Origin of the sequence: Bradyrhizobium sp. AZCC 1721, from assembly GCF_036924715.1 — a bacterium.
Classification (GTDB): Bacteria; Pseudomonadota; Alphaproteobacteria; order Rhizobiales; family Xanthobacteraceae; genus Bradyrhizobium.
The window spans coordinates 569,227-681,429 of record NZ_JAZHSB010000001.1; the positions used below are offsets into that span (position 1 = coordinate 569,227).

Here is a 112,203-nt window from a genome sequence, read left to right on the forward strand (position 1 = left end):
GCCGCGCAGGAAATTGATGGGTTTCGCTTCCGCCTTCGCTCGTTGAGCTACGGCGGACAAGTCGCTCTACCCGTCCTACGAGATCATTCCGCTTAGCGGAAATCGCGACGGAATCCGCTTCCCCGCATGCCTTGCCGCTCATGAACCCATGCGGCATGATCGCGCCGAAAACTTTTAAAGCCGCAGGCAATGCGGCGCGTGAGCAGGGAGGACTCCGTGAAGAGAGCAACAGCAAGCATTGTCGCCGCTGCGCTGGCGATGTCGGCGGGCGCGGCAATGGCGCAAAGCAAGCCGCCGCTCAAGCTCGGCGGCATTCTCGACATGTCCGGGCTTTACGCAGACATCACCGGTTCGGGTTCGGAGACCGCGGCGAAGATGGCGGTGGAGGATTTTGGCGGCGAGGTGCTGGGGCGCAAGGTCGAGATCGTCGCGGCCGATCATCTCAACAAGGCCGATCTTGCCGCCAGCATCGCGCGCGACATGCTCGACAATCAGGGCGTCGAGATGCTGTACGACGTAGCGGCTTCCGCGACCGCGCTCGCCGCCGGCGAGATCGCGAAGGCGCGCAACAAGATCGTGATGTATAGCGGCCCCGCCTCGATCCGGCTGAGCAACGAGGCCTGCGGCCCCTACACCGTGCATTATTCCTACGACACGTTCGCGCAGGCCAACGTCACCGGGCTCGCCACCGTCAAGAGCGGCTTCGAGACCTGGTTCTTCCTCACCGCCGACTATGCGTTCGGCCAGGACCTGGAAAAGGACACCAGCAATGTGGTGGTGAAGGCCGGCGGCAAGGTGCTCGGCAGCGTCAAGCATCCGCTCAATACGTCGGACTTCTCCTCGTTCCTGCTGCAGGCGCAGAGCTCGAAGGCCAAGGTTGTCGGCCTCGCCAATGCCGGCGGCGACACCATCAACGCGATCAAGCAGGCGGCGGAATTCGGGCTGACCAGGAGCGGCGGACAAAAGCTCTCGCCGCTGCTCGCCTTCGTCACCGACATCGACAGCGTCGGGCTGGAGACGGCGCAGGGCCTGCTGCTTGCCGAAGCCTTTTATTGGGACCTCAACGACGACACCCGCGCGTTTTCAAAACGCTTCATGGAGCGCGTCAAGCGGCCGCCGACCGCGGCGCAGGCCAGCGTTTATTCGTCGGTCCTGCATTACCTGAAAGCGGTCAAGGCCGCGGGCACCACGGATGCGGCCGCGGTGATGAAGGTAATGAAGGAGACGCCGGTCAACGACATGTTCGCCAGGAACGGCAAAATTCGCGACGACGGCCGCATGGTGCACGACATGTATCTGTTCGAGGTCAAGAAGCCGTCAGAGTCGAAGACGCGCTGGGATTATTACAAGTTGCTGGCGACCATCCCGGGCAACGAGGCATTCCAGCCGCTGGAGGCCTCGCGCTGTCCGCTGGTGAAGAAATAAGACCGCTGCTTCCGCGTCATTGCGAGGAGCGTAAGCGACGAAGCAATCCATAGAGCGGCAAAGAAAGTATGGATTGCTTCGCTTCGCTCGCAATGACGGGGAGAGGCCGGAATTCCATCTCAACCAACGAACGAAAGCACCACCCATGAGCGCAAACGAAATGGTCCTCCAGAAGCTCGACGCTGGGCTACTCACCATCACGATGAACCGTCCCGACCGGCGCAATGCACTCAATCCGGACATGACGCGCGGATTGGTCGAAGCCGCACGGCGCGCGGCGGAGGATCACGAGGTGCGCGCGGTACTCTTGAAGGGCGCCGGCGGCATGTTCTGCGTCGGAGGTGACGTGAAATCGATGGCGGAGGGCAGGGCGCCGCTCGGCTTCGAGGCCAAGATGGCGAACTTGCGCCGCGGCATGGAAGTCTCGCGCATCCTGCACCAGATGCCGAAGCCCGTCGTGGCGCAGCTCGATGGCGCCGCCGCGGGCGCCGGTCTCTCCATCGCACTATCGTGCGACCTGCGCGTCGCCAGCGCCTCCTGCAAGATCACGACCGCGTTCGCCAAGGTCGGATTGTCAGGGGATTACGGCGGCACCTATTTCCTCACCCAGATGCTCGGAGCTGCGAAAGCGCGCGAGCTCTATCTGACCTCGCCGGTGCTGAGCGCAACGGAGGCCTACAATCTCGGCATGGTGACAAAGGTGGTGCCGGACGCCGACATCGATACGGAGGCGCATGATCTCGCGATGTCGCTGGCACAGGGGCCGTCGGTGACGCTGGGCTACATCAAGCGCAACATCAACAATGCCGAGACGATGTCGCTGGAAGCCTGTTTTGACGCCGAAGCCATCCATCATTCGCGCTCGGGCGACACCGCCGATCACAAGGAGGCGGCAAGGGCGTTTGTCGAGAAGCGCAAGCCTGTATTTCAGGGGCACTGAGATGGCCGGATATCTCAGGCTGCGGCAGATCTGCCTGGTGGCGCCGCATCTGGAGCCGGTGATCTCGGACATTTCCGAGATCATGGGCCTCAACGTCTGTTACCGCGACGGCAATGTCGCCAAGTACGGACTGGAGAACGCACTGCTACCGGTCGACACGATCCTGCTCGAAGTGGTGGCGCCGATCCAGCCGGGCACCGCGGCGGGGCGCTTCCTCGACAAGACAGGCGGCCGCGGCGGCTACATGGCGATCTTCTGCTGCAACGATCCCGACGCGCGCGGCCAGCACGCCAATGCGATCGACGTGCGCACGGCGAATGTGATCACGCACGCGCCTTATCACGGCGTGCAACTGCACCCGCGCGATTGCCGCGCCGCGTTCATCGAGTTCAATCATACCGATGGCAGCGACGACGTGCTGGGACCCTATCCGCCGGCGGGGCCGAACTGGCAGAAGGCGATCCGCAAGGACGTGACGGTGGCGCTGACGGAAGTCGAGATGCAGAGCCCGGATCCGCAAGGGTTGGCGGAGCATTGGGGGAAGATTTTGGGTCTCGCCGTCAGCAATGGGGCAGGCGGTGAGCCGGTGTTGAAACTGCCCAATGCCAGCTTCCGATTTGTGAAAGGCGCGAGCGATCTAATGAGCGGGCTGACGTTCAAAGTCGCTGATATCGCCAAGGTGCGCGACGCGGCCAAGTCGAAGGGCTGCAAGGTGTCGGGCGATGCGTTCGATCCTTGCGGCGTGATGTTCAGGCTGGTGGCGTAGCGAAATCCATCAACACGTCGTCCCTGCGAACGCAGGGACCCATAACCACCATTGCTGATGGTGAAGGAAGCCGTCTCCCGTTATGCCCTTTCCGCGGGCCGCGGCGTATGGGTCCCGGCTCAAGGCCGGGACGACGCGTTGAGAGAGCGGAGTGACGTTTCGGCTGATTTGCATGAGCGTGGATGCGGCGGTCTTGTAGCGACGAGGCTAACCTTCACCGTCGTCCCTGCGAACGCAGGGACCCATAACCACGTTGCCCATCGCGAACGAAGCCGTCTCCCCTTGTGCCCTTTCCGCGGGCCGCGGCGTATGGGTCCCGGCTCAAGGCCGGGACGACGGGGTGAGAGAGTTGTGCTAGGTCACCTTCCCTTGAAGTTCGCCGCCCTTCGCTCTGCGGTGGCTTTGACGCCTTCCTTGAAATCTTCCGTGGCGCGGAGTCTGGTCTGCTCGGCGAGCTCGTGGTTGGTGGCGGCCATGACGCGGTCGGCGAGGCCGGCGCGCATGGTGGCGCGGGTCGAGATCAGGCCGAGCGGGGAGCATTCGGCGATTTCGGCGGCAAGCTTCATGGCCTCGGCGCGGACCTGGTCCTGCGGCACGCAGACATTGGCAAGGCCCATTCGCGTGGCTTCCTCGCCGGTGATGCGGCGGCTGGTGTAGAAGATCAGTTCGGCGTTGTTGCGGCCAACGAGTTCGGGAAGCGTCGTAGTCAGGCCGAAGCCAGGATGAAAGCCGAGTTTTGTAAAGTTGGCGGCGAAGCGTGCCTCGGGGCAGGTGACGCGGAAATCGGCCGAGACGGCTAGTCCCAGGCCGCCGCCGATGGCCGCGCCATGGACGGCGGCGACGATCGGCTTCTTGTTGCGGAAGATTCGCACGGCCTGGACGTAGAGATGGTTGATCGGCAGATTGGCGGCCGGATCATTCTGCGCGCTCGCTTCCTGCTCCTGCCGCCTCGGATCGGAAAAATCCGCGCCGGCGCAGAACGCCTTGCCTTGGGCTGCGAGCACGGAGCTGCGGATTTCGATGTCGTTGTCGAACTCCTCCAGCGCATCAGCAATCTGGTTGATCAGCGAGACGTCGAAGAAGTTCAGCGGAGGTTTTCGGATCTCGATCAGGCCGACATGGCCGTGCTTCTCGACGCCGATATCAGTGTATTTGCTCATGCGGTTTCCTCGTTGAATTAGCGCAAACCTAGCCCGCGAGCGATGATGCCGCGCAGCACTTCGGTGGTGCCGCCCTGGATCGTCAGCTTGGGCGCAGTCTTGATGGCGAAGTCGAGTTGCTTTTCCAGCGTCTCGCGGTTGGTCGCGGTTTCCTCGACAAAGGCGGCGAGCTCACGCACGCGATGCGGCAATTGCTGCTCCCAGATGGTACCGATGTCTTTCACAATAGAGGCCTCGACCACCGGCTCCTTGCCGGCCTGCAGCATGCCCGCGACCGAAACCGACATGCGCCGCATCGTGTGCACCTGCGCCACCAGGCGGCCGATGCCCTCGGCGCTGCGGGTGTCCGGGTTATTGCCGACGGCGCGGACCAGCTCGGTCAGGACGTAATAGGTCTCGAGGAAACGTTCGGGGCCGGACCGCTCATAGGCAAGCTCCGAAGTCGCCTGTTTCCAGGCGCCGTCGATTTCGCCGAGCACGTGATCGTCGGGAATGAAGTGATCGGTGAACACGACCTCGTTGAATTCATACTGCCCGGTGATCTGGCCGATCGGATTCACCTGGATCCCCGGCTGCTTCATCTTGACCAGAAACTGCGTCAGGCCGTGGCGGCGGTTTTCTTTGGTCGGCGGTGACGTTCGAAAAATCGCGATCATGTAATCGGCGATATGGGCCGAAGAGGTCCAGATCTTGGTGCCGTTGATCAGATAGCCGCCGTCGGTCTTGGTCGCGCGGGTCTTTGCCGCGAACAGATCGGAGCCGGAGTTCGGCTCGCTCATGCCGATCGCAAAGCAGATCTCGCCGCGGCAGATGCGCGGCAGGATTTCCATCTTGATGTGCTCGGGTGCGTATTTCAAAAGCACCGGGCCGCTCTGGCGGTCGGCGACGAAGAAGCGCCGCGTCGGCGCATTCGCCACCCGCATTTCCTCGGTCACCACATAACGCTCGAGGAACGAGCGCTCATGGCCGCCATATTTCTTCGGCCAGGTCATGCCGAGCCAGCCGCGCGCGCCGACCTTTCGGGAAAATTCCGGCACGTCGGTATCTTCGCGGTTCGGCTTGTGCGGATCGAAGGTGCCGGCGGCGATTTCTTCCGCAAGGAAGGCGCGGACTTCCTTGCGCAACTGCTCGCATTCGCTCGGCAGGCGGATCGGATCGAAACGTAGGGCTGCAGTCATTGTTGTTCTCTATGCAGGCAAATCGAGATGATCTCAGCGCGAGGCCACGAGCGGCCACAACTCATCGGCGCCTCTTCGCGCCACGAGCTTGCCGAGCTCGACCGCCCAAAAACTCTCGGAGCCGAAATCGTCGCGCCATGCCAGTGCACGCAGCGAGTAGCGATGCAGGATGTGCTCGATGGTAAAGCCGATCGCGCCGTGCACCTGATGGGCGATGCCGCCGCCTTTTTCCGCCGCCTCCGCGCAGCGGATTTTCGCCGCCACCGCTTCGAGAAACACTTCGTCGTTGAAGGAGGTCGCGTTGGCAATAGCGTCCGCGGCCGAAGTGGCCGCGGCAAGTGCGGCCGCCGACTCGCCGGCGAGCCGCGCCAGATTGTGCTGCACCGCCTGGAATTTCGAGATCTTCTTCTCGAAGGCGACACGCTCGTTGGAATAGCGCACGGAGATATCCAGCATCGATTCCAGCGCGCCGGCGATCTGCAGGGATCGGGCCACGCCGCCCATCAGCATGAGCCGGGCCTGGTCGAAACCTGTTGGCGCCGGCTTGATCGTGACCGGCTGCACCTTGTCCAGCGTCACGACATCAGAAGGATCGCCGCCGAGATTGAGGCCGGTCTCGATCCGGCACTTGCCGCCATCGACCAATGCGACGGCGAAATCACCCTTCGCATTGCTGGCGAGCACCGCGAAGTGTTTTGCAACCTTGGCAAACGGCACGCCGCGCGCCCTGCCCGACAGGCTGCCATCGGCATTGACGGTAATCCGGTCTTTCGGGCTCGCGGGCACTACCGTCATCTCGCCGCCGGGCGAGGTGATCTTGGCCTGCGCCAACAGCCAGCCCGCCAGCATGGTTTCGGCCAGCGGCACCGCGACCGCAAAGCGCCCCGCGGCGCTCAGCACGCTAAAGCCTTCGGCAAGAGAGGCGCCCGAGCCGCCGCAATTCTCCGGCACCCAGGACAGCGGCAGGCCGGCATCGCTCAGCGCCTGCCAGAGCGGGGCTTTCCACTCGCCCTTCTGGTCGCGATTGATGGTTTGGGCGTCGGCGAGATCGGCGAAGATTTTCTCCGCGGTCTCGGCAACGATGTTCTCACTCTCCGCCACAGCGCTCCCCGATTTTGAAATTGGCATGCCAATCCCAACTGACATGGCCGGGTCGGCTGCGGTCTTTTCTTGCGCTTTATGATGGGCAAAAGCCATAGCCGTGACAAGCGCTGTCCGCAGGGCCGCATGAGGCGGCGGCATGAAGGTCGCGGCGCAAAGAATAAATTCCGCGCAACGGACTTCTTCGGATTTGCACGCCGTTGGCCGCGCGATATGGTAGCGCTCAGCCACGCCAGCGGGCGATCAAAACTTTAATTCAAGAACAACAAAGGGAATGCGGATGTCGAAGGATGGTTTGTGCGCAATTGTCACCGGTTCTGCGTCCGGCTTGGGAGCGGCGACCGCGGCCATTCTGGCAAACGGCGGCGCGCGCATCGTCGTCAACTATTCCAACAGCAAGGCGGAAGCCGAAGCGACCGCCGATCTCGGTCGCAGCGCCGGCGCCGAAGTCGTGGTGGTGCAGGGCGACGTGTCGCGCGATGAAGACTGCAGGAAGATTGCTGCCGCGGCCGTGCCGTGGGGACGCCTCGACGTGCTGGTCAACAATGCCGGCACCACCAAGCACGTGCCGCATCACGATCTCGATGGGCTTTCGGCCGAGGACTTTCAGCGCATCTATGCCGTCAACACGATCGGCCCGTTCCAGATGATCCGCGCGGCGCGCGCGCTGCTCGAAGCGGGCGCTAAAGCTTCCGGCCAGCCGTCCGCCGTGGTCAACGTGTCGTCGGTCGCCGGCATTTCCGGCGGCGGCTCGTCCGTCGCCTATGCCGCAAGCAAGGGCGCGCTCAACACCATGACGCAATCGCTGGCGCGCGCGCTGGCGCCGCTGATCCGCGTCAACACGGTATGTCCCGGCTATATCGATACGCCGTGGTTCACCAAGGGCCGCGGCGAAGCCGGCGCGAAAGCAGTGCGCGACGCTGTCGTGGCGAAGGTGCCGCTGAAGGTCGCCTCCACGGCCGAGGATATCGCGCAGCTCGTCTGCTTCCTCGCTTCGCCCGCGTCGAGCAACATGACCGGCGAGTTCGTGCGCATGGATGCGGGGATGCATCTGGTGTTGTGACGACGCATTCATCTCCGTCATGGCCGGGCTTGATCCGGCCATCCACGTCTTACTTGCTCTTTGGAGACAAAGCGCGTGGATGCCCGGGTCAAGCCCGGGCATGACGAAGGAGAGATACGAGCCGGATCTTACCTGTTCCCCGGATCCGAGATCACGCCGCGCGCTACCAGCCTGTTCCAGATGAACAGCACCACCAGCGCGCCGATGGTGGCGGTGATGAAGCCAGCGCCCTGATCGGGGCTGTAATGGCCGATCGCCTGGCCGACGAAGGTCGCCAGGAACGCGCCGGCGATGCCGAGCACCGTAGTCAGGATGAAGCCGGTCGGGTTGTTCTGGCCCGGCGAAACGATGCGCGCGATGATACCGGCGACGAAGCCGACGACGATGATCCAGATAATGCCGCCCATTTCCGTCCCTTTCCAATGCGTCGATGGTGAAGCGGCGCGGCACCTCTCGGGCGCCGCGCGTCTCGCGGCGTCAGATCCGTTCCGATATCTCGTTCTCGTTCGGCAGCCGTCCGTCCGGCGTCAGATGATTGACGACGTCGGGCAGATACTGGCTGAGACCTTGCAGCAAATCGTCGCGCGACAATCCGCTTTGCGCCGAGAGCTGATCGATCTGATCGGCGCCGAGCGCATTGGCGAGATCGCCGGGCGAGACCTGTTTGTTCGGACCGTTGCTGACCCAGGAGTCCGCCTGATCGCCGAGGCCCTTCTGCTGCAGTTGATTCAGGAGGTCGCCGAGGCCGCCGCTCAAAACGGTGCCGGCCGCGCCTCCAGCAAGCAGCCCGCCCAAGCCGCCTTTGAGCATGTCGCTGAGTCCGCCGCCCATGCCGCCGCCGGGCATGCCGGCATTCACGTTGCCCGGCGCGGGCGCCGGTTGCGGTGCCGAGCCGGTCTGGTTGCCGCTGAAATGCTTGATGCCTTTCCAGGCCAGCAGCGCCAGGATCGCCATGGTCAAGGGCGACATTCCGCCGCTCTCGGATTGTGAACTGGGGCGGCTCGGGCCGCGCGGCCCATTCATCATGCCGTTGAGGACGTCGAGTAAACCCATGGTTGTCTCCTCTGCGTAGCCCCGCGTGGAACATAACGGTAGCACATGACGGTTACAAGGCGCGGGCGGTGCCACCTGCGATAGGCACAGTCCGCGCGCTCTGCTATTCGAAGCCGGTTGCAACGCGGTAGGTGACAAATGGTTTCGCGCCAAACGATCGGTATCGCAGGCGCCGGCAGCATCGGCTGCTTCGTCGGCGGCATCCTGGCGGCCGGCGGCTGCCGCGTGGCGCTGCTGGCGCGTCCGCGCGTGATCGCCGAGATCGAAGCAGGCGGCTTGCGGCCGACCAGTTTTGAAGGTTTTGACCAGACCGTCGCGCGCGATCGGTTCGTATTGTCGGAAAACCCTTCCATTTTTGCTGACGCCAGCGTGGTGCTGGTCACGGTCAAGAGCGCGGACACCGCTGCGATGGCCGACGCCATCGCTCACCATGCGCCGTCCAATGCCGTCGTCGTCAGCCTGCAGAACGGCGTCGGCAACGCCGCCGTGCTGCGCAACCGCCTGCCGGGGCGGCGCGTGCTCGGCGGCATGGTGCCGTTCAACGTGATGGCGCTCGGCAACGGGCGGTTTCATCGCGCCACCTCGGGTGACATCGTCATCGAGCAGGACGAAGCGCGCACCGCGGAGAAATTGTCGGTGCCGGGATTGACGATGCGGCCGACCGGCAACATCGATGGCGTGCAATGGGGCAAGCTGCTGCTCAATCTCAACAACGCGCTCAACGCGCTGGCCGATCTGCCGCTGCGCCGGCAGCTCGCACAACGACCATGGCGGCAATTGTTCGCCGATCAACTCGCCGAAGCTCTCGCGGCGATCAAGGCCGAAGGCATCAAGCCGGTGTCGCCGACGCCGATCCCGCCCGCCTGGATGCCGGCTTTGTTGCGCCTGCCGGACTGGGTCTTCGAAGCCTTGCTGGGGCGGACGATGAAGATCGATCCCGAGGCGCGCTCGTCGATGTGGGAAGATCTGCAGCGCGGCCGCCGCACCGAAATCGATTATCTGCAGGGCGTCATCACCGAAATCGCCGAGCGCCGCGGACTTGAGGCGCCGCTGTCGCGCCGGATCGTGGAATTGATCCGGCAGGCTGAAAGCAGCGGCAAGGGCTCGCCCGGCCTGACGCCGGAGCAGATTCGCCCCCGAAATTGATTTGCCTCGGCGCCGGTCCCGCGCGAGTTTCGTTCAGGTGAGCTGATGGGAGAAGCGACATGAAACGAACGCGTCTCGCGCTGGTAGCGGTTGCCGTCCTAATTTTCTGGGCGTCATTGCTGCCCGCTTATGCCGTGCCGCCAACGGCGATGCCATCGCCGGGCTATGACGCGAGATTGCAGGAGCAGCGGGCGGCGTCACGTGCTGTTGTCGCACCGGTCGTCAAGCCGCGTCGGGTAAAGAAGCCGCGTGCCCACTGATGTCGATGTCGTCGCGTGAGCACGCCTCTCCCCCACGTCGTCCCTGCGAACGGAGGGACCCATAACCACCGTCGCCAATTGTTGAAGGAAAGTCGTCGACCATCGCAGCAAGACAACATCCGCTGCGGCGTATGGGTCCCTGCGGTTCGCAGGGACGACAGAAGGATCTAGCCCTTCTTCTGCTTGGCCGGCTGCTGCTGTTGCGGATTGAACAGCCGCTTCAGTTCGTTGATGCTCTCCGAGAGCCGCGGCCATTCACACGAGAATTGGCTCTTGGCGCATTGGGCCGCCTTGATGCGTGCGGCCTGCTTGACCGGGCTCGCCACCGGTATCGGCACTCTTTCGGTTTCGACCAGCGCAGGCGCCTGCTCCGTGCGCAGCGAGACCTGTTGGATATCTTGTATTCCCTGTGCTGGCGGCGGCTCCGGCTTTTGCTGCTTGGCCGCCGCCGCTGCGGCGATGTGGTTGCGCCGCTCGCGCTCGAGATAGGCAGTATATTGCTCGTCGATCTTCTTCTGCTCTTCCGGCGTCGGGTTGGGTCCCGCGATGTCGAACGTCCGGTCCTGCATGAAGTCGTAATAGGTGTAGCCGCCGCCAGGCTTGCGGCGGCCGGCGAATTTCGCGTTGCATTCAGCGAGTTTCGCCGTCTTTTCTTCTTTGGTCGCAGCCTTCTCGGCCACATCGGCGCAGGATTCGAAATCGTACGGCGCGCTACGCCACCACTGCGCATCTGAAGCCACCGGCGCGAGCACGAACAGCCCTCCGATTGCGGCAAAAACCAATGACGATGCACGTGAGGCGATCACGGACGATTTGCTCCAGTCGAATTCTTGGGAACTTTGATTGAGTCGATTGTCATCATTTTGGCAGCGCTGTCACGCCGAAACTGCACGATGTTCCCGCTGGCGTTGTGACGTTACCCGGTTCATGTGACCGACGGAACACAGTGCCAGATCGTTAAAAATCTTGAAGAAATTCAACAGCAAGGCAAGTTCCCGCAAACGATGCCTGTAGCGATTCTAAGTGCACTATCTGAGGGCGAGCGGATAAGCATGCCACATTGTGGCAAGAATCAGTCAGCGCCTCTCGCGCGAGCCAGCGTGCGCGATGCCGTTTCATGGAACACCGCGCGATAGAGTCTTGCGAACTCGCCCATGTGATGGAAGCCGTTGGCTCGGGCGCACGATGTCACGGTGATGGCGTCGGATCCCTTCACGAGCTGCGCGCGCGCCGACCAAAGCTGCTTGAGGCGCAAATAGCGATGCAGGCTCATGCCGCGGACGCTCGCCACCGCCGTGCCCAGCGTCCTCACCGACACGCCGCATTGTTCGGCGAGGTCGGCGCTGTAGATCGGCGCGGCGGAATGAAACGCGACATACTCGTCGATCATGCGAACGAGGCGGCAGTAACCCCTGCTTGCAATCTTGCCTGCCACTTCCGGCGTTCGGCCGCTACGGAACATCTCGTCGATGGCGAGCAGCAGGCCTTCCTGGAGGACCAGCGCCGAACGCCGCTCCTGCAACAGTTCCGGCCTGGCGGAAGCCGTCTGCAAAATACCAGTCGTGACGGATCTGACCGTTGCGAGGGCCTCGGGGTCCGGCATGAACGGGCATGGCCGGTCCGGCGTATCGAACCATTCCCGATCCCGCAGGCCGGCGCCAAGGGTGACGATCGCGTGCAGCGATCCACGGGGTTCGACGAACTGCAAATCGACGTTGCCGCGCATGCCGACAAAAGCCGGACGATCCACGGACATGCCGTTGACGGCTACGTCGTAGTCGTCCTCGATCTGGAAGATGACGACGCCATGCGCGGCGCGATAGCTGACATCGACGATACGTGGAAACGAGCGGAGCATCGTGATCTGGCAGCAGGGCAACTGCACCGCCGCGCGCGCGGTATGGAAGTTCGCAAGATTCAGCGGGACGCTGCGCGCATCGGCGACGAACTCGACCGGCCGGAAGGCGTCGATGTCGGAAAACCGGATGATCGAAAGAGCCGGCGAGGGGGCAAGGTTCTTAAATAGCATTGCAAGACAACTGGGCGGCGCGAATCTTCGCAGCCAGCGTCGGCCGGTCTGGTTAACGCCGCATTAAGAAGTGTGGCCGAGGCGAAGATTTCGAAAGCACCGACGTGACGTGCGGGGCCCCCGAGCGAGCCGCCCCGGACCCATCCAAATCCATTATACCTGCTCAAGCGGAATGCTAATTGTTTTGCAGCCACCCAAGCCATCATGTGACGGCCAATCTGGAACCCTCGCGCCGAGCGGGCCGGAGCCGCAAGAGGAAGAGGAAACAGTCTCTATGACCATCACCACGGCCATGACGAGCGTGCCGAAGCCCGCGCCTGAGCTGATCGACGCGTTCAGGAACGCGCCGACCTCGATCATTAGCGACAACCTTGCCCGGCTGCCGGGCGCCGTAGGCCTGCGGCCGTTTCATCGCGCCGGCCGGCTGGTCGGAGCTGCTTTCACGGTGCGGACGCGGCCCGGCGACAATCTTGCGATTCACCGGGCGCTTGAACTGGTCGGGCCGGGCGACGTAATCGTGGTTGATGGCGGCGGCGACGAGACGCGGGCGCTGGTCGGCGAGATCATGAAGAACATCGCCGAATACCGCGGTGCCGCGGGCTATGTGATCGACGGCGCCATCCGCGACGTCGCGGCCTTCGCTGCCTCCGACTTTCCCTGCTTTGCCCGCGCGGCGATCCACCGCGGCCCGTACAAGAGCGGACCCGGCGAGATCAACGTGCCGGTTTCCATCGGCGGCTCGGTGATTTCTCCTGGCGACGTCGTGGTGGGCGATGAGGACGGCGTGGTATCGTTCCCCGCTGCTGTGGCCGCCACATTGCTCGAGGCGGTCCGCGCCCAGATCGCGCGCGAGGAAGATACGCTGATCGCAATTCGCGAAGGCCGCTACCAGGGCAGCTACGGCAAGTCCTGATGGGGCGCGACAGCACGCAAGGAGGAACGATGAGTCAGAAGGACGAATTCCACAATCTGGATAACCCTGGCGACGGCCTGCTTCGCGAACTCGCCGCCGGCGTCACCTCACGCATCTTTTCCGGCGAGCACGCCATGCTGTCGGTGGTGACGCTGGCGCCGCATTCGCAAGGCACGCTGCATCATCACCCCGAAGAACAATGGGGCGTGCTGCTTGAGGGATCGGCGATTCGCGTTCAGGGCGATGAGGAAATTCCGGTCAAAAAGGGCGATTTCTGGCGCACGCCCGGTAACGTGCCGCACACCATGCGGGCTGGACCGGAAGGCGCGCGTGTGCTTGACATCTTCAGCCCGCCGCGCCCCGAATACAAGAAGGCCGGGTCTGGCTTCGGCACCTAGAGCATGATCCGGAAAAGTGGGAACCGGTTTTCCGAAAAGATCATGCTCAAACAAGGAGAGGAGATCATGATGCGATTCCGCCTAACCGCATCATGATCTAAGACAAGTCTGCGAACAAAAACAAAAAAATCGCGGGCGATAACGGGAGGAGAGTTCTGGTGAAGATTACAAGACGCAACTTGCTTGCGGCGACGGCCGCGTTCGCGGTGACGCCGGCGCTGGCGCAGCCGGCCAAGAACATGACGCTGGTGGTGCCGTTCCCGCCAGGCGGATCGACCGACGCGCTGGCGCGGCTATTGCAGTCTCATCTGCAGACGAAGCTCGGCCGCACCGTGCTGGTGGAGAACAAATCCGGCGCGGCCGGCTCACTCGGCGCCGTGCAGGTTGCCAAGAGCGCGCCTGACGGCGCGACGTTCCTGGTGACGTTCGACTCGCACGCGGTTATCCCATCGATCCTCGAAAAGCCGGGGCTGGATGTCGAGAAGGATCTGGTGCCGGTATTTCTGGTCGGCACGGCGCCTTATGTCGTCGCCGCGAATGCCGAGCGGCCTTACAAGACCTTTGCCGACGTGGTCGCGGCCTGCAAGGCAACGCCCGGCGCGGTGAAATATGCCTCCGTCGGGATTGGTACGCTCGGCCATCTGGCGATGACGGTGCTGGGCAAGAAGGCCGGCGTCGAGATCACGCATGTGCCCTACCGCGGCGGCGGCCCGGCGATGAACGACGTGCTCGGCGGCCATGTCGATCTCATCGTGGGATCGGCGGCGCTGATCACGGCGCAACTCGGCACCAACAGGCTGCGGCCGATCCTGCAGATGGGCCGCGAGCGGATGCCCGTGCTGAAGGATACGCAGACCGCGATCGAAGCGGGCTTTCCCGATTTCGAGACGCTGGCCTGGTGGGGCGTTTTCGCGCCGAAGGGAACGCCGGAAGATGCCGTCGCCGGCATGGCGAAATCGGTGAAGGAGATTCTGAGCGAGCCGGCAGTAGCGGCGCAGTTGCGCGAGACGCAGCAGATGACGCTGCTGCTCGCCGACGGCAAGGATTTCGGTACGTTCTTCGCCAAGCAGGTGAGCATCTGGGGACAGGTAGTCCGCGAGAACAACATCAAGGCGTAGCGGCAAGCGGGAAAACAAACGTGTCCCGGACGCGGTGCAGCGTCGCTTGACGATGCACCGCAGAGCCGGGACCTACGGCAGCCGCATCATGGACCCCGGATCAGCAGCGCACCACGCGGCGCGCTGCGCAGCATCCGGGGAACGCAAAGCTGGAAGGTGGGCAGAGCGTGGCGAGAGCTACGCGACAAAGGCCCTCTTGGCCCGCAAAAGGGGCGGCCCGGAGGGGCTGGCGATGCCACGCCTGCTTTGCTATGAAGCGTCCCAAGCACCTGCCTTGCCATGCAGGTCCGCGGTCCCGTAGCTCAGCCGGATAGAGCGACGGTTTCCTAAACCGTAGGTCGGAAGTTCGAGTCTTCCCGGGATCGCCAGCACGCCAGCATCGGATAGCGCAACGCCTCGCTAGACGCCCGCTTCGAGTAGCGCCTTGAAATCCGCCCGCGCCCGCTGCGCTTCTCGCTTCGCGGTCTCCGACGCCTCGCCGAGGCCGAAATAGCCGTGGATCAGGCCGAGGCCGTCGTAATAGCTGATCGGCACGCCGGCGGCCTTTAGCGCATCGGCGTAGGCCTTGCCTTCGTCGCGGAGCGGATCGAACCACGCGGTGCAGACAATCGCCGGCGCTACGCCGGCAAGGTCCCTGGCTCGCAGCGGCGAAACGCGCCAGTCGGTGCCGTGTGTTTTGTCGGCGAGGTAGTGGCCGCAAAACCACTCCATAGTGGCGCGGGTGAGGAAATAGCCTTCTGCGTTCTCGCTGCGCGAGGGGAAGCGGGCGTTTTCCGTCGCGTCCGCGAAACTTCCGGCAACGTCGGTGACGGGATAGACCAGCAATTGCGCTGATATCCTGATGCCGGCGTCGCGGCAGGCGATCGCGGTGGTGGCGGCCAGATTGCCGCCCGCGCTGTCGCCGGCGATGCCGACGTGCGCCGCATCGCCGCCGAATTCGGCGATGCGGGCGATGACGTCCTGTGTGGCCGTGAAGGCATCCTCGAACGCGCCGGGAAAGCGCACCTCGGGCGGGCGGCGGTAATCGACCGAGACGACGACGGCGCCGGTCTCGATCGCGAGCCAGCGCGCCTGCCGGTCATGGGTTTCGAGATCGCCTGCAACCCAGCCGCCGCCGTGAAAGAACACGATCGTCGGCGATTTTTCGTTCGAGTTCCGGTAGACCCGCGCCGCAAGGAATCCGGCCGCGCCTTTCACCTTGATGTCTTCCGTGCTCATCACCGGAGGCGGCGGAACTGCCGCGCGCGAGGCCGCCAATGCGCGGAGCGCATCGCGCGCGCTCTGCGGTGTCATCGTCGCGGGATCGCGCAGCGGCAGTAGCGGAATGATCTGGGCGACGACGGGATCGAGCGGTGGGATCATGCCGGGCCTCGTTGCGGAACAGGGCGGCAGAATAAGTAACGGGCGCGGCCGCCGCAATTGCGGCGTTTTCCAGAGCAGACCGGGGCCCGCATCCCTCAATTGATAATGATTCCTTCAAGCCGATATGCGGGCGGCGTCGATAGAATCGCGGTCCGTTTACTTCTGGTTATCCCTAACCGAGCGCGCGCGGGGAACGGCCGGGCGCGCCGATCATTACTCCTTCCAGAGGGAGTGGTGCGATGGATCAAATTGCCGGAATGGATCGAGCGCTCGACGAAATGCTGGTGCAACTCGGCGGGATGGTGCTGAAACTGTCCAGCCCGGAAGTGACACGGACCGCCGACGAGCGGCGCGCACTGGCGTGCTCGGTCAACCAATATTCACTGTGCGCAGCGCGCTCGGCTGATCCGCGCGTGCACCAGCTCAAGGCCGAGCTTGAGGAAACGATCAAGCCGCATTTGCGGCTGGTGGCCAGCCGTTGAGGCCAGCCGTTCGATTCCGACGCGGCGGGCCGGCGCGCAGGTGGCGACGGCCGGGCGAAGCCCGGCCGCGAAGGCGCTGGAATGACTCAGCTCGGATGACTCAGAGCGTCTTGAGGTATTCGATGAGCGCCTTTCGATCGTCGGCGGACAACTCCGGTCCGATGACGCCCTTGATCTCCTTTTCCTTGCTGAAGTCCTTCCTGAATTCGTGGCCCCTGTTCGAGTTGCCGCGAATGGATGTATCGAATTCGAATCCGTTGGTTATCGGGTCGGCCTTGTAACCGAGCTTCACGGGGTCGTATTCGCGGCTGCCGAGATAGAATTTCGTCGGCCGCTTTTCCGGGTCGCCGAGCAGATCGTCGATGGTCGGCACCGAGCCGTTGTGCAGATAGGGCGGCGTCGCCCACACGCCGTTCAGCGGACGGACCTTGTAGGCTAACTCGGCCTGGATTTCGTTCGGCATATTGCCGTCCATGCGCTTGCGGTCGGCATCGCTCAAAGGCGGGTCGTGCTCACTGTAAATGAGATTGACGGTGTTCTCGACCAGATATTTGAGAGCGAAGCCGAACCTGTTGTCCGTGATTCCGAGATTCGAGGGCAGGGCAACTTTTCGGTTGGCCATGTCTTCCGCTTGCGCGGGATCGGTCCCGATATGCGAGATCGGTATGTTTTCGACCTTGAGGATCGCCTCGCCGGCCTGGTTCTTCGTCCACCACTTCTCGTTATTGTAGAACGCCTCGCTTGTCACCGGCGGCCGGTGACACTCCTGGCAATGGGTCTTGTAGAGCTCGGCGCCCTTGTCGGCCAGCTTCTGGTCGATCGGCGGCAGAATTTCATTCGGCCATTTCGGTGATTGCAGGCCCGAGAATTTGTCCTTCGCGCTCGGCGGCTTGTCGCCTTTGATCATCTGCTCCATTTTGTCGAGCGACTTCACGTCGACACTCGATTTGTAGAGGCCCTTCACCGGATCGGTCAGGTTGAGCTCCGCCGACACGCCGAGCGCTTCGCCGGCATTGCGGACCATGGGCTGCATGATTGAGCCGTTATACTGGACCCAATCGAACCACGGCGTGTTCCAGATCCTGGGAAAATGCACCGGCGCCGAGGAGCCAGCGTAGTTTTCGGGCTTCTTCAGGTCGATCGAAAACACCTGATTGCCGATCCGGTTCAGCGCATCGAGCCGTCCGTATCCTTCGATGATGCTCTGGGAGGCGACGCGTTCTTCCAGATTCTTGACCTGCTTGTATTGGGCAAGGACCTGGTCGAGCTGATACTTCAGGGTCGCGCGGTCATCGACCGTGGAGTTCGATCCAAGTACGCGATCGGCGAACCGGTCGAACCGCCCGGGCCAGTAGCGCGTCAGTAACAGCGAGATACCCATGCCCTGCTTCATCGCGAAGAGATTGGTGAGGGCCGGGCCGCCGTCGATGACGACGGCAGTGTCCTTGTAGGTGAAGCTGCCGGTGTGGCAGGCCGCGCAGGTCAGGCCGACGCCGGTCATATCCTTCTTGTTGCGCGGATTCTTCCACGGCGCGCCGGTCGGGTCCATCATCGGACCGCCTTTCGCGAATCCGATCGGAAGCGCCTCCTTGCCGGGGATGATGGTGTCCGCAATGAAACCGTAGCGATCGAGATAGGCGGGGTCGCTGAAGAGGCCGACCTTGGTGAACGGCAGCCACGAAATCGTCGGCTGTTCGAGCGCCATGAACCACTCATAGGGAAAGCCGAAGGTCCGCGTTCCCTGATCAGCGTGATAGAACCAGCTCAACTCTTCCTTGGGGATGCCCTGGTCGAGCCAGACGGTCTTCTTCGGTGTGGGATGCTCCACGATCTTGACGTGAAGATCCTGCCAGAGCTTGGCGATGTCGTCCTTGACGGCGGCGTAACCGATGCCGACGACCGCCAGCGCGATCACAATTTTCGCAATCCTTTTGCCCCGCATGGCCTGCCCCTCGTTAAAACCGCGCCGGTGGCGCGCAATATCGGTCTGTTATCAAAAAACGCCGCAAGGCGAATCACCCTCGGCGTGCGGTTGAATATGATGCCATCTTATAGTGGCGCCGTAGGTCTGTCCATAAATCCAATTCCTTGAGGGCCGCGGGATGCGGTCCTCGCCGGTTATCTTTCGCCGGGCGTTTTCCAGTATAGAGTCTCCATCATGCAGAAAAGTGTCGGACAGATCACATGACGGCAGAAGCGGCAGAACGCTTACGAATCGAGATCGGCTCCGATCAGGCGGTTTCCGGCCTGGTGGTGCAGCCGCCACAGCCCCGCGCCTGTTACGTGTTCGCGCACGGGGCCGGCGCGGGCATGACACACAGGTCGATGGAGACGGTTGCCGCGGGCCTTGCCGAGCGCGGCATTGCGTCGCTGCGCTATCAGTTTGCCTACATGGAAAAAGGCGGCAAGCGGTCCGATCCGCCTGCGGTTGCGCATGCAACAGTGCGAGCGGCCGTGGCGGAAGCTGGACAGCGCTTTGCCTCGCTGCCACTGATCGCGGGCGGCCGATCGTTCGGCGGGCGGATGACGTCGCAGGCACAGGCGCTTTCGCCGTTGCCGGGCGTTCGCGGGTTGGTGTTTCTCGGCTTTCCGCTGCATCCGGCCGGAAAGCCTTCCAGCGAGCGGGCCAGGCATCTCGCCGACGTCACAATCCCGATGCTGTTTTTACAAGGCACGCGCGATGCACTGGCGGAATTGAGTCTGCTCGAGCCGGTCGTGAAGGGCTTAGGATCGCGCGCAGCGCTGCATTTGCTTGATGGCGCCGATCATTCCTTCCACGTGCTGAAGAGTTCGGGGCGGAACGATCGCGAGGTGATGGACGAGGCGCTGGACGCCTTTGCGACATGGGTGGATCGGGCTGTCGGCTAAGCTTTCAGATGTCGTCCCTGCGAACGCAGGGACCCATAACCACTGGAGCACGTAGTTGAAAGAAGCCGTCTCTCCTTGTGCCTCTTCCGCAGGCCGCGGCGTATGGGTCCCTGCGTTCGCACTAGGGCATCTACACGCTTGCCGGGCCATATACGAGGAGTTGGAAGCGAGCCATTCCCATGTGGAAGGTGATTGGTCCAGGTGGGCGATGAGAGGCGTAACCGGTCCATCCGCCGAGCTTTGCGATGATCCATGCCGCCCAGGCGACAGTGTTGGGGCGATGGTGGTTCTTCTGGAGCTCGGTGCGGCCTTTCAGGGTTTTGTTGATGGCCTTGAGCGCTTCGATCTCGTCCGGCGTGAACACAAATTCGACCTGCAATTGTTCGCCGCCATTGCGGGCTTGAACGAGCTGGATGACGATACATGCTACTCTGGTGGCGATCGCCACGAGTTTGATCAGGCCTTCAGCGCTGTCGAGCTGACTATCCTCGATGCGCAGACCCTGGCTCTTCAGCGAGCGAAAGAGCTGTTCGATGATCCAGCGCTGCTTGTACCAGGAGACGATCCGCCAGGCATCGGCGGCGGTGACGACCGGATGAGTGGTCAGGAGCAACCAATGAATGGGCTTGGCGCTCTTCGGGGGGTGCAACTCGACGACCTCCACGAAGCTGACTTTGACGCCCTGTGGCAGGTCTTTCACGCCGGGGCGCTGCGGTCGTTTGAGCACAACGGTTCCCAGGCGCATGGAGAGGTGGGCCTGGCGACCGTGGCGATCCATTCGCTTTGGTAGATCGATCACCGCCTTGTCGCAGAAGCGGGCCCGCGCGACCGCCTGATAAAGCGTGCCGCCATCGACCAGCGCATGGTCGTGCATGGCGCGCGACAGGAGGTGGACATTGTCAGCGGGTGTCAGCGACCAGTGAGCAAAGAAATCCCCCTCGCGGTCGTTGACGACGGTGATCATACGAGCAGCGACCAGAACCTCGCAGCCTTGCTTAGCCGTCGTCACCCAGCGCGCCGATTCCTTGTCGGCCAAGGCGCGCTTCTCGTGAGCGATCCTGGCCTTGCGCTTGCGCGTCCACACCTCACCGCCGGTGAGCCCGAGACAGACCCCGCTATCGGCATCGACCGCCATCATGGCATGCAGCAGCACGCCGCGAGCATTGCCTTTGCCGACCTTGCCCAAGTCGCGCCGATGTCCCGGACGAGTGTGGAAGTTGATCTCGCTGGTGTCCTGGATCGACAGCACATGACGCCCGCTGACCGCCATCGACGTCTGCAGGCTCCAGCCTTCAATCAGCTTGTCGATCGTGACTTGCGGATTGTTCACAAACCGCCAGAACGCCATGTTCGCGGCCCAGTTGCCCTGCGCCATCTGGCGCAAACAGACACTGCGCGTGCAAAGCATAGCCCGGAGAAGCGCCGCCCCCTTTTATCGAGGCGAACGTCTCCAAACTTACCCAGGGACAAATCCGGTTCCTGCTGCATCTCTGGCGCTCCTTCGAATCAAAGCGCCAGAGAGAGAATCATACAAAACGCTGCGGCGAACGCACATCATGCCGCCCCGAGTCAATCTGTCGCGTCCCCAAGACGTGTAGATGCCCTAGTGCGTTCGCAGGGACGACCGGGGAGAGAGTTGCGCCGCGGGCCATCTTGACTACGATGCGACCATGACAAAAATCCTGATCGTCAACCCGAACACGACTACCTCGATGACGGAAACGATCGGCGCCGCAGCGCGCGCTGTCGCCGCAGCAGGCACCGAAATATCCGCCGTGACCTCGGCGATGGGGCCGGTCTCGATCGAAGGCTATTACGACGAGGCGTTTGCCGTGCCCGGCCTGATCCAGGCGCTGGTGAATGCACCGGATGCTGACGCTGGTATCATCGCCTGTTTCGACGACACCGGGCTCGATGCGGCCCGCACCGCCGCGCCCTTTCCCGTGGTAGGCATTTGCGAGGCGGCGCTGGTGACGGCTGGCCAAATCGCAAAACGCATCGCGATCGTCACCACGCTGCCGCGCTCGATCGTGCCGCTCGAAGAGCTGGTGCGCCGCTATGGTTTTGCGGAGAGGGTGCAGGTCACCGCTTGCGACGTCGCGGTGCTCGATCTCGAAAAGCCGGGGTCCGGCGCGGAAGCCAAGCTTGAAGCCGAGATTGCCCGTGCGCTGGAGAAGCGCGCGGAGGCGGTCGTGCTCGGCTGTGCGGGCATGGCCGATCTCGCGCAAAAACTGTCGCGGAAATTCGGCGTCCCCGTCGTCGACGGTGTGGCAGCCGCGGTGAAGCAGGCCGAGGCGCTGGCTGGTTTGAAGCTCTCGACCTCCCGGCGGGGCTCCTATGCGTCGCCGGGCGCGAAGAGCTACACGGGACTATTGGAACAGTTCGCGCCGCCTGATCCGTCATTGCGAGCGAAGCGAAGCAATCCATAGCGCGGGCGCGGGGATAGATGGATTGCTTCGTCGCGGAGCCTGTCATCGGGCGCGCATTCGCGCGACCCGGTGGCTCCTCGCAATGACGGTGATTATGCGGAAGCCGGCGCGCCGTAGATCTTGTCGCGTAGTCGGCGCATGCCGGCGAGCCAGCGGTCGCGGTTGGAGGCCTTGCGCTGGATGTATTCGGCGACTTGCGGGTGCGACAGGATGAGAAAACGTTCTTCCGCCATCGCCTCGATTACCATGCGTGCCACCTCCGGCGGCTGCAGCACGCCGTCGATCCGCGCGGCGCTGGGGCCGGGCGTTGTCATTCCGGTCTGCACCGATTGCGGACAGAGCACGGAAACGCAGATGCCGCGGTCGCCGTACTGAATGGCGAGATGCTCGGCGAGCGCCACCGCGGCGTTCTTGGTCACGCCGTAAGGCATCGAGTTCAGCGACGCCAAGAGGCCCGCGGCGGACGCGGTGTTGAGGAGATAGCCGGAGCCGCGTGCGAGCATGCCGGGCACCAGCGCGCGGGCCGCGAACACATGGCTCATGACATGGACGCGCCAGCTCACCTCCCAATCGGCGTCAGGCGCGGTCTCCTGGCCCTTGCGCGAGAGCCCGGCATTGGAGAAGAACACGTCGACCGGGCCATACTTGTCTTCGGCCGCCGCGATCAGTGCCTTGATGTCTTCCTCCAGCCCGACGTCGGCCGTGATCGGCAGCCCGTCGATGTCGCCCGCGACCTTGGCGAGCTTCTCGCGCGAGGTTTTGAGGTCGGCGACGACGACGCCACGCGCGCCGGCCTCCGCATAGGCGCGCGCCACCGCCTCGCCGATGCCGCTCGCGGCTCCCGTGACGACGCAGACCTTGTCTTTGACATGCATGATGCGGTTTCCACTTCTTGATTCGACCCACCGTCATTGCGAGGAGCGCAAGCGACGAAGCAATCCACTTCTCCGCTTGCGGCGCGATGGATTGCTTCGCTTCGCTCGCAATGACGCTCGGATCTCATTGCCTACCTTGCATACAGCCCCTTGTCGCGCGCCTGTCGGATCGCCAGCGCGGCCATCATGTCGAGCATCGGTGTCGAAAGTCCGGCGGCGCGGGCGAAGGCGGCGGGCGCGCGGACCAAAACGTCGATCTCCATGGCGCGGCCGAGTTCGTAATCCTGCAGGATCGACGGCTTGTGGTCGGGCGCGGGCCCGGAGCGCGTCACGCGCTTGACTTGTGGAAAGCAGCTTTGCGCCACGCTGTTGGCCTCGTCGAGCAGGCGCGGCACGATGTCGGCGAGATCAGGATCGTCGCGTACGGCGCGCGCAGTCTGCCCGGTCAGCAAACACAGCACCGACATCGACATGTTGGTCAGGAGTTTGGACCAGATCGTTTCCCTGATCTGCGTGACCTCGGGCGAGTCGATCGAAGCTGCGTTCAGCGCTGCGCGCAGCTTCGCGACGCGCTCGCTGGCGCGGTCGTCGCACTCGCCGATCAAGAGCCGGTTGCGCTCGGGCGACAGGTTCGCGACCACGCCCGGCGCGATGACTTCATTCGATGAAAACACCACGCCGCCAACGATGCGCTCTCTGGGGATCGCCGCACGCAGGCGTCCGCCGGGATCGAGGAAGGCCAGATCCGGCACCGGCGGATGGCTTGGCGAGAGCCCGATGTCGTACCACCAGGGAATGCCGTTCTGCGCGAACACCACGGCGGTGTCATTGCCGAGCAGCGGCTGCAGCCCAGCGGCGAGGCTGGAGAGGCCTGTCGCCTTCAACGTGCAAATCACGACGTCCTGCCGGCCCAGCGCGGCTGGATCGCTGGATGCGCTGACCTTCGCCTTGAACTCGCCATCTCCAACCCGCAGCGTCAGCCCGCTGGCTTTCACGGCATCCAGGTGCGCTCCCCGCATCACGCAGGAAACGTCATGTCCTGCTAGTGCGAGCCGCACCGCAAAATGGCTGCCGACGGCGCCCGCACCGAAAACGCAAATCCGCATGGATGGAAAATCCTGCTGCGAGGGGAAGGAGTGCCGTTGCTAGTTTTCACAAGCCTTGTTCGGGCGCAACCGGCTCGGTTCGACAGGGTGGGTTGCGCGATCGCGCGGCCCCGGCCAGAGGGAACTTTGCTGTTCCGCTGGCGTTCATCAACGCGCTTTAGGGTTCGTGATGCAACGATGGTGGGGCGTGCCATGTCAAAACTCGGGCTGGGAATTGCCGTCATTGTTCTCGCGACCGCGCTGTCGGCGGCCGGATATGCCGTCGCGAAAGGCGGCCATGGCGGCGGACACGGCGGCGGTCGTGGTGGCGGGCATGGACATCATGGCGGCGGTCATGGCCACAAACATTTCGGGGCGCGCCATCATGGCGGCGGCCATTTTCACGGCAGAGCGGCGCGCTTCCGCTCGTTCCACGCTCCTCGCATCAACCGCGCCGCGGCCGGCGGCCGCGCGATGAACGCGCGTGCGCTCGCTCGCAGCACTGCCGTCCTTAGAAATCCCGCCGCCCGCGCCAGCCTGACCGCGGGCGCGGCGCTGGCAGGTTGGCAATATGGCCGGCCGCGGGGCGGTGGCTGGTGGCAGCACGGCAATGGCGGATATGGCTGGGTCGGGCCACTGTTCTGGCCGTTCGCCTACAACGATATCTACGACTATACGCTGTGGGGACCGGGCGTCGGCGCGCCGTTCTGGTACTATGGCTATGACGACATCTATGCCGGCCTCTTCGGACCTTATGACTACGAAGGCTTGGCCGGCTATTTGCCGCCGCGTGCCTCTCCTGGTGACGACCGGCTGGCGCAATTCTGCGGTGACGACAGCCGCGAAATCGCCGGCCTGCCGATCGACCTGATCGCACAGGTGATCGAGCCCACCGAGACCCAACGCGTGGCGCTCGACGATCTCGCCAATGCGTCGGTGACATCGGCGCAAAAGATCAAGGCGGCGTGCCCGACTTCGATATCGCTGACAGCCGCTGGCCGGCTCGCCTCGATGCAGCAGCGCCTCGAGGCGATGATCGCGGGCGTCGCGACCGTGCAGCCGGCGCTCGACAAGTTCTATGATCTTCTGAATGACGAGCAGAAAGCGCGGCTGAATGCGGTCGCTGAGGAGCAGGAACGAAAAGCCGAACGGCGCGGCAGAAGATCGTTTGCGCGAGCCTGCGACATCACACAATCCTCGGGCTTGAGATGGCCGACCGAGGAAGTCGAGGCACGGCTGCGCCCGACCGACGTGCAACGCACGGGCCTTACAGCCCTGCAGAATGCAAACACCAAAGCCAGCGAGATGCTGAGCGCATCGTGCCGGCCCGAGGATGGGGCCACGCCGTCGGCGCGGCTTGCGGCGGCCGGCAAGCGGCTCGATGTGATGCTGCAGGCGGTCAAGCAGGTGCGCACCGCGCTCGATGATTTCTATGTGACCTTGAACGACGAGCAGAAAGCCCAGTTCGAGGCGATCGGACCGCGGCGGACGTCCTTTGCCGACAGGGCTGACATGATGCAGCGGCGTAGCCGCCGATAGATCGTCGGCGGTGACAACGGCTGCGGTCCCGGCCTATGGTTCGGCATAAACGACATGCCGAACAGAGGGCCGCCGAATGACTGCCAATCCGGTTCTATGGAATCTCGACGCGCGCGGCGTCGCAACGGTCACGCTCAATCGCCCCGAGGTGAACAACGCCTATGATGGTGGATTGATCGGCGGCGTGCTCGCGGCGATGGACGATCTCGGCAAGAAGCAAAACCTTCGCGTCGTCGTGCTCAAGGGCAATGGCAAGCATTTCCAGGCCGGCGCAGACCTGAAATGGATCAACGGCGTGCGGCCGAAATCGGCTGATGAGAACGAGGCCGTGTCGCGCGCGACGTTCGAGGCCGTGCAGCGGTTGAATACGCTGCCGATCCCGACGGTCGCGCTGGTGCAGGGCGGCTGTTTCGGTGGCGGCACCGGCGTGATCTCGGCCTGCGACGTTGTGATCGCCGCCGACAATGCGCTGTTCTCGATCACCGAAGTGCGCTGGGGCCTCACCGCCGCAATCATCATTCCGCAACTCTGCGACGCCATCGGCGTCCGCCAGGTCCGCCGCTATGCGCTGACCGGCGAACGGTTCGGCGCGGAAGAGGCCCGCCGCATCGGGCTGGTGCATGAGGTGGTGCCGCTGGCGGAGCTGGAAATGGCAGGCGCGAAGGTCGTCGAGCAACTGCTCGCCAACGGTCCCGAAGCGCTGGCGGAAACCAAGCGGCTGGCGATGGAGAGCTCGTTCGGCGGCATGGGCGTCGACGACGAGGCCTACGCGCGGCTGGTGAAAATGCATTCGGCGCGGCGCCAGACGGCGGAGGCGTCGGAGGGGCTCGCGTCGTTTGCGGAGAAGCGGGCGGCGAATTGGGGGGCCGGGTAAATGCCATCCAAGCGCATCGCCATTGCCGGACTGGGCGAGATCGGTCGAACCGTCGCGCGCAAGCTGGCGGACGGGTTGCCGGGCCTCTCGCTGGCGGCAATCGCGACCAGGGATCGCACCAAGGCGCAAGCGTGGCTCGATCGCGAAGGCATTTCCTGCCCGCTGATTTCGCTCGATGAGTTGCCTGACCATGCCGACCTCGTTGTCGAATGCGCGCCGGCTGAAATTCTCGACCAGATCTGCCGGCCGATGCTCACCGCTGGCAAGCAGGTGATGGTGCTGAGCGCCAGCGCGCTGTTGCCGCGACCCGATCTCGTCGATCTGGCCCGCGCGCACGGCGGGCAGATCATCGTGCCGACCGGCGCCTTGATCGGATTTGATGCGGTTTCGGCCGCCGCCGAAGAAACCATCCATTCGGTGCAGATGGTCACGCGCAAGCCGCCCCGAGGTCTCGCTGGCGCGCCTTATCTCGTCGAGAACGGGATCTCCATGGAGGGCCTGACATCCGCGCTGTGTCTCTTCAAGGGCTCGGCGCGCGATGCGGCTGCCGCCTTTCCCGCCAATGTGAACGTGGTGGCGGCCTTGTCGCTGGCCGGCATCGGGCCCGACCGCACCACGATCGAAATCTGGGCCGATCCAGCGGTGACGCGAAATTGCCATCAGATCAGGGTCGAATCCGACTCGGCCTCGTTCACGATGTCGATCGAGAACATTCCCTCGGAAAATCCGAAGACCGGCCGCATCACCGCGCTCTCGGTAATCGCGGCGCTGCGCAAGCTGACTTCGCCGCTGCAGGTCGGAACCTGAGCATTTTCATCAGGAGAGATAGGCGAGTTGCAAGCCATCCAACGGGGATAACTCGTTTGAGGGCAGGGTCTACAACGATGGCTATGCCAGCCGTGCAGATGCATTCGCTCAAACACTAGACGGCGAGAAGCGCTCCCTCATCCAAGCGTGTGTATAGAAGTGGATCGAACGAATTTGATCGTGTTTAGGCGCCAACGATAAGTATCGATCCAACTTTGCGGCTGTTCTCAAATCTTCCATCGAGAAGAATCTTATAGCCTTGATCATAATAGGGGGGAGGGAACAGAGTATGTATGCCCAGAGTCTTCGCTTCGCCCAACCATGAAAGAGCGTCAGATAGCCTCATTCGAATTACCCCTCGTATTTGATCTGAATAATCTGTTGGTCGAAGATTTCCCTTGCCTCTTCTTCGAAACAAGACCCCATGCTGCGCGTGAGGTCTTAAAAAGATCGACGGACAGGCAACGCGAAGATCAACGAGCTCAGTCTCTGTACCTTTAAACAACCCTGGAGGGCCAGCTTGGGACGAGTCGGCCGCGACAAGCAGGATGTACGCAAATTCATGGTCGGTTGCCGGCATCCGCTTTTCAAAATGTAAGTACTGCGACTGCTTGCCGGATACGTGGGCCTCATGAGAAGCAAACCAAAGCGCAACCCAAATGTTGTCAACCAAGTCGATCCATGTAGTCGAAAGCCCGTAGTGCTGTAGTAGCGGCTCATGAGCAAACTGAGGGAATCTTGAAAAAATGTCTGCTTTGCCGACAATCTCCGCTATGAAGCGATTTTGTTCCATAACTCGTTTTGATTGAGCCGATTGATTGGGACCGATACCGCGAAACAATGAGGGAGTTAGAGTTGAATACGTTTCCGATTGACCGCGAAAATAGATAGCTTCGTTCTTCTTGCCTCTCGTGAACTTTAGGTATCCAGCAGCTTGTATCAATGCATGGGGATCTCGAACGTGCAGTACTTCTTGCCCGTGAGGATCTTTTGCAATCTCTGCATTTCTGATTGAGATGTTTCCCAATAAGTTCGCCATCTCTCCCCCAAGTCTTCAAGAGAAAAGCATTAGTCGTCAAAATTTGGTTCCAATCACGCGTCCCGCGGCGGTGAACAGCGGCTGATACTAACTAATATTAGCCAGCTCGACATCACGATAGAAGACGTGCTGATACACAATCTTCGATGGAGGGCGTCCTGTGGACCGGGTGGCTAAATCTCCGCGCTCGGATCATGATGTGCCCGCATATGATCTAGGATACTGAACTTGCCCAAGAAAACCATCACGGAACCCGCACGCCAGATTCCGCTCTATGGCGAATATGATGTTGCCGTCCTCGGTGGCGGGCCCGCCGGCATCGCGGCCGCTGTGGCCGCTGCGCGCGCAGGCCGCCGCACGCTTCTGATCGAACGCTACGGCTTTCTCGGCGGCATGGGCACCGCCGCCGGCGTGACCAATTTTTGCGGACTGCATGCCAACGTGCATGGCGAGATGCGCCGGGTGGTGCAGGGGATTGCGTCCGATCTGCTGGCGCGGATCGACCGGCTCGATGGGCTCAATGCGCCGCATCTTATCCTCGGCAAGATTTTCGCGCAGGCCTATGACACCGCTGCCTACAAGATCGCGGCCGACGATCTATTGGCCGCGCACAAGGTCAGTATCCTCTTTCACGCACTTGGCGCCGGTGTGGTGATGGATGATGAGAAGCGCATCCACGCGCTGATGGTGGAAACCAAGGCGGGGCGTCAGGCGGTACGCGCCGGCATATTCATCGATTGCTCAGGTGACGGCGATCTCGCGGCCTGGGCGGGCGCACCCTTCGAAGTCGGCGACAATGCCGGCAGCATGCTTTACCCATCGATGATGCTGCGCCTCAACGGCATCGATCCCGAAAGGGCGGGCGAGGCGTGGCGGACGATTCCGGCGCTGATGGAAAAGGCCGAAGCCGCGGGCACGCATCGTTTTCCGCGCAAGTCCGCGATCGTCCGGCCGCAGCGTTCGGCGATCGAATGGCGGGTCAATTTCACCCAGCTTGCGCGCGAGGATGGCAGCGCAGTCAGCGGCATCGATCCTGATCAGATGACACGCGGCGAGATAGAAGGCCGCCGTCAGGCCGTGCAGGCGTTCGAATTCCTGCGCACCGTGCCCGGCTTCGAAAAATCCTACATCGTCGACCTGCCGCCGCAGCTCGGCATCCGCGAGACGCGCCGGGTGGTCGGCGGCTATATGCTGTCGGGCGAGGATGTGCTCGGCTGCGCCTCGTTCAAGGATTCCGTCGGCGTCAATGGCTGGCCGATGGAGCAGCATGTCGCCGGCGACGTCGTCTTCAAGTTTCCGCCGATCCCGGAATCGCGCGGCTTCAACGAATTGCCGTATCGCATGCTGGTGCCTGAAGGCATCGACAATCTGCTGATGGCCGGGCGCTGCGCCTCGATGACCCATGAGGGCCAATCGGCGGCACGCGTCTCCGGCGCCTGCTTTGCGATGGGGGAGGCGGCCGGTCTCGCAGCGGTATTGGCGCTGTCCGGAAATACGATTCCGCGCGACATTGCCGTTGAAAAGTTGCAACAAACGTTGAAACAACACGGTGCGTTCATCGGACGGAATCAGGCGGTGCCCGAGGGATTATGAAGCGATGCACTCCGGAGGATGAATCTTTTCTGTCGTCCCTGCGAAAGCAGGGACCCATACGCCGCGGCCCTTCTTTTGGGCGATTGGGCAGACGGCTTTTGCTATTTCCCAGTCCTGTGGTTATGGGTCCCTGCGTTCGCAGGGACGACCCGAGTGGATAGCATGCGAATAACAAGACGTGGAGGAAACCGGATGATGAAGTTTGCGCGGCTCGCGCTGGCGGGCCTGTTGGCGATGGCGGCGGGCGGGATGGCACGGGCCGATGATGCGCTCAAGGCAAAAGTTGGCGTGCTGCGGCTGTCATCCTCGGCGCCGGTGTTCATCGCGCAGGACAAGGGCTATTTCCGCGAGGCCGGGCTCGACATCGAGCTGAAATTCTTTGATGCGGCGCAGCCGATCGCGGTGGCGACCACCTCCGGCGACGTCGATTTCGGCATCACGGCTTTCACCGCCGGGCTCTACAATCTCGCCGGCAAGGGCACGCTGAAGGTGATCGGCGGCATGAGCCGCGAGAAGGCCGGCTATCCGCTGATCGGCTATTTCGCCAGCAACAACGCCTATGCGGCGGGGCTGAAGACGCCGAAGGATCTCGCCGGCAAGCGGATCGCGGTGACGCAGGTCGGCTCCAGCTTTCACTATTCGCTGGGGCTGCTCGCCGACAAATACGGCTTCAAGCTTGCGGACGTGAAGGTGATGCCGCTGCAGTCGCTGTCCAATGCCGCCGCGGCGCTGAAGGGCGAAACCGTCGATGCGGCCTTGCTGCCGATCTCGACCGCACGGGCGCTGGTGGATTCCGGTGGCGCCAAGTTTCTTGGTTGGGTCGGCGACGAGACGCCGTGGCAGTTAGGCGCGGTGTTTGCTTCACCGAAGACGCTTGCCAACAAGGCGCTGGTGACGAAGCTTTTGGGCGCGCTGGTGCGAGCCGACCGCGAGTATCACGACGTGATCCTGGCTTCCGTGAAGGACGGCAAGGCCGAGATCAACGACAAGACAAAGCCGCTGCTCGAGATCATCGCCAAATACACCAATCTGCCGGTCGAGCAGGTGGTCGGCAATTGCGCCTATGTCGATCCCGACGGCAAGCTCGACGTCAAGAACGTCGATAACCAGATCGCGTGGCTGCAGGAGCAGGGCTTTGTCGACAAGGGTTTTGCCGCGGATGCGATCATCGCGAAGGAATATGTGAAGGCGGATTGATGCAAGTTACGCCAGTTCCGTCATTGCGAGCGAAGCCAAGCAATCCATGCTTCGGCACGGGGATAGATGGATTGCTTCCGCCTTCGCTCTTCGAGCTACGGCGGACAAGTCGTCGCGGAGTTTATCATCGGGCCGGCCGGAGGCCGGACCCGGTGACTCCTCGCAATGACGGAGCAAGTAACGAGTTCGGAACCACATGGACCTGATCGCCGACCATATCAGTCACCGATTCGGCGGCCTCGACGTGCTCGATGACGTCTCCTTCACCGTCGCCTCCGGCGAGGTGGTTGCGGTCGTCGGGCCTTCCGGCTGTGGCAAGAGCACGCTGCTGTCGATCCTGGGCGGGCTGTTGCGGCCGAGCGAGGGGCGGGCAGAGCTGCGCGGCGCGCCACCGGAGAACAGTTTCAATCCGCTGACCTTCGTGTTCCAGGATTTTGCGCTGCTGCCGTGGTGCACGGTGGAAGCGAATGTCGCGTTTCCGCTGGTTCATACCGCGCTCGATGCCGCCGCGCGTCAGGCCGTCGTCGATGATGCGCTGCGCCGCACCGGCCTGTCTGATTTTCGCGGCGCCTATCCGAAGCAATTGTCCGGCGGCATGCGCCAGCGCGTCGGCATCGCGCGGGCGCTTGCGGTGCGGCCGGCGATTCTTCTGATGGACGAGCCGCTGTCGGCGCTGGATTCTCAGACCCGCGAATTGCTGATGGAGGATTTTGTCCGCCTGCTCGCCGACGGCGCGATGGGCGCGGTCTACATTACGCATAATCTGGAAGAGGCGGTGCGGCTCGCCGACCGCGTGGTCGTGCTGTCGCGCCGGCCCGGCCGCGTGCGCGAGGTCGTGAGCATTCCGATGACGCGTGCCGAACGCGGCGGCATCGATGCCCGCGGCAAACTGCTGACGTTGCAGAACCAGTTGTGGTCGCTGATCCGCGAGGAGGCGATCGACGCCGAGCGCGAGGTTCAAGATGCTTGAGCGCGCGCCCTCGCAGGATATCCAGCAGGACGGGAGCGTTCCGCGGCCGGTCGCCTTCCGCGGTGCGGGTTTTATGCCGGGCGGTGGCCGCGCCTCCGGGTGGATCGCGCTGGCGCTGGTGATCGCGTTCTGGCAACTCGCCGGCAGCGCCGGCTGGGTCAATCCGCTGTTCCTGCCGGCGCCATCGGCGATTGCGGTCGCGATCTACAAGCTCGCCGTCAGTGGTGCACTCTGGCAGCACGTTTCCGCTTCGGTCGTTCGCATCGGCTCAGGCTGGCTGATCGGCACGGTGGCCGGCGTGATCGTCGGTTTTGCAATCGGCCTCTCGACGCTGGCGCGCGGCGTCGGCATTACCTTCATCTCCGCGCTGTTTCCGATCCCGAAGATCGCGCTGCTGCCGCTCCTGATCCTCTGGCTTGGGATCGGCGAAGAGCCGAAGATCGCGACCATTGCGTTGGGTGTGTTCTTCTCCACGGCGATTTCGGTGTATAGCGGCGTCGACGCGGTGCCGCGCAACCTGATCCGAATGGCGCAGAGTTTTAACGTGCCGTTCCATGCCATCGTCATCAGAGTGATCTGGCCCGGCGCGCTGCCCTCGATTCTTGCGGGTTTCCGCATTACGGCGTCGGTGGCGCTGCTCTTGGTAGTGAGTGCGGAAATGATCGGCGCGCAGTTCGGCATCGGCGCCTTCGTGCTGCAGGCCGGCAATCTGATGCAGACCGATCAGCTCCTCGCCGGCGTCGTGATCCTGTCGCTGTTCGGGCTGGCGGTGGGGAAGGCGATCAATGTGCTGGAAGCGCGGTTGTTGCACTGGCGGTAGAGGACGGATTTGTAGCAAAGCGCAGCGTGCCCACCATCACGTGCGGAGTGCCCGATGGTGGGCACGTCGCTACGCTCCTTTGCCCACCCTACGATTCTTCTCGTCGTCCCTGCGAACGCAGGGACCCATACGCCGCGTGATCTCTCAATGTGGCGACGTAGCAAGACGCTTTTCGTAACAACGAAAGCCGGTGGTTATGGGTCCCTGCGTTCGCAGGGACGACGACAACCTCACGCATTGCCGCGGTCTTCGCGGAATAGGTCGATCTTCTGCTGCACCGGACGGTCGGAGAAAGAGAACAGCACTGAATCAACGTCCGCCTCGTGCGTGACCCAGTGCCAGCTCGGCACCACGAACAGGTCGCGCGCGCCCCATTCGAATGTCTGGTCGCCGATCCGGGTGCGGCCCTTGCCTTCGATCGCGGCGAACACGGTGGCATCGGTGGAGCGGTAGCGCGCGGTCTTGAAACCCTTCGGCAATAACTGAATGAAGGTGCCGATCGTCGGCATCGCGAAATCGCCTGTCTCGGGATTGGAGAATTTCAGTTTCAGCCCGTGGCAGGCGTCCCATTCGTCGCGTGCCTTGGCGCGCTCCAGCGCCTCGCGGGTGTAGCTATAGGGATAGTTGAAGATCGGCGAGGTCTTGGATTTTCGCTTCTCGTCGACCGGCAGCAAATTGTGGCCGTAGCGCGCGAAGCTGTCGCCGGCGGGCTTGGAGATCTTCTGCTGATCCTCGTTTGACCCCTCGGCAAACGAAGCATCGAAGAACTGCACCATCGGGATATCGAGCCCGTCGAGCCAGAACATCGGCTCACTCGTCTCGTTGGAATGATCGTGCCAGGTCATCGACGGCGTGATGATGAAATCGCCGGGCTCCATCGCCGTGCGCTCGCCGTCGACGGTGGTATGGGCGCCCTTGCCTTCGAGCACGAAGCGCAAGGCCGACTGGCTATGCCGATGAGCGGGCGCGACGTCGCCCGGAACCACCATCTGCACGCCGGCAAACAGCGAGGTCGTGACCTTGGACTGGCCGCGCAGCCCCGGATTCTCCAGCACCAGAACCCGCCGTTCGGCTTCCTTGGCGGTGATCAGTCGGCCTGCTTCGGTCATGTAGTCGCGGATCGAATCGAATCTCCAGAGATGCGGCCGGCAGGCACTGCGCGGCTCCGGCGTGACGAGATCGCCCAGCACGTTCCACAGCGCGGAGAGATTGTCGCCGTCGATCTTCTTGTAGAACGCCTCGCGTTCCGGCGTCTTCTGCACGGCTTCCATGGCAAGCCTCCCGTCATTCTTATCGTGTAAATTGACAGTATACTTACAATATCGATAGCGTCAATGTGGTAAACCCGTACAGGCCAGAAGAATCAGGGAGGTTCCGATGAAGCTGCATGGCTATTTCCGCAGCAGCGCGGCATATCGCGTCAGGATCGCGCTCAACCTCAAGGGGCTCACGGCAGAGCACCTGCCGCATCACCTTCGCAAGGGCGAACAGATTGCGCCGGACTATCTCGCCCTCAACCCGCAGGGGCTGGTGCCGACGCTGGAGGGCGACGATAGCGCGGTGCTGACCCAGTCGCTGGCCATCATCGAATGGCTGGACGAGACCCATCCCAACCCGCCGCTATTGCCAAAGGATCCGCTGCGCCGCGCAAAGGTGCGGGCCTTTGCGCTGGCGATCGCCTGCGACATCCATCCGGTGCAGAATTTGAAGGTGCTGGCCCGCCTGCGCCAGCTCGGCCTGCCGGAAGAGAAGGTGACGGAGTGGGCGGCTTGGGCCAACCGCGAAGGCCTTGCTGCCTGCGAGACCCTGATCAAGGGCAAGAACGGGCCGTTCTGTTTCGGCGACACGCCGACGGTTGCAGACCTCTGCCTAGTGCCGCAGCTTGCCAATGCGCGGCGCTTCGGCGTCGAGGTTTCGGCCTTTTCCCGCCTGCTCGAGGCGGAAGCCGCGGCAAAGCAAATGAAGGCATTCACCGATGCCGCACCGGACAGGCAGCCCGATGCCGAGTAAGCCATCCCCCATCACCATGGACGCGGTCTATACCGCGCCCGGCTATCTGTTCCGGCGGATGCAGCAGATCGCGGTCTCTATCTTCGTCGAGGAATGCAGCGCGTTCGACCTGACGCCGGTGCAATATGCGGCGCTGGTCGCGATCCACACCCATCCGGGCATCGATGCCACTCGGCTGTCGGCGGTGATCGCGTTCGACCGCTCGACCCTCGGTAACGTCATCGAGCGGCTGGAGAGCAAGGCGCTGATCGAGCGCAAGCCCTCGCGCGAGGACAAGCGCGTCAAGCTGCTCTATCTCTCGAAATCGGGCGCAGCCGTGCTGCGCGACATCATGCCGTCGGTCGAGCGCGCCCAGGTCAGGATGCTGCAGCCGCTGAAGCCTGCGGACCGCAAGACCCTGCTGACGCTGTTAACGCAACTCGTCGATCTCAACAATGAAGCCTCGCGCGTGCCGCTGCGCGCCGAGGACGCGCTGGAGCATCTGGGGAAGGCGGGGTGAAGGGGCGTTAGGGATCGAGTGTCAGCGCCAAAAACTCCGCCGTCGTCCCGGCCTTGAGCCGGGACCCATAACCACAAATATTTGAGTTAGGCAGGCTGTGGCTGCAGCCTAAGGCCACAACTGATATCAGTGGTTATGGGTCCCTGCGTTCGCAGGGACGACGTCGAGTTTGCGAAGGGACGGGCGGTCGATGCCAAAAACTCCGCTGTCGTCCCGGCCTTGAGCCGGGACCCATAACCACAAATATTTGTGTTGGGGCAGGCTGTGGCTGCAGCCTAAGGCCATAACCGATATCAGTGGTTATGGGTCCCTGCGTTCGCGGGGACGACGTCGAGTTTGCGGAGGGACGGGCGGTCGATGCCAAAAACTCCGCTGTCGTCCCGGCCTTGAGCCGGGACCCATAACCACAAATATTTGAGTTAGGCAGGCTGTACCTGCAGCCAAAGCCATAACTGATATCAGTGGTTATGGGTCCCTGCGTTCGCATGCGTTCGCAGGGACGACAGCGAGTTTGCGGAGGAACGGGCGGTCGATGCCAAAAACTCCGCTGTCGTCCCGGCCTTGAGCCGGGACCCATAACCACAAATATTTGAGTTAGGCAGGCTGTGGCTGCAGCCTAAGGCCACAACTGATATCAGTGGTTATGGGTCCCTGCGTTCGCAGGGACGACAGCGAGTTTGCGAATGGATTACATCCTCATCAGCGCTTGCCGGTCGATCTTGCCAGTGCCGGTCTTCGGCAGTTCCTCGATGAAGGTGATCTCGCGCGGATATTTGTAAGGCAGCAGCTTTGCCTTGACGTAATCCTGCAGCTTCTTCGTCGCATCATCGCTGTCGAACTCGCCCTTGTTCATCACCACCACCGCCTTCAGGGTCATCCGGCGGTCCGGCAGTTCGGCCGCAAACACCGCGCATTCCCTGATGTCGGGATGCTCAGCAAGACAGAGCTCGACCTCCAGCGGGTAAACCCATTGGCCTGATATCTTGACCAGGTCGTCGGCGCGGCCGCGGAAGAAATGGAAGCCGTCGGCATCGCGCATGAAGCGGTCGCCGGTGTAGATCCAGCCACCCTCGCGAATGGTCTCGGCCGACTTGTCCGGCCGGTTCCAGTACAGCGGCGTGTTGGAATCGCCGCGCACCCACAAGATACCTTCCTCGCCGTCGGCGACTTCGCGGCCGTCCTTGTCCCTGAGCAGGATCTCATAGCCGGGCACGCGCAGGCCCGCGGCGCCGAGTTTTCTCTTCTCGGGAAGGTTGGAGAGATAGATGTGCAGGACTTCCGTCGAGCCGAGCCCTTCGATGATCTCGAGCCCCGTCAGCTTTTTCCAGCCGTTGAACACTTCCGCCGATAAGACTTCGGCCGCCGACAGCGCCATCCGCAGCGACGAGAAATCGGTTGTCGCCGCACCCTCGGCCTTGGTCAGCGAGGTGTAGAGCGTCGGCAATCCATAGAACACGGTGGGCCGGAATTTTTCGATCGCCTGGAAGATCGCTGCTGGCTTTGGCTGGCCGGGCAGCAAGAGCGTCGCCGCGCCGACCGAGAACGGGAAGGTGATGGCGTTGCCGAAACCGTAGGCGAAGAAAATCTTCGGCACCGAGAAGCAGATGTCGTCCGGCCCGAGCTTGAGCACGTTGCGGGCAAACGCCTGCTCGCTGTAGGCCATGTCGTGCTGCAGATGCACGATGCCCTTGGGGCGGCCGGTCGAGCCCGACGAATACATCCAGAACGCCATCTCGTCGCGGTGGGTGTCGGCTTCCGGAAGATCGGTGGCGAAGCCTTGCAGCCACTTCGCCGCGTCGACCGGGTTCGGCACGGCGTGCTCGCCCGCTACGCCATTGACCACAACAAGGGTTTGTAACGGCGTACCCTTGCAGGCCTCCGCGTTGAACCGCGACGTAAACTCGGCCTCCGCGACCGCTACCGCTGCGCCCGCGTCCGAGAGATAGAACTGCAGGAGCTCCGGCGGCGTCAGCGTGTTGATCAACAGCGGCACGAAGCCGGAGCGCACCGCGCCGAAAAATGCCGCCGGGTAGGCCGGCGTGTCGTCGAGGAACATCAGGATGCGGTCGCCGCGCTTCAAGCCCAGCGACTGAAAGCCGTGGCCCCATTGCGCGGCCTCCGCGCAGAGCTCTGCATAAGTGCGCGTGCCGCCGGGGCCGGTCAGCGCCAGCCGGTCGCCGCGGCCGGCCGCGAGATTATCGAACAGGATGCGGCTCGCGTTATAGCGTTCCGGGATCGCAAAGCCGATCTCGCGCGCGCCCGGATTGTCGCGGGGGACCAAATCGGAAATTTCTGAGGTCATGCCTGGCTCCCGATTTCTTTCGCTGCCTCGTAACGCCTCATGAATTCCGGCGACATCGCGCGCAGCCGCGCGTCAGCGATCCGCCCGGAGCGGGTGATGTAGCTGTAGGCAAAGTCCATCAGGTCGAGCTTCATGTGTTCGGGGAAGTGTTCGTACCAGTCGGCGCTGGTGCGCGCCGCCGTCACCAGCTTCTGCACGATCGGCTTGCGTTCGGCCTGGTAGCGGGCGAGGCCTGCGGGAACATCGTGTTCCGCTTCCAGCGCTTTGGTTAGCGCGATCGCGTCCTCGATGGCGAGCCGCGTGCCTGAGCCGATCGAGAAATGCGCAGTGTGCAAGGCGTCTCCGATCAGCACCATGTTGCGGTGCGACCAATCCTCGTTCCAGATCCAGGGAAAATTGCGCCACACCGATTTGTTCGACACCAGGGGGTGACCGTCGAGGGTCTCTGCAAAAATTTCTTCGCAGATCGCCTGCGACTGTTCGATCGTCTTGTGCTCGAAGCCATAGGCCTGCCAGGTCGCCGCATCGCATTCGACCAGGAACGTGCTCATGGCGGGCGAATAGCGGTAGTGGTGCGCGTTGAAGAACCCCAGGTCGGTCTTCACGAACGTCTGCGACAGCGTGGCAAAGCGTTTGCTGGTGCCGTACCAGGCGAATTTGTTGGTCGAGTGCGAAACCGTGGCGCCGAATTCCTTCTCAAAGCCGCGGCGCACCAGCGAGTTCAGCCCGTCGGCGGCGACGATCAAGTCGTATTCGCCGAGTTCGTCGATCGACTGGATCGTGGTGTCGTATCGCGCCGCCACGCCTGCCGCGCGCACGCGCTGCTGCAGGATGGTGAGTAGTTCGAGCCGGCCGATCGAGGAGAAACCGACGCCGTCGATCTCGACGCTTTCACCACGCAGATCGAGCGTGATGTTCTTCCAGCTCTCCATCCGCGGCGTAATGGCGTCGACCGTCTCGGGGTCGTCGGCGCGCAAGAATTCCAGCGCCTGTTCGGAGAACACCACGCCAAACCCCCAGGTCGCGCCTTCGGGGTTCTGTTCGAACAGGTCAATTTGCGCGTCCGGATGACGGCGCTTCCAGAGATAGGCGAAGTAGAGGCCGCCGGGGCCTCCGCCAATGACGGCGATACGCACGTCTTCCTCCCAATCGACAGTATACTTACTAATTTGGAAAGGAGACTAATCCGCGCCGGAAAATTGCGCTACAGAAAAATGATGACGGGCGCGCGGTTCCAGGTCCGGTCACCCACCGGTGTCCATGGCCTGTTTCAGCCGCGCCGGGGTGTCCGCGAACGGTTGTCCGCTCTGCGGCAACTCTGGCTTGACCGAAGCTTCGGGCTCAGGTGCAGCGGCGAACCTTCGCGCCGTTCACCCACACGGTCCTGCAAACCACCGCCGGTTTGCGGACGACGACCGCGCCGCGCGCTCCGGCGCAGCCGGCGCGATAGACGCCCTTGGCGCATACAGCGGCGTTGGTTTCAGTCGATTCAAGGGTCATGGCGGTGCCGAACGCGAAGAGGGCGGATGCAATGATCAGCAAGTAACGCATGTCGGTCTCCCGGACTGGTACTGGTTGATGTTCAGGTATTGAAAGTTTCCTTTTGAAGGCTTTCTTCGGAAAGTTTTGCGGATGCTATCGCGTCGGCCTTGCGTGCCGATCTCGTTTTTCGTTGCCGGAGTATCCGCGGATGGGGCTGGCTGGCCTTCTTGCGTCCTGATCGCGGACCCGCTGTAGTGAAGCTCCCATTCATCGCCGCAAGGATAACCCAAGGAGAACTCATGGCGCAGGTCAGAGCCAAATGGCTGGCGTTCTATTCCGAACATGTCGAGCCGGTCTCCAAGGAAATATTCTCTCACGTCGAGAAGATGATCATCGGGACGTTGATCATATCCGCCGGTGCCCACGTATCGAGCAGCGAGCCGGCGGTCGTCCTGTTCGGCTATCTGCGCCACGGTCTCGTCGGCCGCGGCGTCATGCTGTTCGGTGTTGTCCTCCTGCTGCTGAACTTCGTTGACGGTCTCTACAAGCTGGCCAAGCTCAACTGGCACGTCGCGTATCAAATCCTGATGACGATCCTCTATGTCGCCCTGTCGGTACGGCTCATTCAGCTCATCCTCGCCTTTCGCGGCGGTGAATGATCGGCGATCCCCTGATCACCCGGGGATCGCCGAAGGCGCGTGACTATCGTGCCGCGAATTGGGACAAAACGTCCTTGCAGGCCGGCGAAAGCTGGGCGGCATTGGTTGCAAGACACTGCACGATCCGGCCGCCGCCAGCGGGCACGTCGCCGCAAATCGTGCGCACGTCGGCGCCGCAGGCCGATCGCAGCACGAATAGTTCTTCGCGGGGCCGCATCGGCCGCAGCACGATCGCCGTCGGCGCTGCTGCAGCGGCCGGTGCTGGGCCGGCGGCTGCCGGCGCCGCGGCCGCGGGTGCCGCCCCCGCTGTAGCCGCAGCCCCGCCAGTCGCGGCAGCGACGGCCTTCTCGCAAGCGGCCGAGAGTTTCCCCTTGTTCTTTTCCAGGCATTGCACTGCCGACGCGCCACCGGTCGGCACGCCCGCGCAGACCTTCGGATAATCGGAGCGGCACGCGCTGCGGATCGCGGAGATCTGGGCGCTGGACGGTTGTCCGGCAGCAGGGGCGGCAGCCTTTGGCTCAGCGGACTTGGCCGGCGCCGCCGTTGCGGCAGCAGGCGCTGCGGATTTCGGTGCTGCGGTCTCGGCCGGCTTGGCGGGGTCGGCGGGCTTAGCCGCCTCCGCCGGCTTGGCAGGCGCGGCTGCCGGTGGTTCCACCGCGCGCACGGCGCTCTGGCAGCTCGATGAAAGGCTCGACATGTTCTTCTGCAGGCATTGCAGCGCGGCCTCGCCGCCCGGCGGCACGCTGGAGCAACGCGCCATGTAGTCCGAACGACACTGCGACTTGATCGCGTCGCGTTGCGCCTGGCTCGGCGCCTGCGCAAGCACGGGTGCTGCAATTGCGAATGTCGCGGCTGCAAGTAATGGTCCAAGCATTCTCGCGCGCGTCACCGTGTTGATCATTTGAATAAATCCTTTGTCGTCGCCGGAAGCCGCCGCTCCAACCAAAGTGAAATGTGATTTTCAGAAAAAATCGGGTCGTATCATTTTCGCTTTCCAGTTCCGCCGCAAGCGGATTGTTGCTATTTTCATGGGATGGCGGAAAGCCGATTTCCGAATAAAGCCTTTTCCAGAACAAGACCGATTGAGGCACCAAAAATGAAGGCTTCGCGTTCGCCTGCACGCTTGAGATCACACGACACCGCCGCGCAAAAAGGTGCTGCCGCCTGCCGCGCAGCTTTCGCCGTTGCTGCGATGGGCATCTTAAGTGCCTGCGAACAAAATACTTTTGTCCCGCCCCCGCCGCCGAAGGTCGAAGTTGCGCCGCCCCTGCAACGGCCTTTCACGCGCTATCTGGAAGCGACCGGCAATACGGCGGCGATCAAGAATGTCGATCTGGTCGCGCGCGTGCAGGGCTTTCTGCAATCGATCAACTACACGGACGGCGCCTACGTCAAAGAAGGCACATCCCTGTTCACGATCGAACCGGACACCTACAAGCTGAAGCTCGAACAGGCGCAGGCCGCGGAATCCGGCGCGCAGGCCTCGGTGCGACAGACCGAGGCGGATTTCAAGCGCCAGCAGGAGTTGGTGCAGCGGCAGGCCGTTTCCCAGGCCACGCTGGATAATTCCACCGCGGCCCGCGACAATGCGCAGGCGAGCCTGCTGCAGGCCCAGGTCAATACCAAGATCGCGGCAGTCAACTACGGCTACACCAATGTGGTCGCGCCGTTCGACGGCGTCGTCAGTGCGCATCTCGTCTCCGTCGGCGAACTCGTCGGCGCCTCGTCGCCGACGCAACTCGCTACCATCGTGGCGCTCGACCCGATCTATGTGAATTTCAACGTCAACGAACAGGACGTGCTGCGGATCCGCGAGGAAGCGCGCCGGCGCGGCCTGACGCCCGATGATCTCAGGCAAGTACCGATCGAGGTCGGATTGCAGACCGAGACCGGTTTTCCGCACAAGGGCAAGCTCGACTATGCCGCCACGACGCTGAACCAGTCGACCGGCACGCTGCCTGTGCGCGGCGTGCTGCCCAACGCGGACCGCGCGCTGCTGCCGGGATTCTTCGTCCGAATTCGCGTGCCTTTGGACCAGGTGCAGAACGCGCTGCTCGTGCCCGACGTCGCGCTCGGCAGCGATCAATCCGGACGTTATGTGCTGGTCGTGAACGGCGAAAATGTCGTCGAGCAGCGCAAGGTGCGCGTCGGACCGCTGGAAGGCGAACTACGCGTCATCGAGGAGGGCCTCAAGCCCGATGACCGCGTGATTACCGCCGGGCTGTTGCGTGCAATCCCCGGCCAGAAGGTCGATCCGCAAGTGAAAACAGTCGAAGCGCAGCCGGCGTCGGCCAAGTAGGAGCCGGCCATGATTTCAAAATTTTTCATCGAGCGGCCCGTTCTTTCCAACGTCATCGCGATCCTGATGATCCTGATCGGCGGCGTCTGCCTGTTCCGGCTCGCGGTTGCGCAATATCCCGATGTCGTGCCGCCCACGGTGCAGGTCACCACCCGCTATCCCGGCGCCAGCGCGAAAACCGTGATCGACACCGTGGCGCTGCCGATCGAGCAACAGGTCAACGGCGTCGAGGACATGCTTTACATGCAGTCCTACAGCGGCGCCGATGGCTCCTACTCGCTGACGGTCACCTTCAAAATCGGCACCGACCTCAACTTCGCTCAGGTGCTGGTGCAGAACCGGGTCTCGAGCGCGCTCTCGCAACTGCCGCAATCGGTGCAGAACCAGGGCGTCATCGTGCAGAAGAGGTCGACGGCGATCCTCTTGTTCGTGACGCTGACATCGCCGAAAGCGACCTATGACAGCCTGTTCCTGAGCAATTACGCCACCATCAACATTCGCGACGAGCTGTCGCGCCTACCCGGCGTCGGCAATGTCACCGTGTTCGGGGCCGGCCAGTATTCGATGCGGGTCTGGCTCGATCCGAACAAGCTGCAGGCGCGCAACCTGATGCCGCAGGACGTGATTTCGGCGATCCAGCAGCAGAGCCAGCAGGTCACCGCAGGCCAGGTCGGGGCGCCGCCGGCGCCTGCAGGGCAGGCGTTTCAATATACGCTGAATGTCAGCGGGCGGCTCGACGACGTCAGCGAGTTCGAGAACGTGATCGTCAAGACCGGCAACAGCGGCGACGTCACCCGTGTGCGCGATGTCGGTTGGGTGGAACTCGGTGCCCAGACCTACAGCCAGATGTTCTCGCTCAACAACAAACCGGCCACCGGCATCGGCGTGTTCCAGTCGCCGGGCGCCAACGCGCTCGAGGTCGAGCAGGCGGTTCAGAGAAAAATGGCGGAGTTGGCGAAGGGATTCCCACAGGACATCAAGTACGACACGCCGTTCGACACCACCAAATTCGTCTCCGAATCGATCAACGAGGTCTACAAGACACTTATTGAGGCCGGCTTGCTTGTGCTCGTCGTGATCCTGATCTTCCTGCAGGACTGGCGCGCGATGCTGGTGCCGGCGACAACGGTGCCGGTGACGATCATCGGCGCGTTCGCGGCGATGGCGGCGCTCGGCTTCACCGTCAACATCTCGACGCTGTTTGCGATCGTGCTCGCGATCGGCATCGTGGTGGATGACGCCATCGTCGTTGTCGAAGGCGCAGCCCATAATATCGAGAAGGGAATGTCCGGCCATGACGCCGCGATCAGCGCGATGGACGCGCTGTTCGCGCCGATCATCGGCATCACGCTGGTGCTGGTCTCGGTGTTTTTGCCCTCGGCATTCCTGCCGGGCTTGACCGGGCGGATGTACGCGCAATTCGCGCTGGTCATTGCCGCCACCGCGCTGCTCAGCGCCATCAACGCGGCGACGCTGAAGCCGACGCAATGCGCCCTATGGCTGCGCCGGCCTGCGCCGCCGGAACAGCGCAACTTCTTTTACCGGGGCTTCAACGCGGTCTATAACCGTCTGGAGGCCTGGTATGGCCGGGTGATCAGCCGTCTGGTCGCGCACAGCAATGTATCCGTCATCTGCGCGCTGATCCTGATCGCGATCGGCGGCTACGGCCTGTCGCGGGTGCCGACCGGCTTCATCCCGATCGAGGACCAAGGCTATCTGCTGGTGGCGGTGCAATTGCCGGATGGCGCGGCGCTCGACCGCACTCAGCGTGTACTCACCCGCGTCAGCGACATCACCAGTAAAACCGCGGGCGTCGAGCAGGTGATCACGATCGCGGGCATTTCCGCGCTCGACAATTCCTCCAGCCTCGCCAATGCCGGCGTGGCCTATCTGATCCTCAAAGAGTGGAGTGCGCGCGGCGAGGGCGAGGATCTGCGGTCGCTGTTCGTCGGCCTGAACGAAAGACTGTCTGTCATCGAGGAGGCGCGGATCCTAGTGGTCCCGCCGCCGCCGATCCAGGGAATCGGCAATGCCGCCGGCTTTGCGATGCAGGTGCAGCTCCGCGACGGCAATTCCGACTTCAGCAAGCTGCAGGCAATCACGGGCGCGATGGTTTCCAATGCGGCGTCGCAAAGCGCGCTGCAGCGGGTCAGCTCGCCGTTCCGCTCGACGGTGCCGCAGTTCGACGTCGAGGTGGATAGGGTCAAGGCCCAGACCATGCATGTCACGACCGACCAGGTCTTCTCGACATTGTCATCCTACATGGGGTCGAGCTACGTCAACCAGTTCAACAAGTTCGGCCGCACCTTCCAGGTCTATGCGCAAGGAGACGCGCAATTTCGCCTGACGCCGCGCGACATCGAAAGGCTGACGGTGCGCAACAGCCAGGGCGACATGATCCCGCTCGGCGCGGTGGCGAAGATCACGCCGGCGGTCGGGCCGTCGCTGATCAGCCTGTATAATCTCTATCCATCGGCCACCATCATCGGGCTGCCGGCCACGGGCTACAGCTCCGGCCAGTCGATGAATCTGATGGAAGAGATCGCCGCCAAGACGCTGCCGCCGGGCACCGGCTTCGAGTGGACGGCGATGTCGTACCAGGAGAAGGTCGTCGGCGGCCAGATCTACTGGGCGTTTGGTCTCGCCCTGCTGCTGGTGTATCTCGTGCTGGCCGGACAATATGAGAGCTGGTACGCGCCGATCTCGGTCATTCTCGCGGTACCGCTATCACTGCTCGGGCCGATGCTGGTGCTGAGCGGGCTGAGGATCGAGAACAACCTCTACACCCAGATCGGCATTATCCTGTTGATCGCGCTGTCGGCCAAGAACGCCATCCTGATTGTCGAGGTGGCGCTCGAGCTCCACGTGCGCGACTGCAAGCCGCTGTTGGAATCCGCCGTCGAGGCAGCGCGGGCCCGTTTCCGTCCGATCCTGATGACGTCGTTCGCCTTCATCCTCGGCGTCGTGCCCTTGGTGCTCGCCACCGGCGCCGGCGCCAATGCGCGGAAGTCGATCGGCATCACCGTGTTCTCGGGCATGCTGGCGTCAACCTGCCTGGCCGTGCTGTTCGTGCCGACGTTCTTCGTCGTGATCCAGCGGTTCGAGAACTGGCTGAAGGAGCGGAAGGTAAAGAAGGCGGGGATGAAAGCGGCGCCGCAAGCGCCGGCGGCGCATTAGGCAACAATTTATCCGTCGTCCCTGCGAACGCAGGGACCCATAACCACAGGTTTTCATGGTGGCGAGCTGGAGCTCCAGCTCGTCGCCAAACTCGATGCGGTGGCCATGGGTCCCGGCTCGCGCTTCGCTTGGCCGGGACGACGGCTGATAGAGAGTCTACACCTTCACCATGCGCTTGCCGCGGTTCTCGCCGGCGAGCAGGCCGATCAGCGCCTTCGGCGTGTTCTCGATTCCGTCGATCACGTCCTCCTGCACCTTCAATTTGCCGGAGGCGACCCAGGATTGCAGATCGGCAAGCGCCGCGGCGCTCTGGTCCATATAATCCATCACGATGAAGCCCTGCATGACGAGGCGCTTCACCACGATCAGGCCGGGCACGCCGCGCGGACCGTGGGCCGACGGCACGCCGTCATATTGCGAAATCGCGCCGCAGCAGGCGATGCGGCCGCGGTTGTTCATCAGTGAAAGGCAGGCTTCGAGAATTTCGCCGCCGACATTGTCGAAATAGACGTCGATGCCCTTCGGCGCGGCTGATCGCAGCGCCTTGAAGGTGGCGCCGTCCTTGTAATCGACCGCGGCGTCAAAGCCGAGTTCGGACGTGAGCCACTGACACTTGTCCTTGCCGCCGGCAATGCCGATGACGTTGCAGCCCTTGATCTTGGCGATTTGTCCGACGATCGATCCGACGGAGCCGGCGGCAGCCGACACGACGACGGTCTCACCTTGCTTCGGCTTGCCGACATGCAGGAGACCAAAATAGGCAGTGAGGCCGGCGATGCCGTAGACGCTGAGCAGATGCGTCATCGGCTCCATCTTCGGCATCTTGTTCAGATGCTTTGCCGGCACGGCGGCATAATCCTGCCAGCCGGTATCGCCGAATACGATATCGCCCGGCGCGAGGCTTGAAGCCTTGGAGGCGACGACCTCCGCGATGCTGCCACCGGCCATCACGGTATTGGCCTCGACGGCGGCGCGATAGGTGGCGCCGTGCATCCACGCGCGGTTGGCGGCATCAAGCGAAATATAGCGCGTCCGCACCAGCGCCTCGCCATCTTTCGGCTCGGGCACCGTGCCCTGGACCATCTTGAAATGCTCCGGCCCGAGCTTGCCGGTCGGTTTCTCGACCAGCAGGATCTGACGATTGACGGTATCGCTCATGGTGTTTCTCCCTCGGTGTCGCATTCTGGCGCTTTCCGATGCCGCGGAAAGGTCGCTCGACTGCACGGATTGTGCGCCACGTTCAGAAAAAATCCAAATCCTCCGCGCGGCCGCCCTTTGCGACGGTTGCGTATTCGATCGCCAGGAATAGTCCACCCGCCACATACACTCTGCGCTTTTGTTCCAGAGCCATCTCCTGCGAGAGCCTCACGGCATCCGCGATTGTCGCCGCGACATGAAGGGTTGCTTCGGAATTGCCAAGCCGCGCGGCGGCCGCGATGGCCTGCGGGTCCGCGCCCTTGTGGTGCGCCGCCGTGCAGATGATCGTATCGAACGACGGCGCCAGTGCGCCGACGATCTCGTCGGCCTTCTTGTCGCGCGAGGCGCCAGTGACGAGAATCCAATCGTCGCGGCCGTGAATCGACATGAGGCTCGCCAGCGATTGCCGGATGCCGTCCGGCGTATGGCCGACGTCGATCACCGTGAGCGGGTCTTGCTCGATGACCTCCAGGCGGCTGGGCCAGCGGACATTGCGCAGGCCCGAACGGATGGCCGCTTCGATCCGTTCGGGAGCCTTGCGCGGCTGCTCGCGTTGCAGCCAGAGCAGGAACAAGGTCATCGCGATGGCGGCGTTGTTGAACTGAAACGCGCCGGGCAGGCCCAGCTCGATGTGACGAAAATCATGATAGCCGAACTGGAAATCGAAATGCTGCCCCGACGCGGATTGGGCCTCGTTGTCGACACTGATCTCGTCACGGACGAACAGTGGGCTGCAGCCGCGCCAGCGATGATACTCGACGAGATGTCGCCGCAGGTCGCGGCAGTTTTCACCATAGATAATCGTGCCGCCGGCGGCGCAGGCGTCGCTCTTGTCGGAGGCGATCAGTTCAAGCGAGTTGCCGAGCAGATCGACATGCTCGAAATCGACCGAGGTAACGCAAGTCTCGCGCGCGCCGATCAGGCGGACCGGATCATAGCGGCCGCCGATGCCGGCCTCGAACACCGCGAAATCGCATTCGCTCTTCTGGAAGTGCAAGCAGGCGAGCGCAAACAGCGCTTCGAAAGTACCGAATTGTTCACCGCGACGGCTCGAGACGTCGGCGACCACCGCCTCTACCTTACGCTTCAGAAGGGCGAGCGCGTCGTCGTCGATTTCGATGTTGTCGACCTGGATCCGCTCGTTGAAACGAAACAGATGCGGGGAAGTGAAGAGGCCGGTTCGGAGGCCGTAGTCGCGGCCAATGCTGGCAGCCATCGCCGCCGTGCTGCCCTTGCCGTTCGAGCCGGTCACCACGACCGAGACGCGCTGCAGCCACGCGCGATCGATTCTGAGCTCATTCAACAGCTCGCCCATGCGCGCGAGGCAGACGCCGTCGCCATATTTCGGCAGGTCGAACACTACAGCAATCCCATCGTCGAGAAGGTGTGATGCCAGATCTTCAGGATTAGGTCGCCGCGGTCGGAGACCTCCAGCAGCCGGATCGCCGGATTGGAGTTGACCTCGATGACTTGCATGGAATCCGGTTGGCCACCGATATCTACGAACATGTCGATGGCCGCTACGCGTAGTCCGATCGCGCGCGCAGCCTGCCGCGCCAGCATGATGGCCTGTTCGGACGGTGCATCCGCCAGCACCATCGTGCCGCCAGCACTGAGATTCATCCGCCCGGGGATCTCGCGCCGTTCGCCATTTGCCGGCACAGTGTCGAGTGACGGGTCGTGATCGGGCAGCGAAGCCGGCGAAAGGCCGCGGGCCCGCAAAGCGTCATTATGGGCCGTCAGCAGTTCGCGGAACGTACGCACGCCATCGCCCGAGATGAACGGCGGGCGTTTTCGCGCGCAGTAGAGCGCGTCATCGTCGAGCAGGAAAACGCGATACTCGGTGCCATCGACGATCGGCTGGATCAGAACGGCGTCATAATACTTCATTACCGCATCGAGATAGCGAACGAGCGCGGCTTCGCCGTGAACAGCTTGCGCGAAATCGCCGCGCGCTCCAGTGAGCGGCTTGACGAAGGCCGATCCACCCAATGCTTTGAAGCAGGCAATCGCGTCGCTGCGTTCATGGCCCGCCGGGCGATGCGCGCGGTGGCGATCGTGCAGGAAGAAATACTCGCCGCCGAGCGCGGGCACGCCGGCGTCTCGCAGAATCCTGCTGGCAAAGAACTTGTCCAACGCCAGCGTCGAAGCCGTCGCATTGTTCTGCGGATACCAGGAGCATCGGCCGGCGCCGAAATGAAGCAGCCTGTCGCGCGAGGCGATGCTGAAGATCAATCCCGAGCCGCCGTCGAGGTCGCGAAATGTCAGCCCGAATTCGGCAGCAGCAAACTCTGCATAAACCGCCTGGTCCGGATAGAAGCCCGGTTTTCCCTTTCGAAACTCAGTTGGGCTTCGCATGCGATCTCTTTTGAAACGTTCTTAATTCGACGTAGTCTTTTATTGCCAGATCGGCGCCGAATTCAGCAAGTTAATTGCGCGAGAAAGCGTTAACGAAGGCGATCGAACCTTTTTGCAAATTAGACCGACAGCCATTCCGAGTTCTCAATTGTGCTGCAGGTCATATTGACTATGTGTCTGCTGTGCGCAAATGAAGCGCCAAACCGCCGATGATTTCGCTGATTTTTGGCACTTTGAGGCCCAAAGACCGAAACGTTCTACATCGAGACGTCAGGAAAAACGAAAACACATGAGCGCGTTCTATAGAGAGAAAGTCCTTTCTGTCCGCCACTGGACCGATACGCTTTTCAGCTTCCGGGCCACCCGCGATTCCGGTTTCCGCTTCCAGAACGGCCAGTTCGCGATGATCGGCCTCGAGGTCGAGGGCCGGCCGCTGCTGCGCGCCTACAGCATGGCGAGCGCCAATCACGAGGAAGAGCTCGAGTTCTTCTCGATCAAGGTCGCGGACGGGCCGCTGACCTCGAAGCTGCAGAAGATCCGCGAGGGCGACGAGATTCTGGTCGGCCGCAAGGCGACCGGCACGCTGATCACCGACAATCTGATTCCGGGCAAGCGCCTGCTGCTGCTCTCGACCGGCACGGGCCTCGCGCCGTTCGCCAGCCTGATCAAGGACCCCGACGTCTATGAGCGGTTCGAGACCATCGTGCTCGTTCACGGCTGCCGTCAGGTCTCCGAACTTGCTTATGGTGAAGATCTGGTCGCCAAGCTGCGCGACGACGAGCTGTTCGGGCCGCTGCTGTCGGAGAAGCTGTTGTACTATCCGACCGTGACCCGCGAGCCGTTCCGCAATCGCGGCCGCATCACCGACCTGATCTCATCCGAGCAGTTGTTCAACGACATCCACCAGCCGCCGCTCAATATCGAGACCGATCGCATCATGATGTGCGGGAGCCCGGCCATGCTGGAAGAACTGAAGCAGATGTTCGAGTCCGGCGGCTTCATCGAAGGCAGCGGCAACACGCCCGGCCATTTCGTGATCGAAAAAGCGTTCGTCGAGCGCTGAGACTTCTTGTCCCGGACGCGGTGCAGCGCTTCTTCGGCGGTGCGCCGCAGAGCCGGGACCCCGCCGCCATGGATGGACCCCGGACCAGCAGCGCACCACGCCGTAAGTGCGGCGCGTTGCGCAGCATCCGGGGAACGTTACCCCCAATCTCCCTCACTGCTAAAACCACTCTCGGACGTCGCGCGGCTCGTTGCCCGCGACGGTTGATAGAGCGTGCGTGCCGGTGGGCGATGAGGTTGTGCGGCAAGGACTGCCACGCCATTACGCTGCACTGCAAAAAGGCGACAGGTTCATTCGGACCGGGAGCATCCCGTTTATTTTTCAAGCTGCCGTCACTTCCTTGAAGGTCGTTCCGTATATCGTGTAGCGCCCGTTCCGGCGATTGGACTAAGCTGCCGTCCGGCAAGGATAATTTGGGTGAGGGGGTTCCATGGAAACGCTGCTGCTTCCGTTCTCGCCACGCTACATCGTGCTGACGATCTGCGCCGTCATCACGGCATTGCTGATCGGCATCGGGATCTTCGACAATAATCTGAAAGTGTGGGAGTTGCTGCTGCTGCCGATCGTGATCTTCGGCGCGTTTACATCGCTGGGCATTCGCGATCTCCTGCAGAAGAACCACGCGGTGTTGCGTAATTATCCGATCTCGGCGCACATTCGTTTTTTGCTCGAAGAAATTCGTCCGGAGATACGGCAGTACTTCTTCGAGAGCGAGAAGGACGGCAAGCCGTTTTCCCGCGACACCCGCGCTCTGGTGTATCAGCGTGCCAAGATGGAGCTCGACAAGCGGCCGTTCGGCACCCAGGAGGACGTCTATCGCGACGGCTATGAATGGATGCACCATTCGATGGCGCCGAAGTCTCGTGCCGTCGAGCAATTTCGCGTCACCATCGGTGGTCCGGATTGCACCAAGCCGTACTCGGCCTCGGTCTTCAACATCTCGGCGATGAGTTTTGGGGCGCTCAGCCCCAACGCGGTGCGGGCGCTAAATGCCGGTGCGAAAAAGGGCAGCTTTGCGCATGACACCGGCGAGGGTGGCGTCAGTCCTTACCACCGCGAGCACGGCGGTGACATCATCTGGGAAATCGGCTCGGGCTATTTCGGCTGCCGCAACCGCGACGGCGCATTCAACCCGGAAGAATTTGCCCGCGTCTCCAGCGACGATCAGATCAAGATGGTCGAACTCAAGATCAGCCAAGGAGCCAAGCCCGGACATGGCGGGGTCCTTCCGGCGGCCAAGGTCTCGGAAGAGATCTCCAAAATTCGCGGTATCCCCATGGGCGAGGATTGCATTTCGCCGGCCACGCACCGCGCGTTCTCGACGCCGCTGGAAATGATGGTTTTCATCGGCGAGATGCGGCGACTATCCGGCGGCAAGCCGGCCGGGTTCAAGCTGTGCGTCGGTCATCCCTGGGAATTCCTGGCGATCTGCAAGGCGATGCTGCAAACCGGGATATATCCTGATTTCATCGTGGTGGACGGCAATGAAGGCGGCACCGGTGCTGCGCCGCTGGAATTCATGGACCATTTGGGTATGCCGATGCGGGAAGGCGTCAATTTCGTCCATAATGCACTGATCGGCATCAATGCGCGTGACCGCGTCAAGATCGGTGCCGCCGGCAAGATCGCGACCGCATTCGACATGGCGCGCGCGATGGCGATCGGCGCCGACTGGTGCAATTCTGCGCGCGGGTTCATGTTCGCGCTCGGCTGCATCCAGTCGCTGAGCTGCCATACCGATCGATGCCCGACTGGCGTGAGCACCCAGGATCCGCTCCGCGCCCGCGCGCTGGTGGTGCCGCACAAGATTGAGCGGGTCTACAACTATCACCACGCCACCCTGCACGCCCTGTCCGAGCTTATCGCCGCGGCCGGCCTCGACCATCCGCGGCAATTGCGGCCGATCCACTTCTCGCAGCGATCCTCCACGAATGACACGTTGTCATTCGCGCAACTCTATCCGTCGCTGCGTCCGGGCGAGTTGATCGAAGGCACCCAGGATCCGCGCTTCCGCGATGCATGGGCGATGGCGCGCGCAGATTCGTTTCAGCCGGCGGGATAAAATCCTAACAGTTTCCCGGCTGCCGCCTGCCGCTTCAAAGGCGAATGCCGAATTTGGCGAGCATCCAGGCGGTGAGGAAGTAAAGAGCAATCGTCACCGCGCAGCCGGCGGCGAGGCTGGGCCAGAAGCCCACGCCCGCCCTGAGCAGCGCCGGCAATATCAGGAACAGCGGTAGCGACGGCAGCACGTACCAGAACGTCGATTCCGCCACACCGGCAATGCGCTCCGCATCGCCGGTGTCGTGCCAGAGCCACAGGAAGCTCAACAGCGAAAGCAGCGGCAGCGACACGATAAGCGCAGCGAACGCCGGGCTGCGCTTGGCGATTTCCGACACCGCCGCGATGATAATGCCGGACAGGGCGCATTTGATCACGAAGTAGAGCATGGGGTGCCTCAAGGGGCACTAGAACTCTCCGTGCAGCCTGCCGGAGAACACATGGACCGGGCCGCGGTCGGCATTGTAGGCGGGATTGGTGATGAACTGGTAGTCGGCGGTGAGCGTGAAGTTCTTGTCGATGGCGTAGGCGTAGTAGGTCTCGAGGATTCGTTCGTTGCTGTAGTTGAGACGGCCGTCGCCAATCAGCAGGCCGAGACCGCCGGCCGCCAGGAAATCGCGGTGCGCGCTAGAGAGACCATTGATTGCGCCGCCCAAACCGAATGTATCGCTCGGGCGTCCCCAATAGCTGCCCTTGACTGACAGGCCTGCCGAGACGCTGCGGTCGATGTCGGTAAAGGACAGGATTTCGTTGCGGCCGTCGTTCCAGCTCGCGCGGGCGAATAGGCCGACATCATTCATGATCTGTTGTTCGGCGTTGACGTAGAAACCGTATTTCAGATTTTCGCGCCGGATGCTGGGCATGATGTCGTTGATGTCGAGCGTCGGATCTGCGGCGCTGATCGCCAGCGCATTGCGGTAGTTGCCGGTATTGCCGCGATTGGCGAAGATGCCGAGCCGCAATTTGCCGGGCAGATCGAACACAGTGTGACGTTCTTCGAATTCGACAACAGCTCCGCCGGTCTTGAAGGTGAGGACATCGCTGTTGGGAGCAGAGGGCACTTGAAACACGCCCGCGCGCACGGCCCAGTCCTTGCGATTGAGTTCGACCACCGCGCCGCGGGTAAATCCGGGGAGATCGGCCGGAAAGTCATAGGCCGCGGACGCCCACATTGCCCAGTTCATGAAATCCACACGCGGGTCTTTTGCGTAGGAATTGCCGTCAAAAAAATCTCCGACGGCAAATCGCCCGACCGTCACCGTGATCCGGTCGATGTCGCGCTTGCCCGGCAACTGATTGGCCGCATCGGCCACTTCTTCCTGTTCGCCGCCCAGCCCGAACGTCTGCCGGAAGTAATAGCGCTGTGCTCGGAATCTCGGATATTCGGTGCCGCCTTTTTGGGCTTCGCCGTTTGAAAAACCTGCCAGGCCTAATGTGCCGCCGATTCCGAAGCCCTGCGCAAGCTCCGGACCAAAATAGAACTCTCCACCGTCCCACAACCGCCAGCCGAGAAAGGCTCCGACCGTCCAGGTCTCTCTGACGCGTCCGGCGCCCGGTAGGCTGTTCGTACCTTGATACGGCGAGCGGAAGCTTGGATAGCCCTGCGGAAGGAATGTCGTCTGGGCGTGGACGTTCCAGTCCTTGGACGCGGGAGGGGTGGGTGGCCTGATGGCGTAATCGCTCGATGTCGCAGAACCCGGCCCGTCCCAGATCTTGTAGTTCAATCCGAGCTTGACCGTATGGACCTTGGGATCGACCCTGACGTCCGGCAGCGGCACGTCCGCAAGCCCATAGGCTCGGGCTCCCAGATCGATGTAGTCGTATTCGAGTTTTGCGCTCCATCTGGCGTCGGCGGCATACTCGACGCCAGCGCCTGCGGTCCAGCCGAGATGTGTATGCCCGCGCGTAGATAACACGCTTCCGTCGACATCATTGATGTCGACATGGGTCCGGGCCCAGGCGACGCCGCCGGTCACATAGGGCAACAGCGTTCCGAAGGCGTAACCGACGCGGCCCCGGGCCGTGGCAATATAGTCGAAGGTCGTGTTGAAGGGAGCCGGCGCAAGCCTCGGACGATCCAGCGTGCTCAGGAACGAAACATCCGCTTCGCCCCCCAACACCAGGTTGTTCGGGAGCTGAAAATTGTAGCCGGCCTGATAGCCGCCGATCAGGCCGGTGATGCTGTGGGGAAAAAACACGCCTTGCAGCGGCAGGGGATTGGTATCAGGGCCAAAGCTGCCGCCGCCATAACCGACATGGCCGCCGAGATAGAAGCCGCTCCAGTTGTAGACGGCGCTCAGCGCCGGTGCCTTCAACGGCATATCTGCAGCGGTGGCAACGCCGTCGAATGCGAGCAGGCTCAGGCCTACGCCTGCCAGCAGATACTCGCGGGATCGGCTGCGACGGGTCATCGTGTGGGTACTCTGGGCGCTAACGTTCCGGCGGTCGCTCTTATCACTGCAGATTTGCCGGCGCGCTACCACCAAAGAGATCGCCTGAAATCATCGGCCCAGCCTCTTTTTGTGGATTAGCGGCTGTTCCCGGCCGAAGCCGGATCGAGCAGGAGCGCAATCCGCTTTGCGAGCTTTGTTGGGAACAATTCGCAATTGCAAGAAGCATTGAACTGCTTCGTCTAAATGACATCGTTACGTGACATGGCTGCAACATCGGCCGGTGCGCCGGGATTCAAAAAGGTGACCCGCCCGGGGGGACAACCGGGCGGGTCGGGTGCGGCACGGGGGTGGATGAGGCGCCCGTGCCGGACGCTGATCCACGACAGACGCGTTTTCGAGCGAAGCTTGCCCTCGGACTTGATCCGTGGGTGGCCTTCCGGTTCGCGTGAAGAAAACGCGTTAACACGAGAAGCGCTTTCAGGGTCTGAAGTGGTTTGCCTGCAAGGAAATCGCTTCTCAAACAGCAACCAAGTCAGCCGCAGAAATCAGTAAGCGCAGGTCCGGACGCGGCCGATGTAATTGCCGAAAGCGTCGAACTGGCGAACCCAGCCGCAGCGGCGATAGCTGTCATAGTAGTAATGGGGACCCGAAGCTGCGATGGCAGTGCCGACGATGGCTGCGCCGACGAGGCCGGCGCCGACACCCCAGTGCAGCGGCTTGGCCTGAGCCTGTGTGGAAGCCATGCCGCCGGTAACGGCAAGGGTAGCGAGAGCGAGAGCGGCGAACTTGGTCTTGATCGACATGGAAGTCTCCATCCTTAAGTTAAGCGGCCATTGTGGTCCGCATGCCCAGTTGGACGGAGCACGTTGAAAGGCGGTTCGAGGCGGCGGCCGAAATATGGTTTCGTCGTTTATTTCTTCGATATTTCAGATGGTTAGGGGAATAAATCGCGATTTTATGCTTTACGAAGAAACAATTCCGGATCGAATTTGTCGACGTCATCGAGCAGTTCGCAGAACGCCCGCGCGCCGTGATCGAGCAGTAGTTCGCCCTTCTCCGCAGTGGCTTTGGTGGCGTCGCCCACCGCGCCGCTTTCGTTAAGGTCCTGCGCCTGCCACGCGAAAGGGACCGGCCGATGCGCCGAGAGCCAACGAAATTTTTTCTCCATCGCGATGCTGGCGGGGCGAAAATCGGCGATCGCCTCGCTCCGCACCGTGTGCGGATAGCGCGCCAGCATGATGGAGGTCTCGACCGCGCCGCCGTGAATGCCGTGACGCAGCTCTTCCGCCGAAAACAATCCATCCGGCGTGCCGAAGCGCGACCAGCTCGTGGTCACCACGAGCAGCCCGTGCTGGGCGCGCAGATCCTGCGCGACCAGCGACATCGCCGCGCTGTTGCCGCCATGGCTCGTCACGATCACGAACTTGCGGATTCCGCATCGCGCAACGCGCTCGCCGATCGCCATCCACTCCTTCAATGCGGCTTCGGTCGGCAGCGTCAGCGTGCCCGGAAAATCGATGTGCTCGGTGGAAATGCCGACCGGCTGCAGCGGCAGAAAGGTGACGGGCAGCGCGACCGGCAACAGCTCGCGCACCCGCGCCAGATAGGCCTCGCCGATCAGGACATCGGTTTCCAGCGGCAGATGCGGGCCGTGCTGCTCGGTGGCTGCCAATGGCAGCACCGCGATCCAGCGCGCGGCGTCGGCCTTAGCGCCATTCTTGGCAATGTCGGACCAGCGGATGTCGGTCCAGTCGCGGGGCGGAACGGTTGAGGCCATCGAGCGAAGCGTTTCTTTGGATGAATTTGCAGGGTAGTTTGTTAGATAGTCCGAGGATGGTCCGATCCCCGGACAAAACCTCCTGGGGACGTTGTCCTTAGTCTCTCATCATGGGCCAGAATGATCGACGGAGTCCAACCATGAACCCGGCCTTTTTGCTGCGAGCGTTAACTGCAGGTCTTCTGGCGTTGGCCGCAGGACCGACGCAAGCGCGTGCCGAAACCCTCGACAAGGTGTCGTTCGGAACCAACTGGGTCGCCGAGGCCGAGCATGGCGGCTTCTTCCAGGCGGTCGCCGACGGCACCTACAAGAAATACGGCCTTGACGTCACCATCGTTCCCGGCGGGCCCAACACCAACAACCGCATTCTGCTGACCGCCGGCAAGCTCGACTTCTTCATGAGCGCGAACACGCTGCAATCGTTCGACGCCGTCGCCAACAACGTGCCGCTGATTGCGGTCGCGGCGATCTTCCAGAAGGATCCGCAGGTATTCCTCACCCATCCGGAAACCAGGATTGCAAAACTCGAAGATCTTAAGCCGCTGACGCTGCTGGTGTCCAAGGAAGGTGTCGCGAGCTACTTCCAGTGGCTGAAGTCCGAATATGGGTTCAGCGAGAGCAAGGTAAAGCCCTACACCTTCAATCCGCAGCCTTTCATCGTGAACAAGCAGAGCGCGATGCAGGGTTACGTTACCTCCGAGCCCTACGCCGTCGAGAAGGCAGCCGGCTTCAAGCCTGGCGTGATCCTGCTCGCCGATCACGGCTTCAACGCCTATTCGACGCTGATCGAGACCCGCCGCGAGATCGTCGACAAGAAGCCGGACCTGGTGCAGCGCTTTGTCGATGCCTCCGTCATCGGCTGGTACACCTATCTCTACGGCGACAATTCCGCCGGCAACGCGATGATCAAGAAGATCAACCCCGAAATGACCGACGAGCTGCTCAGCTATTCCGTCGCCAAGATGAAGGAATACGGCATCGTCGATTCCGGCGATACGTTGCGCGACGGCATCGGCGCCATGAACGACGCGCGCGTGGCGAGCTTCTTCGACAAGATGGTGCGGGCCGGCGTGGTTCGCCGCGATATCGACTACCGCCAGGCCTACACGCTTCGCTTCGTCAACAAGGCCGTCGGTCTCGATCTGCGGCCGAAGAACTGACGCGAGATGGCCGGGCCCGCTTTGTCGGAGATGGATAGCGATGCGGCGGGCCTTGCCGTGCGTCTGCGCGCGGTGAGCAAGACCTATGACAATGGCGTGACCGCGCTGGGGCCGCTCGATCTTGATGTCGCAAAGGGTGACTTCGTCTCGCTGCTCGGGCCTTCCGGCTGCGGAAAATCCACCGCGCTGCGGCTGATCGCGGGGCTCGGTGCGCCGAGTGCGGGCACGGTGAGCGTTCCCCATCGCGCCAACAAGGCGGATGGGCGACATCCCATCGGTTTTGTGTTTCAGGAGCCCACGCTGATGCCGTGGGCGAGCGTGCGCGACAATGTTTGCCTGCCGCTGAAGCTTGCGCATGCGGCGCCGGCCGAAGCCGACCGGCGTATCGAGGGGGCGCTGGCGCAGGTTGGTCTTGCCGAATTCGCCGGTGCATACCCCCGCGAATTGTCGGGTGGCATGAAGATGCGGGTGTCATTGGCGCGGGCGCTGGTCACCGATCCGGACATTCTGCTGCTGGACGAGCCGTTCGCGGCGCTCGACGAGATCACGCGCTTTCGGCTCAACAACGATCTGCTGGCGCTGTGGCGGAAGCTGCACAAGACCGTCATTTTCGTCACCCACTCGGTATTCGAGTCGGTCTATCTGTCGCAGCGGGTGATCGTGATGACGGCGCGCCCGGGGCGCGTCCGTGCCGAGTTTCGCATCGCGACGCCGGAGCCGCGCGGCGAGGAGTTTCGCACCTCGGCCGACTATGCCGGCTATTGCCGCGAGGTCTCGAATGCACTGGCGCCTTCCTATTCCGGGCAGCCTAGCGCATGAGTTCCCTGCAGAACGTCGGCCGCATGCTGCTTCCCGTTGTCGTGCTCGCAGCGGGCCTGGCGTTGTGGGAATTCGTCGTCCGCGTCAACGATATCCAGCCCTACGTTCTGCCGAGCCCGACAACGGTTTTTCAGACGCTCGTCAGCGACTGGCCGGTGCTGTCGGAATCGCTGGGCGTCACCTTGCTCACCACGCTGGAAGGTTTCATCGCCGCAGCCGTCGGCGGCGTCGCGCTGGCGCTGGTGTTCAACCAATCGAAATGGCTGGAATATTCGCTGTTTCCCTATGCGGTGATCCTGCAGGTCACGCCGGTGATCGCAATTGCGCCGTTATTGCTGATCTATCTGCCGCAGCAGACCGCGGTCATCGTCTGCGCCTGGATCGTCGGTTTCTTTCCGGTTCTGTCCAACACCACGCTCGGGCTGAATTCGGTGGACCGCAATCTGGCCGGACTGTTTCAACTCTACGGCGCGTCACGGCTTCAGACGTTGCGGTACCTGAAATTGCCGGCGGCGCTGCCTTATATTCTCGGTGGCTTGCGGATCGCGGGCGGCCTGTCGCTGATCGGCGCCGTGGTCGCCGAAATCGCCGCGGGCACGGCAGGCGCCGGCTCCGGCCTTGCCTTCCGGATCGCCGAATCCGGTTATCGCCTCAACATTCCCCGAATGTTCGCGGCGTTGTTGTTGCTGTCGGTGGCCGGGATTGTCATCTATGGGCTGCTGGCGCTAGTTTCGCATCTGGTACTACGGCGCTGGCATGAGAGCGCGCTTGGAAAGGAAAATTGATGGCTGCCGCGAATATTTCGTCCGAGAAGATCGATCTGTTGATCTACGGACCTGTCAGGCCGATCCTGGAAACCGGCTTTCCGGATCAGTACGTCCTGCATATGGCGGAGAGCCGGGCTGACCTCGAGCGCTTGACGCCCGATGCGGTCGCAAAAATCCGCGGCATGGCGGTCACCTACCACATGGTGCCGGCCGACGCGAAGGCGCTGTCGCAATTTCCGAAGCTTGAAATCGTCGCGAGCTTCGGCGTCGGCTACGACCACGTCGACTCGGCTTATGCGCGCGAGCACAATATCGTCGTCACCAACACGCCCGACGTGCTGACGGAAGAAGTCGCCGACGTTGCGATGGGGCTTCTGATCGCGACCTTGCGCGAATTCGTCAAGGCCGACCGCTATCTGCGCGCTGGCCAGTGGCAGACCCAGAACTATCCCTTGAGCGCCGGTTCGCTGCGCGACCGCAAGATCGGCATCGTCGGCATGGGTCGCATCGGACAGGCGATCGGCCGCCGGCTCGAGGCCTCGCGCGTGCCGGTTTGCTATCATTCACGCAATCCGTCGCCGGCCGTGTCCTACCAGCATTATCCCGATCTCCTGGAAATGGCGAAGGACGTGGACACGCTGGTCGTGATCGTGCCCGGCGGCGCCTCGACCGCCAAGATGATCAATGCCGAAGTGTTGCAGGCGCTGGGTCCGCGCGGCGTTTTGATCAACGTGGCGCGCGGGTCCGTCGTCGACGAGCCGGCGCTGGTCGCGGCGCTGAAATCCGGCACCATCCTCGCCGCCGGGCTCGATGTGTTCGCCAACGAGCCGAACGTGCCGGACGAGTTGATGGCCATGCAAAATGTCGTGCTGTTGCCACATATCGGCTCAGCTTCGGTGGTAACGCGCAACGCCATGGATCAACTGGTCGTCGATAACCTGAAAAACTGGTTTGCTGGCAAGGCGCCGCTGACGCCCGTTCCGGAAACCCCAGTGAAGGGACGCTGATGGTGCTTGGGCGTTCGGGCATTACGGCAGCAGCGCTGACAGTGCTGCTCGCGCTTGCGCCGCAGGTGGCGGCGCAGGATGCCGCGGCGCTGAAGAAGGAAATGATCGGGCAGTGGGAACTCGCCACCACCGAGCGCAGCAAGACTTGCGTCATCACGATGAAGGGCGATGCGACGCCGCAGGGGCTCAAGCTCGAGCTTGAGCCCGGTTGCGCCAAGGCATTGCCGTTCACCAAGGACATTACGGCCTGGAACATCAAGGGGCTGGACATCGTGCGGCTGCAGGACGCGGCAGGCCAGCCGGTGATCGACTTCACCGAAGTCGAGAGCGGCATTTTCGAGGGCCTGCGGACCGGCGAGGGCGTTTATATCCTGCAGAACCTCGCTGCCGCCCGCTCGCTCGCCAAGTCGATGGACCAGATGATCGGTGACTGGTCGATGGTTCGTGGCAATGGGCAGACGATCTGCGGCCTGACGCTGACCAACACCGAGGCGACCGGGGATAATTTCCAGGTGTTCCTGAAGCCGAAATGCGATCCGGCGGTTGCGGCCTTCGCGCCAAACCAATGGCGGCTGGAGCGCGGACAGATGATCCTGATGTCGGCCAAAGGCGAGACCTGGCAATTCGAGGCCGACGACAATGCGCAGTGGCGGAAGGTGCCCGATACCGCCGATCCCCTGATCATGATCCGGGGACAGTAGCCGGTATCCCCGGGGCCTGGATTTTTTTACAAGCGCATGTCGATCCGGCCGTGGCCGGATCGTCGTTCCCTGTAGCGAGACGGAATGGCCGGCCTGATGCCGCCAACTCGCAGCACAGGAGTTGTTCATGCGCTTCATGTCCATCGTTACCTCCCCGCAACCGATGAAGGCCCCGACGCCCGCCCTGATGGAAGCGATGGGGAAGCTTGCCGAACGCGAGATCAAGGCCGGCCGGATGATCGACATGGGCGGGCTGACCCCGTTGCAGCAGGGGGCGCGGGTCTCGATCGACGGCGGCAAGCTGCGAGTCACCGACGGCCCGTTCGTGGAGGCCAAGGAAGTGGTCGGTGGCTACGCCATCTTCGAGTTCCGCGACAAGGAGGAAGCGCTCGCCATGGCCCAGGAATTCATGCAGCTTCATCTCGACCACATGCCCGGCTGGGAAGGCACCTGCGAGCTGCGCGCCATGGCCGGCCACGGCCTGGAAACGACCTGCGGCGACGTCGAATCCCCCGCACACGCCTGATGGCGCGGCATAGCCGATCTGGTCGGCGGCGATGACGGCCGCCGACGTCAATCGCACCATCCTCGCGGTCTGGCGCATCGAACAGCCGCGCCTGATCACGGGTCTGTCGCGAATGCTGCGCGACGTGCCGCTGGCGGAGGATTTGACCCAGGAAGCCTTGGTCGCGGCGCTGGAGCATTGGCCCGCCAGCGGCGTGCCGGAGAAGCCCGGGGCGTGGCTGATGGCGCTGGCCAAGCGCCGTGCGCTGGATCATCTGCGCCGCCGCAGCATGCTCGCACGCAAGCATGAGATGCTGACGCGCGACCTCGAGCAGGAGCAACAGGCGATGCCGGATCTGGACGCTGCACTCGACGACGATATTGGTGACGAGTTGCTGCGGCTGATCTTCACCGCCTGCCATCCAAAACTGTCGCGCGAGGCGCGCGCGGCGCTGGCGCTCCGAATGATCTGCGGTCTGACCACGGAAGAGATCGCGCGCGCTTTCTTGCAGCCGGAAGCGACCATCGCTCAGCGCATCGTGCGGGCGAAGCGGACGCTGTCCGAATCCGGCCTAGCCTACGAAACGCCACGCGGCGTGCAGCTTTCGGAACGGCTCGCCTCGGTGCTGGAGGTCGTCTATCTCATCTTCAACGAAGGCTATACGGCCGCTCGCGGCGACGAATGGCTACGGCCGCAGCTCTGCAACGACGCGCTGCGCATGGGCCGTGTGCTGACGCTGGTCGCGCCGCAGGAAGCTGAAGCCCACGGCCTGCTCGCGCTGATGGAGCTGAATGCTTCGCGCACCGCGGCGCGCACCGACGCAGCCGGCGATCCGATTCTTCTGATGGACCAGAACCGCGCGCTGTGGGACCGGCTGCAGATCCGCCGGGGATTGCTGGCGCTGGCACGAGCCTACGAGCTCGGCGGAGGGGGCGGATTCTATGCACTGCAGGCTGAGATCGTCGCCTGTCACGCCAGGGCCGTTACACCTGATGAAACCGAGTGGCCGCGCATCGCCGAGCTCTACGCCAAATTGGGCGCACTGGTGCGCTCGCCGATCATCGAGCTCAACCGCGCCGTGGCTATCGGCATGGCCGAAGGGCCGGCGGCTGCACTTGCGATCGTGGACGGATTGGCCGGCGAGCCCGCGCTGAAGACCTATCACCTGTTCCCAAGCGTCCGCGGCGATCTGCTGCACAAACTCGGCCGCGTTGCAGAAGCCCGCGCTGCGTTCGAGCTCGCGTCAACACTTGCAACCAACAAGCGCGAACGCGAATTGTTGCGGCGGCGGGCCACTGAGACGAGCAGTGGCGCGCCGAAGCCGTTCTGACTTCAGATGAACCGGAATTGCGACCGCTCGCGCTTGGCGAGTTTCGGAATCGCCTGCCCGAGAATGATGTTCTTGAAGTGGTCGGTCTGCTGATGCTCGGCGAAGGCCGCTTCGCCTGCGAATACCTCGTAAAAGAAGAATTCTCGTGGCTTTGCGATGTTCTGGTGAATCTGGAATGCCTTCACGCCGGGCTCACGCTGTGCCTGCGGCAGAAAACCTTTCAGAAGCTCCGCGACGGTAGCTTCCTCGCCCGAATTGACTTCCCAGAATGCGGTGACGACCAGGTTCTGGTTTGCGTTGTTGGTGGTAGCCATAACGTTCTCCTGTGACATTCAGTGCGTGCTCGTTGGAGCGGCAATGCGGATCACAATGGCTGATCTTGCGACAAGAATGCTTCGGTAAATGTCGAATAATGATGTCAATGTCGAAGCCGGAACCTGTTTGACGATGCGCGCGTTTTCCCGGAGATCAATTTGCCTGGAGCAGCCGCATGGCCAAAAAGACCGTGCTCGCCATCGGCATCGAGCCTTCCTTCGTCGACTTTAGCGCTTTCCCGGGGCTCACGGCCGAACTGATGACGAGCTATGTTGGAGCTCAGATCGAGCAGCTTCGCGCGATGGGCTATGAGGCCGATAGCTGCCTGATCGATCTCGGCGATACCGCCGAAGCCGTCGCCGCCGCGGCGCTGGGCGCAAAGCATTATGACTGCGTCATGATCGGCGCCGGGCTGCGCGAGCCGCGAGAGCGGCTGCACTTGTTCGAGCGGATCATCAATCTGGTTCATCTCGCCGCGCCGCAAACGCGCATCTGCTTTAACACCACACCGGCCGACACTGCCGAGGCGGTGCAACGATGGGTCGCGCCGTGAGCGCGCTTGCGCTCAAGTGGTGCGGAAGGCGCCGAGCAGGCTGCCGATGATCTTTTGCCCGCGGGCTCGGAGCCTTTTCGGATTCTCTGCCCCGGGCAGCAGCAGCGCCACTTCGCAGATCATCGCATCGACCATGCGGCTCAGGAACTCGATATCCTCGAAATCGAGCTCGCCTTGGCGTTTCAGCGCGGCAAGCGTCGCGGTGAGCAGGGCCATCGGATGGGCTTCCTCGATCTCCCGGTAGCGCGCATTGCCGAGCACCGCCGGCGCTTCCTGGATGACGATGCGCGCATAGGCCGGTTCGAGGCAGGCGTCGAGATAGGCTTCGATGCCCTCGGTCAGGCGGTCCCATACCTTACGCTCCATCTTCGCTCGCGCTTCGATCCTGGCCGCGGCCTCGATCTGCAGAGCGACGACCACGGCGTCGAACAGCGCCTTCTTGTCCTCGAAGTGGTGGTAGAAGGCGCCCCGCGTCACGCGCGCGGCGCGCGAGATCGCCTCGATTCCCGCCGCCTGATAGCCCTCGCTCGCGAAAATGTCCCGGCCGGCCGCCAGCAGCGCCTGCCTCGTGGCTTCCGTGTACTCCTCGCGGCGGGTTCGTTCACGTCCAGCTTCCTGCATGCCCCCGACATACCACTTGACGCTTATGATCCTACTAACATATAACATACATATAGTATGTGAAAGACACTTGGTATGAATTCGAGCAGGAGAGCTCGAGGGAAAGCTATGGGAGGAGGGCATGAACAGCGATCGAATGTTCGAATTGGCGCAGGTCTTGGCGGAGGCAAAGAGCCGTCAGGACGTGCCGGCGGCGTTGAAGGTCCTCCACGACGACATGGTGCTGGAAAACCCGGCCTTCGGAACTACCGCCCGTGGCCTTGCCGAGAACGAGAAGGTGCTGAGCCGGTTCTTCGCTTCGTTCCCGGATTACAATGTCGTCCTGCAGGGCCGCGCCACCAATGACGATACGCTCGTTTGCTGGGGGCCGCGTGCAGATGACACTGACCGGCGATCGCTTCGGCGTGGTGCCGAACGGCAGGCGCGCAGACCTCCCGGTATTCATCCAGTTTGCGTTCAAGGACGACCGGATCGTCCACGAGCGATTCTTCTTCGACCTTGCCGAACTCTGCGCGCAGTCCGGCGTCTCGACCGATGCGGTACGCCGCAGGATATTTGGCGATGCCGGCGTCCGGCAGCTTGTCGCCGAATGACTTCCTCCCGCGAACCAGGACCCAGATGATGACAGTAGATCCACGCGTCAAACCGGTCGCCGCGATCAGGACAGCACCATTGTTCGACATCGTCGTCGATCTCAATCCAAGGCTGAACATCGGCGATGGTCCGCTTGGCCGCCGCATCCTGTTCGGCGCGGCCGGCGGAAGCTTCGAAGGCCCAAAGCTGCGCGGCGAGGTGGTGCCCGGCGGCGGCGACTGGGCGCTGTTCCGCAGCGATGGCGCGATGTCGCTCGACGTCCGCCTGACGCTGCGCACGCATGACGGTGCGCTGGTGCACATGACCTATGGCGGACGCTGGATCACGCCGCCCGAATTGCGGTCAGAAATGGCTGATCCCGCCAAACGATCTCAGGTTGACCCGTCGCGCTATTACTTCCGCACCAACCCGCTGTTCGAAACCGGGGCGGAACAATATGCCTGGATGAACGACATCGTCTGCGTCGGGTCGGGATACCTGGTCGAGGGCGGCATCGCCTACAACGTCTGCCAGATCGTCTGATGCATGTGCCTTCACCCGACCGGAAGCGACCCGCGCTGGCGGATGATCGTCCAGATCCAGGCTGCAGCGGTAAGCGCCACGGCGGCAGCAGGGGCCCAGGCTTGCGGTTCTCCCATCGTCCGCAGCGTTATGCCGCTCAGGAGACACCAGAGCACGGGGATCGGCAGCAGCCATGGCACAAGCCCGCCGCGGGCGAGGAGCAGAACGCCGAGCGTCGCGATCGCCGTCGGATCCGGTGCGATGCCAAAGACCTCGGACGAGGCCCAGCCGCGTCCCTGTAGCGGCGCAAGCAATGGCTGTCCGGCAATTCCGAAGACAAGGAGGAGATATCCTGTCCAAGCGACTGGCCCGCGGCGGTCGAACGCAAGACCATCGCGCAAGGACAAGACGAGGAGCAGCCCACCTTCAATGGCGAAGGCCGGCGCGATATAGGCGGCAGCCCAGTTGATGCCCGAATAGTGATTCCACAGGAACGACCACCCGACGAAGATCCAGAGGATCGCCAGGATGAATGTGATCCAGCGTGCAAAGACTCCCGGCCGCCACGCGATCAGCAGGATGAGCAGGCCGGCGGCAAGCGTCACGACGTGCAGAGGCCAGAGCGCCGCGTTGTGCGTTTCGAACATGCGCCAGTAGACGCGCGGCGAAAACAGCAGGAAATCCTCCGCGCGATAGGTCCACCACTCCGACATCAAATGGCCTGCACGTGAGCCGAGATGCGCTGCCGCGTGGCGAGGTCCGGCATCGGTCCGGCGGCGGCCGAGAGGTTTTCCCGCACGTGGTCGACGCGCGTGGTCGCGGGAATTGCGACGGTGACGGCCGGGTGAGACAGGATGAACTTCAGCATGAGCTGCGCCCAGCTCGACACCCCGAGTTCGGCCGCCCACTCCGGCAGCGGCTTATTCTTGAGGCGATTGGTCAGCTCGCCCTGCCGGAACGGCCGATTCACAATCACCGCAATCCCGCGCTCTGCCGCCAGCGGCAGCAGCCGTGCCTCCGCCTCGCGATCGACGACATTGTAGGAGAACTGCACGAAATCGATCGGCTCGTTTCGCATGATCTGTTCGACAAGATCATGACGGCGGCCTTCGGAGGTGGTGATTCCCACGTAACGCAGCGTACCGGCGGCTTTCATCTGGAGAAGCGTCTGCAGATGCGCCTGCCAGGCGAGCAGATTGTGAACCTGAACGAGGTCGAACTTCGGCACGCCCCAGAAGCGACGCGATTGCTCGATCTGGGCTGGACCTGCCGTCGCCGAGGACGTCCAGACCTTTTCGGCCGAGAATAGCGCGGGCGGCCGCCCGAGCTTTTGAAGGCCGTAGCCGACCACCGGCTGCGACGAGCCATACATGGGGGAGGAATCGATCATGCGGCCGCCAGCCTCGAAGAAGGCGGCCATGACACCAGCGCATTCGTCCCTGAGCCCCGGATCGTTGCCGACGTTGAAGGTGATCCAGGTCCCCAGTCCGACGATCGGCATCTCCTCGCGGCTCGAGGGAATAGGACGGCGCGCGGGCTGGCCTTGCTGGGCACGCAGAGAGGTCGGCAAGAGCGCGGCAGCGGCCGTTGCAAAGGATGTTTGCAGGAACGTTCGGCGTGTCGTGCGCATCCGATGCTCCATCATGGCGGCGGGCTGACCCAATATGCGTCTCGCGCGCCGTCCTCAGCTAAACAGCATTAGATGAGCTTCAGTCCCCTCAAACTTGCGTGACCGTTCCTGCCGACGAGACGCTTCGCATAAACAACGCCTCTGGCGCGACGGATCCTCATGAGCAAAAGGGCCGCCCCATTTGAGGCTGCCCTTTGTGTGGTTCGGCCGCGCCATCGCGCTATGGTCGCCGGATCAATCGTACAGCATCCTGGTTCGCGCCTCGTTGCGGGCCAAACTGTTGATTTCCGCAAGCGCCATCGCGCCCCTCAGTTCCTCAAGCCAGTCCAGAAATTTGTCGACCAGGTGCTCTGGGCTCATCGAAAGAGCCGCGCCTTTCATCCGCTCTGCTAGCTGATTCATCATCGATCCCCTCTCAATCGAGAATGAGCTACCCCCTCTCATCCGATGAACCACTCTCTCACGCGTTCGCCAAAGCGCGAAGCGGAGAGTTAATAAATGGTAAATGCAGGCGACGGCTTGATCAGCCGCCCTGAGACGGCAGGCCGCGCCGATGGTTCAGAACGATCCCGCCACCGAGCCGAGCGCGATGACGGCAACGAGGGCGATGAGTGCGCCGACGATGCCGACCATGACGATGTCGCGATAGCTGTCCCGGTGCGTCGATCCGCAGACGGCGAGCAGCGTGACGACCGCGCCGTTATGCGGCAGGCTGTCGAGCGTACCCGAACTGATCACCGCCACGCGATGCAGCAGCGCGGGATCGAGACCGATCTCCGCCGCGCGCGCCATATACGTCGCCCCGAGTGCGTCGAGCGCAATGGTCAGCCCGCCCGATGCCGACCCCGTGAGCGCGGCGAGCACGTTGGTCGCCACCGCGAGCGAGACCAGCGGTCCGCCGCCGATCCCGAGCACGGTGTCGCGTACGACATCAAAGGCGGGCATCGCCGCCACCACGGCGCCGAAGCCGACCAGGCTCGCAACGCTCAGGGCCGGCAGTACGGCGGCGTTGGCGCCGGCGTCCATGGTTGCACGCAGGGCCGGCAATCGCCGATGGCTGACGGCGAGGACCGTCACGATCGCACAGGCCAGGGCTGTGATGACAGCCCATACGCCGCCGACGGCCGCGAGCGACGTTGCGCCCCAGCGAGCTTCGGCGAGAAAGCGGGTGTCCAGTGCCGGCAGGATGAGCAGCGACATCGCGAGATTGACGATAATCACCACAACGAGCGGCAGTGCGGCGAGTGCAACCGACGGCGGAACGTCGGTCAGCGCACCGTGTACGATCTCCGCCGGATCGAACTCCCGCGCGGTGGTGGCGCGTTCGCGCAGCTTTTCGTCGGTGGCAAGACGGGCGGAAGGCATCGGCACGCCGTCGCCGAAGCCTTCGCCGTTTCTTTTTGAGTTGGCCACTTCGCGGCTGAGCCACCACAGGCCGAAGCCGAGCATGATCAACGATGCCAGAATGCCAAGGCCGGGCGCGGCGAATGGCGTGGTGCCGAAGAACGGCATCGGGATCGCGTTCTGGATCGATGGCGTACCGGGCAGCGCCGACATGGTGAAGGTGGAGGTGCCGAGCACGATTGCCGCCGGCATCAGCCGCCGCGGGATGCCGGCGTTGCGAAACAGTTCGTGCGCCATCGGTGCGAGCACGAAGAAGGCGACGAACAGACTGACGCCGCCATATGTGACGAGCGCTCCGGCGAGCACCACCGCGAGCACAGCCCGCCGCGTGCCCAGCCGCTGCGTCATGAAGCTCGCGATCGCGGCGACCGAGCCGCTGTCTTCCATCAGTTTGCCGAACAGGGCGCCGAGCAGGAACAGCGGAAAGAACTGGGCCAGAAAGCCTGCTGCGCTGACCATGAAGGTCTGGGTCCAGTGGGCCAGCAGCGGCTCGCGGGAAAACAGCGCGGCAACCAGCGCGGCAAGCGGCGCGAGTAGCAGCACGCTCCAGCCCCGATAGGCGAACGAGATTAGCAGGCCGAGGCCGATCAGGATGCCGAGAAGTCCCACCAGGGTCATCGCCCTCAGCACTCCAAAAGCAGTGCATCGATATCGGCGGTGGAGCGCCGGCCGAGATCGTCAGCATGCGACTTGAGGAATGCGTCGGCGCTCCTGCGCCCCTCTTCCTTGAGCAGCGAAACGAACTCCCATTCAGCGTTGAGCTTAGATGATGCGCCGAACTCCGTGAGTGCGTCGGTCATGATCCGGTGCGTGCGCATTCCGGCCCAGCGCGCGCCCTCGCCGTGTCCGGGGTCCGCCACCTGGCGCAGTAGCGCGATCATGCGCAATTCCTTCATGAGCGGCGAGTTGAAGGAGATTTCGTTGAGGCGGTTGAGAATTTCGTTCGCCGTACGCGGCGGTTTTGGTCGTTCGCGCGGATTGATCTGCACCAGGATGGTGTCGTGAGCGTCGCTTTCACGCACCAGCGGCGTGAGGGTCGGATTGCCGGCATAGCCGCCATCCCAATAGGGTTCGCCGTCGACCTCGATCGCCTGAAACATGGTCGGTAGACAAGCCGAGGCAAGCAGGACGTCGGCCGTGATCTCCGCATTGCGGAAGATTCGGCCGCGGCCGGTGCGCACATTGGTCGCGGTGACGAACAGCCTGATGGATGCCCGGGCCAGTCGCTCGAAATCGATGCTTTCGGCGAGGATGGCACGCAGCGGGTTGAGGCCGAGCGGATTGAGATCATAAGGCGAAAGCACACGTGCCATCAGGTCCATGGCGACATAGGCGGGTGACGTGTCGAGCGTCCAGCGGCCCATCAGTCGGTCGAGCGGCGAGCGCTGCAGCGGGCTGAACGCGGCAGCGCGCGACACACCGCGCCAAAAGGCCGCGAGCGCCGCCCGCGCGCCCTCGGCACCGCCTTGCGTCCACCCGTCGGCCACCAGGGCTGCATTCATTGCGCCCGCCGACGTGCCGGAGATTGCCTCGATCCGCAGCCACGGCTCCTCGACCAGACGGTCCAGCACGCCCCAGGTGAAAGCGCCGTGGGAGCCTCCGCCCTGCAAAGCAAGGTCCACCAGAACGGGTTCGCGCGCTGTTTCGTCCATCGTCACCCTCGTTGATCGGAGATGAAACGACACTCAATTCAGGACGCTCCGATACTTCCTCTCGACCTTTCGTAAGATCGGCGCAGCAGTGCGAACAGACTGCCACCCGTCGCCGCGCCCAGCAGGTAGGCGAAGGCGATCAGCACAGCGAGCGGCACTCGGGCATGCAGGCCGAGGAAGGACATGGTGACGATCTCGAAGTTCTGCAGCACGAAGATGATCGTTGCCGCGACGAACAGAATGATGACGGCAAGGTAGATCCAGCGCATGAGCGCCTCCTTTTCGTCGATCAAGGGACTGCGCTGCAGCCCGGCCGACTACACCTCAGCGAGCGCGGCGCAGGCCGAAGCCGAGCCCGACCCAGCCAGCGCCGGCCATGATGAGATCGATGGCGAGGAACAGGCCGAGGATATAGAGACTCGAAACCGGCCAGCGCACCAGGATCAGCACGCCGAGCAGAAGCGTGATCACGCCGGATAGCGCGACCCAGATCCAGGGCATTTCTCGTTTCATGCTGAAGGCCAGCACGATCCGCATGATGCCCGAGACCACCAGCGAAGCGCCGAGAACGAGGGTCAGTAGCACTGCCGCGAGCAACGGATTCTGGAACGTCGCGAAGCCGGCGATGATGTAGAGCACGCCAAGCAGAGCCCAGAGCAGAAATTTGCCCCAGCTCTTGATCTGGAAGGCGCTAAACACCTCTGCGACGCCGGCGATGATCATCATCACGCCGACCAAGAAGACGCTCACGACGGTGGCCATTGCGACGCTGCCGAGCGCGATAAACCCGGCGAGCAGATAAACGACGCCGAGTGCGACGATCCACCCCCACTTGGCGCGTAGCGGTGCCGTATCCGAACCGGCTTGAGGGCTCTTTGCGGTGTCTGAAGTGCTGGTCATGACGGCCTCCGATGCGAAAACCTATCCGACGTCAATTTGTCGGGCCCTCGACGCTAGTGCGCGAAGGGACGCTCGACAGGTGGATACTAGCGCAACTGCGCGTTGCGATCACCTGATTTCGATATCATCGGTCGTGATTTCGCCGTGCGAGGTCCTGCCGCGGCACGATGCTGGTCGCCTCGTTGGCTATAAACGATTATTGAGCGGCAGCAATACGCTAGATCAGCCGCATCCCCTTCAGGCTCGCGTGCCCATTCTTGCCGACGATGATGTGGTCGTGCACGGAAATGCCGAGCGGCTTTGCGATCTCGACGATCGCTTTGGTCATGTGGATATCGGCCTGCGAGGGCGTCGGATCGCCGGAGGGGTGGTTGTGCACGAGGATCAGCGCGGTCGCCGATAGTTCGAGCGCCCGCTTGATCACCTCGCGCGGATAGACCGGAGTGTGGTCGACGGTGCCGGTCTGCTGCACCTCGTCGGCGATCAGTTGATTGCGCTTGTCAAGGAACAGCAGGCGAAACTGCTCCTTGTCGGCAAACGCCATGCCGCTCCGGCAATACTCGATCACATCGTTCCAGGACGAGAGCGCGATCTTGCGCTTGATCTCGCCCTTCGCGACCCGGCTTGCGGCGGCGGCGAGCAGCTTGATCTGGTTCACCGAGGCCTCGCCGATGCCGTCGACCTCGCGCAGGCGTGCCACCGGCGCGTGAATGACCTCGGCAAACGAGCCGAATTTTTTCAGCAGCGCCTTCGCCAGCGGCTTGGTGTCGCGCCGGGGCAGGGCCGGAAACAGCGCCATCTCCAGCAGCTCGTAGTCGCTCAGCGCCTCCGGCCCGGCCGCATAGAAGCGCTCGCGCAGGCGTTCGCGATGGCCATGATAGTGCGGCGTCTCTGTGGATTGATCCGGGGGATAGCTGGTCTTGGCAGGCATCGGCGGTAACCATGCCGTGCCTGCGGGCTTTTGCAACTCTAAAGTGCGACAGCATCTGAAGAAAAAGGCGCCGCGCACATAGCGCGGCGCCTTCGTTTCGCTTCTTACCTGCGATCAGGCCTTCACGGCCGCGAATGCGTAGCCGTTGCCGTCCTTTGTCAGCGTGCCGACATTCGGGAAGCCGAAGTGATAGCCGGCGATCATGCCCTTTTCGGCGATGACGCGGTCGAAGAACGCGCGCCGCGTGGCTTCCGCCTTCGGCCCGTCGGCGTCGAACGACGAGAACCAGCCGGGATTGCGCACGAACAACTGGTGCATGCCGGTGACGTCGCTCTGGATGAACAACTGCTGCCCGCCCGAAGCGACCAGGAACGACATGTGGCCGACGGTGTGGCCGGGCGTGGCAATCGCCTTGACGCCGGGCGCGAGGTCGGCACCGTCATTGTACTGCTTGATGTTCTTCCAGGTCGGGAAAGTTGCCTGGATTCGCTTGACGAGGGGCCGCATATTCTCGGGCATCTTCTCGACCAGCGCCGGATCGGTCCAGAACTTGTACTCCACCTCGGGCATCAGGATTTCCGCATTCGGGAAAACCTGCGCGTTGGTTTCTTTCACCCACAGCCCGGAAATGTGATCGGGATGGAAATGCGAGATCACGACCGTTGAAACCGTCGCCGGATCAAGGCCAGCCGCCTTCATGTTGTCGGCGAGCTTGCCCACTGTCGCAGGGCCATTGCCGCCAAAGCCGGTGTCGAACAGCACGACCTTGCCGCCAGTCCGGATCGCGGTGACAGTGAAGGGATTGTCGAACTTGTCCGGGTTGATGCCGGCAGCCGTCAGCGCCTTCTTGATGTCGTCAAGCGAGGCGTTCTTGATCATTCCCTCAGTGGCGGCGCGCTCGACACTGCCCTCATGCAGGCTGAAGGCCTCGATGTCGCCGACCTTGAATTTGAGGCTGTCGGCGGCGCGCTGCGCATGCGCCGCGCCGATGAACGAAACCGGCCCCTTGAGGCCGAAAACCAGCGCCGCCCCCGTGCTCCCGAGGATCAGATCGCGACGTGAAATCTCGAACATTGCTCTTGCTCCCTTTGGTTGATCCCTGGCCCGCCAGAGGCTCTCGCTGCCGGAAGGTGCCCCGTGCCGTGTCCTACACCGGCGCGCCCGGCCTATTCCGCAAAGGTTAGGATTAGTTGACTGGCGGCAGGAAGGCGCTGTCGTGTTGAGAACGACTTGCAACACGCCGCTGTGGCAGCCTCGTTCAAGCAGTCGCGTCGTGCGTCGCAACCAAAAAGTTGAGTCGACTGCGTTCGATGTAGCCGGGTTGGGCCGAAGCGGAATTTAAGCCGCCGCCAGCGGCTTCTCGCCGTTGCGCTCTGACAGCGTAAAGATTTCGACGCCAGTCGCGGTCACGCCGACCGAATGTTCGAATTGCGCCGAGAGCGAGCGGTCACGCGTCACCGCGGTCCAGCCGTCGGACAGGATTTTTACATGCGGCTTGCCGAGATTGATCATCGGCTCGATGGTGAAGAACATGCCGGGCTTGAGCATCACGCCTTCGCCGGGCCGGCCGATATGGATGATGTTGGGCTCGTCGTGGAACATGCGCCCGAGGCCATGGCCACAGAAATCTCGCACCACGCTCATGCCCTGCGGCTCGACAAAACTCTGGATGGCATGGCCGATGTCGCCGGTGGTGGCGCCGGGCTTCACCGCGGCAATGCCACGCATCATCGCCTCATAGGTGACTTCGATCAGCCGCTCGGCCTTGCGGGCGATCGGAGCAATCACATACATCCGGCTGGAATCGCCGTACCAGCCGTCGACGATGAAGGTGACGTCGATATTGACGATGTCGCCTTCCTTCAGTGCGCGGTCGCCCGGCATGCCGTGGCAGACCACGTGATTGATCGAGGTACAGGTCGAGTAGCGGTAACCGCGATACATCAGCGTCGCCGGATAGGCGCCATGGCTGAAGGCGAAGTCGCGGACGAATTCGTCGATCCGCGACGTCGGAACGCCCGCCTGGACGACGTCGGTGAGCTCGTCGAGGCATTTGGCCACCAGCGCGCCTGCCTTGCGCATGCCGGCGAAGCCGCTGGCGCCATGCAGCTTGATCTGGCCGGTTTTTCGCAAGGAGGTGTCGGTGGCTTCGATATAGCTCATGGGCGGGTCATACTTCTGGAACGGAAAAAGGACTGATTTTGAATGCCTAATTTAATGATCCAACCGGTCAGCGCAAGCCGAGGTTGGGCCACGGCACGGCTTTAAAAGGCTTGCATCTAGCCGGAAACTTCCACCACGGGCTCGACCGGCAGCGCGCCGCCGCGGACCCGGATTTCGCGGACCGGATAGGGAACACGGATCCCCTCCCGCTTGAACGCGTCCCACAGCTCCAGCATCACGTCGCTCTTGACGTTGTCGAGGCCATCAGGATCGGGCAGCCAGAAGGTCAGGGAGAACTTCATGCCGGCCTCGGCGAATTCGGTCAGGATACAGTTCGGTGGCTTGTTCTTGATGGCGCGCGGCACTGCGCCGGCAATGTCGATGGCCAGCTTGCACACCGCTCGCGGATCGGCGTCGTAATTGGTGCTGAACAGCACCTTCACCAGCGTGTTCTTGTCGGTATAGGTCCAGTTCACGACCTTCTGCGTCACCAGATCCTCGTTCGGGATCAGGAACTCGCGGCCGTCGCCGGCGGCAACCGAGATGTAGCGCGTCTTCATCGTGCTGATGCGCCCGGTGTTGTCGCCGATGGTGACGAGATCGCCCGGCTTCACCGACTTGTCGACCAGGAGGATGATGCCGCTGATGAAGTTGGCGACGATCTTCTGCAGGCCGAGACCGATACCGACGCCGGCCGCGCCGGTGAACACCGCGAGCGCCGCGAGGTTGATGCCGACCGCGCTCAGGGCAACCGCAATGGCAAATACCATCAGCGTGAACCGGACGATCTTGACGAGGAGAACCTGGATCGATGGCGTCAGATCGCCGGACCGGGTGATGCGCCCTTCCACGAAGTTGCTGGCGATATTGGTCAGCCATAGCGTCACGATCAGGAGCGCGCCGAGCTTGATCAGGAGCAGCGGCGTCAACCTGAGATCGCCGAGCACGATCGAGACCGAGTCGAGCGCCTCGACCACCGGCTCGAGCTGGCCCAGAATACTCAGGGCCACGACCAGCCAGGCCGAGATCGACACCAGCCGGACCACGAAGGTATTGCGGATCACCGAGGTGATGAGGTTGATGACCAGCCACGCGAAGGCGAGCTTGGCGGCAACCGCGAGCAGATAGCTGCGGCTCGGCCAGGTCGACGCGATCATGACCCAGCGCGTCAGCATCATCAGAAGCGCGAACACCGCCGTTGACGTGCTGCCGACCAGCACGCGGACGAACAGCCGGAACGGCGCCGGCCAGCCCATTGCAACCGACGATACGTCGATCCTGGAACGCACGGCGGTGGCGCCGGCCCAGGCGATGCCTGCGGCCGTCAGGATCAGTCCCAGTTGCAGATAGAACCAGGGCGAGGTGACCTCCGCGCCGACCGAACGTGCGGCGTTGTGTACGATCTCGATGATCTCTTTCAGGTCCATCGGAAAATTCTCGCTCGAGGCTCTGGCCCCATCAGACAAAGGTGATTCGCGAATAGCAGGCAGATTCTCACAGGCGACGTGCGGATGCCATCGATACGCACTACGGGGGAAGGTCAGGCCCCGTAAATCGGGCACATTGCCGCGATCGCAGAAATGGGTTGGCGATCAAGTGTGGCAACGATAAGGATGCAATTGCAAGTATTTGCGATGATATCGGAGGTTCATGACTTCTCTCGACTCGGTCAGCATCGCCATCTTTCTGGGCGCCATTCTGGTGATGGCGGGCATCCTGTCGAGCCTGCTGGCGTTGCGCTTCGGGGCGCCGCTCCTGCTCGTGTTCCTCCTGATCGGCATGCTGGCGGGCGATGCCGGGCCGGGTCAGCTCAGCTTCGATGACGTCCGCACCACCTACCTGGTCGGCTCGGTGGCGCTGGCGCTGATCCTGTTCGACGGCGGCCTGCGAACCAAATTTCAGAGCATCCGCACGGTGCTGGCGCCCTCGATGGTGCTGGCGACGATCGGCGTATTGCTCACCGCGCTGATAACAGCGCCCGTCGCCAAATATGCGCTCGACCTGAACTGGACCGAGTCGCTGCTGGTCGGCGCGGTGGTGGCGTCGACCGATGCTGCCGCGGTGTTTCTGCTCGTCCACACCCAGGGCCTGCGCCTGCGTCCGCGTGTCGGGGCGACGCTGGAAGCGGAATCCGGCACCAACGATCCGTTTGCGATCTTCCTCACCTTGATGCTGGTCGAATTCATTTCCATCGGTCAAAGCTCACCCGGGCATGTCGCATTCGAACTCGCGCGCGAAGGTCTGCTCGGTGCCATCTTCGGCGTGGTCGGCGGTCGCCTGGTGGTGCTGGCGCTCAATCGCATGGCGCTGCCGCAGGGCTTGCATGCGCCCTTCGTCACGACCGCTGCATTGGTGGTTTTCGGTGTGGCGCAGATTGCACACGCGTCGGGCTTTCTCGCGGTCTATCTGGCGGGAATCATCGTCGGCAACCGGCCGACGCGCGCCCATAATTCGGTGGTGACGTTTCTCGATGCCGCGACCTGGCTGGCGCAGATCGTGATGTTCGTCCTGCTTGGGCTGCTGGCGTCGCCGCAGCGCCTGCTGGATAGCGTCGGTCCGGCCGTGATCGTGGCGCTGGTGCTGATGCTGGTGGCGCGGCCGATCGCGGTGTTGCTGTGCCTGGTACCGTTCCGATTCAACTGGCGGGAAAAGATCTTCATCGCCTGGACCGGCCTGCGTGGCGCGGTCGCGATCTTCCTCGCCTCGATCCCGATGCTGGTCGGATTGCCAAAAGCCTATCTCTATTTCGACGTCGCCTTTGTCGTGGTCATCATCTCGCTCTTGCTGCAGGGCTGGACACTGGCGCCGGCGGCGCGGTGGCTGCACGTGGCGCTGCCGCGCGTCGAACGCGGTCCGCGGCGCGTCGAGCTCGATCTGCCCGGCCAGCTTGAGCAGCAACTGGTCGGCTATCCGGTACGGGCGAAGAGCCTGTATTTCCGGCGCGGCCTTACGCCATCCTGGTCGAAGCCGACGCTCGTCATCCGCGACGAGCGGATTCTCTCGCCCGCCGAGGCCGATCCGATCGAAGCCGGCGACTACGTCTATCTGCTGGCGCCGCCGGAAAAGGCCGAGGCGCTGGATCGTTTCTTTGTCGATATGCCGCCGAGCACGGCGCCTGACCCGCATCTGCTCGGGGATTTCATGGTGTCGGGCGAGCACACGCTGGGTGAACTGGCGGAGGTCTATGGCGTCACTATCAGCGAGGATCAGGCCAAGCTGACGCTGTCGGATTATTTCGATATCCATCTCGACCACGCGCCGAAAGCAGGCGCGGAGCTGGCATTGGATCCCATCGTCCTTGTCGCGCGCAATATCAGTGGCGGCCGCGTCAACGTGGTTGGCCTGCGGCTGCCTGAAGAGGAGGAGAAGGTCGTTCCCCTGACAAGCTGGCAGGCCTTCAAGCGCAAGCTTGCGGAGGTCTGGTCGTCGGTGGCAGGGGTATGACCGCCACCGCCTTCCTTTGGCTGTGGTCCGTCACAGAGCGCGCCGTTTGGATTCGACGCGGGGCGCGCGTTGTGCAGCAGTTACTCCTCCAGCGTAAACCCGACCCGCAAGGTGACCTGGTAATGGCGAACCGATCCATTTTCGATATGGCCTCTGGTCTGCACGACCTCGAACCATTTCAATTCGCGAATGGTCTTTGATGCGCGGGTGATGGCGTTCTGAATGGCATCCTCGATGCTCTTTTCGGACGATCCGGCGAGATCCAGGATCTTGTAAACGTGATCTGTCGTTCCAGCGGTACTGGGCATTGCAAACCTCCGTTGCGGCGATTGGTGCCTGCTTCCTCCTGTTCAACGCTCTGATGCGGTCAGGAGCGTGTCTATTCTGAACGAGTTCTCAAGCTCTTCAGTTCCGTCGAAAGCCGGTGGCTAATGGGGCGATTGAGCGAACGAAAAGGCCCCAGCCGTCGGCTGAGGCCTTCCCATCATGTACTATGCGCTCTCAATAGATGTAGGGAGCGCAGACGTACACGGTGCGCGGACCATACTTGGTGAAGATGGTCTTGTAGCAGCTTCCGCCGACATAGAACGACGTTCCAAAGTGGCGATGGCCCCAGTGACCATGCCCATGATGTCCATGATGACCGTGGCCGTGATGACCATGGCCATGATGACCGTGGCCGTGGCCATGATGGCCACCATGCTTTCCGCCGGCGGACGCCGGTGCGACCGCAGCCGCGGTCATGGCAATGGCGGCGACGGCAGCGAGGGTAATCTTACGAAACATTTCTGTTCTCCGCTCCAGGCATGATTGCCTGATATGCCTGTGAGACGTGCCCGGGGCGGAGAAAGTTCGAGGGATTTTTATGAACGCGCGTTCACGTGTGACCTACAGCACGCAGCAAGCGTTCAATGCCATCCAGCCTGCATTCGTGCGCTCAGGAAGCGATTCCGCGCAGGTCTGATGCAATATCCGCAGTTGAGGAATGAACGGAGTATCATTAGCCTTGCGGGGCAAGGCCGCCGCTTCACGGCCGCACGGTGGAAACGCAGGAGACACAACAATGTCCGGCCCCTCTGACGACCAGCTCGGCTTTGCGCCCGATTATGATGCTGCCGTTCCCTATATGCAGCGGACCCGCGACTACTACGCGGCGATTGGCTACACCACGCCCTACCGCTGGGCGCATTATGTCGACGCGCCGTTCCAGCCGCTGAAAAAGCCGCTGGCGCGATCGCGCGTCACCATCGTCACCACGGCTGCCCAATATGATCCCACCAAGGGCGATCAGGGACCGGGCGCGGCGTACAACGGCAGCGCCAAGTTCTACCAGGTCTATGACGGCGACACCTCGAAAGAGCACGATTTGCGCATCTCGCATATCGGCTACGACCGCAAGCACACCACGGCCACCGACAGCGGCACCTGGTTTCCGCTGCCGCAGCTTCTGAAGGCCAAGGCCTCGGGGCGGATCGGCGAGGTCGCGCCGCGCTTCTTCGGGGCACCGACCAATCGCAGTCACCGCGTCACCATCGACGTCGACGCGCCCGACATCCTCGCCCGCTGCCTCGCCGACAAGGTCGATGCCGCCGTGATCGTGCCGAACTGCCCGGTCTGCCACCAGACATCGGCGCTGGTAGCGCGTCACCTCGAAGCCAACGGCATCGCCACCGTGGTGATGGGTTGCGCCAAGGATATTGTCGAATACGCGGCCGCGCCGCGTTTCCTGTTTTCGGACTTCCCGCTCGGCAATTCCGCCGGCAAGCCGCATGATTTGGCGTCGCAGGCGCTGACGCTCGAACTGGCGCTGCGGCTACTCGAGTCCGCGCCCGGCGCGCGCACCACGATGCAGTCGCCGTTGCGCTGGAGCGAGAATGCTTCCTGGAAGCTCGACTACAACAACATCTCGCAGATGAGCCCGGAAGAACTGGCGCGGCGCCGGGCCGAGTTCGACAAGCAGAAGGAAATCGCGCGCGGCAACCGCGCGGCGTGACCCCGTCACCCTCCCCTCCAGGGGAGGGTGGACTTCACGGCCATCCTCTCTCACAAGGGGAGAGGAAGCAGGAGGATGCCCCTTTGACCCGACCGTTCGAAGGCGTGAAGATTCTCGACTTCACGCAGGTGCTGGCGGGCCCCTACGCGAGCTACCAGCTCGCGCTGCTCGGGGCCGACGTCATCAAGGTGGAGCGGCGCGAGGGCGAGGACATGCGCCGCACGCCGCTGAGCCGCGAATGGGCCGAGCGCGGCCTCGCGCCGGGCTGGCAGGCGATCAACGGCAACAAGCGCAGCCTGACGCTCGACCTCTCGAGGCCGGAAGCGATTGCCATCGTCAAGCAGCTCGCCGCGCAGGCCGACGTGGTGATGGAGAATTTTCGTCCCGGCGTGATGGACAAGCTCGGCATCGGCTATGCCGCGCTGTCTGAGATCAACCCGCGGCTGATCTATTGCGCCATCTCCGGCTTCGGCCAGACCGGGCCGGAACGGCTGGGCGCCGGCTATGACGGCAAGATCCAGGCGCTATCGGGCATCATGTCGATCACCGGCCATCCTGAGACCGGGCCGACGCGGGCCGGCTTTGCGGTTTGCGACGTGCTGTCGGGCGCGACCGCAGCCTTTGGCGTGTCGAGTGCGCTGTTCCAGCGCACCCATACCGGCAAGGGACAGATGGTCGACGTCTCCATGCTCGAGGCGACGCTGGCGTTTCTGTCCGGGCAGGTCGCGGACTATTCGGTCGCCGGCCACCGCCAGCAGCTTTCCGGCAATCAGGCCGTGAGCCGAAGGCCCACCGCCAACCTGTTCAAGGCGGGCGACGGCTATCTTCTGCTCGCCGTCAACAGCGAGAAGCAATACCGCGCCTTGATGACCGCGCTCGGCCGCGCCGATGCGCTTGAGGATTCCCGCTTTGTTGATTGGTTTGCCCGTCAGGAAAACGAGCCGGCGCTACGGGCCATCATCGAGGAGGCGCTGTCCAAGAAGGACCCGCGCGAGTGGGAAAAGCTCCTGGAAGCCGCAGGCGCGCCCTGTGCCAGCATCTGGAAGATCGAGGAGGTGATCGACCACCCGCAGGTCGCCGCGCGCGGCGCCATTCAGGAGATCGATACGCCCTATGGCCGCCTGCGCTTCGCCGGCAGCGGTTTTCAGCTCGCCCATGGCGGCGGAAGGCTGGACCACATGGCGCCCGCGCTCGGTGCCCACACCGACGAGGTGCTGGCCTCGCTCGGCTATGACACGAAGGCGATCGCGGAACTGCGCGCGCGCGAGGTCGTCTAGCGGTAGCCGGGGCAGGGGCGTCTGCTCCTGTCCCGTTTTGAGCGTGCCTGCGCATGGCGACCCTGCAGCAAGCCGCTTTAAGCGGCCGGGCTTACCGTCTAAAAGACGCCTTTCCCGATCCAAGAAGGATAGATCATGCCCGCCTATCGTTCCCGAACCACGACCCACGGCCGCAACATGGCGGGCGCCCGCGGCCTCTGGCGCGCCACCGGCATGAAGAACGAGGACTTTGGCAAGCCGATCATTGCGGTCGTCAACTCCTTCACCCAGTTCGTGCCCGGCCACGTGCATCTGAAGGACCTCGGCCAGCTCGTCGCGCGCGAGATCGAGAAGGCGGGCGGCGTCGCCAAGGAGTTCAACACCATCGCGGTCGATGACGGCATCGCGATGGGCCATGACGGCATGCTCTACAGCCTGCCGTCGCGCGAAATCATCGCCGACAGCGTCGAATACATGGTCAATGCGCATTGCGCCGACGCCATGGTCTGCATTTCCAACTGCGACAAGATCACGCCCGGCATGCTGATGGCAGCGCTGCGGATCAACATCCCGACCGTGTTCGTCTCGGGCGGCCCGATGGAATCCGGCAAGGTCAACCTCAAGGGCAAGCTCCGCGCCGTCGACCTGATCGATGCCATGGTCGCAGCCGCCGACAGCAATGTCAGCGATGCGGACGTGGAGGTGATCGAGCGCTCGGCGTGTCCGACCTGCGGCTCCTGCTCGGGCATGTTCACCGCCAATTCCATGAACTGTCTGACCGAGGCGCTTGGCTTGGCGCTGCCGGGTAACGGCTCGGTGCTGGCGACGCATGCCGACCGCAAGGGATTGTTCGTGGAGGCCGGGCACCTGATCGTCGACCTGGCGCGGCGCTATTACGAGCAGGATGACGAAACCGCATTGCCGCGGACGATTGCCAACTTCAAGGCGTTCGAGAACGCCATGACGCTCGACATCGCCATGGGCGGCTCGACCAACACCGTGCTGCATCTGCTGGCGGCGGCTTACGAAGGCAAGGTGCCGTTCACGATGCAGGATATCGACCGGCTGTCGCGGCGGGTGCCGGTGCTGTGCAAGGTCGCGCCGTCGGTGGCGGACGTGCATCTGGAAGACGTGCACCGCGCCGGCGGCATCATGGCCATCCTCGGCGAACTCGACCGCGCCGGGCTGCTTAACCGTAGTCTGCCGATGGTTCACAGCAAGACGCTGGAAGACGCGCTGAGCCGCTGGGATATCAAGCAGACCAAGAGCGAAAGCGTCCGAAAATTCTTCACGGCGGCGCCGGGCAATGTGCCGACGCAGGTCGCCTTCAGCCAGGAGCGCCGGTTCGAGGAACTCGATACCGACCGCGCCACCGGCTGCATCCGTGACGCCGCGCACGCCTTCTCCAAGGATGGTGGCCTCGCGGTGCTCTCGGGCAATCTCGCGCTCGACGGCTGTATCGTGAAGACGGCGGGCGTCGACGAGAGCATTTTGAAGTTCGAAGGACCGGCGCGGATTTTTGAAAGCCAGGATGCCGCGGTCGAAGGCATTTTGGGCGGCAAGATCAAGGCCGGCGACGTCGTCGTGGTCCGCTATGAGGGGCCCCGCGGCGGTCCCGGCATGCAGGAGATGCTGTATCCGACCAGCTATCTGAAATCGAAGGGCCTCGGAAAGGTCTGCGCGCTGATCACCGATGGCCGGTTCTCCGGCGGTTCGTCGGGCCTGTCGATCGGACACATTTCGCCGGAAGCGGCTGAAGGCGGTCTGATCGGCCTCGTGGAAGACGGCGACCTGATCAAGATCGACATCCCCGCGCGCTCGATCAGCCTCGTGGTGGATGACGCGACGCTGGCAAAGCGCCGCGAAGCCATGCTGGCCCGCGGGGCGGACGCCTGGAAGCCCGCCAAGAAGCGCAGCCGCAACGTGTCGATGGCGCTGAAGGCCTATGCCGCGCTGACGACGAGCGCAGCCCGCGGCGCGGTGCGGATCGTTCCGGAGTGAGCGCTACGTCAGCACCTTGACGCCGCCGAGCGCGGTGACGCGGCCGCGCTTGAGCATCACGATCTGGGTTGCGAGCTGGCGTAGCTCGGCCGCGTCGTGGCTGACATAGACCATGGGGATGCCTTCGTCGCGCAGCCGCACCAAATAGGGCAGGATTTCCTCCTTGCGGCCTTCGTCGAGCGATCCCAGCGGCTCGTCCAGCAGCAACAGCCGCGGCTTCGATAACAGCGCGCGGCCGAGCGCGACGCGCTGGCGCTCGCCGCCGGAGAGTTTTCCGGGACGGCGATCGAGCAGATGGCCGATATCGAGCAGGTCGGTGATGCGCGTGAATTGCGCGGGATCCGCCGCGAGACGGTTCATGCGCCGGCCGTAGTCGAGGTTTTGCCGCACGTCGAGATGCGGAAGCAGCCGGGCGTCCTGAAACACGTAGCCGATCCGTCGCCGGTGCGGCGGCACGTGGACGCCTGCGGATGTATCATCGAGCGTCTCATCGTCGAGTGCGATGATGCCGCGATCGGGCCGCAAGAGCCCTGCGATCATGTTGATCAGCGAGGTCTTGCCGGCGCCGGATGCGCCGAACAGGCCGGTGACGCGCCCCTGGCTTTCGAACGAGGCTTCAAGCGAGAACTCGCCGAGTTGCTTGGTGACGTCAACGCGCAGCATGGGTCAATTCCCGTGCACGCGCTGCGTGGCGCGCCGCGCGAACCATTCGGAGGCGATCAGGGCGCCCATCGCGATCACGGTGGAAACGACAACCAGCCGGCCCGCCGCGGCATCGCCGTCCGGCGTCTGGATCAGCGAGTAGATCGCCGATGAAATGGTCTGGGTTTCGCCGGGAATGTTGGAGACAAAGGTGATGGTGGCGCCAAACTCGCCGATTGCCTTGGCGAAGCCGAGCACCATGCCTGCGAGTACGCCCGGCAACGCCAGCGGCAGGGTTACCGTCGCAAACACCTGCCACGGCGCCGCGCCGAGCGTGCCTGCCGCCTGCTCGAGGCGACGGTCGACTGCCTCGATCGAGAGCCGGATCGGCCGCACCAGCAGCGGAAACGACATGATGCCGCAGGCAAGCGCGGCGCCGGTCCAGCGAAACGCGAACACGATGCCAACGTTGTCGGCGAGCCACGCCCCGACCAAGCCACGGCGGCCGAAGGTCAGCAGCAACAAATAGCCGGTGACGACCGGTGGCAGCACCAGCGGCAAATGGACCAGGGCGTCGAGGACCGATTTGCCCCAGAACTCGCGCCGCGCCAGCAGCCACGCCAACGCGATGCCGAACGGCGTCGCCACCAGCGTTGCGATGATGGCCACCCGCAGCGACAGCAGGATGGCGGTCCATTCGGCCGGCGAAATGTCGAACATCAGGTTGACGGGCTGACGAGGAATTTGAAGCCGTATTTTTCAAAAATGGCCTTCGCCGCGATCGAGCGCAGGAAGACGAGATAGTCTGAGGCTTCCGGCTTCGCGGTCGTCGTCGCCGCGACGGGATAGATGATCGCCGGATGGGAATCGGCCGGAAAGGTGCCGACGATTTTGACGCCGGGCTCGACCTTGGCGTCGGTGGAATAGACGATGCCGAGTGCAGCCTCGCCGCGCGCCACCAGCGTCAGCGCGGCGCGAACGTCAACGGCCATCGCAAATTTCGGCTCGGCGGCCTGCCATGCGTCGAGCTTCTCCAGTGCTGCCTTGGCGTATTTGCCGGCGGGTACGGATTTCACGTCGCCGGTGGCGATCCGGCCGTCGCCGGCGAGTTTTGCAAGATCGAAGCCGGGGCCGATGTTCACATGGTCGATTTTCGAATCCTTCGGTGCGATCAGCACGATGCTGTTGCCGAGCAAATTGACCCGGCTCGGTTCGTTGATGGTCTTCTTCCCGATTGCGTAGTCCATCCAGTCGGTATCGGCGGAGATGAATATATCGGCCGGTGCGCCCTGTTCGATCTGTCGGGCGAGCGCGGAACTGGCGGCGTAGCTGACGGTGATCTTGGCGCCCCTCTTCGCGGCGTAGGCGGCGTCGATCTCGTCAAGCGCATTCTTCATCGAGGCTGCGGCGAAGATGGTCAGCGATTTGTCCTGCGCGGCGGCGGGCGAGGGGATGGCTAACGATAAGGCGAAGGCCAGGACAAGGCCGGCAAGACGATTCATCGGGCGCTCCATGCATGATCGCGAGCTGCGGTTGCCGCGCGCAAGACAGGCGTTGGTTGGGTAAGGCGACCCATCGGAAGCGCCGTTCCGGTATTCCCTGAAAGACTTGCGGTCGACCGGGATATCGCCAGCCCTGACAATAGTCAGGATGGGAAAGGAGGTAAAGGCGGCTGCACCGGCTTGCAAGGTGCAGCCGGGCCGTCAATGGTGATGGTGTCGCTTGTGCCCGCCACCGCCGTAACCCCGCAGCTCCGCATACCTGGTCATCTGCGACGGGGTCAAAACGCTGCCGGTCGACAAATGATATTTCAGATGGGTCTCGCGCAGCATCCCTTGCGTGGCGGCAACGGCCGCGGTGGACGCCTTCAGGCTTTCGGGCGTGACGGCGCGGGTGGCAAACTGCTTGTCCAGTTCGGCTTCCTGCTCGATCAGCTTGGCGCCTAGCGGCATCGCTTCGGCCTTCATGGAATCGAACAGGCGTTGCATGCTGGCGCGTTGCTCGGCCGAGAGCTCGAGCTTGTCGGCAAGCTCGAGAACGTGCAACGGCCCCGGATAGCCGTTCAGTTCGGCCGCGAGCGCCAGGCCCATTCCGCGGCCGGCGCCAAGATCGGAAATCTGCTGCTCCGATAGCGCCTTGATCGAGCGCGTCTGCATTCCTGCATAAGGGGTCTGTGCGTGCGCGCTCGTGACGAATGCGATCGATGCAATCAGGGGCCAAATCTTCATCGTCGTTCTCCGGTGGGTCTGCTTGACACTTCGTGTTTGGTATCCGGCGCGTTCAGCACCGACTTGCAGGCGGGCGGCAGCGCCGCCATCGTCATCGGCGGCTTCGGCTTCGGCGGCACTTTCGGCGGTTTCGGGTGCAGCACCGCGTCGCTGAACCAGTAGGCGAGGTCGGCGGGCTGGCAGCCTTCGCCCTCGTTCGGCTCGGGCTGGCTTTCGCATTCGCCGGCGCCGGGCGGGCATTTCATGCGGATGTGGAAGTGATAGTCGTGGCCGTACATCGGCCGCACCTTGTGAAGCCAGTATCGGTCGCCCTTGGCTTCGCGGCACAACGCCTTCTTGATCGCGGCATTGACGAAGATGCGTTGCACGCTGGGCTCCAGCGCCGCGGCGCGGATCACGGCAAGATGCGTCGGTGTCCAGGCCTGCGGATCGATATCGAGCCGGTCGCTGCGCACCATCATCACCGCGGACATTTCCTCGCGCTCATTGCGCGATAGTTGCCGGTTCGGCATCGGCGTCAGCCAGATGTCGGCATCCAACCCCACCTGATGGCTGGCATGCCCGGTCAACATCGGCCCGCCGCGCGGCTGCGACATGTCGCCGACCAATATGCCGGGCCAGCCGGCATCCCGGCGCGCTCTTGCGGCCAGTCGCTTGACCAGCGCGACCAGGTCAGGATGGCCCCAATAGCGATTGCGCGACAGCCGCATCACCTGCCAGCTATCGCCGTTGATCGGCAGCCCTTCCGCGCCCGCGATGCAGCCATGGGCATAGAACCCGTGCACGCGCGTCGGCATTGCCGTCGGCAGCACCTTGCGGCCGAACAGTTCCTTGGCAGCGATGTTGGGATCGTTGGGATTGGCCAGCGGCGGCAGCGGTTTTGGATGGACCGTGCCCTTGTCCTGCGCCGATGCGCTTGCGGCATAGGCGGCGGCTAGCAAGGTTATGAGGGGGATCAGAAACAGGCGAGGATTCATCGGACCAGAGAGTTGAGGGATCACTCAATTCGCGCAAACGTAGCATGAAATCGGCAACAGGGGAGAGGCGCGGCTAGCACAATTGCGTGGCCCCCTCGCCAGCGCGGCGATCCGCGCAACACCCGTATCGGGGTCAACTCACGCGTGCCCTCACTGCAACTCGATGTTGGCGGACTTGATCACCGCGGCCCACCGGTCGATTTCCTCGCGCATGTAAGCGGATGACTTGTCGACCGGGCCGCCGAAAATGCCGGCGGACAGTTTCTTGAGCTGATCCTGCACCTGAGGTTGGCGCAAGGCCTCATTCACATCGGCATTGATCTTCTCGACGATGTTTTTCGGAGTTTTGGGCGGCGCTACGATTCCGTACCAGGCGACCGCTTCGAAACCCGGCAACGTTTCGGCGATCGTCGGCACGTCCGGCAGCGCCGGGAGCCGTTCGGGCGAGGCCACGGCGAGCAACTTCAACTTGCCCGCCTGGACAAGCGCCAGCGAGACGCCGAGATTGTCGAACATGACGTCGACATCGCCAGCGACAAGCCCCTGCAACGCGGGCGCCGAGCCGCGATAGGGAATGTGTCGCAGCTTCACCTTCGCCATCGATTGAAACAGCTCCGACGTCAGATGCGAGGTCGTGCCGTTGCCCTGCGTGGCGCAGATCGCCTTGTCGGAATTGGCTTTCAGATATTCGATAAGCTCGGGCACGCTCGATGCTTTGACGTTGTTCGGATTGACGATCAGCGCGTTTGGTACCTGGGCCATCACCACAATCGGCTCGAATTTCGTCGGATCGAAGCCGAGCCTGGGGTACAGATTGTGATTGATCACGAGCGGCGGTGGCGGTGACGAGAGCAGGGTGTAGCCGTCAGGCGCCGAATGAAAGACCTGCTCGGCCCCAATGTTTCCCGCGGCGCCCGTGCGGTTCTCGATGACCACCGGCTGGCTCCATTTGCGTGACAGCCAGTCCGCGATGATCCGTGGAATGGCATCGGCCGTTCCTCCAGCCGGAAAAGGCACGACGATCTTCACGGGGCGGTCCGGATAGTCCGCAGCCAACGCACGCGCATACAAATGCGTGGACATGACCAGAACCAGCGGCAGGAGCGCCAGTCTACGGCGGGCAAGCAGAGCTGGCATGGAGCCGTGCATTGAAACTCCTCCCACTGTTCGTCCGGTCTATCGCGCCGGCGCTTGGTGTTTACAGCAAGAGAGGATAGCTTGAACGAGCAAGCTTCCGAAGCATTTTTCGCGTGGGATGATGACGCAGCCGCAGCTCACTGTTGTGATCATTGGAGGTGGCATTGGCGGATTGTTCGCCGCGAACGCGCTGATCGCTCACGGCTTCGATGTTTCCGTCTATGAGCAGGCGCCCGCGCTTGGCGAGGTCGGGGCGGGGGTGTTTCTGACACCCAACAGCGTGCGGCAGTTGCAGCGGGTGGGGCTCGGACAGCAGGTGGAAAGATGGGGGGCCAGGGTCGGTACCGCTTCTCACTATTTTCGCCACGACGGCGCGCCGATCGCCCCGGTTCAGGTGACGGACTCCGCGGGCTGGAATGCGACGTTCGGCATGCATCGCGCGGACCTGGTCGAAATTCTGGCCAAGGCATTGCCGCCCGCCGTAGTTCGCACGGGCCATCGCGCTACAGGCTTCGAGCAGGCCGATCAGGTTGCGCGCGTGACATTCGCCAATGGCGCCGCCGCCGAAGGCGACGTCGTCATCGCTGCCGATGGCATCCACTCGGAGCTCCGGCGCTATGCGGCGCCGCCGTCCCGGCCGGTGTTTCACGGCTCCGTCGCCTATCGGGGCGTGCTGCCGCATCAGCGCATTCCGCGCTGGCCAACCGACTGCTGGCAGATGTGGCTGGGCCAGGGAAAACATTTTCTCAGCTTTCCGGTTCGATCGGGCGAGCTCATCAACTATGTCGGCTTCGTGCCGGCCGATGCCGAAATGAAGGAATCCTGGTCTGCGCCCGGAGATCCCGACGTGCTTCGCCGCGAGTTCGAGGGCTGGGACCCGCGCATCGGGACGTTGCTGAGCCAGGTCGACAAGACGTTCCGATGGGCGCTGTACGATCGCGAGCCGCTGCCGGCCTGGACGCGCGGGCGCCTGACGCTGCTCGGCGATGCCGCGCATCCGATGCTGCCGCATCTCGGCCAGGGCGCCAACCAGTCGATCGAGGACGGTATGGCGCTGGCAACAATTCTGGCGCAGGCGTCGCGCGCCAATGTGCCGGTCGCGCTGCTGGCTTATGAGCGGCTGAGACGCCAGCGGGTAGCGGCCGTTCAGCGCGGTGCGCGCGAGAATGGGATGCGATACGACTCATCCTACGCCGATCTCGGCGTGCGCGATGCCGAGATATCAGCCCATGCGGCGTTCCGCAGGCGGCTTTACGATCACGACGTGGTACCGGAAGCGCAGGCCGCGGCATCTTCGCTGTGCTGAACAGACGTTGCACGTGGTCGTATTAACTGCGCGATAACCCTCCCGGTCACTGACGGACATTTGTGCGCACGTTCGGCGTTTCGCGCATTCCTTGTGCATCCGCCGCGCGAGAAGCCGTGCCCGGCGGCCGCGCGTCGATTATGCCCCGTGGATCGGCGGTCCGCACCGCGCTTGTACACGCAAAGCGTGTGTGTGCAGTTTTGTCAGGCCGCGCATGAGCGCGTGAGGTAGTAGTTTCTACGACAAGAGATACCTTTTTTTCAGAGACTTATCTGAAAACTTTGCACGCACAGTGCGAGTAGAGCGTGGTAATGCGGAAGAAGAAGCCAAAAGCTGCCAGGAAGCCGAAACAGTCGATTGTCCGTTTTCCTGGCCGGCCCGCAAAGCCCGCTGCGACCCGGGATGGCGGCATCATCGGACTGCGCGTCGACATCACCGAGTTGAAACAGCGCGAGGCTTCGTTCCGGCTTCTGTTCGACAGCAATCCGGTTCCGATGATCGTCTGCGCGCTGGGTGACGAACGAATTCTCGCCGTCAACGACGCCGCAATCAAGCACTACGGTTACGGCCGCAGTGAATTCGAGAAGCTCACGATCCGCAACCTGCAGGCCTTCGACGTCGAGCCGCCATGGGCCGGCGAACACGCCGGCGACGAGCGCGCGGCCCACGCCTGGAAGCATGTCAGGGCCGACGGCGCGCTGATCGATCTGGCGATCTATTCGCGCCATCTTGTTTACGGCGATCGGCCTGCGGTCCTGCTCGCGCTGATGGACACTACCGAACGCAAGCGCGCCGAGGCGCGGCTGACGTTCATGGCCCAGCATGACGGCCTGACCGGGCTGCCGAACCGTAATTTGCTGCGTCAGCAGATGGACGACATCCTGCTGCGCACCCGCCGCAACGCCGAGAAGGTGGCGGTGCTCGTGCTCGGCCTCGACCATTTCAAGGCGGTCAACGATACGCTCGGCCACGGCATCGGCGACAAGCTGCTGCGCGGCGTCGCCAAGCGATTGCAATCGATGCTGCGTGAGGAAGATGCGCTGGCCCGGCTCGACTCCGACGAATTTGCGGTCATCCAGAGCGGGGTGACGCGACCCGAGGATGCAGTGTTCATGGCGAGGCGTCTATTGGACGCGATCGCCGATCCCTATCTTCTGGACGGGCATTCGGTCGTGATCGGCGCCAGCATCGGCATTGCGATGTCGCCCGGCGACGGCGATGAGTCCGAGAAACTGCTGAAGAACGCCGACCTCGCATTATCGCGGGCCAAGAACGATTCCCGCGGCACGTTCTCGTTCTTCGAGGCCGGAATGGATGCGCGCGCCCAGACCCGCCGAAAAATCGAGACCGAACTGCGCGAGGCCGTGCACACCGATGCGCTGCGGCCCTATTACCAGCCGCTGGTCGATCTTTCGAGCGGGCGCATCACCGGTTTCGAAGCGCTGGTGCGCTGGCCGCATCCCGAGCGCGGCATGATCTCCCCGGCCGAGTTTATCCCCGTTGCGGAGGAGACCGGGCTGATCAACGCCGTCGGCGGTCTGATGCTGCGCCGCGCCTGCACGGATGCGGCGCATTGGCCCGACGATGTCCGCGTCGCGGTCAATCTGTCGCCGCTGCAGTTTCGCGTCGGCAATCTCTTGTCGCTGGTCGTGGAAACACTGAAGCAGTCCGGCCTGCCGGCGAAGCGCCTGGAGCTTGAGATTACCGAGACGCTGCTGTTGGAAAAGAGCAGTGAGGTGCTCGCGACCTTGCATGCGCTGCGCGCGCTCGGCGTTCGCATCTCGATGGACGATTTCGGCACCGGCTATTCCAGCCTGAGTTACCTGCGCAGCTTTCCGTTCGACAAGATCAAGATCGATCAGTCCTTCGTGCGCGATCTCGCCGCCAATCCCGATGCCCAGGCGATCGTGCGTTCGATCATCAGCCTCGGCAAGGGCCTCGGCGTCACGATCACGGCGGAAGGCGTCGAGAGCGAGGCCGAGGTAAATTGCCTGCGCAACGAGGGATGCCATGAGGGGCAGGGATTCCTGTTCAGCCGCGCGCGGCCCAATGCGGAAATCGTCAGTCTGTTGAAGACGCAAGGCAACTGGAGCGCGCCGGCAGGTGCGGCGCTGGTGGCGTGAGGCTGGCATCGCTTTCACAGCCGTCATTGCGAGCGCAGCGAAGCAATCCATTGGGCCGCAAAGCAAGAGTGGATTGCTTCGCGGAGCCTGTCATCGGGCGCGCATTCGCGCGACCCGTTGGCTCGCAATGACGGTGGAGACTACTTCGCCCGTCCCGTCTTCTTCCTCGCATGATACGTCAGCGCCAGCGCCACGCAGTGGCGCAGCGCGGCCTCGGGGAGTTTGTCGCCGGCGTCAAGCAGAATGCTGCGGTTGCCGCCGTAGCGCAGTTCCGGATAGAGCCCGCGAAAGGTCTCGACCAGATCGGTCTGGCAGTGGAAACAGACCGCGTAGCGGCCGGCTTCCGCCTTCACCTGGTCGATCCGGATCGTGCTGCCGCTCTTGCTCTCGGTCGTGAGATAGCTCGGCTGCCCCCATTTCAGCGTCTCTTCCAGGGCGCCGACGCCCTCGGTGGTCCTTGCGGTATCGAAGATCAGCCGGCGCAGCGCCAGCAGTTTTGCCCTGACCGGATTGGGATAGGCTTCGAAGACCGCTTCCACCGCAGCATCCCGGGTGGCAACGCGTGGCCGTTTGGCGATGCGCTTTGCAGTTTGCTTCCGTGCCGCCTTCTTCATTGCAATGTCAGTGCATCCTGCCAGCTTCCATTGCAGAACCTAAAGCAGGATGCGAGCGGGCGGAAGCCGTCTCTTGCGTTGCTTCATCGCGTCGTCGGCGGTGCGTCGAGATTGCCGGCGAGGATCGCCCGGCCGGCATCCTCGTAATGGGCGTCACGGCCCTGGATCTGCTGCGCGATCGCGTGCATGTCGCGAAAGCGGCGCTCGAACTTGTTGGCATTGAACACGGCCGTTGCGCCCGTCATGTGATAGGCGGCGTCGACCACGGCGGCCGATTGATGGATCGTCCATGTCGAGGCGAGGCGCAGCGCCACGCGATGGGCTTCGGTGATAACAGCGCCTTGCGACAGGTCACGCCATACATCCGCAGCAGTGGCATAGAGATAGGCGCGGGTGGCGCGCAGTTGCGCCTCGGTGCGCCCGATCAGCCCCTGCACGGCGTTGTTGTCGCGCATCGCCTTTGACGCTTGCGGTGTCTTACCCCGGGCAAGGTCGGTCGCCGCATCGAGCGTGGCGCGGGCGACGCCGAGCGAGGTTGCCGCAAAGCCCATGCCGAAAACCATGTTGGTAGAGAGTTTGTACAGCGGCCCGTTCTCGCGCAGCGCCGCCGGATCGTCGCGCAGCGCTGCGAACTTTTCCGGGATGAACAGATTGTCGACCGAATAGGAATCGGTGCCGGTGCCGCGCAGGCCGATCACGTCCCAGACGTCGTGCATCGTGGCGCTGGTTACCGGAAACAGAATGGTACGAATCTCCGGCGAACCGTCCGGCTTGCGCCGCGGGGTGCCGTCGGCTTCGACGACCCGGACATGGGCGCCGAGCCAGCTTGCCTGCCGCGAGCCGGAAGCAAAATCCCAGCGCGCGCTGGCCTTGTAGCCGCCGGGGACCGCCTGCACCTCGTGGTTGATCGCGCCCCAGGCCAGAATCCCGGGTGCAACGTTGAAGATCTCGTTGGCAGCATCGGGATCGAGATAGGCCGCGGTCATGGCGCAGACGCTGCACTGGCCGAGGCACCATGCGGTCGAGGCATCCGCCTTGGCGACCTCCTCCTGCATCTGCATGAACGTTTCCAGCGGCACTTCGGCGCCGCCAAAACTCTTCGGCAGCAGCGCGCGGTAAAGCCCGTTCTCGATCAGCGCCTGTGTCACCGCTGAAGTCAGGCGGCGGGTCCGCTCGATCTCGTCGGCCTCGCGCGCGATCAGTGGCTCTAGCGCCCGCGCGCGTTCCACGAGGTGGATGCTAGGCTGCCTGTTCATGCGTTTCCTCGCATTCTCTTCTTCTTGGCGTTTTTCTATATTCACGTCGCCGCGCGACCGATATTGAGCGACGGCTGCGGCGGTCGCTTGGCCGACGGGAAACTCAAGGCTATTGCGACGGCGGCCATGCCGATCGTGAAGGAGCCGACATAGAGCCAATTATAGCCGTGGAAGGCATCGAATACCCAGCCACCGGCGAGCGGCCCCAGCGCCATGCCGAGGCTGGCAAAGGCGGACACGGCGCCGAACATGCTGCCCATGATGCGCACACCGAAATATTCGCGCACCAGCACGGCGTATAGCGGCATTACGCCGCCATAGGCGAGGCCGAAGACAACCGACAGCGCATAGAACTCGCCGAGCTGGCCGACCGCGAGATAGGTTGCGATCGCCAAGGCCTGCACGAACAGGCCGCCGACCAGAACGTGCTTGGCGCCGAAGCGATCGGCCAACAAGCCGAGCAGCAAACGGCCGCCGAGGCCGGAGAAGCCGGCGAGGCTGTAGACGGTGACCGCGGTCAGCGGTGCGATCCCGCAGATCATGGCGTAGCTCACCAGATGGAAGATCGGCCCCGAATGCGCCGCGCAGCAGGCGAAATGCGCGGATGCCAGGATGATGAATTGCGGCGTTCGCAGCGCCTGCGCGACCGTCCACTGCCCGTCAGGCGCGCCCGTCCCATGGGCGGCAGCAGGCGTTGACGGCTCCGGCGGCCGTCGCACCAGCAGCGAGGCCGGGATCAACAGCGCCAAGGCGACGATGCCGATCACCAGCATCGCCGTGCGCCAGTCATAGGAGGCGATCAGCCAGCTTGCGAACGGCGCGACCGTCATCGGCGATACGCCCATGCCGGCCGACACCAGCGCCACCGCAAGGCTGCGACGATGTTCGATCCAGGCGCTCGCCACCGCGACCATCGGTGCATAGAAGCTGCCGGCCGAAATCCCGATCAAGACGCCGAACGCCAACTGAAATTGCCACAGGCTGGTGGCCTGGCTCGCGCCGATCAGCCCGGCGCCAAGCAGCAGCGTGCCAGACAGGACGACGATACGGGTGCCGAACCGGTCGGATAGCGTGCCCCAGAAGAACGCCGCCAATCCCATGGCGAGAAAGTTGATCGTTGCTGCCGCCGAGACGCCGCTGCGCGACCATCCCATGGCCTCCGAAATCGGTTGCAGGAACACGGCCAACGACAACATCGAGCCGAACGCGACGCAGGTCATCAGCGCGCCTACGGCGACGACGACCCAGCCGTAGGATGAACCGGAGGCCTTGCCCATGCGTTTCCTTGCGCGTGTGCTGTTATTTGTATGCGCGGGATAATGGTGGCCTATTTGGCGTCGTCGCGCAATGCGGTGGAAGGCAACCCTCTCATTCGAAGATCATCTGATTGTGCGTTGCATTCGGCGGAGCATCGCGCGCGCGCCGAGGACGACGAGCAGCGCACGATCGAGCTGTTTGGAATCGATTTGGCCGATGATGCTCAGGACACGATCGTGTCGCAGCGCGATCATCTTGTCTGTCATAATTTGTGAACGAACACGAAGCCCATTCGAAGGCTTTTCTGGGCTTGCTCCACTTCTTGACCACAGCGCGGCGCGAGCGCCGGCGAGCCAGGGCCCATTCTACTTTGCATGGGGTTGTTTTCGCGATTTTGTGTCCAGGCCGTCGGAGAGGCGCGCTGCGCCCGGCACACGAGATCGTTAGTGCTTCGCGAGCAGCCCTCAGCTATCCACCTTCAGCGCGGCAATGAACGCTTCCTGCGGGATGTCGACCTTGCCGAACTGCCGCATCTTCTTCTTGCCTTCCTTCTGCTTCTCCAGAAGCTTGCGTTTGCGCGTGATGTCGCCGCCGTAGCATTTGGCGGTGACGTCCTTGCGCAGCGCGCGGACGGTTTCGCGGGCGATCACCTTGCCGCCGATCGCGGCCTGGATCGGGATCTGGAACATGTGCGGCGGAATCAGTTCCTTCATCTTCTCGACCATGGCGCGGCCGCGGCCCTCCGCGCGCGTCCGGTGCACCAGCATGGACAGCGCATCGACTGGCTCGCCGTTGACGAGGATCTGCATCTTGACGAGGTCGGCCACCTTGTAGTCGGTCAGATGATAGTCGAACGAGGCATAGCCCTTCGAGACGGATTTCAGCCGGTCGTAGAAATCGAATACGACTTCGTTGAGCGGCAAATCGTATTTCACCATCGCGCGGGAGCCGACGTAAGTTAGCTCCTTCTGCGCGCCGCGGCGGTCCTGGCACAGTTTTAGCACGCTGCCGAGATATTCGTCCGGCGTGAGGATCGTGGCCTCGATCCACGGCTCCTCGATGTCGGCGATCTTGACGACATCGGGCATGTCGACCGGGTTGTGGATCTCGATCTCCTGCCCATCGGTCAGGTGCATCTTGTAGATCACGCTCGGCGCCGTCGCGATCAGGTTGAGATCGAACTCGCGCGACAGCCGCTCCTGGATGATTTCGAGATGCAGCAGCCCGAGGAAGCCGCAGCGGAAACCGAAGCCGAGCGCGGCCGAAGTCTCCATTTCGTAGGAGAAGCTCGCATCGTTGAGCCGCAGCTTGCCCATTGCCGCGCGCAGCGTTTCGAAATCGTTGGCATCGACCGGGAACAGGCCGCAGAACACCACCGGGATTGCCGGCTTGAAGCCGGGCAGCATCTCGGTGATCGGCTTCTTGTCGTCGGTGATGGTATCGCCGACGCGCGTGTCGGCGACTTCCTTGATCGCCGCGGTAATGAAGCCGATCTCGCCGGGGCCGAGCTCGTCGACCTGCTCCATCTTCGGCGTGAAGAACCCGACGCGCTCGACATCATAGGCCGCGTTGGTGCCCATCATGCGGATGCGCTGGCCCTTTTTCATCGTGCCGTCGACGACGCGGATCAGCACGACGACGCCGAGATAGACGTCGTACCAGCTATCCACCAATAGCGCCTTCAGCGTCGCGCCGCGGTCGCCCTTCGGCGGCGGCAGGCGGGTCACGATGGCTTCCAGCACGTCGGGAACGCCCAAGCCGGTCTTGGCCGAGATCATCACGGCGTCCGAGGCATCGATGCCGATCACGTCCTCGATCTGCTGCTTGACCTTGTCAGGCTCGGCCGCCGGCAGGTCGACCTTGTTCAGGACCGGCACGATCTCGTGATTGTTGTCGAGCGCCTGATAGACGTTGGCGAGCGTCTGCGCCTCGACGCCCTGGCTGGCATCGACCACCAGGAGAGAGCCTTCGCAGGCCGCCAGCGACCGCGAGACTTCGTAGGCGAAGTCGACATGGCCAGGCGTGTCCATCAGGTTGAAGATGTAATCCTTGCCGTCCTTGGCGCGGTAGTTCAGCCGCACCGTCTGCGCCTTGATGGTGATGCCGCGCTCGCGCTCGATATCCATGGAATCGAGCACCTGTTCCTTGCCCGCCATTTCACGGTCCGACAGCCCGCCCGTCATCTGGATCAGGCGGTCAGCCAGCGTCGATTTGCCATGGTCGATGTGCGCGACAATGGAGAAGTTGCGAATGTTGGAAATGGGCGCAGTTGTCATGGGGCGCGGGATAGCATTCGCGTCCCCGTGCGGCAACCATCTTGCTGTATTTTAAGGGGCTTTCTTCACGCCAAGCTGATTCCACTTGGGCCGAAAACACGCTAGGCAATGGCCATGTCGACTGCATCCATTTCGCCCACGGCCGCGCGCTTGAGGCGCATTCCCTCGATCCGGCGGCTGGCGGCGTGGCTGGCCTCACGCGCCAGTGATCCCAAAGCCAGCCTGTGGCTGGTGACCGGCTTTGCCGTGGTCCACGCCGTGCTGTGGACGCTGATCCTGGTCAGTCTGAAGACCGGGCAGGACGTCCATATGGACGTCGCGGAAGCCTTCGCCTGGGGGCAGAAGTTCCTGCTCGGCTATGGCAAGCACCCGCCGCTGTCGGGATGGGTCGCCGGCATCTGGTTCATGCTGTTTCCGGTCACGGACTGGGCGACCTATGCATTGGCAATGGCGACGCTTGGCTGCTCCCTCGTGATCTGCTGGCTATTGGCGTTGCGCGTGGTCGATCGCCGCCGCGCGTTCTTCGTCGTGGCGATGCTCGCGCTCTATCCGATCTTCAACTTCAAGGGCTTCAAGTACAATCCGGACCTGCTGCAACTCGTCACGCTGCCGCTCGTCGTGCTGGCCTATCTCGACGCGTTCGAGAAACGCAGCCTCAAATCGGGCGTGTGGCTCGGGCTCGCCGGTGCGCTGGCGCTGATGACCAAATACTGGGTGCTGACCATGATCGGCGCCGTCGGCCTTGCCGCGTTGATCCATCCGCAGCGTTTGCAGTTCCTGCGTTCGCCGGCGCCATGGGTCGCGATTGCCACGCTCGTGGTCGTAATGCTCCCGCACTTCATGTGGCTGAAGCAGGTGAACTTCGTCCCGCTCACCTATGCCGGCGATACTTACTCTCTCACCGATCGCGCGATGATCGACGATCTCGCGCTGGGCTATGTCGGGCACAATCTCGCGCTGCTGGCCGCACCGGTGATACTCGGCGCGATCGCGCTGATGTGGCGGCCGTTGCGCCTGATGCCGTTTCCGGCCTTCGCGCGCGGCGCCAACACCGGCGTCAACATTTCGCAGGCGATCAATGTCTGGATCGTCCAGGCGGTCGTGGCGATCGGTCCGCCGCTGGGTGCGTTGATATTCCACGTCTACATCAAGACCGACTGGGGCATCCCGCTGTTCTTCCTGGTGCCGCTCGCGCTGGTCGCGATCCCTGCGGTGCGGATCCGCAAGATCGCGCTGTTGAACCTGACGACGACCTGGCTCGTCATTTCGCTCGTCGTGCTGGCGATATCGCCAAGGATCGTCGCCTACGAACTGGATGAAAAGCGCACCGCAGGCGCGCCCTACCGGGCGCGTTCCGAACTCGCCCGCGAACTGACCGAAGCCTGGCACACGCGGTTTTATTCGCGCTGGCCGGTGGTCGCCGCCTATACCGATACCGGCCAGCCTGTCACCTTCTACAGCCCCGACCATCCGGCGCCGCTGACGCCGGACGAGCCGTGGTCGTCCGGCCTGACCTCGCTCGAGGAGGCGAAGCGATCGGGCTTCATCGGCATCTGCGAGGTCGGCGACTGGAAGCTGGAAAAATGCGAGGCGTGGATGCAGGCCCATGCCGCCAATGCCGAGCGCATGGTGATGACCACGCGGCGACTCTTTCTCGGCAAGGCTGGCCCCGCGACGGCCTGGAACATCTTCATCGTACCGCCGGCCAGATAGAAATCACTCGAAGGGGCAACGCATGGATCTCGACCTGACGGATAAAACGGCGCTCGTGACCGGCTCGACCCGCGGCATCGGGCTCGCGACCGCCATCGGGCTTGCGCAAATGGGCGCGGAGGTGATCGTCAACGGCCGCGAGCAGGCGGCGGTCGGCGAGGCCGTGGCGAAAGTTGAACAGGTTGCGCCGTCGGCCAAGGTGCACGCGGCGGCATTCGATCTTGGCCATGCGGCGGGCTGTGCCGCGCTGGTGGCGCAATTCCCTGAAGTCGACATTCTCGTCAACAATCTCGGCATCTACGAACCAAAGGGCTTTTTCGAGATCGAGGATTCCGATTGGTCGAGGATGTTCGAAGTCAACGTCATGAGCGGGGTGCGGCTGACGCGGCACTATTTGAAGCGGATGCTTGATAACAAGGACTGGGGTCGCGTCGTGTTCGTCTCCAGCGAATCCGGTGTCTTCGTTCCGAAGGAGATGGTGCATTACGGCTTCTCGAAATCGGCGCAGCTCGTCATCGCGCGCGGCGCGGCGGAAACCACCAAGGGCACCAACGTGACTGTCAACTCGGTGATGCCCGGCCCGACCTGGGTCGAGATGGCGCCGGTTCGCCTGGCCGCGCGCGCGAAAGCTGCGGGCACGACCGTCGACGATCTCGTCTCGCGCACCTTCAGCGAACGCCGCCCGGCATCGCTCTTGCAGCGTTACGCCGCGCCGGAAGAGATCGCCAATCTGATCTGCTACGTCTGTTCAAAAGCCTCCAGCGCCACCAACGGCGCCGCGCTGCGCGCCGACGGCGGGATTGTGACGAATCCGTTTTGATGGAGTCTCACACGCCTTCTTCGTTGAACTTGTCGGCGACCAGCGCTGCGATCGCATCGACCGCTTGCTGCGCCTCGGGGCCGATCGCGGAGACCGTGACCGAGGTTCCAGGTCCCGCGGCCAGCATCATCAACCCCATGATCGAGGTGCCGCCCACGGTCTCGCTGCCGCGCGTCACCCAGACCTCGGCGTTGAAGCGCTCGACCATCTGGACGAATTTGGCCGAGGCCCGCGCGTGCAGGCCGCGCTTGTTGATGATCTGAAGTTCCCGCGAGATGGCGCCCGCGGGCACGCTCGGCCCGAGTTCCTTGTCGGGCGCGGCCTCGTCGCTCATTTGCCGGCGAGCACGCGGCTGGCGATGGTGACGTATTTGCGGCCGGCTTCCTGCGCCATCGCGATGGCTTCGGGAAGCGAGCGCTCTTCGCGCACCTTGGCAAGCTTGACCAGCATGGGAAGATTGATGCCTGCGAGCACTTCCACCTTGGGGCGGCTCATGCAGGAAATTGCGAGGTTGGAAGGTGTGCCGCCGAACATGTCGGTGAGGATGGCGACACCATCGCCGCTGTCGACGCGATTCACCGCTTCGATGATATCGCTTCGACACAGATCGGAGTCGTCTTCGGCTCCAATCGTGATGGCTTCAATTTGTTTTTGCGGACCCATGACATGTTCGAGCGCCGCCTTGAACTCGTCGGCAAGGCGCCCATGGGTCACAAGCACTAGACCAATCATCGGAAACTCCTCGCGGGTGCTTTTTGGTGCACCGCACGAACGCGCCACTTTGACCATCCAGAGGCCCCGCGCAAGAGGGCATCTTGGCTATTGTTCCGGAATTTGCCGGTAAAGAGTGAGGCCTGCGCCGGTTTATTCGGTGGCGATATTGGGGCTTATATGGTTACCAATCCCCTTCGAACAATCATCCAAAGGTTGGACGGAACCTGAACCGACGGTTGTTGTCAGAGCCGCTACAATCAATGGGAGGGGGTCGTAGCCGGCCCCGACGGGGATTCTCGGTAGTAAAACACCATTCAGGCGGATGGAGAGCGCTTCTGGCGGCGGCAGCCGCTCGGCATCGCTGGCCGCAAGATCGACGACGAGGCCCACCACCGCCTCCCCAACAAAGTCACAATGGCGAATGCCGAGGCCCCGTACCTCGATCAGCCCGGCCAATTCTCGCGCCGGGCGGACCAACAATTGTCCGGCGACTGTGTCGAGATGGACACGGTCATCGCCGACCAAAACGGCCCGCGGAACCTGTCCAGTGCGTCCGGCGAGAATCAGATCGAAGGCTAGCCGCGACTTGCCGGCGCCAGATGGCCCGCGGATCAGCACGGCGCGCTCGCCCACCAGCACGGCGGAGGCGTGCACGCTCGCGCCCGCCGTCATGGCGTGGGCAGCCTGACCACGAACCGCGCACCCGCCACGCTCGGCTTGCCGTCGGCGCCGGCCGGGCCGTGGCGGTTTTCCGCCCAGATCCGCCCGTTGTGCGCTTCGATAATCTGCTTGGAGATCGATAGGCCGAGACCTGAGTTCTGGCCAAAGCCCTGATGAGGACGGTCGGTGTAGAAGCGCTCGAAGATGCGTTCCAGCGCATCCTCGCCGATGCCCGGTCCGTCGTCATCGACGATGATTTCGATCTCCGAGCGCGCGCGGCGGCAGGTGACGCGCACCTTCCCGCCGGGGGTGGAGAAGGATTGTGCATTGGACAGCAGGTTGGAGATCACCTGTCCCAGCCGGGAATCGTGGCCCGGCACCGAGAACGTATCGGTGGCGCCGCGGCCGTCGAAGCGCGCTTCGACCGCGACGTCGTGGCCGAGCCGGGTTTCGTTGGCGACCGAGGTCAGCGTCGTCAGCAGCCGGCGGAGATCGACCGGGGCCATGTCCTGGCGCTGCAATTCGGCATCGAGGCGGCTCGCATCTGAAATATCCGAGATCAGCCGGTCGAGCCGCTTGACGTCGTGCTCGATCACCTCGAGCAGGCGCGCGCGGCTGGTGTCGTTGCGTGCCAAAGGCAGCGTTTCCACCGCCGAGCGCAGCGAGGTCAGCGGATTCTTCAATTCATGGGCGACGTCGGCGGCGAACATCTCGATCGCCTCGATGCGGCTGTAGAGCGCATTCGTCATGTCGCGCAGCGCGCCGGACAGATGGCCGATCTCGTCGCGGCGGCGGGTGAAATCGGGAATCTCGACGCGGGTCTGGATGCGCCGGCGGACGCGCTCGGCGCCGTCGGCCAGCCGCCGCACCGGACCCGCGATCGTGCTCGCGAGCAAGAGCGACAGCACGATCATGACCGCGGAGGCCACGCCGCCGACCTTCAGGATCGCCAGCCGCTCGGCGGTCACCATCTGGTCGATGTCGTCGCCTTGCGTCGAGAGCATCAGCGCACCGTGTACAGCACGGAAGCGCTGCACGGGGACGGCGACCGAGACGATCACCTCGCCGCGGTCGTTGACGCGCACCATGCTGCTCTTGACGCCGTCGAGCGCCTGCACGATTTCCTGATAGCCCTTGCCGTTCTCCGGGCCCAGTTCGCGATAGAGCGGCAGGTCGCCGCGATTGAGCCAGGTGCGGGTCGCGATCAGCGCGCGTTCGACGAAGCCTGGCTTCTCCGTGGAAGGTGGCGGCAGTTCGAATCGCAATACGTCGCCGCGGCCATAGAGACTGCGGCTGTCGAGGATCATGCCGCCGTCGCCGCCATAGATGCGGGCGCGCGTCTTGGTCGGTGAGATCAGCCGCCGCAGCACCGGCGCGACCCGCTCCGGATTGATCGGAAAATCCAGCCCGGAAGATTCGTCCGGCGCGCCGTAGCTTTCGCCGGGCTTGAGATCGAGCAGCCGGTCCGGATCGATCGTGATGGTGTTGGTTTCGACGGTGGCGGAGGCGGCAATCGCGCCGGCGATGATTTCGGCCTGCACCAGAAGGCTCTGCGCCCGCGCATCGATCAGGCCGGCACGGAATTGCGAGAGATAGAGAATGCTCGCCACCAGCGCGACGAGGCCTGCCAGATTGAGCGAGACAATCCGGCGCGTGAGGCTGGAGAAGGAAAGCGCGAAGAAGAATTGCCCGGCCCGGCGCAACCAGCCGAGCGGTCGTCGCCAGCCCTTCTCGCCCGCATTATCCTCGGCAACGCGTTCCCGATCGAGGAGCTCCAAAGCATCCTCGTGGTTCAGGTTGGGATCGGGCTGCGTTCGATCTAGCAATGGCTGAACTGCCGGTTGTGATGCGCCGATTTCTAGCTCTACGCCTTTACGCCGAACGGGCGGACGTGTCAGTTAACACTTCCGCCCGGAAAACGCAGATCAGGCTTCCTTGAAGCGATAGCCGACGCCATACAGCGTCTCGATCATCTCGAAATCGTCATCGACGACCTTGAACTTCTTGCGCAGCCGCTTGATGTGGCTGTCGATGGTGCGGTCGTCGACATAGACCTGGTCGTCATAGGCCGCATCCATCAGCGCGTTGCGGCTCTTCACCACACCGGGCCGCGTGGCCAGCGCCTGCAGGATCAAGAACTCCGTCACCGTCAGCGTCACCGGCTCGTTCTTCCAGGTGCAAGTGTGACGCTCCGGGTCCATCCGCAACAGGCCGCGGTCCAGCGCGCGTGCATCCGGCTCCTTCGGAACGGCGGTCGGATCCTTGGGCTGGCCGCGGCGAAGCACGGCCTTGACCCGCTCGACCAAGAGGCGCTGCGAGAACGGCTTGCGGATGAAATCGTCGGCGCCCATCTTGAGGCCGAACAATTCGTCGATCTCTTCGTCTTTGGACGTTAAGAAGATCACCGGCAGATCGGACTTCTGCCGCAACCGGCGTAGCGTTTCCATGCCGTCCATGCGCGGCATCTTGATATCGAGGATCGCAAGGTCCGGCGGCGAGGTACGGAAGCCGTCCAGCGCCGAGGCACCATCCGTATAGGTCATGATACGATAGCCTTCGGCTTCGAGCGCGATCGATACGGAAGTAAGAATGTTGCGGTCATCATCGACCAGGGCGATTGTGGGCATGAGCCTCTGCTTTCGAATAAGAGAGTGGCTTAAACGGCGGGCACTTGAGCCAGACGCCGCATAAATGGGCTTCGTACACAGTCAACGAGCAATGCAAGCTGGGCTGAAGTGTGACCGAGTTCCGCAAAACGCTCCCCCAAGGAGACGCGCGGCCCCCATATAGCACCCTGACCCGCTGAGAAAAGGCCCTTTTTGCAATAAGATGGCCGGAAAGGAACCATGCAGCCGACCGCAGATTTTGATGCTTCCAAACTGGCCCGATCGCTGCTTAGGCGTAGCCGGCAGGGCGCATTGGCCACGCTTATGCCCGAAAGTGGCGATCCCTATTGCTCGCTGGTGAACGTCGCCAGCCATGCCGATGCGTCGCCGATTCTGCTGCTTTCGCGGCTGGCGCTGCATACAAAAAACATCCTCAACGATGGCAGGGTATCGCTGATGCTGGACGAACGTGCCGCCGGCGATCCGCTGGAGGGCGCACGAATCATGCTTGCGGGACGGGCCGAGGAGGCCCAAGGGGAAGCTGCGAAAATCCTGCGCCGGCGCTATCTTAACGCTCATCCATCGGCTGAAGCGTTTGTAGATTTCAAGGACTTCTCGTTCTTTCGGATCGTCCCGTCAGGCCTGCATCTGGTCGCGGGTTTCGGCCGCATCATCGACCTCAGGCCCGAGCAGTTCATGACCGAGATCGACGATGCCGCCGATTTGCAGGAAGCCGAGCAAGACGCTGTCGAGCATATGAATGAGGATCACCGCGAGGCGATGAACCTCTACGCGACCAAACTGCTGGGCGCCGAGTCCGCGGACTGGCGCTGCACCGGTTGCGACCCCGACGGCATGGACATGCAGGCCGGCTCCGCGACGCTGCGGCTCGATTTCCCGGCACGGGTCACCAGCGCCATGGCGTTGCGCAAGATGCTCGTGCGGCTGGCGGGCGAGGCGTGGGGCAAGGGCTAACAAGAGTTAACGCTTGCCATCACGGAGCAACTACGCCGCACCGTCGAATTCATCGCCGATGACAGTGAAGAAGATTCAGGCGCTGCTGCCGTAAATCGAAACGATGGTGCAGTTCGCGGTCACGGGCGGAAAGCTTCGTCATGAAAACACGCTCCGCACGCTGAAATGTTCTGATGGTGCGACGCAGCAATTGCCGGCCGAGCCAGTCAACGGCGGATGGTCGCGCAACCAAGAGGGCAAACCAGCGCAAAGCAGTGCAGCAAGCGATTGATACAAATCAACCTTCCGCGCTGGAATAAACCAAATCGCGTGGATCGGCTTGGCAAGCACGGCGTTCATCAATATAGGTCGCCGGACCGAGGCCGGCAGGCTATAATTCAGGGTCACCGCGACAGAGCGCGTCAAGCGACATGCGCGCGATTCGAGTAACGCGGGTTCGAGGAGGACTTTCTTCGTGCAAGAGACGGGTCTACGCAACGGTGCCTTCGGCGCCGACAAATTCGGCTTAAAAAATCTCAAGACGGTGCACTGGAATCTCGGCGCGCCGCAGCTTTATCAATATTCACTCACGGCCGGCGAGGCCGTGTTGTCGGCCGACGGCGCGCTCTGCGCGGACACCGGTGAATTCACCGGCCGCAGTCCCAAGGACAAGTTCACGGTGCGTGATGCGACCACCGACAAGAACATGTGGTGGGCCGGTAACCAGTCAATCACCTCGGAGCAGTTTGCCGCGCTCTATGCCGACTTCCTCAAGCATGCCGAAGGCATGACGCTGTATGCGCAGGATCTTTACGGCGGCGCCGATCCGAGCTTCCAGATCAAGACGCGCGTGTTCACCGAACTTGCCTGGCACTCGCTGTTCATCCGAACGCTCTTGATCCGCCCCGAGGCTCAAGCGCTGAAGGATTTCGTGCCTGAACTCACCATCATCGACCTGCCGAGCTTCCGCGCCGACCCCAAACGTCACGGCGTGCGCTCGGAGAACGTCGTCGCCATCGACTTCGCCCGCAAGATCGTCCTGATCGGCGGGTCTTATTATGCCGGCGAGATGAAGAAGTCGGTCTTCACCACGCTGAACTATTATCTGCCCGCCAAGGGCGTGCTGCCGATGCACTGCTCGGCCAATGTCGGACCCAAGGGCGACACCGCGATCTTCTTCGGCCTGTCCGGTACTGGAAAGACCACGCTGTCGGCCGATCCCAACCGCACGCTGATCGGCGACGACGAGCATGGCTGGGGCAGCGACGGCGTCTTCAACTTCGAAGGCGGCTGCTACGCCAAGTGCATCAAGCTGTCGAAGGAAGCCGAGCCGCAGATCTTCGCCGCCAGCAGCCGCTTCGGCGCCGTGCTCGAGAACGTGGTGCTCGACGAGAGCACCCGCGTACCTGACTTCGACGACGGCTCGAAGACCGAAAACACCCGTTCGGCCTACCCGCTCGATTTTATCCCGAACGCTTCGCGCACCGGCCGCGCCGGCCAGCCGAAAAACGTCGTGATGCTGGCCGCCGATGCGTTCGGCGTATTGCCCCCGATTGCAAAACTCTCGCCGGCGCAGGCGATGTATCATTTCCTGTCCGGCTATACCGCCAAGGTCGCCGGCACCGAGCGCGGTCTCGGCAATGAGCCGCAGCCGGAATTCTCCACCTGTTTCGGCTCGCCGTTCCTGCCGCTCGATCCGTCCGTCTACGGCAATATGCTGCGCGAACTGATCGCCAGGCACAACGTCGATTGCTGGCTGGTCAACACCGGCTGGACCGGCGGCAAATACGGCACCGGCAGTCGGATGCCGATCAAGGTGACGCGCGCGCTGCTGACCGCAGCGCTGGACGGTTCGTTGCGCAACGTCGAATTCCGGACCGACAAGTATTTCGGTTTTGCGGTGCCGACCGCGCTGCCGGGCGTGCCCAGCGAGATACTCAATCCGGTCAACACCTGGAAGGACAAGGCCGAGTTCGACAAGACCGCGCGCGCGCTGGTCGGCATGTTCCAGAAGAACTTTGCCAAGTTCGAAGCCCAGGTCGACGCCGAAGTTCGCGCCGCCGCGCCGGATTTGAAGCTCGCGGCGGAGTAACGGCTCAAACGCAGGCAACTGCACTAAAGGGCGGCTTCATGGGCCGCCCTTTTTGCTTTTCCGACGAATTTGGCTGTTGTCGGGAAAGACCGCGTTGCTGGGCGTGCGACGATCGGTGATCTGCAGGCCGAACAGGCTGCTGATCAATTCGACCGCGACGCGCGCGGTGCGGCCGCGTTCGTCCAGGAACGGGTTGAGCTCGACGACGTCCACTGATCGCACCAGACCGGAATCGTGCAGCAACTCCATGATGAGATGCGCTTCGCGATAGGTTGCGCCACCCGGTACCGTGGTGCCGACGCCGGGGGCGACCGCGGGATCGAGAAAATCGACGTCGAAGCTTAAATGCAGCACCCCGTTGCCTGCCCTGACGCGCTCGATCACGCGCCGGATCAGGACGGCGACGCCGAACTCGTCGATGGCGCGCATGTCGGCGATCGCGACGCGGCGGTCGAACACCAGCTTTTTCTCCAGCGGATCGATCGAGCGGATGCCGAACAGATCGAGCCGCTCGGGACCGATCGAGGCGCGGGGCACGTCGCCGAGCAGGCCCTCGAGGCCGTCCTCGCCGCAGAGAAAGGCCGCCGACATGCCGTGCATGTTGCCGGTCTCGGTCGTCTGCGGCGTGTTGTAATCGGCATGTGCATCGAGCCACAGCACGAACAACGGCCGGCCCTGTTCCTGCCAGTGTCGCGCGACGCCGTTCACCGATCCCATCGAGAGCGAGTGATCGCCGCCCATGAAGATCGGAACGGCGCCGGATCGCGCGAGCAAATACGAACGCTCGCTGAGCGCTCGGATCCAGGTTTTGATCACGTCGTAATATTTGGTATTCGCCGGCGGCGGCCCCTCGGCGGGAGCAATGGCCGGCGTCAGCATATCGCCATGGTCTTCGACGACAAAACCGAGTTGATCGAGGATGCGGCCGATGCCTGCGGTGCGCAGTGCCGCAGGTCCCATCAGCGTGCCGGCCTGCGAGGCGCCGATCTCGAGGGGGACACCGAGCAAGGCGATGCGGGGAGCGTTGGCGTCGGACATGCAGGCAGCCTCGATCAAACTGTAGCGTGGGCAAAGCGAAGCGTGCCCACCATTCAATGCAATGATTGAATCGATGGTGGGCACGGCGCAAGTGCGCCTTTGCCCCTACAAGAGAGGTAAGGGCCCAATGTTCCGCTTAGGCCTTGAAATACGCGATTTGCGTCGTAGTCGCGAGCAGGCGGCCGGAGGGTGACCACAGCTCGCCGTTCTGATCGCCGTAACTCCGGTGGAAGATCTTGGCGTCGGCCACCGCCAATATGTGCGTGATGTCCTCGGCCGCGAGATCGTCCGACGCGGTATGGAAATACGTCGTCAGCGATACCGTGCCGAACGGGACCAGTTCCCGCCGCGCCAGAAATACTCGTCCGAAGAACGCATCCGACATCGACATCAGCGACAGCATGTCGATCTTCCGCGGCGTGCTGTCGCCGATCCACTGTTTAGAGAACGCATCGAGCGGTGCCGTGGCAGGCGATCCGTACAAACTCGGCTCACCCTCGACGAAGCGGAAATCATACTGGTGCGTCCAGGTCATCGGCGTGTTCGGAAACGAACGCGCCTGCTCGAACGGCGTGGCGCCCGGAAATCTTGCCTGCTGGTGCGACCAGGACGGACGGCGCTCGGCGAACACGGCGGTTGCCAGCGTCGCAACATCGCCGCCGCCTTGCGTCATCTCCACGCACCAATGCTGGCTCGAACGGTTGGCCTTGACCAGGCGCACGTCGAGATCGAAGCCGCCTTCGGCGACCGGCGCGCAGAAATTCACCGTGACCGACAACGGATCGCCTACGCGCTGCGGATGCTCCATCAGCGCGCGCAGGATGGTGGCGGCTGTGCAGCCGCCGAACGGGCCGACAAAGGCCCAGTAGTCCGGGCTGGTCTTGCCCTGCCAGCAACTGTCACCGGCGGTGACTCGCGTCGCATCATCGAAGAGGTGTGGGGCTTTGGTCAGCATGGATACTTTCGATTTTCAAAGGCGACAGCCTTGCCGCAAGTGCCGTCATTGCGAGCGGAGCGAAGCAATCCATCGCGCCGCAAGCGGAGGAATGGATTGCTTCGTCGCTTGCGCTCCTCGCAATGACGTGGACGTAGTATCGCGACTATCCGGCCGAATTCAATGACGTCTGAGGTAATGATTCCGTGCCCCGGGATTTACCGCGTCGCCCCGCGCTGCGCGCTTGTTTCCGGCACGGCCGACGTCGCGCGCACCGGCACGTTCCAGATATCCTCGGCATATTCGCGGATGGTGCGGTCGGAGGAGAACCACGGCATCCGCGCCACGTTGAGGATCGAGGCGCGGGTCCAGGCCGGTACCACCTGCCAGCGCGCGTCGATGCCGCGCTGCGCCGTGTAGTAGGAATCGAAATCGGCCGAGACCATGTAGTGGTCGAGATAGCGCAGCGCGTGGCCGATCGAGGCGAAACGGGCGCGATCGTCAGGCGAGAACGCGCCGCTCTCGATTGCCGTAATGGCCCGCGCCAGCCGCGGCGAGCGGCTGATCACATCGGTCGCATCCAGGCCCTGCTTGCGCCGGATCATGACGTCGCCGGCCTCCATGCCGAAGATTGCGATATTCTCCGCGCCGACATGGTCGCGGATTTCGATATTGGCGCCGTCGAGCGTGCCGATCGTCAGTGCGCCGTTCAGCGCCAGCTTCATGTTACCGGTACCGGAGGCTTCCATGCCGGCGGTCGAAATCTGTTCGGATAGATCGGCGGCCGGAATGATCACTTCGGCGAGGCTGACATTGTAGTCGGCCAGAAAGACGACCTTCAGCCTTCCTGCGACGTCAGGGTCGTTGTTGACGACTTCGGCGACATCGTTGATCAGCTTGATGATCAGCTTGGCGTAGCGATAGCTCGCCGCCGCCTTGCCGGCGAAGATTTTTACGCGCGGCACCCAGTCGCGCTGCGGCTCGTCCTTGATCGCCTGGTACAGCGCAATGGTCTCGACGACATTGAGCAATTGCCGCTTGTATTCGTGAATGCGCTTGATCTGGATGTCGAACAATGCCGACGGATCGATCTTGACGCCAAGGCGCTCGTTGATGAGCCGCGCCAGCGCCACCTTGTTGTGATGCTTGACCTCGCGAAAGCGCTGCTGGAACGCATTGTCGCTGGCGTGGGCCTCGAGGCGCTCGAACAGCGAGAAGTCGTCGAGCACGGCCTCGCCGCAGACCTCGCGCATAAGCCCGGTGAGCTTTGGATTGGCCAGCATCAGCCAGCGGCGGAAGGTGATGCCGTTGGTCTTGTTGGTGATGCGGCCTGGATAGAGATGATTGAGATCGTGGAACACGGTCTCCTTCATCAGGTCCGAGTGCATTGCCGACACGCCGTTGATGCGGTGCGAGCCTACGAAGGCGAGCTGCCCCATCCGCACCCGACGTCCGGACTTCTCGTCGATCAGCGACACCGACGCGCGATACTCGATGTCGCCGGGGCAGCGCTGATCGGCCAGTGCCAGATGCGCGGCGTTGATGCGGTAGATGATTTCGAGATGCCGCGGCAGCAGCCGCTCGAACAGTTCGACCGGCCAGGTCTCCAGCGCTTCCGGCAGCAGCGTGTGATTGGTGTAGGAAAATGTGGCCACCGTGATCTTCCACGCCTCGTCCCAGCGGAAATTGTGCAGATCGACCAGGATGCGCATCAGCTCGGTGACGGCAAGGCTCGGATGGGTGTCGTTGAGCTGCACCGCGACCTTCATTGCCAAATTGCGCAACTGCCCGTCCGAGGCGAGATGCCGCTTGACCAGGTCCTGCAGCGAGGCCGAGACGAAGAAATATTCCTGCCGTAGCCGCAGTTCGCGTCCCGCGGGGCTCTCGTCGTTCGGGTAGAGGAATTTGCAGATCGATTCCGCGCGCGCTTCCTCGGCGACGGCGCCGAGGTAGTCGCCGGTGTTGAAGACGTCGAGCCGCAAGGGATCGGGCGAGCGCGCCGACCATAGCCGCAGCGCGTTGACGTGCTGGCCGCGCCAGCCCACGATCGGCGTGTCATAGGCGACGGCCTGCACGGTTTCCGCCGGCCGCCACGTCGCGCGGTCGCGCCCGTGGTCGTCGACGTGTTCGACAAAGCCGCCGAAATGAACGTGATAGACCACCTCCGCCCGCAGGAATTCCCAGGGGTTGCCGAAGCTCAGCCATTCGTCCGGATATTCCTGCTGCCAGCCCTGCGAAATGATCTGGCGGAACAGGCCGAAATCGTAGCGGATGCCGTAGCCGATAGCGGGAACGGCCAGCGTCGCCATGCTTTCCATGAAGCATGCCGCCAGCCGTCCGAGACCGCCATTGCCGAGCGCGGCATCCGGCTCGCATTTGCGCAAATCATCCAGGCCGACGCCGAGATCGCCGAGCGCCGCCTCGAACACCGGCAAGAGGCCCATATTGTTCAGCGCGTCGGTGAACAGCCGGCCGATCAGGAATTCGAGCGAGAGGTAGTAGACCCGTTTGCTGCCCGCATCGTAGCTCTCCTTTTCGGCCGTCAGCCAGCGGTGCACGATGCGGTCGCGCAGCGCCAGCGCCGCGGCCTTGTACCAGTCGCGACGCGTCGCCATGCCGGCGTCCTTGCCGATCGCAAGGCGCAGCTTGGCGAGGATGGCGCCCTTGATCTCGGCGAGCGCGAGTTCGTCGACCGGCTGGCCAAGTGCCGGATAGTTCCCTGCGATTTGTTCCTGCAACACGTCGATCCCTGCATTGAGACTCACAACATAGGCGTCTTGTCCGGTAATCGAAACGCCGGAGAACGCCGGAGTATGTTGTGCACTGCGCTGGTATGAATTTATGCAAGGACCGGGCCGATTTCGCGGCACCGGCGGCCGGCTTTTGGTGTTATAATCCAATACCAAAGTACAGGGATCGCTGGGCTTGGTGGCTAGATGCCGATTGGGGTCCAAGGAATCGCGTGCCAGCAAAACGGGGAGGGCCTGTCATGAGATTGACGATCGAAATCGCTGCCGCCGCGTTGTTGATGGTCTGCATCAGCGCCACCAGCGCCGCCTTTGCCGCCGGCAAGACCGGCAGAAGTGCCGACGGGCTGAGCTGCTCATTCAGCGTCGCAACGGGCGCTTCGCCTGTAGCGCGCTGTGCCGCGATCAAGCGGCAATGTGGCGGAAAATTCTACGCCAATTATTGCGGTGACAAGCTGTTGTCGGCGATGTGAAGGATTGAGTTGCGGATGGTTCATGCCATCGCGCGATCCCAAGGTTCTCGCGTCGGCCGCTTCCAGCAACAGCGTCCGGATCTGGCTGGCTCGCGCCCCGTCCATGATTCTCGATTCCGCGGCAACCGGATAGGCGAAATTTCGGCACGAAGCTGGAACAAATTAAGAACACTTTAGCAAGTCTTTGATATATCATTGTGATTCGGCGCTTCGCCGACACAACATATAGGCCCATCCGAGTTTGCGAGGACTACATGTCCACCATCGCTTTCGATCAGTTCGCTCTCACCCGCATCGCCGATTTCGCGCGCTCATTGTCGCGTCTGCATCAGGCCTCGCGTCGCCAGCTCGTCGACGACGACGCGATCGACCGCGAATTCAACGCGGTCTGCATGTCGGTGTGGGGCTACACCACGGACGATTTCAGCGACGAACTGTTTTCGATCGAGGATCACGCCTTTCTCGATTCGCTGGATGAGGCGCAGGCGCGGATTTTTGCAGCCCAAGCAGGCTACGATCTCGTCGACGACCAGGGCATGCTGACGGACTGGTGGGGCTATTGCTGGATGATTCTCGCCGAGATGCGCGGCCTGCTGACGCCGGAAAACCGCGCCGCGGCGCGTGCGGCGATCGAAGAAAAATATCTGTCGGCGCCGAACGTGATCGGCGTCATCGTCGGGCGGTAGTGCTGGCGTCAGCTATGTGAATGCTGCGAGGCCGGGCCCACGCTACTTTGCATGGGGTTGTTTTCGCAATTTTGAGTTTGGGCCCTGCGGTGTACTGCGGGTGCCCTATCGCGCTTCCGCCCGCTTCGCCGCTTTCGGCGCGGCCGTCTTCGGGATCGAGGCGGTCGGCAGTTCGTCGTCGCGCCGTGCTTCGGGCAGCGGCGCGGTGCCGGCGACCATCTCGGCGCTGACTGGCGCGACCTTCATTTCGCCGAGCCGGGCGCGGACATCCGCCGTGAGGCCGGGATAGGAGGCGACCGGCGTGAACTCCGCCGTGTGGTCGGCGCCCAGGCGCACGCCGGTATAGGCCACCAGGCCGTCGGTGGTGGCGACGACATCGCCGGAGCGCAGCGAGGTATCGAGCGTGAGATCGACCGGCGCAAGCCCGGACGGGCTTCGGCCGTTGCAGGTGCAGTCGGCGCTCAGCGCCTTGCGATAGGCGTAGGCGTTCTCGCTGTCGGCATAGCGCTCGCCGTTACTGGCGGTCGCATGATCGATGTTGCTGCCGTAAAACACCTTGGTGACGCTGGCCGGGCAGAACGCCTGGCAGGTCTGCACCGGCGAGGCGGTGCCGCGCATGGTCAGCGGAAAATATTTGCCGTCGCAGCTTCGCACGCAAAACGCTGGTCCGGAGCCGGCCACGCGCGGGGCCGGGGCGGGCGCCGATGGCTGCTGATTGAGGCCGAACGGATCGGCGAAGAAATTGGCTTGCGGTGACGCTTGCCGCGTCTGCTGCTTCTGCGTGCCGAACAGGAAATCGAACAGGCCTTCGGCGGAAACGCTGCCGGGCGCGAGCAGGAGAGCGCCCGAAAGGATCGCTGCGGCAACAAACGTCGCGCGGCGCCGCACGCGCGAAAAAGCCAACTCTGTACGCAACGCCAACTCCACCCAACGCAACAA

Annotated in this window: 111 protein-coding genes, 1 tRNA gene and 1 pseudogene (1 of these 113 only partly in view); 51 read left to right on the forward strand and 62 right to left on the reverse strand. The window is 63.1% G+C overall.

The window, feature by feature from the left end; all coding sequences use genetic code 11:
• Positions 1-60, reverse strand: partial view of a hypothetical protein gene (locus V1273_RS02685; protein WP_334408630.1) — the 5' portion only. 459 nt of this gene lie to the left of the window's left edge; 60 of the gene's 519 nt are visible here — the first part of the coding sequence; it begins with the start codon at positions 58-60; its stop codon lies beyond the left edge, outside the window.
• Positions 61-189: 129 nt separating this feature from the next.
• On the opposite strand from V1273_RS02685, the gene V1273_RS02690 reads away from it, so the two are divergent.
• The 3 genes from V1273_RS02690 to V1273_RS02700 all read left to right on the forward strand — a co-directional run bounded on the left by V1273_RS02690 (position 190) and on the right by V1273_RS02700 (position 3,131).
• Complete coding sequence (locus V1273_RS02690; RefSeq protein ID WP_442894058.1) at positions 190-1,425, forward strand: ABC transporter substrate-binding protein; 1,236 nt, start codon at positions 190-192, stop codon at positions 1,423-1,425.
• Positions 1,426-1,570: 145 nt separating this feature from the next.
• Positions 1,571-2,365, forward strand: coding sequence for an enoyl-CoA hydratase (locus V1273_RS02695; protein ID WP_334408633.1), 795 nt, complete (start codon positions 1,571-1,573; stop codon positions 2,363-2,365).
• A 1-nt stretch (position 2,366) separates the two neighbouring features.
• Complete coding sequence (locus tag V1273_RS02700) at positions 2,367-3,131, forward strand: hypothetical protein (protein ID WP_334408635.1); 765 nt, start codon at positions 2,367-2,369, stop codon at positions 3,129-3,131.
• 359 nt (positions 3,132-3,490) lie between these two features.
• On the opposite strand, the gene V1273_RS02705 is transcribed toward V1273_RS02700, so the two are convergent.
• Genes V1273_RS02705 through V1273_RS02715 form a run of 3 tightly spaced genes read right to left on the reverse strand, consistent with a single transcriptional unit; the run spans position 3,491 to position 6,570 of the window.
• Positions 3,491-4,291: an enoyl-CoA hydratase/isomerase family protein gene (locus tag V1273_RS02705; RefSeq protein ID WP_334408636.1), complete on the reverse strand. Its 801-nt coding sequence runs from the start codon at positions 4,289-4,291 to the stop codon at positions 3,491-3,493.
• Between the two features lie 17 nt (positions 4,292-4,308).
• Entirely contained in the window at positions 4,309-5,469 is a 1,161-nt protein-coding gene (locus V1273_RS02710) for an acyl-CoA dehydrogenase family protein (protein ID WP_028347625.1), read from the reverse strand.
• 33 nt (positions 5,470-5,502) lie between these two features.
• The gene (locus tag V1273_RS02715; protein ID WP_334412157.1) at positions 5,503-6,570 is read right to left on the reverse strand and encodes an acyl-CoA dehydrogenase family protein; all 1,068 of its coding nucleotides are present in this window, start codon (positions 6,568-6,570) and stop codon (positions 5,503-5,505) included.
• A 280-nt stretch (positions 6,571-6,850) separates the two neighbouring features.
• Between V1273_RS02715 and V1273_RS02720 the strand changes: the two genes are divergently transcribed.
• Positions 6,851-7,633, forward strand: coding sequence for an SDR family NAD(P)-dependent oxidoreductase (locus tag V1273_RS02720; protein WP_334408637.1), 783 nt, complete (start codon positions 6,851-6,853; stop codon positions 7,631-7,633).
• Between the two features lie 128 nt (positions 7,634-7,761).
• Here V1273_RS02720 and V1273_RS02725 read toward each other — a convergent pair whose 3' ends face one another.
• Entirely contained in the window at positions 7,762-8,040 is a 279-nt protein-coding gene (locus V1273_RS02725) for a GlsB/YeaQ/YmgE family stress response membrane protein (RefSeq protein ID WP_334366138.1), read from the reverse strand.
• Positions 8,041-8,110: 70 nt separating this feature from the next.
• On the reverse strand, positions 8,111-8,686 hold the full coding sequence (locus V1273_RS02730) for a YidB family protein (protein WP_065746641.1): 576 nt from the start codon (positions 8,684-8,686) through the stop codon (positions 8,111-8,113).
• Positions 8,687-8,824: 138 nt separating this feature from the next.
• On the opposite strand from V1273_RS02730, the gene V1273_RS02735 reads away from it, so the two are divergent.
• The gene (locus V1273_RS02735; protein ID WP_334408638.1) at positions 8,825-9,832 is read left to right on the forward strand and encodes a 2-dehydropantoate 2-reductase; all 1,008 of its coding nucleotides are present in this window, start codon (positions 8,825-8,827) and stop codon (positions 9,830-9,832) included.
• A 59-nt stretch (positions 9,833-9,891) separates the two neighbouring features.
• The gene (locus V1273_RS02740; protein ID WP_334408639.1) at positions 9,892-10,092 is read left to right on the forward strand and encodes a hypothetical protein; all 201 of its coding nucleotides are present in this window, start codon (positions 9,892-9,894) and stop codon (positions 10,090-10,092) included.
• Positions 10,093-10,259: 167 nt separating this feature from the next.
• On the opposite strand, the gene V1273_RS02745 is transcribed toward V1273_RS02740, so the two are convergent.
• Positions 10,260-10,898 (reverse strand): hypothetical protein, encoded by a 639-nt coding sequence (locus tag V1273_RS02745; protein WP_334408640.1) that lies wholly within the window; start codon positions 10,896-10,898, stop codon positions 10,260-10,262.
• 266 nt (positions 10,899-11,164) lie between these two features.
• Positions 11,165-12,121, reverse strand: coding sequence for a helix-turn-helix domain-containing protein (locus V1273_RS02750; protein WP_334408641.1), 957 nt, complete (start codon positions 12,119-12,121; stop codon positions 11,165-11,167).
• 274 nt (positions 12,122-12,395) lie between these two features.
• On the opposite strand from V1273_RS02750, the gene V1273_RS02755 reads away from it, so the two are divergent.
• From V1273_RS02755 to V1273_RS02770, 4 genes are all read left to right on the forward strand, one after another.
• A complete protein-coding gene (locus tag V1273_RS02755) occupies positions 12,396-13,034 on the forward strand; it encodes an RraA family protein (RefSeq protein ID WP_334366143.1) in 639 nt (212 codons plus the stop codon).
• A 29-nt stretch (positions 13,035-13,063) separates the two neighbouring features.
• Entirely contained in the window at positions 13,064-13,432 is a 369-nt protein-coding gene (locus V1273_RS02760) for a cupin domain-containing protein (RefSeq protein WP_334379430.1), read from the forward strand.
• A 158-nt stretch (positions 13,433-13,590) separates the two neighbouring features.
• Positions 13,591-14,550: a Bug family tripartite tricarboxylate transporter substrate binding protein gene (locus tag V1273_RS02765; RefSeq protein ID WP_334408642.1), complete on the forward strand. Its 960-nt coding sequence runs from the start codon at positions 13,591-13,593 to the stop codon at positions 14,548-14,550.
• 291 nt (positions 14,551-14,841) lie between these two features.
• Positions 14,842-14,918: transfer RNA gene (locus V1273_RS02770), tRNA-Arg, on the forward strand.
• 31 nt (positions 14,919-14,949) lie between these two features.
• Here the strand turns inward: V1273_RS02770 and V1273_RS02775 are convergent.
• On the reverse strand, positions 14,950-15,912 hold the full coding sequence (locus tag V1273_RS02775) for an alpha/beta hydrolase (RefSeq protein WP_334408643.1): 963 nt from the start codon (positions 15,910-15,912) through the stop codon (positions 14,950-14,952).
• 239 nt (positions 15,913-16,151) lie between these two features.
• Between V1273_RS02775 and V1273_RS02780 the strand changes: the two genes are divergently transcribed.
• On the forward strand, positions 16,152-16,394 hold the full coding sequence (locus V1273_RS02780) for a hypothetical protein (RefSeq protein ID WP_334366147.1): 243 nt from the start codon (positions 16,152-16,154) through the stop codon (positions 16,392-16,394).
• Positions 16,395-16,494: 100 nt separating this feature from the next.
• Here the strand turns inward: V1273_RS02780 and V1273_RS02785 are convergent, their stop codons facing one another.
• Positions 16,495-18,336, reverse strand: a complete 1,842-nt coding sequence (locus tag V1273_RS02785; protein ID WP_334408644.1) for a di-heme-cytochrome C peroxidase — start codon at positions 18,334-18,336, stop codon at positions 16,495-16,497.
• A 242-nt stretch (positions 18,337-18,578) separates the two neighbouring features.
• Here V1273_RS02785 and V1273_RS02790 point away from each other — a divergent pair, with 242 nt between their 5' ends.
• The gene (locus V1273_RS02790; protein WP_334408645.1) at positions 18,579-19,262 is read left to right on the forward strand and encodes an alpha/beta hydrolase family protein; all 684 of its coding nucleotides are present in this window, start codon (positions 18,579-18,581) and stop codon (positions 19,260-19,262) included.
• A gap of 130 nt (positions 19,263-19,392) precedes the next feature.
• On the opposite strand, the gene V1273_RS02795 is transcribed toward V1273_RS02790, so the two are convergent.
• Positions 19,393-20,637, reverse strand: a complete 1,245-nt coding sequence (locus V1273_RS02795; protein ID WP_334368994.1) for an IS4 family transposase — start codon at positions 20,635-20,637, stop codon at positions 19,393-19,395.
• 295 nt (positions 20,638-20,932) lie between these two features.
• Here V1273_RS02795 and V1273_RS02800 point away from each other — a divergent pair, with 295 nt between their 5' ends.
• Entirely contained in the window at positions 20,933-21,691 is a 759-nt protein-coding gene (locus tag V1273_RS02800; RefSeq protein WP_334384029.1) for an aspartate/glutamate racemase family protein, read from the forward strand.
• Between the two features lie 92 nt (positions 21,692-21,783).
• On the opposite strand, the gene V1273_RS02805 is transcribed toward V1273_RS02800, so the two are convergent.
• Both V1273_RS02805 and V1273_RS02810 read right to left on the reverse strand, forming a co-directional pair.
• The gene (locus V1273_RS02805; RefSeq protein ID WP_334384028.1) at positions 21,784-22,566 is read right to left on the reverse strand and encodes an SDR family oxidoreductase; all 783 of its coding nucleotides are present in this window, start codon (positions 22,564-22,566) and stop codon (positions 21,784-21,786) included.
• A gap of 131 nt (positions 22,567-22,697) precedes the next feature.
• A complete protein-coding gene (locus tag V1273_RS02810) occupies positions 22,698-23,672 on the reverse strand; it encodes a ketopantoate reductase family protein (RefSeq protein ID WP_334366153.1) in 975 nt (324 codons plus the stop codon).
• Positions 23,673-23,864: 192 nt separating this feature from the next.
• Between V1273_RS02810 and V1273_RS02815 the strand changes: the two genes are divergently transcribed.
• The 3 genes from V1273_RS02815 to V1273_RS02825 all read left to right on the forward strand — a co-directional run bounded on the left by V1273_RS02815 (position 23,865) and on the right by V1273_RS02825 (position 26,871).
• Positions 23,865-25,190 carry a Spy/CpxP family protein refolding chaperone gene (locus tag V1273_RS02815; RefSeq protein WP_334366154.1) on the forward strand — a complete coding sequence of 442 codons (1,326 nt, stop codon included), beginning with the start codon at positions 23,865-23,867 and terminating at the stop codon, positions 25,188-25,190.
• Positions 25,191-25,266: 76 nt separating this feature from the next.
• The gene (locus V1273_RS02820) at positions 25,267-26,064 is read left to right on the forward strand and encodes an enoyl-CoA hydratase-related protein (RefSeq protein ID WP_334408646.1); all 798 of its coding nucleotides are present in this window, start codon (positions 25,267-25,269) and stop codon (positions 26,062-26,064) included.
• On the forward strand, positions 26,065-26,871 hold the full coding sequence (locus V1273_RS02825) for an aspartate dehydrogenase (RefSeq protein ID WP_334408647.1): 807 nt from the start codon (positions 26,065-26,067) through the stop codon (positions 26,869-26,871). It begins immediately after the preceding gene.
• Between the two features lie 184 nt (positions 26,872-27,055).
• Here the strand turns inward: V1273_RS02825 and V1273_RS02830 are convergent, their stop codons facing one another.
• Entirely contained in the window at positions 27,056-27,910 is an 855-nt protein-coding gene (locus V1273_RS02830) for an FRG domain-containing protein (protein WP_334408648.1), read from the reverse strand.
• 228 nt (positions 27,911-28,138) lie between these two features.
• Here V1273_RS02830 and V1273_RS02835 point away from each other — a divergent pair, with 228 nt between their 5' ends.
• The 4 genes from V1273_RS02835 to V1273_RS02850 all read left to right on the forward strand — a co-directional run bounded on the left by V1273_RS02835 (position 28,139) and on the right by V1273_RS02850 (position 32,490).
• Complete coding sequence (locus V1273_RS02835) at positions 28,139-29,503, forward strand: FAD-dependent oxidoreductase (protein ID WP_334408650.1); 1,365 nt, start codon at positions 28,139-28,141, stop codon at positions 29,501-29,503.
• Between the two features lie 192 nt (positions 29,504-29,695).
• The gene (locus V1273_RS02840) at positions 29,696-30,700 is read left to right on the forward strand and encodes an ABC transporter substrate-binding protein (RefSeq protein WP_334408651.1); all 1,005 of its coding nucleotides are present in this window, start codon (positions 29,696-29,698) and stop codon (positions 30,698-30,700) included.
• Positions 30,701-30,896: 196 nt separating this feature from the next.
• The gene (locus V1273_RS02845) at positions 30,897-31,670 is read left to right on the forward strand and encodes an ABC transporter ATP-binding protein (RefSeq protein WP_334366159.1); all 774 of its coding nucleotides are present in this window, start codon (positions 30,897-30,899) and stop codon (positions 31,668-31,670) included.
• The gene (locus tag V1273_RS02850) at positions 31,663-32,490 is read left to right on the forward strand and encodes an ABC transporter permease (RefSeq protein ID WP_334408652.1); all 828 of its coding nucleotides are present in this window, start codon (positions 31,663-31,665) and stop codon (positions 32,488-32,490) included. The genes V1273_RS02845 and V1273_RS02850 overlap by 8 nt, the downstream gene beginning before the upstream one ends.
• 230 nt (positions 32,491-32,720) lie before the next feature.
• Here the strand turns inward: V1273_RS02850 and gtdA are convergent, their stop codons facing one another.
• Positions 32,721-33,761: a gentisate 1,2-dioxygenase gene (gtdA, locus tag V1273_RS02855; RefSeq protein WP_334384019.1), complete on the reverse strand. Its 1,041-nt coding sequence runs from the start codon at positions 33,759-33,761 to the stop codon at positions 32,721-32,723.
• A gap of 106 nt (positions 33,762-33,867) precedes the next feature.
• Between gtdA and maiA the strand changes: the two genes are divergently transcribed.
• Both maiA and V1273_RS02865 read left to right on the forward strand, forming a co-directional pair.
• Positions 33,868-34,500 (forward strand): maleylacetoacetate isomerase, encoded by a 633-nt coding sequence (gene maiA, locus V1273_RS02860; protein ID WP_334408653.1) that lies wholly within the window; start codon positions 33,868-33,870, stop codon positions 34,498-34,500.
• Positions 34,490-34,999: a MarR family winged helix-turn-helix transcriptional regulator gene (locus V1273_RS02865; protein WP_334384017.1), complete on the forward strand. Its 510-nt coding sequence runs from the start codon at positions 34,490-34,492 to the stop codon at positions 34,997-34,999. Before maiA ends, V1273_RS02865 begins: the two co-directional genes overlap by 11 nt.
• A 688-nt stretch (positions 35,000-35,687) precedes the next feature.
• Here V1273_RS02865 and V1273_RS02870 read toward each other — a convergent pair.
• The 3 genes from V1273_RS02870 to V1273_RS02880 form a co-directional block, all read right to left on the reverse strand.
• Complete coding sequence (locus V1273_RS02870) at positions 35,688-37,301, reverse strand: benzoate-CoA ligase family protein (RefSeq protein WP_334384016.1); 1,614 nt, start codon at positions 37,299-37,301, stop codon at positions 35,688-35,690.
• Positions 37,298-38,437, reverse strand: coding sequence for an FAD-dependent monooxygenase (locus V1273_RS02875; RefSeq protein ID WP_334384015.1), 1,140 nt, complete (start codon positions 38,435-38,437; stop codon positions 37,298-37,300). Before V1273_RS02875 ends, V1273_RS02870 begins: the two co-directional genes overlap by 4 nt.
• Positions 38,438-38,642: 205 nt before the next feature.
• Positions 38,643-38,852, reverse strand: coding sequence for a hypothetical protein (locus V1273_RS02880; RefSeq protein WP_334366166.1), 210 nt, complete (start codon positions 38,850-38,852; stop codon positions 38,643-38,645).
• Positions 38,853-39,082: 230 nt separating this feature from the next.
• Between V1273_RS02880 and V1273_RS02885 the strand changes: the two genes are divergently transcribed.
• Positions 39,083-39,442, forward strand: a complete 360-nt coding sequence (locus V1273_RS02885) for a hypothetical protein (protein WP_334366167.1) — start codon at positions 39,083-39,085, stop codon at positions 39,440-39,442.
• Positions 39,443-39,485: 43 nt separating this feature from the next.
• On the opposite strand, the gene V1273_RS02890 is transcribed toward V1273_RS02885, so the two are convergent.
• Both V1273_RS02890 and V1273_RS02895 read right to left on the reverse strand, forming a co-directional pair.
• Positions 39,486-40,343: a cysteine rich repeat-containing protein gene (locus V1273_RS02890; RefSeq protein ID WP_334408654.1), complete on the reverse strand. Its 858-nt coding sequence runs from the start codon at positions 40,341-40,343 to the stop codon at positions 39,486-39,488.
• A 125-nt stretch (positions 40,344-40,468) separates the two neighbouring features.
• Complete coding sequence (locus V1273_RS02895; RefSeq protein WP_334366169.1) at positions 40,469-40,642, reverse strand: hypothetical protein; 174 nt, start codon at positions 40,640-40,642, stop codon at positions 40,469-40,471.
• Between V1273_RS02895 and V1273_RS02900 the strand changes: the two genes are divergently transcribed.
• Both V1273_RS02900 and V1273_RS02905 read left to right on the forward strand, forming a co-directional pair.
• Complete coding sequence (locus V1273_RS02900) at positions 40,635-41,741, forward strand: efflux RND transporter periplasmic adaptor subunit (protein ID WP_334408655.1); 1,107 nt, start codon at positions 40,635-40,637, stop codon at positions 41,739-41,741. The genes V1273_RS02895 and V1273_RS02900 overlap by 8 nt on opposite strands.
• 9 nt (positions 41,742-41,750) lie before the next feature.
• Positions 41,751-44,918, forward strand: coding sequence for an efflux RND transporter permease subunit (locus V1273_RS02905; RefSeq protein WP_334408656.1), 3,168 nt, complete (start codon positions 41,751-41,753; stop codon positions 44,916-44,918).
• Positions 44,919-45,074: 156 nt separating this feature from the next.
• On the opposite strand, the gene V1273_RS02910 is transcribed toward V1273_RS02905, so the two are convergent.
• The 3 genes from V1273_RS02910 to V1273_RS02920 all read right to left on the reverse strand — a co-directional run bounded on the left by V1273_RS02910 (position 45,075) and on the right by V1273_RS02920 (position 48,473).
• Complete coding sequence (locus tag V1273_RS02910) at positions 45,075-46,076, reverse strand: NADP-dependent oxidoreductase (protein WP_334408657.1); 1,002 nt, start codon at positions 46,074-46,076, stop codon at positions 45,075-45,077.
• An 82-nt stretch (positions 46,077-46,158) separates the two neighbouring features.
• Positions 46,159-47,475 carry a bifunctional folylpolyglutamate synthase/dihydrofolate synthase gene (locus V1273_RS02915; protein WP_334408658.1) on the reverse strand — a complete coding sequence of 439 codons (1,317 nt, stop codon included), beginning with the start codon at positions 47,473-47,475 and terminating at the stop codon, positions 46,159-46,161.
• Positions 47,475-48,473, reverse strand: coding sequence for a hypothetical protein (locus tag V1273_RS02920; RefSeq protein ID WP_334408659.1), 999 nt, complete (start codon positions 48,471-48,473; stop codon positions 47,475-47,477). The genes V1273_RS02915 and V1273_RS02920 overlap by 1 nt, the downstream gene beginning before the upstream one ends.
• Before the next feature lie 289 nt (positions 48,474-48,762).
• Between V1273_RS02920 and V1273_RS02925 the strand changes: the two genes are divergently transcribed.
• Together V1273_RS02925 and V1273_RS02930 are read left to right on the forward strand one after the other, a co-directional pair.
• Entirely contained in the window at positions 48,763-49,536 is a 774-nt protein-coding gene (locus V1273_RS02925) for a ferredoxin--NADP reductase (RefSeq protein WP_057841999.1), read from the forward strand.
• A 430-nt stretch (positions 49,537-49,966) separates the two neighbouring features.
• Positions 49,967-51,598, forward strand: a complete 1,632-nt coding sequence (locus V1273_RS02930; RefSeq protein WP_334408660.1) for an FMN-binding glutamate synthase family protein — start codon at positions 49,967-49,969, stop codon at positions 51,596-51,598.
• 34 nt (positions 51,599-51,632) lie between these two features.
• Here V1273_RS02930 and V1273_RS02935 read toward each other — a convergent pair whose 3' ends face one another.
• From V1273_RS02935 to V1273_RS02950, 4 genes are all read right to left on the reverse strand, one after another.
• Positions 51,633-51,983 (reverse strand): DUF3147 family protein, encoded by a 351-nt coding sequence (locus tag V1273_RS02935; RefSeq protein ID WP_334408661.1) that lies wholly within the window; start codon positions 51,981-51,983, stop codon positions 51,633-51,635.
• An 18-nt stretch (positions 51,984-52,001) separates the two neighbouring features.
• The gene (locus V1273_RS02940) at positions 52,002-54,005 is read right to left on the reverse strand and encodes a carbohydrate porin (RefSeq protein ID WP_334408662.1); all 2,004 of its coding nucleotides are present in this window, start codon (positions 54,003-54,005) and stop codon (positions 52,002-52,004) included.
• Between the two features lie 527 nt (positions 54,006-54,532).
• The gene (locus V1273_RS02945; RefSeq protein ID WP_334408663.1) at positions 54,533-54,790 is read right to left on the reverse strand and encodes a hypothetical protein; all 258 of its coding nucleotides are present in this window, start codon (positions 54,788-54,790) and stop codon (positions 54,533-54,535) included.
• 152 nt (positions 54,791-54,942) lie between these two features.
• Positions 54,943-55,764 (reverse strand): creatininase family protein, encoded by an 822-nt coding sequence (locus V1273_RS02950; RefSeq protein ID WP_334408664.1) that lies wholly within the window; start codon positions 55,762-55,764, stop codon positions 54,943-54,945.
• Positions 55,765-55,904: 140 nt separating this feature from the next.
• On the opposite strand from V1273_RS02950, the gene V1273_RS02955 reads away from it, so the two are divergent.
• The 7 genes from V1273_RS02955 to V1273_RS02985 all read left to right on the forward strand — a co-directional run bounded on the left by V1273_RS02955 (position 55,905) and on the right by V1273_RS02985 (position 62,053).
• Complete coding sequence (locus V1273_RS02955; RefSeq protein ID WP_334384007.1) at positions 55,905-56,924, forward strand: ABC transporter substrate-binding protein; 1,020 nt, start codon at positions 55,905-55,907, stop codon at positions 56,922-56,924.
• Positions 56,925-56,930: 6 nt separating this feature from the next.
• On the forward strand, positions 56,931-57,743 hold the full coding sequence (locus tag V1273_RS02960; protein ID WP_334408665.1) for an ABC transporter ATP-binding protein: 813 nt from the start codon (positions 56,931-56,933) through the stop codon (positions 57,741-57,743).
• On the forward strand, positions 57,740-58,528 hold the full coding sequence (locus V1273_RS02965; RefSeq protein ID WP_334408666.1) for an ABC transporter permease: 789 nt from the start codon (positions 57,740-57,742) through the stop codon (positions 58,526-58,528). The genes V1273_RS02960 and V1273_RS02965 overlap by 4 nt, the downstream gene beginning before the upstream one ends.
• Entirely contained in the window at positions 58,528-59,517 is a 990-nt protein-coding gene (locus tag V1273_RS02970) for a 2-hydroxyacid dehydrogenase (protein WP_334366183.1), read from the forward strand. The genes V1273_RS02965 and V1273_RS02970 overlap by 1 nt, the downstream gene beginning before the upstream one ends.
• A complete protein-coding gene (locus V1273_RS02975) occupies positions 59,517-60,218 on the forward strand; it encodes an AprI/Inh family metalloprotease inhibitor (RefSeq protein WP_334408667.1) in 702 nt (233 codons plus the stop codon). The genes V1273_RS02970 and V1273_RS02975 overlap by 1 nt, the downstream gene beginning before the upstream one ends.
• 127 nt (positions 60,219-60,345) lie before the next feature.
• The gene (locus V1273_RS02980) at positions 60,346-60,744 is read left to right on the forward strand and encodes a YciI family protein (RefSeq protein ID WP_334366185.1); all 399 of its coding nucleotides are present in this window, start codon (positions 60,346-60,348) and stop codon (positions 60,742-60,744) included.
• Positions 60,745-60,775: 31 nt separating this feature from the next.
• Complete coding sequence (locus tag V1273_RS02985; protein ID WP_334408668.1) at positions 60,776-62,053, forward strand: RNA polymerase sigma factor; 1,278 nt, start codon at positions 60,776-60,778, stop codon at positions 62,051-62,053.
• Positions 62,054-62,055: 2 nt separating this feature from the next.
• Here the strand turns inward: V1273_RS02985 and V1273_RS02990 are convergent, their stop codons facing one another.
• Positions 62,056-62,367: a putative quinol monooxygenase gene (locus V1273_RS02990; protein WP_334408669.1), complete on the reverse strand. Its 312-nt coding sequence runs from the start codon at positions 62,365-62,367 to the stop codon at positions 62,056-62,058.
• A gap of 176 nt (positions 62,368-62,543) precedes the next feature.
• Here V1273_RS02990 and V1273_RS02995 point away from each other — a divergent pair, with 176 nt between their 5' ends.
• Entirely contained in the window at positions 62,544-62,921 is a 378-nt protein-coding gene (locus tag V1273_RS02995; RefSeq protein ID WP_057841987.1) for a hypothetical protein, read from the forward strand.
• Positions 62,922-62,933: 12 nt separating this feature from the next.
• On the opposite strand, the gene V1273_RS03000 is transcribed toward V1273_RS02995, so the two are convergent.
• Entirely contained in the window at positions 62,934-63,542 is a 609-nt protein-coding gene (locus tag V1273_RS03000; protein WP_334408670.1) for a TetR/AcrR family transcriptional regulator, read from the reverse strand.
• 217 nt (positions 63,543-63,759) lie between these two features.
• Between V1273_RS03000 and V1273_RS33980 the strand changes: the two are divergent.
• The 3 genes and pseudogenes from V1273_RS33980 to V1273_RS03010 form a co-directional block, all read left to right on the forward strand.
• A pseudogene (locus tag V1273_RS33980) lies at positions 63,760-63,849 on the forward strand (ester cyclase); the annotation flags it as partial.
• Between the two features lie 64 nt (positions 63,850-63,913).
• Positions 63,914-64,135, forward strand: a complete 222-nt coding sequence (locus tag V1273_RS03005) for a hypothetical protein (RefSeq protein WP_334408671.1) — start codon at positions 63,914-63,916, stop codon at positions 64,133-64,135.
• A gap of 28 nt (positions 64,136-64,163) precedes the next feature.
• Positions 64,164-64,658 (forward strand): DUF3237 domain-containing protein, encoded by a 495-nt coding sequence (locus tag V1273_RS03010; protein ID WP_334366191.1) that lies wholly within the window; start codon positions 64,164-64,166, stop codon positions 64,656-64,658.
• Between the two features lie 11 nt (positions 64,659-64,669).
• Here the strand turns inward: V1273_RS03010 and V1273_RS03015 are convergent, their stop codons facing one another.
• From V1273_RS03015 to V1273_RS03065, 11 genes are all read right to left on the reverse strand, one after another.
• Positions 64,670-65,350, reverse strand: coding sequence for a DUF6064 family protein (locus V1273_RS03015; RefSeq protein ID WP_334408672.1), 681 nt, complete (start codon positions 65,348-65,350; stop codon positions 64,670-64,672).
• Entirely contained in the window at positions 65,350-66,267 is a 918-nt protein-coding gene (locus tag V1273_RS03020; protein ID WP_334408673.1) for an aldo/keto reductase, read from the reverse strand. The genes V1273_RS03015 and V1273_RS03020 overlap by 1 nt, the downstream gene beginning before the upstream one ends.
• Before the next feature lie 234 nt (positions 66,268-66,501).
• Entirely contained in the window at positions 66,502-66,669 is a 168-nt protein-coding gene (locus V1273_RS03025; RefSeq protein ID WP_334408674.1) for a hypothetical protein, read from the reverse strand.
• 156 nt (positions 66,670-66,825) lie between these two features.
• A complete protein-coding gene (locus V1273_RS03030; RefSeq protein WP_334412158.1) occupies positions 66,826-68,280 on the reverse strand; it encodes a GntP family permease in 1,455 nt (484 codons plus the stop codon).
• A 14-nt stretch (positions 68,281-68,294) separates the two neighbouring features.
• Positions 68,295-69,323: a patatin-like phospholipase family protein gene (locus V1273_RS03035; protein WP_334366196.1), complete on the reverse strand. Its 1,029-nt coding sequence runs from the start codon at positions 69,321-69,323 to the stop codon at positions 68,295-68,297.
• Positions 69,324-69,361: 38 nt separating this feature from the next.
• Positions 69,362-69,616: a hypothetical protein gene (locus V1273_RS03040; protein ID WP_334408675.1), complete on the reverse strand. Its 255-nt coding sequence runs from the start codon at positions 69,614-69,616 to the stop codon at positions 69,362-69,364.
• Positions 69,617-69,647: 31 nt separating this feature from the next.
• Entirely contained in the window at positions 69,648-70,223 is a 576-nt protein-coding gene (locus V1273_RS03045; RefSeq protein WP_334383993.1) for an HdeD family acid-resistance protein, read from the reverse strand.
• 217 nt (positions 70,224-70,440) lie between these two features.
• Positions 70,441-71,154 carry a RadC family protein gene (gene radC, locus V1273_RS03050; RefSeq protein WP_334408676.1) on the reverse strand — a complete coding sequence of 238 codons (714 nt, stop codon included), beginning with the start codon at positions 71,152-71,154 and terminating at the stop codon, positions 70,441-70,443.
• Between the two features lie 114 nt (positions 71,155-71,268).
• The gene (locus V1273_RS03055; protein WP_334366200.1) at positions 71,269-72,228 is read right to left on the reverse strand and encodes an MBL fold metallo-hydrolase; all 960 of its coding nucleotides are present in this window, start codon (positions 72,226-72,228) and stop codon (positions 71,269-71,271) included.
• A gap of 264 nt (positions 72,229-72,492) precedes the next feature.
• Positions 72,493-73,317: a type I methionyl aminopeptidase gene (gene map, locus V1273_RS03060; protein ID WP_334366201.1), complete on the reverse strand. Its 825-nt coding sequence runs from the start codon at positions 73,315-73,317 to the stop codon at positions 72,493-72,495.
• Positions 73,318-73,433: 116 nt separating this feature from the next.
• Positions 73,434-74,744 carry a mechanosensitive ion channel family protein gene (locus V1273_RS03065; RefSeq protein WP_334408677.1) on the reverse strand — a complete coding sequence of 437 codons (1,311 nt, stop codon included), beginning with the start codon at positions 74,742-74,744 and terminating at the stop codon, positions 73,434-73,436.
• A 223-nt stretch (positions 74,745-74,967) separates the two neighbouring features.
• Here V1273_RS03065 and V1273_RS03070 point away from each other — a divergent pair, with 223 nt between their 5' ends.
• On the forward strand, positions 74,968-76,761 hold the full coding sequence (locus tag V1273_RS03070) for a potassium/proton antiporter (RefSeq protein ID WP_334408678.1): 1,794 nt from the start codon (positions 74,968-74,970) through the stop codon (positions 76,759-76,761).
• Positions 76,762-76,841: 80 nt separating this feature from the next.
• Here V1273_RS03070 and V1273_RS03075 read toward each other — a convergent pair whose 3' ends face one another.
• Positions 76,842-77,069, reverse strand: coding sequence for a dodecin (locus V1273_RS03075; RefSeq protein WP_028350994.1), 228 nt, complete (start codon positions 77,067-77,069; stop codon positions 76,842-76,844).
• A gap of 193 nt (positions 77,070-77,262) precedes the next feature.
• Positions 77,263-77,547 (reverse strand): hypothetical protein, encoded by a 285-nt coding sequence (locus V1273_RS03080; protein ID WP_334371002.1) that lies wholly within the window; start codon positions 77,545-77,547, stop codon positions 77,263-77,265.
• 277 nt (positions 77,548-77,824) lie between these two features.
• Between V1273_RS03080 and V1273_RS03085 the strand changes: the two genes are divergently transcribed.
• The 3 genes from V1273_RS03085 (at position 77,825) to ilvD (ending at position 82,011) form a co-directional block, all read left to right on the forward strand.
• A complete protein-coding gene (locus V1273_RS03085; protein ID WP_334408679.1) occupies positions 77,825-78,754 on the forward strand; it encodes a glycine reductase in 930 nt (309 codons plus the stop codon).
• Between the two features lie 83 nt (positions 78,755-78,837).
• Positions 78,838-80,031 (forward strand): CaiB/BaiF CoA transferase family protein, encoded by a 1,194-nt coding sequence (locus V1273_RS03090; RefSeq protein ID WP_334408680.1) that lies wholly within the window; start codon positions 78,838-78,840, stop codon positions 80,029-80,031.
• A 135-nt stretch (positions 80,032-80,166) separates the two neighbouring features.
• On the forward strand, positions 80,167-82,011 hold the full coding sequence (gene ilvD / locus V1273_RS03095; RefSeq protein ID WP_334408681.1) for a dihydroxy-acid dehydratase: 1,845 nt from the start codon (positions 80,167-80,169) through the stop codon (positions 82,009-82,011).
• Between the two features lie 3 nt (positions 82,012-82,014).
• Here the strand turns inward: ilvD and modC are convergent, their stop codons facing one another.
• From modC to V1273_RS03125, 6 genes are all read right to left on the reverse strand, one after another.
• Positions 82,015-82,674, reverse strand: coding sequence for a molybdenum ABC transporter ATP-binding protein (gene modC, locus V1273_RS03100; protein ID WP_334408682.1), 660 nt, complete (start codon positions 82,672-82,674; stop codon positions 82,015-82,017).
• Positions 82,675-82,677: 3 nt separating this feature from the next.
• A complete protein-coding gene (gene modB / locus V1273_RS03105) occupies positions 82,678-83,373 on the reverse strand; it encodes a molybdate ABC transporter permease subunit (protein ID WP_334408683.1) in 696 nt (231 codons plus the stop codon).
• Positions 83,373-84,155 carry a molybdate ABC transporter substrate-binding protein gene (gene modA / locus V1273_RS03110; RefSeq protein WP_334408684.1) on the reverse strand — a complete coding sequence of 261 codons (783 nt, stop codon included), beginning with the start codon at positions 84,153-84,155 and terminating at the stop codon, positions 83,373-83,375. Before modA ends, modB begins: the two co-directional genes overlap by 1 nt.
• Before the next feature lie 201 nt (positions 84,156-84,356).
• The gene (locus V1273_RS03115) at positions 84,357-84,881 is read right to left on the reverse strand and encodes a Spy/CpxP family protein refolding chaperone (RefSeq protein ID WP_334408685.1); all 525 of its coding nucleotides are present in this window, start codon (positions 84,879-84,881) and stop codon (positions 84,357-84,359) included.
• Positions 84,878-85,858: a penicillin-insensitive murein endopeptidase gene (mepA, locus tag V1273_RS03120; protein WP_334412159.1), complete on the reverse strand. Its 981-nt coding sequence runs from the start codon at positions 85,856-85,858 to the stop codon at positions 84,878-84,880. The genes V1273_RS03115 and mepA overlap by 4 nt, the downstream gene beginning before the upstream one ends.
• Before the next feature lie 150 nt (positions 85,859-86,008).
• The gene (locus V1273_RS03125) at positions 86,009-86,941 is read right to left on the reverse strand and encodes a Bug family tripartite tricarboxylate transporter substrate binding protein (protein WP_334408686.1); all 933 of its coding nucleotides are present in this window, start codon (positions 86,939-86,941) and stop codon (positions 86,009-86,011) included.
• Positions 86,942-87,116: 175 nt separating this feature from the next.
• Between V1273_RS03125 and V1273_RS03130 the strand changes: the two genes are divergently transcribed.
• Both V1273_RS03130 and V1273_RS03135 read left to right on the forward strand, forming a co-directional pair.
• On the forward strand, positions 87,117-88,301 hold the full coding sequence (locus V1273_RS03130) for an FAD-dependent monooxygenase (RefSeq protein WP_334408687.1): 1,185 nt from the start codon (positions 87,117-87,119) through the stop codon (positions 88,299-88,301).
• 311 nt (positions 88,302-88,612) lie between these two features.
• The gene (locus V1273_RS03135; protein ID WP_334408688.1) at positions 88,613-90,424 is read left to right on the forward strand and encodes a putative bifunctional diguanylate cyclase/phosphodiesterase; all 1,812 of its coding nucleotides are present in this window, start codon (positions 88,613-88,615) and stop codon (positions 90,422-90,424) included.
• Between the two features lie 140 nt (positions 90,425-90,564).
• On the opposite strand, the gene V1273_RS03140 is transcribed toward V1273_RS03135, so the two are convergent.
• The 3 genes from V1273_RS03140 to V1273_RS03150 all read right to left on the reverse strand — a co-directional run bounded on the left by V1273_RS03140 (position 90,565) and on the right by V1273_RS03150 (position 93,571).
• Positions 90,565-90,963 (reverse strand): DUF1801 domain-containing protein, encoded by a 399-nt coding sequence (locus V1273_RS03140; RefSeq protein ID WP_334408689.1) that lies wholly within the window; start codon positions 90,961-90,963, stop codon positions 90,565-90,567.
• A 158-nt stretch (positions 90,964-91,121) separates the two neighbouring features.
• Positions 91,122-92,294: an acyl-CoA dehydrogenase family protein gene (locus V1273_RS03145; protein ID WP_334366215.1), complete on the reverse strand. Its 1,173-nt coding sequence runs from the start codon at positions 92,292-92,294 to the stop codon at positions 91,122-91,124.
• 41 nt (positions 92,295-92,335) lie between these two features.
• Complete coding sequence (locus V1273_RS03150) at positions 92,336-93,571, reverse strand: MFS transporter (protein ID WP_334408690.1); 1,236 nt, start codon at positions 93,569-93,571, stop codon at positions 92,336-92,338.
• Positions 93,572-93,613: 42 nt separating this feature from the next.
• Between V1273_RS03150 and V1273_RS03155 the strand changes: the two genes are divergently transcribed.
• Positions 93,614-93,826 carry a hypothetical protein gene (locus V1273_RS03155; protein WP_334366217.1) on the forward strand — a complete coding sequence of 71 codons (213 nt, stop codon included), beginning with the start codon at positions 93,614-93,616 and terminating at the stop codon, positions 93,824-93,826.
• A 189-nt stretch (positions 93,827-94,015) separates the two neighbouring features.
• Here V1273_RS03155 and lepA read toward each other — a convergent pair whose 3' ends face one another.
• Positions 94,016-95,827 carry a translation elongation factor 4 gene (lepA, locus tag V1273_RS03160; protein WP_334366218.1) on the reverse strand — a complete coding sequence of 604 codons (1,812 nt, stop codon included), beginning with the start codon at positions 95,825-95,827 and terminating at the stop codon, positions 94,016-94,018.
• Between the two features lie 114 nt (positions 95,828-95,941).
• Here lepA and V1273_RS03165 point away from each other — a divergent pair, with 114 nt between their 5' ends.
• Together V1273_RS03165 and V1273_RS03170 are read left to right on the forward strand one after the other, a co-directional pair.
• On the forward strand, positions 95,942-97,540 hold the full coding sequence (locus tag V1273_RS03165) for a glycosyltransferase family 39 protein (protein WP_334366219.1): 1,599 nt from the start codon (positions 95,942-95,944) through the stop codon (positions 97,538-97,540).
• Between the two features lie 22 nt (positions 97,541-97,562).
• Positions 97,563-98,360 (forward strand): SDR family NAD(P)-dependent oxidoreductase, encoded by a 798-nt coding sequence (locus V1273_RS03170; protein WP_334366220.1) that lies wholly within the window; start codon positions 97,563-97,565, stop codon positions 98,358-98,360.
• Between the two features lie 7 nt (positions 98,361-98,367).
• Here V1273_RS03170 and V1273_RS03175 read toward each other — a convergent pair whose 3' ends face one another.
• The 5 genes from V1273_RS03175 to V1273_RS03195 all read right to left on the reverse strand — a co-directional run bounded on the left by V1273_RS03175 (position 98,368) and on the right by V1273_RS03195 (position 102,361).
• Positions 98,368-98,694: an HPr family phosphocarrier protein gene (locus tag V1273_RS03175; RefSeq protein ID WP_065746723.1), complete on the reverse strand. Its 327-nt coding sequence runs from the start codon at positions 98,692-98,694 to the stop codon at positions 98,368-98,370.
• A complete protein-coding gene (locus V1273_RS03180) occupies positions 98,691-99,092 on the reverse strand; it encodes a PTS sugar transporter subunit IIA (protein WP_247838581.1) in 402 nt (133 codons plus the stop codon). The genes V1273_RS03175 and V1273_RS03180 overlap by 4 nt, the downstream gene beginning before the upstream one ends.
• A gap of 132 nt (positions 99,093-99,224) precedes the next feature.
• Entirely contained in the window at positions 99,225-99,746 is a 522-nt protein-coding gene (locus V1273_RS03185) for an HPr kinase/phosphorylase (protein ID WP_334408691.1), read from the reverse strand.
• Positions 99,743-101,560 (reverse strand): sensor histidine kinase, encoded by a 1,818-nt coding sequence (locus V1273_RS03190; RefSeq protein ID WP_334366222.1) that lies wholly within the window; start codon positions 101,558-101,560, stop codon positions 99,743-99,745. The genes V1273_RS03185 and V1273_RS03190 overlap by 4 nt, the downstream gene beginning before the upstream one ends.
• Before the next feature lie 99 nt (positions 101,561-101,659).
• Positions 101,660-102,361: a response regulator transcription factor gene (locus V1273_RS03195; protein ID WP_027541437.1), complete on the reverse strand. Its 702-nt coding sequence runs from the start codon at positions 102,359-102,361 to the stop codon at positions 101,660-101,662.
• Positions 102,362-102,580: 219 nt separating this feature from the next.
• Between V1273_RS03195 and V1273_RS03200 the strand changes: the two genes are divergently transcribed.
• Complete coding sequence (locus V1273_RS03200; RefSeq protein ID WP_334408692.1) at positions 102,581-103,315, forward strand: HugZ family pyridoxamine 5'-phosphate oxidase; 735 nt, start codon at positions 102,581-102,583, stop codon at positions 103,313-103,315.
• 138 nt (positions 103,316-103,453) lie between these two features.
• Here the strand turns inward: V1273_RS03200 and V1273_RS03205 are convergent, their stop codons facing one another.
• Positions 103,454-103,654 (reverse strand): hypothetical protein, encoded by a 201-nt coding sequence (locus V1273_RS03205; protein WP_334383970.1) that lies wholly within the window; start codon positions 103,652-103,654, stop codon positions 103,454-103,456.
• Positions 103,655-103,769: 115 nt separating this feature from the next.
• Here V1273_RS03205 and V1273_RS03210 point away from each other — a divergent pair, with 115 nt between their 5' ends.
• Complete coding sequence (locus V1273_RS03210; protein ID WP_334408693.1) at positions 103,770-105,386, forward strand: phosphoenolpyruvate carboxykinase; 1,617 nt, start codon at positions 103,770-103,772, stop codon at positions 105,384-105,386.
• Positions 105,387-105,422: 36 nt separating this feature from the next.
• On the opposite strand, the gene rocF is transcribed toward V1273_RS03210, so the two are convergent.
• The 3 genes from rocF to V1273_RS03225 all read right to left on the reverse strand — a co-directional run bounded on the left by rocF (position 105,423) and on the right by V1273_RS03225 (position 110,105).
• Positions 105,423-106,424 carry an arginase gene (gene rocF, locus V1273_RS03215; protein WP_334408694.1) on the reverse strand — a complete coding sequence of 334 codons (1,002 nt, stop codon included), beginning with the start codon at positions 106,422-106,424 and terminating at the stop codon, positions 105,423-105,425.
• Positions 106,425-106,560: 136 nt separating this feature from the next.
• Complete coding sequence (locus V1273_RS03220) at positions 106,561-107,379, reverse strand: acyl-CoA thioesterase (protein ID WP_334408695.1); 819 nt, start codon at positions 107,377-107,379, stop codon at positions 106,561-106,563.
• 197 nt (positions 107,380-107,576) lie between these two features.
• Positions 107,577-110,105 (reverse strand): glycogen/starch/alpha-glucan phosphorylase, encoded by a 2,529-nt coding sequence (locus V1273_RS03225; RefSeq protein ID WP_442894135.1) that lies wholly within the window; start codon positions 110,103-110,105, stop codon positions 107,577-107,579.
• A 242-nt stretch (positions 110,106-110,347) separates the two neighbouring features.
• Between V1273_RS03225 and V1273_RS03230 the strand changes: the two genes are divergently transcribed.
• Entirely contained in the window at positions 110,348-110,578 is a 231-nt protein-coding gene (locus tag V1273_RS03230) for a hypothetical protein (RefSeq protein ID WP_334408696.1), read from the forward strand.
• Between the two features lie 254 nt (positions 110,579-110,832).
• Positions 110,833-111,264, forward strand: a complete 432-nt coding sequence (locus V1273_RS03235) for a hypothetical protein (protein ID WP_334408697.1) — start codon at positions 110,833-110,835, stop codon at positions 111,262-111,264.
• Positions 111,265-111,369: 105 nt separating this feature from the next.
• Here the strand turns inward: V1273_RS03235 and V1273_RS03240 are convergent, their stop codons facing one another.
• The gene (locus V1273_RS03240; RefSeq protein WP_334408698.1) at positions 111,370-112,179 is read right to left on the reverse strand and encodes a DUF2865 domain-containing protein; all 810 of its coding nucleotides are present in this window, start codon (positions 112,177-112,179) and stop codon (positions 111,370-111,372) included.
• Between the last annotated feature and the right edge of the window lie 24 nt (positions 112,180-112,203).

Bases quoted from the DNA above. Each gene is read 5' to 3' on its own strand.
- modA (WP_334408684.1), bottom strand. From the start codon at position 84,155: ATGAATCGTCTTGCCGGCCTTGTCCTGGCCTTCGCCTTATCGTTAGCC.
- gtdA (WP_334384019.1), bottom strand. From the start codon at position 33,761: ATGGAAGCCGTGCAGAAGACGCCGGAACGCGAGGCGTTCTACAAGAAG.
- V1273_RS02790 (WP_334408645.1), top strand. From the start codon at position 18,579: ATGACGGCAGAAGCGGCAGAACGCTTACGAATCGAGATCGGCTCCGAT.
- lepA (WP_334366218.1), bottom strand. From the start codon at position 95,827: ATGACAACTGCGCCCATTTCCAACATTCGCAACTTCTCCATTGTCGCG.
- modB (WP_334408683.1), bottom strand. From the start codon at position 83,373: ATGTTCGACATTTCGCCGGCCGAATGGACCGCCATCCTGCTGTCGCTG.
- V1273_RS03130 (WP_334408687.1), top strand. From the start codon at position 87,117: ATGACGCAGCCGCAGCTCACTGTTGTGATCATTGGAGGTGGCATTGGC.
- V1273_RS03165 (WP_334366219.1), top strand. From the start codon at position 95,942: ATGTCGACTGCATCCATTTCGCCCACGGCCGCGCGCTTGAGGCGCATT.
- V1273_RS03085 (WP_334408679.1), top strand. From the start codon at position 77,825: ATGTCCGGCCCCTCTGACGACCAGCTCGGCTTTGCGCCCGATTATGAT.
- maiA (WP_334408653.1), top strand. From the start codon at position 33,868: ATGAAGCTGCATGGCTATTTCCGCAGCAGCGCGGCATATCGCGTCAGG.
- V1273_RS03185 (WP_334408691.1), bottom strand. From the start codon at position 99,746: ATGACGGCGGGCGCGAGCGTGCACGCCTCCGCCGTGCTGGTGGGCGAG.
- V1273_RS02850 (WP_334408652.1), top strand. From the start codon at position 31,663: ATGCTTGAGCGCGCGCCCTCGCAGGATATCCAGCAGGACGGGAGCGTT.
- V1273_RS03135 (WP_334408688.1), top strand. From the start codon at position 88,613: ATGCGGAAGAAGAAGCCAAAAGCTGCCAGGAAGCCGAAACAGTCGATT.
- V1273_RS02955 (WP_334384007.1), top strand. From the start codon at position 55,905: ATGAACCCGGCCTTTTTGCTGCGAGCGTTAACTGCAGGTCTTCTGGCG.
- radC (WP_334408676.1), bottom strand. From the start codon at position 71,154: ATGCCTGCCAAGACCAGCTATCCCCCGGATCAATCCACAGAGACGCCG.
- V1273_RS02725 (WP_334366138.1), bottom strand. From the start codon at position 8,040: ATGGGCGGCATTATCTGGATCATCGTCGTCGGCTTCGTCGCCGGTATC.
- V1273_RS03145 (WP_334366215.1), bottom strand. From the start codon at position 92,294: ATGAACAGGCAGCCTAGCATCCACCTCGTGGAACGCGCGCGGGCGCTA.
- V1273_RS03010 (WP_334366191.1), top strand. From the start codon at position 64,164: ATGACAGTAGATCCACGCGTCAAACCGGTCGCCGCGATCAGGACAGCA.
- V1273_RS03025 (WP_334408674.1), bottom strand. From the start codon at position 66,669: ATGAATCAGCTAGCAGAGCGGATGAAAGGCGCGGCTCTTTCGATGAGC.
- V1273_RS02700 (WP_334408635.1), top strand. From the start codon at position 2,367: ATGGCCGGATATCTCAGGCTGCGGCAGATCTGCCTGGTGGCGCCGCAT.
- rocF (WP_334408694.1), bottom strand. From the start codon at position 106,424: ATGTCCGACGCCAACGCTCCCCGCATCGCCTTGCTCGGTGTCCCCCTC.
- V1273_RS02750 (WP_334408641.1), bottom strand. From the start codon at position 12,121: ATGCTATTTAAGAACCTTGCCCCCTCGCCGGCTCTTTCGATCATCCGG.
- V1273_RS02950 (WP_334408664.1), bottom strand. From the start codon at position 55,764: ATGGCCTCAACCGTTCCGCCCCGCGACTGGACCGACATCCGCTGGTCC.
- V1273_RS03020 (WP_334408673.1), bottom strand. From the start codon at position 66,267: ATGCGCACGACACGCCGAACGTTCCTGCAAACATCCTTTGCAACGGCC.
- V1273_RS03205 (WP_334383970.1), bottom strand. From the start codon at position 103,654: ATGAACGCCGTGCTTGCCAAGCCGATCCACGCGATTTGGTTTATTCCA.
- V1273_RS03115 (WP_334408685.1), bottom strand. From the start codon at position 84,881: ATGAAGATTTGGCCCCTGATTGCATCGATCGCATTCGTCACGAGCGCG.
- V1273_RS02990 (WP_334408669.1), bottom strand. From the start codon at position 62,367: ATGGCTACCACCAACAACGCAAACCAGAACCTGGTCGTCACCGCATTC.
- V1273_RS02810 (WP_334366153.1), bottom strand. From the start codon at position 23,672: ATGCGGATTTGCGTTTTCGGTGCGGGCGCCGTCGGCAGCCATTTTGCG.
- modC (WP_334408682.1), bottom strand. From the start codon at position 82,674: ATGCTGCGCGTTGACGTCACCAAGCAACTCGGCGAGTTCTCGCTTGAA.
- V1273_RS02865 (WP_334384017.1), top strand. From the start codon at position 34,490: ATGCCGAGTAAGCCATCCCCCATCACCATGGACGCGGTCTATACCGCG.
- V1273_RS03230 (WP_334408696.1), top strand. From the start codon at position 110,348: ATGAGATTGACGATCGAAATCGCTGCCGCCGCGTTGTTGATGGTCTGC.
- V1273_RS02795 (WP_334368994.1), bottom strand. From the start codon at position 20,637: ATGGCGCAGGGCAACTGGGCCGCGAACATGGCGTTCTGGCGGTTTGTG.
- V1273_RS03180 (WP_247838581.1), bottom strand. From the start codon at position 99,092: ATGATTGGTCTAGTGCTTGTGACCCATGGGCGCCTTGCCGACGAGTTC.
- V1273_RS02935 (WP_334408661.1), bottom strand. From the start codon at position 51,983: ATGCTCTACTTCGTGATCAAATGCGCCCTGTCCGGCATTATCATCGCG.
- V1273_RS02910 (WP_334408657.1), bottom strand. From the start codon at position 46,076: ATGAGCGATACCGTCAATCGTCAGATCCTGCTGGTCGAGAAACCGACC.
- V1273_RS03170 (WP_334366220.1), top strand. From the start codon at position 97,563: ATGGATCTCGACCTGACGGATAAAACGGCGCTCGTGACCGGCTCGACC.
- V1273_RS02775 (WP_334408643.1), bottom strand. From the start codon at position 15,912: ATGATCCCACCGCTCGATCCCGTCGTCGCCCAGATCATTCCGCTACTG.
- V1273_RS02995 (WP_057841987.1), top strand. From the start codon at position 62,544: ATGGCCAAAAAGACCGTGCTCGCCATCGGCATCGAGCCTTCCTTCGTC.
- V1273_RS03000 (WP_334408670.1), bottom strand. From the start codon at position 63,542: ATGCAGGAAGCTGGACGTGAACGAACCCGCCGCGAGGAGTACACGGAA.
- V1273_RS02890 (WP_334408654.1), bottom strand. From the start codon at position 40,343: ATGATCAACACGGTGACGCGCGCGAGAATGCTTGGACCATTACTTGCA.
- V1273_RS03045 (WP_334383993.1), bottom strand. From the start codon at position 70,223: ATGACCAGCACTTCAGACACCGCAAAGAGCCCTCAAGCCGGTTCGGAT.
- V1273_RS02960 (WP_334408665.1), top strand. From the start codon at position 56,931: ATGGCCGGGCCCGCTTTGTCGGAGATGGATAGCGATGCGGCGGGCCTT.
- V1273_RS03220 (WP_334408695.1), bottom strand. From the start codon at position 107,379: ATGCTGACCAAAGCCCCACACCTCTTCGATGATGCGACGCGAGTCACC.
- V1273_RS02880 (WP_334366166.1), bottom strand. From the start codon at position 38,852: ATGCGTTACTTGCTGATCATTGCATCCGCCCTCTTCGCGTTCGGCACC.
- V1273_RS03015 (WP_334408672.1), bottom strand. From the start codon at position 65,350: ATGTCGGAGTGGTGGACCTATCGCGCGGAGGATTTCCTGCTGTTTTCG.
- V1273_RS02805 (WP_334384028.1), bottom strand. From the start codon at position 22,566: ATGCATGTCAAAGACAAGGTCTGCGTCGTCACGGGAGCCGCGAGCGGC.
- V1273_RS02940 (WP_334408662.1), bottom strand. From the start codon at position 54,005: ATGACCCGTCGCAGCCGATCCCGCGAGTATCTGCTGGCAGGCGTAGGC.
- V1273_RS02830 (WP_334408648.1), bottom strand. From the start codon at position 27,910: ATGGCGAACTTATTGGGAAACATCTCAATCAGAAATGCAGAGATTGCA.
- V1273_RS02905 (WP_334408656.1), top strand. From the start codon at position 41,751: ATGATTTCAAAATTTTTCATCGAGCGGCCCGTTCTTTCCAACGTCATC.
- V1273_RS03155 (WP_334366217.1), top strand. From the start codon at position 93,614: ATGGTGGCCTATTTGGCGTCGTCGCGCAATGCGGTGGAAGGCAACCCT.
- V1273_RS03125 (WP_334408686.1), bottom strand. From the start codon at position 86,941: ATGTCCACGCATTTGTATGCGCGTGCGTTGGCTGCGGACTATCCGGAC.
- V1273_RS02980 (WP_334366185.1), top strand. From the start codon at position 60,346: ATGCGCTTCATGTCCATCGTTACCTCCCCGCAACCGATGAAGGCCCCG.
- V1273_RS02800 (WP_334384029.1), top strand. From the start codon at position 20,933: ATGACAAAAATCCTGATCGTCAACCCGAACACGACTACCTCGATGACG.
- V1273_RS02895 (WP_334366169.1), bottom strand. From the start codon at position 40,642: ATGCCCATCGCAGCAACGGCGAAAGCTGCGCGGCAGGCGGCAGCACCT.
- V1273_RS02825 (WP_334408647.1), top strand. From the start codon at position 26,065: ATGCCATCCAAGCGCATCGCCATTGCCGGACTGGGCGAGATCGGTCGA.
- V1273_RS02945 (WP_334408663.1), bottom strand. From the start codon at position 54,790: ATGTCGATCAAGACCAAGTTCGCCGCTCTCGCTCTCGCTACCCTTGCC.
- V1273_RS03075 (WP_028350994.1), bottom strand. From the start codon at position 77,069: ATGCCCAGTACCGCTGGAACGACAGATCACGTTTACAAGATCCTGGAT.
- V1273_RS02780 (WP_334366147.1), top strand. From the start codon at position 16,152: ATGGATCAAATTGCCGGAATGGATCGAGCGCTCGACGAAATGCTGGTG.
- V1273_RS02710 (WP_028347625.1), bottom strand. From the start codon at position 5,469: ATGACTGCAGCCCTACGTTTCGATCCGATCCGCCTGCCGAGCGAATGC.
- V1273_RS02965 (WP_334408666.1), top strand. From the start codon at position 57,740: ATGAGTTCCCTGCAGAACGTCGGCCGCATGCTGCTTCCCGTTGTCGTG.
- V1273_RS03195 (WP_027541437.1), bottom strand. From the start codon at position 102,361: ATGCCCACAATCGCCCTGGTCGATGATGACCGCAACATTCTTACTTCC.
- V1273_RS03200 (WP_334408692.1), top strand. From the start codon at position 102,581: ATGCAGCCGACCGCAGATTTTGATGCTTCCAAACTGGCCCGATCGCTG.
- V1273_RS02985 (WP_334408668.1), top strand. From the start codon at position 60,776: ATGACGGCCGCCGACGTCAATCGCACCATCCTCGCGGTCTGGCGCATC.
- V1273_RS02925 (WP_057841999.1), top strand. From the start codon at position 48,763: ATGAGCGCGTTCTATAGAGAGAAAGTCCTTTCTGTCCGCCACTGGACC.
- V1273_RS02845 (WP_334366159.1), top strand. From the start codon at position 30,897: ATGGACCTGATCGCCGACCATATCAGTCACCGATTCGGCGGCCTCGAC.
- V1273_RS02720 (WP_334408637.1), top strand. From the start codon at position 6,851: ATGTCGAAGGATGGTTTGTGCGCAATTGTCACCGGTTCTGCGTCCGGC.
- V1273_RS02920 (WP_334408659.1), bottom strand. From the start codon at position 48,473: ATGCGAAGCCCAACTGAGTTTCGAAAGGGAAAACCGGGCTTCTATCCG.
- V1273_RS03055 (WP_334366200.1), bottom strand. From the start codon at position 72,228: ATGTTCGAGATTTCACGTCGCGATCTGATCCTCGGGAGCACGGGGGCG.
- V1273_RS02870 (WP_334384016.1), bottom strand. From the start codon at position 37,301: ATGACCTCAGAAATTTCCGATTTGGTCCCCCGCGACAATCCGGGCGCG.
- V1273_RS02695 (WP_334408633.1), top strand. From the start codon at position 1,571: ATGAGCGCAAACGAAATGGTCCTCCAGAAGCTCGACGCTGGGCTACTC.
- V1273_RS03035 (WP_334366196.1), bottom strand. From the start codon at position 69,323: ATGGACGAAACAGCGCGCGAACCCGTTCTGGTGGACCTTGCTTTGCAG.
- mepA (WP_334412159.1), bottom strand. From the start codon at position 85,858: ATGAATCCTCGCCTGTTTCTGATCCCCCTCATAACCTTGCTAGCCGCC.
- V1273_RS02820 (WP_334408646.1), top strand. From the start codon at position 25,267: ATGACTGCCAATCCGGTTCTATGGAATCTCGACGCGCGCGGCGTCGCA.
- V1273_RS02760 (WP_334379430.1), top strand. From the start codon at position 13,064: ATGAGTCAGAAGGACGAATTCCACAATCTGGATAACCCTGGCGACGGC.
- V1273_RS02740 (WP_334408639.1), top strand. From the start codon at position 9,892: ATGAAACGAACGCGTCTCGCGCTGGTAGCGGTTGCCGTCCTAATTTTC.
- ilvD (WP_334408681.1), top strand. From the start codon at position 80,167: ATGCCCGCCTATCGTTCCCGAACCACGACCCACGGCCGCAACATGGCG.
- V1273_RS03235 (WP_334408697.1), top strand. From the start codon at position 110,833: ATGTCCACCATCGCTTTCGATCAGTTCGCTCTCACCCGCATCGCCGAT.
- V1273_RS02840 (WP_334408651.1), top strand. From the start codon at position 29,696: ATGATGAAGTTTGCGCGGCTCGCGCTGGCGGGCCTGTTGGCGATGGCG.
- V1273_RS02690 (WP_442894058.1), top strand. From the start codon at position 190: ATGCGGCGCGTGAGCAGGGAGGACTCCGTGAAGAGAGCAACAGCAAGC.
- V1273_RS02975 (WP_334408667.1), top strand. From the start codon at position 59,517: ATGGTGCTTGGGCGTTCGGGCATTACGGCAGCAGCGCTGACAGTGCTG.
- V1273_RS02755 (WP_334366143.1), top strand. From the start codon at position 12,396: ATGACCATCACCACGGCCATGACGAGCGTGCCGAAGCCCGCGCCTGAG.
- V1273_RS02815 (WP_334366154.1), top strand. From the start codon at position 23,865: ATGTCAAAACTCGGGCTGGGAATTGCCGTCATTGTTCTCGCGACCGCG.
- V1273_RS03080 (WP_334371002.1), bottom strand. From the start codon at position 77,547: ATGTTTCGTAAGATTACCCTCGCTGCCGTCGCCGCCATTGCCATGACC.
- V1273_RS03150 (WP_334408690.1), bottom strand. From the start codon at position 93,571: ATGGGCAAGGCCTCCGGTTCATCCTACGGCTGGGTCGTCGTCGCCGTA.
- V1273_RS02705 (WP_334408636.1), bottom strand. From the start codon at position 4,291: ATGAGCAAATACACTGATATCGGCGTCGAGAAGCACGGCCATGTCGGC.
- V1273_RS02785 (WP_334408644.1), bottom strand. From the start codon at position 18,336: ATGCGGGGCAAAAGGATTGCGAAAATTGTGATCGCGCTGGCGGTCGTC.
- V1273_RS03070 (WP_334408678.1), top strand. From the start codon at position 74,968: ATGACTTCTCTCGACTCGGTCAGCATCGCCATCTTTCTGGGCGCCATT.
- V1273_RS02735 (WP_334408638.1), top strand. From the start codon at position 8,825: ATGGTTTCGCGCCAAACGATCGGTATCGCAGGCGCCGGCAGCATCGGC.
- V1273_RS02900 (WP_334408655.1), top strand. From the start codon at position 40,635: ATGGGCATCTTAAGTGCCTGCGAACAAAATACTTTTGTCCCGCCCCCG.
- V1273_RS02730 (WP_065746641.1), bottom strand. From the start codon at position 8,686: ATGGGTTTACTCGACGTCCTCAACGGCATGATGAATGGGCCGCGCGGC.
- V1273_RS03175 (WP_065746723.1), bottom strand. From the start codon at position 98,694: ATGAGCGACGAGGCCGCGCCCGACAAGGAACTCGGGCCGAGCGTGCCC.
- V1273_RS02930 (WP_334408660.1), top strand. From the start codon at position 49,967: ATGGAAACGCTGCTGCTTCCGTTCTCGCCACGCTACATCGTGCTGACG.
- V1273_RS02970 (WP_334366183.1), top strand. From the start codon at position 58,528: ATGGCTGCCGCGAATATTTCGTCCGAGAAGATCGATCTGTTGATCTAC.
- V1273_RS02885 (WP_334366167.1), top strand. From the start codon at position 39,083: ATGGCGCAGGTCAGAGCCAAATGGCTGGCGTTCTATTCCGAACATGTC.
- map (WP_334366201.1), bottom strand. From the start codon at position 73,317: ATGAGCTATATCGAAGCCACCGACACCTCCTTGCGAAAAACCGGCCAG.
- V1273_RS03065 (WP_334408677.1), bottom strand. From the start codon at position 74,744: ATGGACCTGAAAGAGATCATCGAGATCGTACACAACGCCGCACGTTCG.